The sequence below is a fragment of the Clostridium sp. LY3-2 genome (genome assembly GCF_024705715.1).
In the GTDB taxonomy this organism is placed as follows: Bacteria; Bacillota; Clostridia; order Clostridiales; family Clostridiaceae; genus Clostridium.
In genome coordinates, this window is the sequence record NZ_JAMDLQ010000047.1 from 1 (window position 1) to 97,549 (window position 97,549).

99 protein-coding genes and 1 riboswitch are annotated in these 97,549 nt (G+C 28.0%); of the genes, 17 read left to right on the plus strand and 82 right to left on the minus strand.

The genetic code is table 11. The annotated features are described in order from the left end of the window. The 8 genes from M4I33_RS13755 to trxA form a co-directional block, all read right to left on the minus strand. Positions 1 to 693 (minus strand): homocysteine S-methyltransferase family protein (locus M4I33_RS13755; protein WP_257917341.1); only part of this gene is annotated, 693 nt, incomplete at its 3' end. Then, positions 662 to 1,351: a vitamin B12 dependent-methionine synthase activation domain-containing protein gene (locus tag M4I33_RS13760; protein WP_257917342.1), complete on the minus strand. Its 690-nt coding sequence runs from the start codon at positions 1,349 to 1,351 to the stop codon at positions 662 to 664. The genes M4I33_RS13760 and M4I33_RS13755, both read right to left, overlap by 32 nt. Then, positions 1,344 to 1,796, minus strand: a complete 453-nt coding sequence (locus M4I33_RS13765; RefSeq protein WP_257917343.1) for an S-ribosylhomocysteine lyase — start codon at positions 1,794 to 1,796, stop codon at positions 1,344 to 1,346. Before M4I33_RS13765 ends, M4I33_RS13760 begins: the two co-directional genes overlap by 8 nt. Before the next feature lie 2 nt (positions 1,797 to 1,798). Continuing rightward, on the minus strand, positions 1,799 to 2,674 hold the full coding sequence (gene metF, locus M4I33_RS13770; protein WP_257917344.1) for a methylenetetrahydrofolate reductase [NAD(P)H]: 876 nt from the start codon (positions 2,672 to 2,674) through the stop codon (positions 1,799 to 1,801). A gap of 88 nt (positions 2,675 to 2,762) precedes the next feature. Beyond that, positions 2,763 to 2,872, minus strand: a riboswitch (SAM riboswitch). 26 nt (positions 2,873 to 2,898) lie between these two features. After that, complete coding sequence (locus tag M4I33_RS13775) at positions 2,899 to 4,254, minus strand: MATE family efflux transporter (protein ID WP_257917346.1); 1,356 nt, start codon at positions 4,252 to 4,254, stop codon at positions 2,899 to 2,901. 103 nt (positions 4,255 to 4,357) lie between these two features. Then, entirely contained in the window at positions 4,358 to 5,629 is a 1,272-nt protein-coding gene (hisS, locus tag M4I33_RS13780) for a histidine--tRNA ligase (RefSeq protein WP_257917348.1), read from the minus strand. Between the two features lie 259 nt (positions 5,630 to 5,888). Continuing rightward, on the minus strand, positions 5,889 to 6,752 hold the full coding sequence (locus tag M4I33_RS13785) for an NAD(P)/FAD-dependent oxidoreductase (RefSeq protein WP_257917349.1): 864 nt from the start codon (positions 6,750 to 6,752) through the stop codon (positions 5,889 to 5,891). A gap of 12 nt (positions 6,753 to 6,764) precedes the next feature. After that, on the minus strand, positions 6,765 to 7,079 hold the full coding sequence (gene trxA, locus M4I33_RS13790) for a thioredoxin (RefSeq protein ID WP_257917350.1): 315 nt from the start codon (positions 7,077 to 7,079) through the stop codon (positions 6,765 to 6,767). Between the two features lie 287 nt (positions 7,080 to 7,366). On the opposite strand from trxA, the gene M4I33_RS13795 reads away from it, so the two are divergent. Further along, positions 7,367 to 8,245, plus strand: a complete 879-nt coding sequence (locus M4I33_RS13795; RefSeq protein WP_257917351.1) for a pirin family protein — start codon at positions 7,367 to 7,369, stop codon at positions 8,243 to 8,245. Positions 8,246 to 8,417: 172 nt separating this feature from the next. Here M4I33_RS13795 and M4I33_RS13800 read toward each other — a convergent pair whose 3' ends face one another. From M4I33_RS13800 to M4I33_RS13860, 13 genes are all read right to left on the minus strand, one after another. Continuing rightward, entirely contained in the window at positions 8,418 to 9,050 is a 633-nt protein-coding gene (locus M4I33_RS13800; protein WP_257917352.1) for an HAD family hydrolase, read from the minus strand. 19 nt (positions 9,051 to 9,069) lie between these two features. Further along, positions 9,070 to 10,038 (minus strand): ROK family protein, encoded by a 969-nt coding sequence (locus tag M4I33_RS13805; protein ID WP_257917353.1) that lies wholly within the window; start codon positions 10,036 to 10,038, stop codon positions 9,070 to 9,072. A 123-nt stretch (positions 10,039 to 10,161) separates the two neighbouring features. Continuing rightward, positions 10,162 to 11,022, minus strand: a complete 861-nt coding sequence (locus M4I33_RS13810; RefSeq protein ID WP_257917354.1) for a YitT family protein — start codon at positions 11,020 to 11,022, stop codon at positions 10,162 to 10,164. Positions 11,023 to 11,044: 22 nt separating this feature from the next. Further along, entirely contained in the window at positions 11,045 to 12,148 is a 1,104-nt protein-coding gene (locus M4I33_RS13815; RefSeq protein ID WP_257917355.1) for a Sapep family Mn(2+)-dependent dipeptidase, read from the minus strand. A 2-nt stretch (positions 12,149 to 12,150) separates the two neighbouring features. Beyond that, positions 12,151 to 13,107, minus strand: coding sequence for a N(4)-(beta-N-acetylglucosaminyl)-L-asparaginase (locus M4I33_RS13820; protein WP_257917356.1), 957 nt, complete (start codon positions 13,105 to 13,107; stop codon positions 12,151 to 12,153). A 61-nt stretch (positions 13,108 to 13,168) separates the two neighbouring features. Then, positions 13,169 to 13,693 carry a GrdB-related putative oxidoreductase gene (locus tag M4I33_RS13825; protein WP_257917357.1) on the minus strand — a complete coding sequence of 175 codons (525 nt, stop codon included), beginning with the start codon at positions 13,691 to 13,693 and terminating at the stop codon, positions 13,169 to 13,171. Between the two features lie 10 nt (positions 13,694 to 13,703). Then, positions 13,704 to 15,059, minus strand: a complete 1,356-nt coding sequence (locus M4I33_RS13830) for a PTS sugar transporter subunit IIC (protein ID WP_257917358.1) — start codon at positions 15,057 to 15,059, stop codon at positions 13,704 to 13,706. Positions 15,060 to 15,076: 17 nt separating this feature from the next. Beyond that, positions 15,077 to 15,397, minus strand: a complete 321-nt coding sequence (locus tag M4I33_RS13835; RefSeq protein ID WP_194189884.1) for a PTS sugar transporter subunit IIB — start codon at positions 15,395 to 15,397, stop codon at positions 15,077 to 15,079. Between the two features lie 23 nt (positions 15,398 to 15,420). Continuing rightward, a complete protein-coding gene (locus M4I33_RS13840) occupies positions 15,421 to 15,741 on the minus strand; it encodes a PTS lactose/cellobiose transporter subunit IIA (RefSeq protein ID WP_257917359.1) in 321 nt (106 codons plus the stop codon). A gap of 83 nt (positions 15,742 to 15,824) precedes the next feature. Next, a complete protein-coding gene (locus tag M4I33_RS13845) occupies positions 15,825 to 16,373 on the minus strand; it encodes an RDD family protein (protein WP_257917360.1) in 549 nt (182 codons plus the stop codon). A 10-nt stretch (positions 16,374 to 16,383) separates the two neighbouring features. Further along, on the minus strand, positions 16,384 to 18,291 hold the full coding sequence (locus M4I33_RS13850) for a PRD domain-containing protein (protein ID WP_257917361.1): 1,908 nt from the start codon (positions 18,289 to 18,291) through the stop codon (positions 16,384 to 16,386). Between the two features lie 250 nt (positions 18,292 to 18,541). After that, the gene (locus tag M4I33_RS13855) at positions 18,542 to 19,291 is read right to left on the minus strand and encodes an ABC transporter ATP-binding protein (protein WP_257917363.1); all 750 of its coding nucleotides are present in this window, start codon (positions 19,289 to 19,291) and stop codon (positions 18,542 to 18,544) included. 15 nt (positions 19,292 to 19,306) lie between these two features. Continuing rightward, the gene (locus M4I33_RS13860) at positions 19,307 to 20,608 is read right to left on the minus strand and encodes an FtsX-like permease family protein (RefSeq protein ID WP_257917364.1); all 1,302 of its coding nucleotides are present in this window, start codon (positions 20,606 to 20,608) and stop codon (positions 19,307 to 19,309) included. A gap of 198 nt (positions 20,609 to 20,806) precedes the next feature. On the opposite strand from M4I33_RS13860, the gene M4I33_RS13865 reads away from it, so the two are divergent. Both M4I33_RS13865 and M4I33_RS13870 read left to right on the plus strand, forming a co-directional pair. Next, positions 20,807 to 22,132: a DUF4317 domain-containing protein gene (locus tag M4I33_RS13865; protein WP_257917365.1), complete on the plus strand. Its 1,326-nt coding sequence runs from the start codon at positions 20,807 to 20,809 to the stop codon at positions 22,130 to 22,132. A gap of 166 nt (positions 22,133 to 22,298) precedes the next feature. Continuing rightward, the gene (locus M4I33_RS13870; protein ID WP_257917366.1) at positions 22,299 to 23,009 is read left to right on the plus strand and encodes a DUF554 domain-containing protein; all 711 of its coding nucleotides are present in this window, start codon (positions 22,299 to 22,301) and stop codon (positions 23,007 to 23,009) included. Positions 23,010 to 23,037: 28 nt separating this feature from the next. Here M4I33_RS13870 and M4I33_RS13875 read toward each other — a convergent pair whose 3' ends face one another. Then, a complete protein-coding gene (locus M4I33_RS13875; RefSeq protein ID WP_257917367.1) occupies positions 23,038 to 23,877 on the minus strand; it encodes a hypothetical protein in 840 nt (279 codons plus the stop codon). Between the two features lie 249 nt (positions 23,878 to 24,126). On the opposite strand from M4I33_RS13875, the gene M4I33_RS13880 reads away from it, so the two are divergent. Beyond that, on the plus strand, positions 24,127 to 24,585 hold the full coding sequence (locus tag M4I33_RS13880; protein WP_257917368.1) for a GNAT family N-acetyltransferase: 459 nt from the start codon (positions 24,127 to 24,129) through the stop codon (positions 24,583 to 24,585). Between the two features lie 11 nt (positions 24,586 to 24,596). On the opposite strand, the gene M4I33_RS13885 is transcribed toward M4I33_RS13880, so the two are convergent. The 3 genes from M4I33_RS13885 to M4I33_RS13895 form a co-directional block, all read right to left on the minus strand. After that, complete coding sequence (locus M4I33_RS13885; protein WP_257917369.1) at positions 24,597 to 25,427, minus strand: DUF4037 domain-containing protein; 831 nt, start codon at positions 25,425 to 25,427, stop codon at positions 24,597 to 24,599. 17 nt (positions 25,428 to 25,444) lie between these two features. Then, a complete protein-coding gene (locus M4I33_RS13890) occupies positions 25,445 to 26,188 on the minus strand; it encodes a hypothetical protein (RefSeq protein ID WP_257917370.1) in 744 nt (247 codons plus the stop codon). A gap of 80 nt (positions 26,189 to 26,268) precedes the next feature. Next, positions 26,269 to 26,802, minus strand: coding sequence for a GNAT family N-acetyltransferase (locus M4I33_RS13895; protein WP_257917371.1), 534 nt, complete (start codon positions 26,800 to 26,802; stop codon positions 26,269 to 26,271). Between the two features lie 138 nt (positions 26,803 to 26,940). Here M4I33_RS13895 and M4I33_RS13900 point away from each other — a divergent pair, with 138 nt between their 5' ends. After that, complete coding sequence (locus M4I33_RS13900) at positions 26,941 to 27,465, plus strand: ferritin-like domain-containing protein (protein ID WP_257917372.1); 525 nt, start codon at positions 26,941 to 26,943, stop codon at positions 27,463 to 27,465. Between the two features lie 28 nt (positions 27,466 to 27,493). On the opposite strand, the gene M4I33_RS13905 is transcribed toward M4I33_RS13900, so the two are convergent. Next, entirely contained in the window at positions 27,494 to 28,357 is an 864-nt protein-coding gene (locus M4I33_RS13905; protein WP_257917373.1) for an HAD family hydrolase, read from the minus strand. A gap of 125 nt (positions 28,358 to 28,482) precedes the next feature. On the opposite strand from M4I33_RS13905, the gene M4I33_RS13910 reads away from it, so the two are divergent. From M4I33_RS13910 to M4I33_RS13920, 3 genes are all read left to right on the plus strand, one after another. After that, on the plus strand, positions 28,483 to 28,608 hold the full coding sequence (locus tag M4I33_RS13910; RefSeq protein WP_257917374.1) for a hypothetical protein: 126 nt from the start codon (positions 28,483 to 28,485) through the stop codon (positions 28,606 to 28,608). A gap of 63 nt (positions 28,609 to 28,671) precedes the next feature. Further along, positions 28,672 to 28,950, plus strand: a complete 279-nt coding sequence (locus M4I33_RS13915) for a CD3324 family protein (RefSeq protein ID WP_257917375.1) — start codon at positions 28,672 to 28,674, stop codon at positions 28,948 to 28,950. An 86-nt stretch (positions 28,951 to 29,036) separates the two neighbouring features. After that, a complete protein-coding gene (locus M4I33_RS13920; RefSeq protein ID WP_257917376.1) occupies positions 29,037 to 29,693 on the plus strand; it encodes an FBP domain-containing protein in 657 nt (218 codons plus the stop codon). 29 nt (positions 29,694 to 29,722) lie between these two features. On the opposite strand, the gene M4I33_RS13925 is transcribed toward M4I33_RS13920, so the two are convergent. Together M4I33_RS13925 and M4I33_RS13930 are read right to left on the minus strand one after the other, a co-directional pair. Continuing rightward, positions 29,723 to 30,355: a DUF1847 domain-containing protein gene (locus tag M4I33_RS13925; RefSeq protein WP_257917377.1), complete on the minus strand. Its 633-nt coding sequence runs from the start codon at positions 30,353 to 30,355 to the stop codon at positions 29,723 to 29,725. Positions 30,356 to 30,372: 17 nt separating this feature from the next. Further along, the gene (locus tag M4I33_RS13930) at positions 30,373 to 31,161 is read right to left on the minus strand and encodes a sulfite exporter TauE/SafE family protein (protein WP_257917378.1); all 789 of its coding nucleotides are present in this window, start codon (positions 31,159 to 31,161) and stop codon (positions 30,373 to 30,375) included. Positions 31,162 to 31,577: 416 nt separating this feature from the next. On the opposite strand from M4I33_RS13930, the gene M4I33_RS13935 reads away from it, so the two are divergent. Next, positions 31,578 to 31,802, plus strand: a complete 225-nt coding sequence (locus tag M4I33_RS13935) for a DUF3955 domain-containing protein (protein ID WP_257917379.1) — start codon at positions 31,578 to 31,580, stop codon at positions 31,800 to 31,802. Positions 31,803 to 31,814: 12 nt separating this feature from the next. Here M4I33_RS13935 and M4I33_RS13940 read toward each other — a convergent pair whose 3' ends face one another. The 3 genes from M4I33_RS13940 to M4I33_RS13950 form a co-directional block, all read right to left on the minus strand. After that, entirely contained in the window at positions 31,815 to 33,701 is a 1,887-nt protein-coding gene (locus tag M4I33_RS13940; protein ID WP_257917380.1) for an endonuclease MutS2, read from the minus strand. A 317-nt stretch (positions 33,702 to 34,018) separates the two neighbouring features. Next, the gene (locus M4I33_RS13945) at positions 34,019 to 34,573 is read right to left on the minus strand and encodes a sugar O-acetyltransferase (RefSeq protein ID WP_257917381.1); all 555 of its coding nucleotides are present in this window, start codon (positions 34,571 to 34,573) and stop codon (positions 34,019 to 34,021) included. A 100-nt stretch (positions 34,574 to 34,673) separates the two neighbouring features. Beyond that, positions 34,674 to 36,983 (minus strand): glycoside hydrolase, encoded by a 2,310-nt coding sequence (locus M4I33_RS13950; protein WP_257917382.1) that lies wholly within the window; start codon positions 36,981 to 36,983, stop codon positions 34,674 to 34,676. A 165-nt stretch (positions 36,984 to 37,148) separates the two neighbouring features. Between M4I33_RS13950 and M4I33_RS13955 the strand changes: the two genes are divergently transcribed. Both M4I33_RS13955 and M4I33_RS13960 read left to right on the plus strand, forming a co-directional pair. Then, positions 37,149 to 37,484 carry a PadR family transcriptional regulator gene (locus M4I33_RS13955; protein WP_257917383.1) on the plus strand — a complete coding sequence of 112 codons (336 nt, stop codon included), beginning with the start codon at positions 37,149 to 37,151 and terminating at the stop codon, positions 37,482 to 37,484. Between the two features lies 1 nt (position 37,485). Then, positions 37,486 to 38,442 (plus strand): permease prefix domain 1-containing protein, encoded by a 957-nt coding sequence (locus M4I33_RS13960; RefSeq protein WP_257917384.1) that lies wholly within the window; start codon positions 37,486 to 37,488, stop codon positions 38,440 to 38,442. 37 nt (positions 38,443 to 38,479) lie between these two features. Here the strand turns inward: M4I33_RS13960 and M4I33_RS13965 are convergent, their stop codons facing one another. The 4 genes from M4I33_RS13965 to M4I33_RS13980 form a co-directional block, all read right to left on the minus strand. Further along, the gene (locus M4I33_RS13965) at positions 38,480 to 39,040 is read right to left on the minus strand and encodes a hypothetical protein (protein WP_257917385.1); all 561 of its coding nucleotides are present in this window, start codon (positions 39,038 to 39,040) and stop codon (positions 38,480 to 38,482) included. Then, the gene (locus M4I33_RS13970; protein WP_257917386.1) at positions 39,033 to 39,767 is read right to left on the minus strand and encodes a protein kinase; all 735 of its coding nucleotides are present in this window, start codon (positions 39,765 to 39,767) and stop codon (positions 39,033 to 39,035) included. Before M4I33_RS13970 ends, M4I33_RS13965 begins: the two co-directional genes overlap by 8 nt. A 29-nt stretch (positions 39,768 to 39,796) precedes the next feature. After that, positions 39,797 to 40,249 (minus strand): hypothetical protein, encoded by a 453-nt coding sequence (locus tag M4I33_RS13975; protein ID WP_257917387.1) that lies wholly within the window; start codon positions 40,247 to 40,249, stop codon positions 39,797 to 39,799. A gap of 158 nt (positions 40,250 to 40,407) precedes the next feature. Next, positions 40,408 to 41,226, minus strand: coding sequence for a nitroreductase family protein (locus M4I33_RS13980; protein WP_257917388.1), 819 nt, complete (start codon positions 41,224 to 41,226; stop codon positions 40,408 to 40,410). Positions 41,227 to 41,373: 147 nt separating this feature from the next. Between M4I33_RS13980 and M4I33_RS13985 the strand changes: the two genes are divergently transcribed. Continuing rightward, entirely contained in the window at positions 41,374 to 42,264 is an 891-nt protein-coding gene (locus tag M4I33_RS13985) for a LysR family transcriptional regulator (protein WP_257917389.1), read from the plus strand. Between the two features lie 47 nt (positions 42,265 to 42,311). Here the strand turns inward: M4I33_RS13985 and M4I33_RS13990 are convergent, their stop codons facing one another. The 22 genes from M4I33_RS13990 to M4I33_RS14095 form a co-directional block, all read right to left on the minus strand. Next, positions 42,312 to 43,001 (minus strand): conjugal transfer protein TraX, encoded by a 690-nt coding sequence (locus M4I33_RS13990; RefSeq protein WP_257917437.1) that lies wholly within the window; start codon positions 42,999 to 43,001, stop codon positions 42,312 to 42,314. A gap of 110 nt (positions 43,002 to 43,111) precedes the next feature. Further along, entirely contained in the window at positions 43,112 to 43,537 is a 426-nt protein-coding gene (locus tag M4I33_RS13995) for a MarR family winged helix-turn-helix transcriptional regulator (RefSeq protein ID WP_257917390.1), read from the minus strand. Between the two features lie 137 nt (positions 43,538 to 43,674). Then, on the minus strand, positions 43,675 to 44,604 hold the full coding sequence (locus tag M4I33_RS14000; protein WP_257917391.1) for a 2-dehydropantoate 2-reductase: 930 nt from the start codon (positions 44,602 to 44,604) through the stop codon (positions 43,675 to 43,677). Positions 44,605 to 44,638: 34 nt separating this feature from the next. Continuing rightward, entirely contained in the window at positions 44,639 to 45,703 is a 1,065-nt protein-coding gene (locus M4I33_RS14005; protein WP_194189849.1) for a PTS transporter subunit IIC, read from the minus strand. A gap of 306 nt (positions 45,704 to 46,009) precedes the next feature. Beyond that, entirely contained in the window at positions 46,010 to 47,326 is a 1,317-nt protein-coding gene (locus M4I33_RS14010; RefSeq protein ID WP_257917393.1) for a S41 family peptidase, read from the minus strand. Between the two features lie 129 nt (positions 47,327 to 47,455). Beyond that, complete coding sequence (phnX, locus tag M4I33_RS14015; protein WP_257917394.1) at positions 47,456 to 48,223, minus strand: phosphonoacetaldehyde hydrolase; 768 nt, start codon at positions 48,221 to 48,223, stop codon at positions 47,456 to 47,458. After that, positions 48,216 to 49,310: a 2-aminoethylphosphonate--pyruvate transaminase gene (locus M4I33_RS14020; RefSeq protein WP_257917395.1), complete on the minus strand. Its 1,095-nt coding sequence runs from the start codon at positions 49,308 to 49,310 to the stop codon at positions 48,216 to 48,218. The genes phnX and M4I33_RS14020 overlap by 8 nt, the downstream gene beginning before the upstream one ends. Before the next feature lie 12 nt (positions 49,311 to 49,322). Next, on the minus strand, positions 49,323 to 50,312 hold the full coding sequence (locus M4I33_RS14025; protein ID WP_257917397.1) for an extracellular solute-binding protein: 990 nt from the start codon (positions 50,310 to 50,312) through the stop codon (positions 49,323 to 49,325). Positions 50,313 to 50,315: 3 nt separating this feature from the next. Further along, a complete protein-coding gene (locus M4I33_RS14030; protein WP_257917398.1) occupies positions 50,316 to 51,938 on the minus strand; it encodes an ABC transporter permease subunit in 1,623 nt (540 codons plus the stop codon). Next, a complete protein-coding gene (locus M4I33_RS14035) occupies positions 51,931 to 52,683 on the minus strand; it encodes an ABC transporter ATP-binding protein (RefSeq protein ID WP_257917399.1) in 753 nt (250 codons plus the stop codon). Before M4I33_RS14035 ends, M4I33_RS14030 begins: the two co-directional genes overlap by 8 nt. A 421-nt stretch (positions 52,684 to 53,104) precedes the next feature. Beyond that, positions 53,105 to 54,061 (minus strand): ABC transporter permease, encoded by a 957-nt coding sequence (locus tag M4I33_RS14040; protein ID WP_257917400.1) that lies wholly within the window; start codon positions 54,059 to 54,061, stop codon positions 53,105 to 53,107. A 1-nt stretch (position 54,062) separates the two neighbouring features. After that, positions 54,063 to 55,127, minus strand: a complete 1,065-nt coding sequence (locus tag M4I33_RS14045) for an ABC transporter permease (protein ID WP_257917401.1) — start codon at positions 55,125 to 55,127, stop codon at positions 54,063 to 54,065. Next, complete coding sequence (locus tag M4I33_RS14050) at positions 55,120 to 56,652, minus strand: ABC transporter ATP-binding protein (protein WP_257917402.1); 1,533 nt, start codon at positions 56,650 to 56,652, stop codon at positions 55,120 to 55,122. Before M4I33_RS14050 ends, M4I33_RS14045 begins: the two co-directional genes overlap by 8 nt. 73 nt (positions 56,653 to 56,725) lie before the next feature. Then, positions 56,726 to 57,823 carry a BMP family protein gene (locus M4I33_RS14055; RefSeq protein WP_257917403.1) on the minus strand — a complete coding sequence of 366 codons (1,098 nt, stop codon included), beginning with the start codon at positions 57,821 to 57,823 and terminating at the stop codon, positions 56,726 to 56,728. A gap of 194 nt (positions 57,824 to 58,017) precedes the next feature. After that, positions 58,018 to 58,227: a helix-turn-helix transcriptional regulator gene (locus M4I33_RS14060; RefSeq protein ID WP_257917404.1), complete on the minus strand. Its 210-nt coding sequence runs from the start codon at positions 58,225 to 58,227 to the stop codon at positions 58,018 to 58,020. 9 nt (positions 58,228 to 58,236) lie between these two features. After that, entirely contained in the window at positions 58,237 to 58,725 is a 489-nt protein-coding gene (locus tag M4I33_RS14065) for a DUF2975 domain-containing protein (RefSeq protein ID WP_257917406.1), read from the minus strand. Between the two features lie 56 nt (positions 58,726 to 58,781). Further along, entirely contained in the window at positions 58,782 to 60,545 is a 1,764-nt protein-coding gene (locus tag M4I33_RS14070; protein ID WP_257917407.1) for a DUF4153 domain-containing protein, read from the minus strand. A 203-nt stretch (positions 60,546 to 60,748) separates the two neighbouring features. Beyond that, on the minus strand, positions 60,749 to 60,928 hold the full coding sequence (locus tag M4I33_RS14075) for a helix-turn-helix domain-containing protein (RefSeq protein WP_257917408.1): 180 nt from the start codon (positions 60,926 to 60,928) through the stop codon (positions 60,749 to 60,751). 93 nt (positions 60,929 to 61,021) lie between these two features. Next, positions 61,022 to 61,909, minus strand: coding sequence for a sensor histidine kinase KdpD (locus M4I33_RS14080; RefSeq protein WP_257917409.1), 888 nt, complete (start codon positions 61,907 to 61,909; stop codon positions 61,022 to 61,024). Between the two features lie 5 nt (positions 61,910 to 61,914). After that, entirely contained in the window at positions 61,915 to 62,706 is a 792-nt protein-coding gene (locus M4I33_RS14085) for a hypothetical protein (protein ID WP_257917410.1), read from the minus strand. Between the two features lie 218 nt (positions 62,707 to 62,924). Then, positions 62,925 to 63,596 carry an ABC transporter ATP-binding protein gene (locus M4I33_RS14090; protein ID WP_257917411.1) on the minus strand — a complete coding sequence of 224 codons (672 nt, stop codon included), beginning with the start codon at positions 63,594 to 63,596 and terminating at the stop codon, positions 62,925 to 62,927. A gap of 72 nt (positions 63,597 to 63,668) precedes the next feature. Beyond that, a complete protein-coding gene (locus M4I33_RS14095) occupies positions 63,669 to 64,349 on the minus strand; it encodes a response regulator transcription factor (RefSeq protein WP_257917412.1) in 681 nt (226 codons plus the stop codon). A 107-nt stretch (positions 64,350 to 64,456) separates the two neighbouring features. Between M4I33_RS14095 and M4I33_RS14100 the strand changes: the two genes are divergently transcribed. After that, positions 64,457 to 65,356, plus strand: a complete 900-nt coding sequence (locus M4I33_RS14100) for a potassium channel family protein (protein WP_257917413.1) — start codon at positions 64,457 to 64,459, stop codon at positions 65,354 to 65,356. Positions 65,357 to 65,367: 11 nt separating this feature from the next. On the opposite strand, the gene M4I33_RS14105 is transcribed toward M4I33_RS14100, so the two are convergent. The 4 genes from M4I33_RS14105 to M4I33_RS14120 all read right to left on the minus strand — a co-directional run bounded on the left by M4I33_RS14105 (position 65,368) and on the right by M4I33_RS14120 (position 69,209). Next, complete coding sequence (locus M4I33_RS14105) at positions 65,368 to 65,730, minus strand: YccF domain-containing protein (RefSeq protein ID WP_257917415.1); 363 nt, start codon at positions 65,728 to 65,730, stop codon at positions 65,368 to 65,370. A gap of 23 nt (positions 65,731 to 65,753) precedes the next feature. Next, positions 65,754 to 67,313 carry a ClC family H(+)/Cl(-) exchange transporter gene (locus M4I33_RS14110; protein ID WP_257917416.1) on the minus strand — a complete coding sequence of 520 codons (1,560 nt, stop codon included), beginning with the start codon at positions 67,311 to 67,313 and terminating at the stop codon, positions 65,754 to 65,756. Between the two features lie 154 nt (positions 67,314 to 67,467). After that, entirely contained in the window at positions 67,468 to 68,112 is a 645-nt protein-coding gene (locus M4I33_RS14115) for a dUTP diphosphatase (RefSeq protein ID WP_257917417.1), read from the minus strand. 143 nt (positions 68,113 to 68,255) lie between these two features. Then, positions 68,256 to 69,209: an MraY family glycosyltransferase gene (locus tag M4I33_RS14120; protein WP_257917418.1), complete on the minus strand. Its 954-nt coding sequence runs from the start codon at positions 69,207 to 69,209 to the stop codon at positions 68,256 to 68,258. Positions 69,210 to 69,640: 431 nt separating this feature from the next. Between M4I33_RS14120 and M4I33_RS14125 the strand changes: the two genes are divergently transcribed. Continuing rightward, a complete protein-coding gene (locus tag M4I33_RS14125; protein ID WP_257917419.1) occupies positions 69,641 to 70,135 on the plus strand; it encodes a DUF4829 domain-containing protein in 495 nt (164 codons plus the stop codon). A 49-nt stretch (positions 70,136 to 70,184) separates the two neighbouring features. Here the strand turns inward: M4I33_RS14125 and M4I33_RS14130 are convergent, their stop codons facing one another. From M4I33_RS14130 to M4I33_RS14185, 12 genes are all read right to left on the minus strand, one after another. After that, positions 70,185 to 70,826 (minus strand): V-type ATP synthase subunit D, encoded by a 642-nt coding sequence (locus M4I33_RS14130; RefSeq protein ID WP_194189828.1) that lies wholly within the window; start codon positions 70,824 to 70,826, stop codon positions 70,185 to 70,187. 3 nt (positions 70,827 to 70,829) lie between these two features. Beyond that, on the minus strand, positions 70,830 to 72,209 hold the full coding sequence (locus M4I33_RS14135; protein ID WP_194189827.1) for a V-type ATP synthase subunit B: 1,380 nt from the start codon (positions 72,207 to 72,209) through the stop codon (positions 70,830 to 70,832). Next, positions 72,210 to 73,982, minus strand: a complete 1,773-nt coding sequence (locus M4I33_RS14140; protein WP_257917420.1) for a V-type ATP synthase subunit A — start codon at positions 73,980 to 73,982, stop codon at positions 72,210 to 72,212. It abuts the gene before it with no gap. Between the two features lie 19 nt (positions 73,983 to 74,001). Further along, entirely contained in the window at positions 74,002 to 74,313 is a 312-nt protein-coding gene (locus M4I33_RS14145; protein ID WP_194189825.1) for a V-type ATP synthase subunit F, read from the minus strand. Beyond that, positions 74,306 to 75,307: a V-type ATP synthase subunit C gene (locus tag M4I33_RS14150; protein WP_194189824.1), complete on the minus strand. Its 1,002-nt coding sequence runs from the start codon at positions 75,305 to 75,307 to the stop codon at positions 74,306 to 74,308. The genes M4I33_RS14145 and M4I33_RS14150 overlap by 8 nt, the downstream gene beginning before the upstream one ends. A gap of 12 nt (positions 75,308 to 75,319) precedes the next feature. Further along, a complete protein-coding gene (locus M4I33_RS14155; protein ID WP_257917422.1) occupies positions 75,320 to 75,925 on the minus strand; it encodes a V-type ATP synthase subunit E in 606 nt (201 codons plus the stop codon). A 38-nt stretch (positions 75,926 to 75,963) separates the two neighbouring features. After that, positions 75,964 to 76,458, minus strand: a complete 495-nt coding sequence (locus M4I33_RS14160) for a V-type ATP synthase subunit K (protein ID WP_194189822.1) — start codon at positions 76,456 to 76,458, stop codon at positions 75,964 to 75,966. 24 nt (positions 76,459 to 76,482) lie between these two features. Then, positions 76,483 to 78,408, minus strand: a complete 1,926-nt coding sequence (locus M4I33_RS14165; RefSeq protein ID WP_257917423.1) for a V-type ATP synthase subunit I — start codon at positions 78,406 to 78,408, stop codon at positions 76,483 to 76,485. Beyond that, the gene (locus M4I33_RS14170) at positions 78,395 to 78,721 is read right to left on the minus strand and encodes an ATPase (protein ID WP_194189820.1); all 327 of its coding nucleotides are present in this window, start codon (positions 78,719 to 78,721) and stop codon (positions 78,395 to 78,397) included. Before M4I33_RS14170 ends, M4I33_RS14165 begins: the two co-directional genes overlap by 14 nt. A 209-nt stretch (positions 78,722 to 78,930) precedes the next feature. Then, complete coding sequence (locus tag M4I33_RS14175) at positions 78,931 to 80,586, minus strand: B12-binding domain-containing radical SAM protein (RefSeq protein ID WP_257917424.1); 1,656 nt, start codon at positions 80,584 to 80,586, stop codon at positions 78,931 to 78,933. A gap of 15 nt (positions 80,587 to 80,601) precedes the next feature. Continuing rightward, positions 80,602 to 81,099, minus strand: a complete 498-nt coding sequence (locus M4I33_RS14180; protein ID WP_257917425.1) for a hypothetical protein — start codon at positions 81,097 to 81,099, stop codon at positions 80,602 to 80,604. Between the two features lie 138 nt (positions 81,100 to 81,237). Beyond that, positions 81,238 to 82,530, minus strand: a complete 1,293-nt coding sequence (locus M4I33_RS14185; RefSeq protein ID WP_257917426.1) for a hypothetical protein — start codon at positions 82,528 to 82,530, stop codon at positions 81,238 to 81,240. A gap of 152 nt (positions 82,531 to 82,682) precedes the next feature. On the opposite strand from M4I33_RS14185, the gene spoVB reads away from it, so the two are divergent. Next, on the plus strand, positions 82,683 to 84,179 hold the full coding sequence (gene spoVB / locus M4I33_RS14190; protein WP_257917427.1) for a stage V sporulation protein B: 1,497 nt from the start codon (positions 82,683 to 82,685) through the stop codon (positions 84,177 to 84,179). A 42-nt stretch (positions 84,180 to 84,221) separates the two neighbouring features. On the opposite strand, the gene M4I33_RS14195 is transcribed toward spoVB, so the two are convergent. From M4I33_RS14195 to M4I33_RS14215, 5 genes are all read right to left on the minus strand, one after another. Then, positions 84,222 to 85,832 carry a polysaccharide biosynthesis protein gene (locus M4I33_RS14195; RefSeq protein WP_257917428.1) on the minus strand — a complete coding sequence of 537 codons (1,611 nt, stop codon included), beginning with the start codon at positions 85,830 to 85,832 and terminating at the stop codon, positions 84,222 to 84,224. Between the two features lie 13 nt (positions 85,833 to 85,845). Then, on the minus strand, positions 85,846 to 86,817 hold the full coding sequence (locus tag M4I33_RS14200) for an RluA family pseudouridine synthase (protein WP_257917429.1): 972 nt from the start codon (positions 86,815 to 86,817) through the stop codon (positions 85,846 to 85,848). Positions 86,818 to 86,887: 70 nt separating this feature from the next. Continuing rightward, entirely contained in the window at positions 86,888 to 88,075 is a 1,188-nt protein-coding gene (locus M4I33_RS14205) for a M20 family metallopeptidase (RefSeq protein ID WP_257917430.1), read from the minus strand. Positions 88,076 to 88,093: 18 nt separating this feature from the next. Further along, on the minus strand, positions 88,094 to 90,088 hold the full coding sequence (locus M4I33_RS14210) for a cell division protein FtsA (protein ID WP_257917431.1): 1,995 nt from the start codon (positions 90,086 to 90,088) through the stop codon (positions 88,094 to 88,096). Between the two features lie 93 nt (positions 90,089 to 90,181). Next, positions 90,182 to 92,206, minus strand: a complete 2,025-nt coding sequence (locus M4I33_RS14215; protein ID WP_257917433.1) for an ATP-dependent helicase — start codon at positions 92,204 to 92,206, stop codon at positions 90,182 to 90,184. A gap of 126 nt (positions 92,207 to 92,332) precedes the next feature. On the opposite strand from M4I33_RS14215, the gene M4I33_RS14220 reads away from it, so the two are divergent. Continuing rightward, on the plus strand, positions 92,333 to 93,811 hold the full coding sequence (locus M4I33_RS14220) for a nicotinate phosphoribosyltransferase (protein WP_257917434.1): 1,479 nt from the start codon (positions 92,333 to 92,335) through the stop codon (positions 93,809 to 93,811). 27 nt (positions 93,812 to 93,838) lie between these two features. Here M4I33_RS14220 and M4I33_RS14225 read toward each other — a convergent pair whose 3' ends face one another. The 3 genes from M4I33_RS14225 to M4I33_RS14235 form a co-directional block, all read right to left on the minus strand. Then, the gene (locus M4I33_RS14225; RefSeq protein ID WP_194189809.1) at positions 93,839 to 94,021 is read right to left on the minus strand and encodes a hypothetical protein; all 183 of its coding nucleotides are present in this window, start codon (positions 94,019 to 94,021) and stop codon (positions 93,839 to 93,841) included. 95 nt (positions 94,022 to 94,116) lie between these two features. After that, complete coding sequence (locus tag M4I33_RS14230; protein ID WP_257917435.1) at positions 94,117 to 95,337, minus strand: EAL and HDOD domain-containing protein; 1,221 nt, start codon at positions 95,335 to 95,337, stop codon at positions 94,117 to 94,119. 73 nt (positions 95,338 to 95,410) lie between these two features. Next, positions 95,411 to 95,740 (minus strand): hypothetical protein, encoded by a 330-nt coding sequence (locus tag M4I33_RS14235; protein WP_194189807.1) that lies wholly within the window; start codon positions 95,738 to 95,740, stop codon positions 95,411 to 95,413. A 354-nt stretch (positions 95,741 to 96,094) separates the two neighbouring features. On the opposite strand from M4I33_RS14235, the gene M4I33_RS14240 reads away from it, so the two are divergent. Then, the gene (locus M4I33_RS14240; protein ID WP_194189806.1) at positions 96,095 to 96,502 is read left to right on the plus strand and encodes a Fur family transcriptional regulator; all 408 of its coding nucleotides are present in this window, start codon (positions 96,095 to 96,097) and stop codon (positions 96,500 to 96,502) included. A 32-nt stretch (positions 96,503 to 96,534) separates the two neighbouring features. Here the strand turns inward: M4I33_RS14240 and M4I33_RS14245 are convergent. Further along, a partial coding sequence (locus tag M4I33_RS14245; protein ID WP_257917436.1) for a hypothetical protein occupies positions 96,535 to 97,549 on the minus strand: 1,015 nt, incomplete at its 5' end.

The window sequence follows — 97,549 nt, forward strand, 5'->3', positions numbered from 1 at the left end:
AAGTAAAACTGGTAAATTTGTATTGTCGCAAACCTTTTTTACTATGTTATATAATTCTTTAGGCCCTAAAGAACAATTAACACCTAAAGCATCTACATTAAGCCCTTCTAAAGTTATAGCCATACTTTCAGGGGAGCACCCTGTAAATGTTCTTCCGTCTTCTTCAAAAGTCATAGTTGCAAAAATAGGTAAATTTGAAACTTCTTTTGCTGCAATAATTGCAGCTTTCATCTCATAAAGGTCAGTAAAGGTTTCAAAAAGTAAGATATCAACTCCTTCACTTTCTCCAACTCTTACCTGCCTTTTAAAAATTTCTACAGCCTCTTCAAACTCTAAAGTTCCTAAGGGTTCTAATAATTCTCCTATAGGACCTATATCTTGCGCTATTAAGATATCTTTATCTCCTCTAGCTATTTTTGCTAAATCTATAGCTTTTTTTATTACTTCTTCTACAGAATACTCTTTTCCTTTTAGCTTTCTCTCATTAGCTGAAAAAGTATTAGTAGTTATAATATCAGCGCCATATTTTATAAATTCTTTATGTATTTCTATAATTTTTTCTTCTTCTGTAAAATTAAGAAACTCTGGAATTTCTCCAAGCTTTAAGCCTTTCTTTTGTAGTGTAGTTCCCATAGCACCATCAAAAATTAATATTTTATTTTTAAGTAGATTTATTACATCCAAACTCTCCATCCTCTTTTCTATATATACATCTATCGTAGTTATTGCAATTTTTACAATTTCTTTTAACTTTTAATTTTTCTTTTGTTATTCCAAGAATTGCAGTTACTGATTTTCTAGGAAATAATATTAAATGCTCTGATAAATTAAGTCCAAGCCTTCTTTTGCAATCTAAAATCTCTATAAAATCCTTTTGAATACTTAAACTTAAATCACCGTATCCCGGGCTATACCTAAAAGTAAAGTTTTCATTTTCATTTAAAAACTCTTCTTTTAAATTTTCTTCTAAATTATCACAAAGACTTTCAACTCCAGCTGTCGCACAAGCATCTAAAATTACAGAGGAAGTTAAATCAGTCTTTGAATATAACCGAATTTTCTTTTCTATATCATTTCCTAAAGTTACAGCTATAAGTATACACCTATCAGAGTCTTTTAAAAGGTTATAAATATCTTTCCCTTTAAGTTTTATATTTGTATCTTTTAATTTAATCTCCCCATCTTCTTTTAAAATATAAAACTCTCTAAAAGCTACTCTTTCTCTAAAGAGGTTTTTACTTTCTAAAATAAGGCTCTCTATCTTTAAATCTAAATTATAATCTATCTCTTGACCCTTATATCCTAGATACCTTAAAACCTCTTCTTTTTTTATTTCTATTTTACTATCCATAAATATTTAGGGAGAATCCTTTATTTAAAGCTTCTTTTGCATATTCCTTTGCTGAAAATAAAGAAAGGTCTTTATAATTTCCGCATTGAATTTCATTTTTTGCTGGAATTTCCTTTGCTTTTAAGACTTTTTCTAGTGATTTTTCTAAAGCTTCTTTTATCTCTTTAGGATCTCTATCTCCAAATAAACTTAAATAAAATCCAGTTCTACAACCCATAGGTGAAAGATCTATTATATTGTCTAATTCTTCTCTTAAAGTATGAGCTAAAAGATGCTCTAAACCGTGCATACCAGCTGTTCCAAAAGATTCTTTATTAGGCTGTAAAAACCTTAAATCAAATTTAGTAACCTTATCTCCTTTGATTCCTTCTAATATGCAGCACTTTCTTACATATGGCGCCTTAACTTTCCTGTGGTCTAATTCAAAACTTTCTACTCTTTCCATTTTTATGCCCTCCTATTTATCTCATTTATTATAGTATCTATATTTTCACTTATCCTTTTTGCAACGTATGGATTATTCATAGTATATAAATGAATTCCACTAACATCACTTGAGGAAAGGTCTATTATTTGTTCTACTGCATAAGCTATTCCAGCTTCTCTTAAAGCCTCTGGACTTCCTTCATATTTTTCCATAATCTTTCTAAATTTTAAAGGAATACTAGATCCACAAAGCTCTGTTATCCTCTCTATTTGTTTTCCATTAACAACTGGCATTATTCCAGCTTGAATAGGAATATCTATATTTCTCTTATTAACCTCTTCTAAAAATTTATAATATACGTTATTATCAAAAAATAACTGAGAAATAAAGCTTGTCGCCCCATTTTCTATTTTTCTCTCTAAATTATCAACTTCTAAACTTATATTTTTATTATCAATATGACCTTCTGGGTAACAAGCCCCAATTATATTAAAATCTCCTTTGCTTTTAATATAATCCATAAGTTCATTTGCATAAGAAAAGTCCCCTCTAGTGTTTCCTATATCATCTCCTCTTAATGCAAGAATATTATTTACTCCTTCTAAAGTTAATCTTTCAGTTAATTTATCTATATCCTCTTTAGTTGAAGAAATACAAGTTAAATGTGCTAATGATTCTAAGCCATATACATTTTTAATAAGTGATGCAAGTTCGCTTGTCTTATTATTAGTTAAGCTTCCACCTGCCCCATAGGTTACAGATATAAAATCTGGATTAAGCTTAACTAGATCATTTAACGCTTTGTAGATTGTCTTTACAGGTGAAGTATTTTTAGGTGGAAATACTTCAAAAGAAAAAACTAGTTTCTTTTCTTTAAATTTGTCTCTTATATTCATACAAATAGCCCCCTTTTGTAGTTATTAAAGTAAAACAAAAAAGCCTTAAGGGTTCACCTTAAGACTTAAATATCTTTAAAATTTAGTACCCTTATCTGTCTGGAATTAGCACCTTGATAAAGATAGCTCTAAACTTTCGCTATCTATAACGGTTGCCGGGTTTCAAAGGGCCAGTCCCTCCACCTCTCTTGATAAGTTTTTTATAATTATACTATAACTGTATTTTATTGTAAATGATTATCTTTAATTTCTTTAATATAATTATTTTTATAAAATGCATATGCTAATTGGATACACATTAAACACCAAATAACAGGCTCACAAATAATCACTCCAAAGTATCCAAGTGTTGGAATTAATAAAATAACAAATAGAATCTTACCTAAAAGCTCAATAACACTTGAAACTAAAGGAAGAACCTTTTCTCCAATTCCTTGAAGGGAATTTCTTAAATTTAATAATATTCCAAGTACTGCATAAAATGGTGAGTTAATTAAAAGGTATTTAGCTCCATTATCTATTACTACAGGTTCTGTTGAACCTGATAAAATTCTCATTAAAGTAGGTGCTGTAAAAAGTAAAACTATAGTAACTAAAACTCCCCAAATAACAGACATTAAATTAGAATATTTTACGGCTTCTCTAATTCTTCCTCCTTGGTCTGCTCCTTTATTTTGAGAAACAAAGGTAGCTAAACTCATAGATAAAGAAGATATTGGTATCATAGCAAAACTATTTAATTTACGTGCTGCTGTATGCCCTGCTATTATTAAATATCCTAAATTATTTATAGCAGTTTGCAAAATTACAGTACCAGCTGATACTATCATAAGCATAACTCCCATAGATAAACCTTGTCCTAATAAATCTTTATATAATTCTTTATCAAATTTAAAATGCTCTTTTTTAGGAATTAAAACTGGACATTTTTTATAGATATAAATAACGCATAATACCCCTGATATTCCTTGGGCTATAACTGTTGCAACTGCAGCTCCTTTAATTCCCATATCAAATCTTGTAATAAATAATATATCTAAGAAAATATTAATTACAGAAGAAATAATTAAAAATATTAAAGGCATCATACTGTTTCCTACAGCCCTTAAAGCACTTGCACAAAGATTATATAAAAACATTACTGAAACAAACATAGTAACTGTTGATATATAAGAATAAGACTCGTCTATAATATTTTTAGGAGTATTTAACAGTTCAAGTAAGGGATATAAAAATAACTTTGATATAACCATAATGATAACTGAAATAAAAATACCAATTACAAGTGACCCTGCAACTGACTTTTTAACTAGTTCTTCGTCTTTTGAACCATAACTTCTAGCTGTTACTATGCTAAGTCCACTTCCAGTACCTAAAGCAAATCCTACTAAAAGCTCATAAACAGCAGCTGATGCTCCTATTGCAGCTAGTGAAGTATCTCCTAAGTAATTTCCAACAATCATAATATCTACAGTATTATAAAGTTGCTGGAATAAATTTGATATAAAAAGAGGTATTGCAAAGATAATTAAAGATTTTAATATCTTCCCATTTAATAAATCCACATTTGTCTTAAACATTCCATCCCCCCTAGTATTTATTCAATTTTAAAATACATATTTCGATATACTTTTCCCTTTTTTATTATAAATAGTTTACTATTTTTTTACAATATAAATACTTTTATTCTAAATCTAAAGTTTCATAAATTCCCTTTTTCATATCCTTTACTTTTATTTCTTCTCCTACTAATATAACTTTTTTTGCACCTAATTTATCTGCATAACTCATCTTTTTCTTTAAAGTGCCCTCTTCAAAATATATAGAAGCTTTGTATCCCTTATTTTGTATTCTTTTTAATATATCTAAAGCTACCTTAATATCTTCAGTTATTGGAATTATTAAATAATCTAAACTTTCTTTAATATAATAATTTTTTAAAAACCCAATTTCTTTTAAAACAAAAAATAATCTTGTAATCCCTATAGATATACCGACTCCAGGTAACACCCTTTTTGTAAAATTACTAGCTAAATTATCATACCTTCCGCCAGAACAGATAGAACCGTACTTTTCATTTCCAATTAATACTGTTTCAACTATTGTTCCTGTATAATAATCTAACCCTCTGATTATTTTAAAATCTAATACTACCTTTTCTTCATCTACCCCTAAATAATTTAATGTTTTTAAAACTTCTTTTATTTCTTTTATTCCAGTTCTTAAGGTTTCATTTTTTAAATTCAAACTTTCTAAATAATCTATTTTTTCTAAATTCTCTCCTTTTATATTTATTATAGAATTTAAAATATTATAATTTTTTAAAGATACAAGATTTAATAATTCCCTTTCAAAAACATCTTTTTCAATCTTTTCTACTTTATCTAAAAGAATTAAAACTTCCTTTGAATTTTTGATTTTAAGTTCTTCTAAAATTCCAACTAATATCTTTTTATTATTTAATAAAAATTTGAACTCATTTAATCCAATTCTTTTAAATGCTTTAAATGCTAAACTTATAACTAAGGCATCATTATTTATATTTAATTTTTCATTTCCTATAATATCTATATCAAACTGATAAAACTCTCTGTATCTTCCCCTTTGATTTCTCTCTCCTCTATAAACTTTTCCAACTTGATACCTTTTAAAAGGAAAATTTAAATAATCAAAATGTTGTGCTACATACCTTGCAAAAGGTACAGTTAAATCAAATCTTAAAACTATATCTTTTTTTCCTTTTTTAAATCTATAAACTTCCTTTTCAGTTTCTCCCCCTTCTTTAGATAATAATATTTCTTGTTTTTCTAAAATAGGTGTATCTATTTCTAAAAATCCATTTTCCTTATAAACTTCTTTTATTTTTTCTAAAATATCACTAAATATTTCTTGCTCTCTTGGTAATAGTTCCATAAAGCCACTAAGTATACTAGGTTTTATAATTTTTTTATCCATTTTTTTCACTCCTTTAATAAAATAAAAGCCACGTAGGCTTAAAATCCCACGTGGCTTTAAATAAATTATAAATACCTTAATTTATCTATACCTAGAGACAAAAGCCTACTTTAAATAGACTTGCCTCACTAAAACAAGTCTCTAGATATGATGATGTAATGTTTTAAAAACTAAATTAAGCATATTCATAACTCCTTTTTTTAAATTTGATATTTATATTATATCCTAATTTTTAACTTTTTAATATATATTAAATAAACTACTCATTTTTACTATTTAAATAATTAATAGCACTTAAGGCTGCTACGTTACCTTGCCCTGCCGCTTTAATATCTTGATAAGGTAAGCCTACGCAATCTCCAGCTGCAAAACACCCTTCTAAACTTGTTTTCATATTAATATCTGCTTTAATATGACCATTTAAAACTTCTAACCCTGGAACTAATTCAGCCATAGGTATAGCATTTTTCAAAACAAAAACACCGTCAGTTTCAATAGAGCTATTTTTTAATATTAATTTATTTACTCTCTTATCTCCTGTTATTTCTAAAGGATTATCTTTTATTATTTTAATTCCTTTATCTAAATTATATTCCTCTTCATAAAGTGGTACATAATAAACATTTTTAGCTATTTCATTTATAAAATTAGCCTCAGCTTCACCTTCTTTAAGATAACTTACTACTACTACAGTTTTTCCTTTATATAAAGGTCCATCACAAGTTGTACAGTATCCTACCCCCTTACCTACAAATTCCTCTTCGCCTTTTATAGGAGCAGTATATTCAACTCCAGTTGCTACAATTACGCTTTTAGCTTCATAAGTATTATCCATACCTAAAACTTCAAAATAATCATCCATTTTAAATACATTAGAAATTCTTTCTTCAGTTATATTTATATCCATAGCTTCTATATGATCCCTAAAATGACCTAGTAACTCCCTGCCACTTCCAGGAGGAAAACCTAAATAGTTTTCTATTCTAGGAGCCTTTTTTAAATGACCCGTTAAATCTTTATCACCAAAAATTATAAATGATTTATTTCTAATTTTTGCTATTAAAGAAGCCGATAGTCCTGCTGCGCCACTTCCAATTATAGCTATATCATATCTTTCACTCATAAAAACACCTCCTTAAACACTTTCAGAGATAAAGTTTATAAGCTGTTCTTTTGGCAAAAAGCCATCATTAGAATTTATAACTTCACCACTTTTAAATATTTTTAATGTTGGTATACTTTCTACATCATAAGTTACAGATGCTTGTGGGTTTTTATCAATATCTACCTTAACAAATTTAACTTTCCAAACCTCATCTGATACACTTTCTAAAACAGGTGCTAGTGCTTTGCAGTGTGGACACCAAGTCGCAAAAAACTCAACAAACACTATTCCCTCATAATCTAAAACTTCTTCCTTAAAGTCAGCATCATAAATTTCTTTTACCATAAAAATCACCTCATATCACTTTTTTCTTTTAAAATAGTCCTTATTATTTAATATGTCAATTTACTGTTAATATAGGAAAAATGGTATATTAAAATTTAATTCATAGAGTTAAAATTAAATATATAAGAAGTTTTTATATTAGATTTTATTTATTCATTTTAATATCACTTTTATCTATTTTTTATAGATAATTTATAAACATTCTTAAGTTTATAAATTTCTACTGATTTGAAAGTAATTTTTAATTTTGTTATTCTTTACTAAATAAATTGAAAGGATCTGATTTTATGAAAAAATTAAGAACTGTAGAAACTTCTTTTAAAGGTTCAGATTTTTATATGGTTGGCGATGGTTTTAGAGTAAGTCAATACTTTCCTTCTAATAGAAATATTTTATTAAGGTTTTCTCCTTTTATTTTATTAAATTATAATGCTCCATTTTATTTTGAACCTTCTAATTTTAAATTAGGCGTAGGAGCTCATCCTCATAGAGGATTTGAAATTGTAACTATTCCATACGCAGGTTATGTTAATCATAAAGATAATAAAGGTCACTCTGGAGTGGTCGGTCCTTATGATGTTCAATGGATCACAGCTGGTTCTGGGATGCTCCATAAGGAATATCACGAAAAGGAATTTACTAAAAAGGGTGGAGTTTTGCATATGGTAGAACTTTGGATAAACTTGCCTTATAGAAATAAAATGACTCACCCTAAATATCAGTTTTTATCAAAAAGTTCAATAGGAACTCATATTTTAGAAGAAAATAATGGTGAAATTCAAGTTATAGCTGGTGAAGCCTTAGGCACAAAAGGGCCTGCTGAAACTTTTTCAAAAATAAATCTTTATAATGTTTATTTAAGAAATTTTGGAAAGGTTACTTTAAATGAACCTAGTAATTTTAATACTGGTATTTTAATAGTTGATGGGAATCTTGTAGTAAATAATAAAATGTATTTAGAAAATGAATTTATAATATTTGATAATGTACGTGGAGATATCCAAATAGAATCCTTAACTGAATCCTCTTTATTTTTAGTTTTAAGTGGAGAATCAATTAGAGAACCTGTAGTCTTTGATGGACCTTTTGTATTAGCTACAGAAGAAGATTTGCTTAAAGCATATGATGATTTTGATAAAGGAAGATTTGGCTCTTTTGAGTTTTAAAATTTAAGGACAACCTAATTTAATAAAGTTTAGGTTGTCCTTAGTTTTACTTATTTGAAAGCTCTACAGAAATATCAGCTACTCTTTTATATCTTTTTTTATCATCACTAAACTTACTTTCTTTTAGTCCAACTTTAGCTATATATTGTAATTCACAAGCTAAACTAAATACTTATTTATCGTAATTTAATGTGATGCTTTCTATATCTTTTGGATTGTTTAATTTGTATGTAGATTTAATTTCTTTATCCGTTGCTCCCCAAAGTGCAAGTCCAAAATCCACCTTTGCATCTACTGCGCAGTCTCTATCATAAATAGAATCCCCTATATAAATAACCTCATCTCTTTTTGCATTACTTATTTCTAAGTACTTTTCCATAGGATCTTTAAAAGGTTTATGCCTTTTAGTATCATCTGCACAAATAATAGTTTGAAATAACTCACTAAATTTAAAACATAAAAAGTCATCTTTAAGTTCAGTTTTTGTTTTTGATGTTATAATTCCTAAATTAATTTTATTTAACTTTAGATTATTTAAAACCTCTTCTATTCCATTAAAAACTACTATATCTTCTTTGTATTCTTTAAAGTAATCATCCCATTTCTTTAAAACAGAATCTATATTTTTTACTCCTAACTTTTTTAGTGCGTCTTCTCCTGGTATTCCTAATGCAAATTTTAATTCACCTAAGTCTTTTAATTCGTTTAATTCTTCAAAAATAGTTTTTCTAAGTGATTTTAATACGGATTTTTCTGAGTCTATTATAGTTCCATCTATATCAAATACAACATGGGAATATTTCATAGTACCACCCTCACATAATTTAGTTTTTTATTAATCCTTTAGCTATTTCTATTAATCCAGCTTCGTAATCTTTTTTAAAGTCATCAGATAGAATAATCCTTGGAATAACTTCTTTAGTAACCTTTTTATTTAAATAATCTTCAATCTTTTCTATACCATAATTTAAATACTCATTATTATATAAAACTATTTCATTTGGATTTATTATAGATATATAAGATAAAATAATTTTACTGTAATAAGTTATCATATCAATATCTTTAAAATCATCTTTTTCATTTTCTAAAATAGGTAAAAAAGTTATTTCTCCCGCAAAGTTTGACATACCCTTAAATACTTTCCCGCCTATAATAAGGCTTGCACCTATACCATTATTTCCTATATAAATATTTACAACAGTTTCGCCATTTTCTAAACTTTTTCTTTTCAGATACCCTCTAGCTACTATATTTAAATCGTTATCTATATTTATAGGTAAATTAAACTTATTAAATAAATATTCTTCTACATCTACACCTTTTAATTCTTTATATTCAATATCTGATAAAAACTTTCCGTCTTTTATAATACTAGCAACTCCAATTGTGATGCCACAAAGATTATTATAATTTTCTTTTTTATTATTAATTAATTCTTCTATCTTTAATAAAATATCTCCTTTTATATTTGTAGTTCCATCTTCTATTAAAGCTTCGCAATAGTCTATAACTTTCCACTCTAAGGTATCCCCTTCTATACATATAAGTAAAGATACTTTATATAATGGGTTTAAACTATACTTTTTAGAACATCTTCCTCCTATAGATTCTTTTAATCCTTCTTCTTTAACTTCCCCTTTATTTATTAGATAATCTAATACTGTACTTACAGTTGGAAAACTTAAATTTGTTATTTTTGATATTTCACTTTTACTTAAATCTTTCTTTTTAAATAGAGCATTTCTTATTGTATTTACGTTTATCTCTTTTATTGTTTTTGCATTTGCCAAAATATCACCACACTTATTAAAATACTTTTTAAAACTCTTTTAATAAGTTTATTTAATCAAATCTTTTTGTAATTGTCAACGTTTAACACAAAAAGAAGCCTTAAGTTAAACTTAATACTTCTTTTATTCTAAAGGTCTTCTATAAAAACCCCCATAAAACTCTTCTGTATTTAATACATTGATTATAGCTTTTGGGTCAACATTTCTAATTAGCATCGTAATATCACTAACTTCATAATATGAAACAACTGTATGAAGTAAGCTCATATGAACTTTGCTATACCCTCCATACCCTTCCATAACAGATACACCGTGCCTGTAATTTTTTATATAACTTTCTAAAACTTTCTCTGGATTCTTTGTTGTTATTTGAAGTGTTACTCTCTTATACCTTCTATAAAAAGATGAAATAGTCTTAGTTGAAATAAACTGAAAAACTATAGAATAACCAGCATATAAAAATCCAAATAAGTATCCAAAAACACATAGCATCAAAGCATTAAATATAAATACATATTCAAAAACAGATTTACCTTTTTTGTTAGAAACATATAAAGCTATAAAATCTGTTCCAGCGGTAGATGAATTTCCTTTAAGAGCGCAAACTACTGACATTCCATAAAGAAATCCGCCAAAGCAAACGTTAAGTACAATATCATCAAATAAAGGCTTAAAGGTTAAAACCTTTAAAAGAAAACTTGTTAAGAAAACCTGACACAATGAAGATATAACAAACTTTTTCCCTATAGCTTTATAGCATAGTATAGCTACTGGCACATTTAAAACTATAAGACCAAGAGAAGTTGAAAAAGACCCTCCCTTTAAAGCTACTATACGATCAATTAAAATTGATGCACCTGTAAATCCACTTGATAACAAATTAGAAGGCTCTATAAAAACCTTAATAACATATGTTTGAAGTAATGCAGATGCACTAACAGCTAAGGCCGTAACTAAATAACTTTTAAATAATTTATTATTCATCTATCTCTCCAAACTGAAATATTTAACCTTTTCCTAAATAATAAAGGCTTAGTGCATATATTTTTGCATTAGTAATTATATCTTCTATTTTCATCCATTCATTTGGCTGATGACCTATTCCCTTTTGACCTGGAAAAGAAGGTCCAAAGGGTACTATATTTTTCATAAGCTTTGCATAAGTTCCACCTGTTGTAGTAACTGGTGTTCCATCATTTAAAGTTACCATTTCATAAGTCTTTTTTAAAGTTTCAACTAAGAAGCAATCCTTATTAAATTTAACAGGGTCATAGTTTTTCTTTAATCTAACTTTAAATGGGGATATAGCGCCTTCTATCCTTTTTAAAATCTCATCTTTATCTGTAGATGCAGGATAGCTTACGCTAAATCTACAAGATGGAACTACTCCATAATTTAATTTAAAGTTTCTAACTTCTAAAGATCCAAACTCTTCATCTGAAATCTCTAAATTAAATCTATCCCCAGTTACCTTCCCATTTAAAACATATTCGTTTACGAAATCAAAAAAGTCTTCTAAAGTCCCTTCATCATTATAAACTTCTACTTCAAGCCTTCCGCGTTCAGCATAAACTACAGGATATTTACAGTCTGGTGTGAATCCAAATATTGGAGGTTTCTCTTTTTTTAAGTAATGCTCTAAATCTAAAAAACCACTTTCTTCGTCGCACCCAAAAATTATTCTAACTTCTCTATTTAATTTAATATTTAATCTTTTAAGGGCATATAATCCATACAAACAAGATAGTATAGGTCCCTTGTTATCTAAAATACCACGGCTATAAATCACTCCGTCTTTTGTATATCCGCTAAAGGGAGGTTCTCTCCACCCCTTTAAAGGTTTAACTACATCTAAGTGACCGATAGCTGCAATATATTCCTCGCTTTCTCCATAACTTGCATAACCTATATAATTATCTAAATTATATGTATTAAACCCTAAACTTTTTGCTATATCTAAAGTCTTATCTAGGGCTAGCTTTACGCCTTTTCCAAAGGGTGCATCTTTTTCTTCTTCTGATTCAACGCTATCGATTTTTACAACTTCAATAATACTCTTTATCATATCATTTGCTATATTATCGACTTCTTTTAATATATCTTTTTCCATAACTATAACTCCACTAATTTTGCCATTCTAGTTTTCATATAATTGTCAAGCCACTCGTTACTTGCAACTTCATGTATGCATTTACCATTAATGTTTTTAGTTAAATATACTGTTGGCTCTTCATTTTCTGTTGCAACTGCAAAAGAAAATCCTTCGATATTTGTAGAAACTCCCCACTCACCTTTATTATTCATAGCAACTAAAGACATATCTCCAGCTTTTTTTCTTCGTTTTTTTAGTTCTAAATCAAAATCATTTACTGCCTTTTCACAAGCTTTTTGAGGGTGCATTCCTTCTTTCATAAGTCTTACAACTTCATAAGATACGCAACCTTTCATTAAATCTTCTCCAAGCCCAGTTGCACTAGCTCCTCCAACTTCACTATCTACATAAAATCCAGACCCTGATATTGGAGAATCCCCAACACGTCCACTTTTTTTCATAAATAATCCGCTAGTTGATGTAGCTGATGTCATCTTACCCTTTTCATCTAAACATACCATTCCTACAGTATCGTGCCCTGAATAAGGTTTTATTTCTAAATCTTTTATTTCTTTTAATCTATTTTTGTAATGTATTTTCGCTCTATCTGTTAGCATATTTTTTCTTTCAAAACCTTCCTTGCTTGCAAACTTTTCAGCGCCTTCTCCAACTAAAAGGTTATTTACCTTTTCTTTAGATAATCTTCTTGCTATGCTTATAGGATTTTTAAAATCCTTTATAGCTGCAACGGCTCCTAAGTCAAATGTATTTCCATCCATATAAGCTGCATCTAATTCTACTATCATTTCTTCGTTTGGAAGACCTCCAAAGCCAACTGATTTATAGTATGGAAAGTCCTCTACTTCTTTTATTGCCGCCTCTATAGCATCTCCTGAATCTTCTCCATTTTTAAGCATTTCACTAGCTTTTGTAATTCCTTCAACAGCCATACGCCATGTTGCTATTATTCCCCACATATCTTTTCCTCCTCCGATTTTATAAAAGGATGCTACTTTAGCATCCTTTTATTTTAGATATTTATTTAAAACAATATTTTGATGATATAGTATCTATATCTTTATTTTCTACCATAGCCTTTGAAAGTTTACACATTCCTTCTAAAGCTTCATTTAACCCGGTTCCACCTTTTTTAGGAGTCTCGATTATTTTTATCTTATCTTTAAATTCTTTTATAGTATCTTCATTTTCTTTTGACATAGCTGCAAAAGCTACAGCTTCAGTATTATTATTAATAGCATAAGCTACATTTGCTGCCATTTTTCCATACCCTTCATAGTTAAATGCTGGGCCGCAAATTACTACATCTGGTTTAACCTTATTTACCATAGCACATAGCTTTCTAGTTACTTCATCCTTGTTTTCATCGTAAAAACCATCTCCACAATATAAACAAGCTATAACTTTTCCTCCGACTTCTTTTAAATAAGGCTCCATCATTATTGCAGGTCCTACTACCTCTTTTTTAGCTCCAAGAGGAATCATATGGTCATCTTTTATTCCTGCACCTGATTGAATTTGGTCATAAATCATTATAATTTTCATAAAATCACTCCTACAAATCATCAAATGATAAATCATCTAATGAGAAATCATCATCGTCGTCTTCATCTTTTGCTTTCGCTTCATCCATTAAGTATTGCTTATCCATCATTTTTATAAATGGCATGTATATAAACACTCCAAGTACTAAAAGTCCTGCTTGAAGTAAAGCACCTACCCAGTTAGTTGCAAGTAGCCCTGAAATTATTACAGGTGTCGTCCATGGTATGTTAATTCCACTGCAGATAGGAACTAATCCAAAGTCCATTGCAAAATATGAAATAACTATATTAACCGTAGGAACAACTATAAACGGAACTAACATCATCGGATTTAAAACTATAGGAAGTCCAAATATTATAGGCTCATTAATACCAAATATTCCAGGCACTAATGATAGTTTTCCAAGTTCTGTAATCCTCTTTGACTTACAGAAAAATAACATTGCAATTATAAGTGATAAAGTTGAACCTGCACCTCCAAATGTTGCAAATAGATCTTGGAATTGTTGACATATAATATTTCCTTCTCCTATTCCTGTTTTGAAAAACTCTAAGTTCTCAACAGAAAGCGTTTGCAATATTGGGTTAAATACAGCACCTACTACTGATCCACCATTAATTCCAAAGAACCAGAATAGGTGTAAGAAAATATAAGCTATAACCATAGCCCCTAAAGTATCTCCTATATTTAATAATGGAGTTTGTAAGAATTGGAATATAATTGTAAATACATTTGTTCCAAAATATCCAAATATTAAATTTATAAAGAAGAATACTATCATAACTATAGTAGCTGGTATTAAAGCTGCGAAAGATTGAACTACTGTTGGTGGAACACCATTTGGCATTTTAATTGTCCAACCTTTTCTTTCTACCCAAGCATAGATATGAACTGAAACAAAGGCACATATAATACCTACGAAAATACCTTTAGCACCAAGCCAGCCTGTTGGAACACCTGTTAAGCTTACTTCTTGTCCTCCTACTGTTCCAGTTACTGTATAAGGCATAATTAAAAACCATGACATAATTGCAACAGCAGAACCAAATATAGCATTTGTTTTCATATGCTTTGCAAAGGAATATGCAATACCTATAATTGCAAATATAGCCATTATAGTAAATGTTGCATCTGATGGTTTTTCTAAAAAGGCTGCTAAAGTTTGTCCAGTATTTTGATTAACAACAACTGATTTTAACCAATCAGTCCAAGCTGTTATTGGAAAGTTTGCAATTAATAAGAATATTGAACCTGCAATTAGTAGCGGTGTTGATATTAAAAAACCATCTCTAATAGACATTAAGTACTTATTTCTACCTATGGCTTCCGCTAAAGGCATAAGTATTTTTTCAAGCTTTTTTATCATTATTATTCCTCCTTATGTTATTTTTTTGCTTTTATCAATTTAATTGCTATTTTTAATACCTTTTCTCCGTTCATCATTCCATAATCATCAGCATTTATAACTGATATAGGAATACCTAAACTTCCAAATTCTTCTACAGTTTCTTCATACATATACTTAACTTGTGGTCCAAGTAAAATACAATCTGGGTGTCTCTCATCTATAATTTCTCTTAATTTGTTATGTGGAAATGCTAAAACCTCTATTGGTAAGTTATGACTATTTGCAACCTCTTGCATTTTACTAGCTAGCATGCTAGTTGACATCCCTTGACTGCAAAATAAATATACCTTTTTCATAATTAATACCCTTCTTTCTTTTTTTATTTACTTAATTCTTTTATACTTTTATTTAATTTAATTACTTCTTTAGTAAGTATTTTAATAGTTTCAGCTGACATTAATTGGTCCTCAGCGTGCATAAGTAAAATTGTTGGAGTAACGCCTTTTCCACTTGCTTCTTGTTGAATCAACTCCCCGTGGCTATTATGTCCTTTACTAAAATACTTATCTCCCTCTTCCATTTTCTCATTAACTAAATCGAATTCCCCTTTTTCAGCAGCTTTCATAGCCTCAATATAACTTGATTTAGCCATTCCTACTGATGAAATAATATTAAAGCTTATTAATTCTAAATTATCCATCTTGCTCTCCTTTCGTCTATAAACAAATTATATATTTTATATAATCTTTTAGGCTTATATCACTTCTTCCTAATGTTAGGAAACTAATCACATAAAACTACTTTTGTGCTTCCTATGTAATCATGAAGCGCTCTATTTTCTCCTTTAAATAGCAGCAAGCAAATGCTTATTGCAGTTATTGCAAAACCTGCATACATTAATGGAGTAACAAAGTTAACTCTTGTAAATATAGTAAGTAGTTGATGCCATATTGTACTTGCAGTAACTAAGGCTCCCTCAATAATAATCACACCTATTACTTGCCTTAATAAAATATTTTTAAGTTCTACGTCCTCATTTGATTTTTTAACTATCTTCATTTTGCAAATTCTCTTACCTAAAGTTTGTCCTTTATAAATAAATGTTGGAACTATTACAAAATAAAATACTGCAAATAATAAAGCTAAAACTCCTGCTATAATCCCGTATGAACCTTGAAACTCTATAATATTTTGATTTGTCATAGTATTAGTTAATTTTTGTGAAATTAAAGCTATAGGTAAAGCTGTACATAAAGCACCAACGTACCAATCGATAATATAACCTAAAAATCTTCTACTAACATTTACATTTGATTTATTATTTTCTTTCATATTCTACCTCCTAAGAAATTATCTCTTTCATTAGTTCTTCAAAACTCTTTACTTCTAGAAGTTTTGAAAATTTATTTTTATCTAAAACTACGCTACTTAACCAATCAAAAAATGTTTTTAAAAGGCTTGTCCCAGTTTCTCTAATTGCAACTAAAACTATAAGTTTTACATCATACTCTCCCCATTTAACAGGGTTATCTAAAATCATAGTAGAAATGCAAGATTCCTTAGCTGTAACTTCAATAGAGTGAGGAACAGCAAAGCCATATATAAATGATGTTGAAGATATTTCTTCACGCTTTAATACATCTTCTTTATAATTTTCATCTACTAAACCTTTTTTTATTAATTCATCTGATAAAAATTCAATTACTTCCTTTGCACTTTCCATACTATTTTTTCTGTAAAATAAATCTTTTCTCATAAGATTATTTATAAGTTCTACAAAGTCTCCTTGACTATTTTTCTTATCTAAATTGTTTAAAGTTTGAAATATCTTACTTTCATCTTCATAATTTACAAAGAGAGATATATTTACAGTTTGTATATCTAAAGTATGCTTAAGCTTAGCTGTAGTTATTATTAAATCAGCCTCATCTTCTAAAATTTTGCTCTCTTCAAAAAAGTTATGAACTGCTACTATTTCCATCCTATCGCTAAATCTATTATTGATTTTTTCAATGCACATCTTAGATAGCATTTTGTTATAAGGAATTATAATAACGCCTTTATGCTTTTTGATAATATTTACTCTTTCATAAGCTGCCCCTAAATGTAATGCAATAAAAGATAATTCATTTTCATTTATCTTTTCTCCAATTCCCTTTTGAATTACTTCTCCAGCACTTACTGCCATTTCAAAAACTAAAGGATATTTTCTTTTAATATCTTGAATATACGCATTAGTTACGTTTATATTATTTTTTTGTCTCTCTAATAAAGCTTGAAGATGCATAGATAATCCAACCCTTAAATCAGAATCATATCTAAAATCTATATCATAATGCTCTTTTATTTCTAAAATAACTTCTTCTGTTAAGGCATCTACATCTTCATTTAATTCTTCTTTTAGAATATCTTTTCTAAATTGACTACTTTTTTTACCCATAAGTAAAAGGGCAAACCTATTTATCTCTGCATCTACTAGTTCAATATTGATTCTTTTACTTACTTCATTAAAAAACTCCCTTGAAATTTTATATTCAACGCTTTCTTTTAACTTTTCTGAATCATTTAAATATTTTAAATAGTTATGATCAAATATTCTCTCTATAGCTACTCCTGCATGAATCATAATCATCGGAAAAATCATTTCTCTAATTTTATAATTATATTTTTCTAAAATTTCTTCTAAAATATCTTTAACTTCTAAAAAGTCAAAGTTATTCCAAAGGTCTGCTATAGAGTTTAAGTTTATAAAATTACCTCTAATCTCTTTTGTTAAAAGATGTTTATATAATCTTCTTTTATCTCCTTCATTTCCTTCAAGTCTTATATGGTTTTTAGACCTTACAAGGGAAAGGTTTGGATATTTACTTATTATTTTTCTTATTTTTTTAATATCATTATCTATAGAGTAACCGCTTACAAAAACCTGCTCTTGAAGTGATATTAAATTGATTTCTTGACTTTTAAATAAAAGTTTTTGAATTACATATACACATCTCTCTTTAGAGTTTTGAGGTATCACCCCTTTTATCTCTATATCTTGCTTGTTTAACAACTCTTTATTAATTTTATACCCAAACCTTTTATTAGATTGAATCAAAACACAGTTATAGTAATTATTTATACTTGATATATCAAGTCTTATAGTTCTATCAGAGACTGTTAAAATTTTTGATAATTCCTTTCCTGTAATCCAATCATTATTGTCATTTAATATATCAATTATATTAGCTTGGCGACTATTTAACATATCTTCCCCTCCTAAGTTAAATTTAACACCTTTTCTTTAATTAAAGCTTAGAAACATTTTTCCTAACACTTAGGAACTTAAATATCTCTTTTCCTATTTAAAGATTCAAATCTATACTAATATAATTTTTATTGAAATTATTAACTCTATTTCTTAAAAAAGACTGTTTTTTATAAGTATTTATTACTTTTGAATATAATTAAAAGAAGCATACACAAATATGCTTCTTTTTAGATATTTTCATTTAATTTTAAACGTTCATATAAGCTATAACTTCAAGAATCTTTTTTAAAAATTCTTCTTTACTTCCTTTTCTTTCGATTTCATACGCTAAATTCCCATCTTTAATAAAGATTACCCTTTTTGAATAACTTGCAGCTAAAGGATCATGAGTTACCATCATTATTGTTGCATCTTCTTTTTCATTTAGAAAATTTAAAGTATCTAATAAATTTTCAGCTGACTTTGAATCTAAAGCACCAGTAGGCTCGTCCGCTAAAATAAGAGATGGATTTCCTATAATTGCGCGGCAAGCTGCTGTCCTTTGCTTTTGTCCTCCTGATATTTCATAAGGATACTTGTGAAGTATTTCTCTTATTCCAAGCCTGTTAGAAATATTTGCAGCCCTTTGTTTTATTTCACTTTTATTTATATTTTTAGATATCGTTAAAGGAAGTGCTATATTTTCCTCAACTGTTAAAGTATCTAAAAGATTAAAGCTTTGAAATATAAATCCTAATTTATCTCGTCTAAAAGCTGCAAGCTTTTTATCTGATATTTTATTTATATTGCTTCCATCTATATATACTTCACCAGAACTTGGCCTATCTATAGTTGAAATTACATTAAGTAATGTACTTTTTCCTGAACCTGAAGGCCCCATAACTGCTACAAATTCTTTTTCTTTTATAGTTAAGTCTATATTTTTTAAAGCTAAAACTTTGTTATTTCCGCTCCCATATGTTTTTCCTAAATTATTTATCTTTAAAATATCTTTCATATATTTTTACCTCTTTTACTTAAAAATTATTCTTATATATATAAATCTTGTTATTAAGAAATATATAAAGTAAACTATAAAATACCCTAAATACATTCCGCCTATTACTGTTATAAATCTCCCTCTAAGTCCTAGTATAGTAATGCTTAAAGCAACTAAGCTATGCACTCCCCCTATACAAAATGGAAGTAAGTAATTTACCTTTAATTGTTTTGTTATTATGCTTTTTATATTTTCTTTTGAAAATCCAATCTTACTTAACATCTCATATCTACTTTTATCATCATAAGCTTCTCTTATAAAATTAAAGAGCATAATTGATATAGTACATATAGTAAAAACTAAAGATATGCAAATCCCAACAAATAATATAGTAGTAATAACATTATTTGAAACTCCAGATTCATCTCCAAAATACAAAGTTAAACATACGCCAAGTGCTGTCATACTAGATGCTATTAATACAGATGTTGTTGCAATACTTCTTGAATTACTTCTAATTTTAAATAAAAGATTAGAACTAACTATTAAATCCTCTCCATCTCTATAACCTGTTTTCTCTTTTCTTAAATTTATCTTATCTATAACCAATGTATTACATAATTTATATGTACCTTTAACTACTAAAAATAATGTAATAACAATACTAAGTCCTAATGTTCCTATTGAAAATGGAAAACTTAAATACCCTATAACTATTATTGTCACAGCTGAAAGACCTTTTATAATCGGCTTTTTAAACTCTTTTTCCCTTTTATTATCAGCATTAAATAAATCAATTAATTTAAATTTATCTATAATACTTGAACTGTTTAAAGATACTATAGTATAAAATATAAAAAATAATATATTTGCTATAATTAAAGCTTTTAAATCAAATCCGCCTATACTCGTTGTATTTTTTATATTAAGCATATTAAAATATATTTTTGTAAACCCTGATGAAAATAATAACCCTAAAACAGACCCAAGCCCCATAGCTATCAATCCAATAAACATCATTTCTCCAAATATCATATTTGATATTTTGCTATTATCCATCCCAACTAATGAATAAATCCCTATTTCCTTTTGCCTTTTTCTTATAAAAAATTTATTTGAATACCATATAAATATAGAAATAACTAAAAGGATAAGTAATCCTGAACCGTAAAATATTCCATTAACCCCATCAAATTCATCTATAAATCCACTAACTGTTTTTCCAAAAATTATCGAACAAAAGAAATATAGATTACTTATTGCAAGGGATATTGCCCCTAAATAAATTATGTAATCTAATTTATTTCTTTTGATATTTCTAATTGCTAATTCCATCTTTAACCTCCTGATAAAAATTACTATATAAAAATTATAGGTTAAAGACTTTAAAACACATATTTACTTTCATTACATTTATCTTTCATTTATGTAAGAAATAATTTAGAACACTTTAATTAATATAAAAAAAATACTATACTTAATAATGGTAATAAATAAATTACGCCTAAAATTAAATTCGATCGAGGGGTTTGTATGAGAAAAAAAGATATACTTGAATTAAGAAAACACTTAAAAAAGGAAAACTGTACTTTTACTAAAATGTGCGGTTGTTATGTAAATTCAGAGAAAAATATGATTTTAAATTTCAGAGAAAGTTTTCTAAATCTAGACGAGGACGAGTATTTTAAATATTTAGATATAGCTAAAAAAGTTATATCAGGTACTATTTCAAATAATTTATTAGAATTAAACTTTAAAGCTTCTGAAGACTTAGTAAATGATAGACAAGTCTCTCTTATGCAACTTAAAACTAGTGCTTTAAAAGATGATAATTTACTTAATGATTTTTATAAGTCGATTATAGATAATTATGATTATACTGGAAACTTCTTAATTATACTTTTTCACGATGCATATGATGTTATAACTAAAACATCTGATAATTTAAATATAGATGAATCAGAAGAAATATACGAATATATTTTATGTGCTGTTTGTCCTGTTTCTTTATCAGAACCAGGACTTAGATATTATGAAGAAGAAAATACAATAGGGGCTAGAATCCGTGATTGGGTTGTAGAAGCTCCTCAAAACGGATTTGTTTTCCCAGCATTTATAAACCGTAGCTCTGATGTAAATTCAGTTATGTATTACACTAAAAATGCTAAAAATACTCACCCAGAGCTTATGGAAAACTCTCTTGGTTGTGAAATAAAACAAACTGCAACTATTCAAAAAGAAGCATTTCAATCTATAATTAAAGATTCTTACGTAGCTGATGAAAAAGCTGCAAACAAAATTTTTATGGAAGTTCAAGAAAACTTAAGTAATATGATTGAAGAACATGATTCAATTTACGGTGACACAGATAGCGAACCTTTATCTCTTTCAAAAGAAGAGATGCAAAATCTTTTAACTGAAAGCGGTGTTCCAGAAGCTATCACTAAAAAAATCGAAAAATCATTTGATGAAAATTTCAAAGACCAAATTCCTTTAGCCGAAAACTTAATAGATAAAAAAACATTAAAAGAAAATGAGCAGAGGAAAAAAGAAGAACATCTTATAAAAGAAGTTGTAAGGCTTCAAGAAAAAATTGAACAAGTTAAAGAAGAAGCTTCTATAAAGCTTGAAAAAGAGGAAGAAAACACCCTAGATTCTTCTAATATAGATCAAACAGAAGATGGTTCTAAAGTAGAGGATAATTTAAACCCTGATGAAGCTTTTGATGTTGTTTTAAAAGTTAAACCTGAAAAGGTTAGCGAAATAAAATCACAAATAATAGATGGTAAAAAGTGCTTAGTTATCCCAATAAACGAAAACGAACAAGCTAAAGTAAATGATATAGAAGACTTAATATAAAACATAATTAAAGCAAACTCTAAAACTAGAGTTTGCTTTATTATTTTTTAAATGAATTAAATCCTTTATAATTATTAAAATTACAAATATAATGAGTAATTTTTGTTTATATGTTATAATTTTCCTTAATATATTTATTTTTGTATACTTAAAGGAGGAGATTTTTATGCTGGGAACTATAATAAATACATTAGCGATTATTTTAGGTAGCTTAGTCGGCTTATTTATTAAAGGAGGAATATCAAATAAAATAAGTGATACTATAATGAAAGGAATTGCACTTTGCGTTTTTTATATAGGTGTTAGCGGTGCACTAAAGGGAGAGAATACTTTAATTACTATAATCTGCATTGCAGTTGGGTCTTTGATTGGAGAATATATAGATATTGATAAAAGATTAAAATCTCTTGGAAATTTTATAGAATTAAAAGTCTCTTCTAAAACTAAAATTTCATCTTCTTTAGAAACTTCTAAATTTTCTATTTCTAAAGCCTTTGTTTCATCGAGTCTTTTATTTTGTGTTGGTGCTATGGCTATAGTAGGTTCTTTAGAAAGTGGCCTTTTAAAAGATTATGATACACTTTTAGCAAAATCTGTTTTAGACGGTATTTCTGCTATTATATTTTCTGCAACCCTTGGGATAGGTGTTATTTTTTCTTCTATAGCAGTTTTTATCTACCAAGGAACTATCACTTTATGTGCATCATTTTTATCTTCTCTTTTAAGCCAAGCTGTTATTACTTCTATGACTGCAATAGGTAGTCTTTTAATAATAGGTCTTAGCTTTGATATGCTTGGAATTTCTAAAATTAAAGTCTCTAATATGCTCCCTTCAGTATTTCTTCCTATATTGCTTGGACTTTTTGGACTAATATAAAAAACGTATCAAAAAGATACGTTTTTTATTAAAGCTTTAAACTTTCTAATACTTTATCATCTATATCATTAAAATATAAACCTTCCTTAGTTCCTATAGGTGATCGATAAAAATAATCTTTATTTTTATAATTATAAGAAACTAAAATATTATAATAAAAATTAATATACCCTTTATCCTTAGGAGAAATATCAAGCTTATAACTTCTTCCTTCTGAATTACCTTTTATATTTTCTCTTTTAAAATCACTTTTTAAATTAAAGTATTCCTTATCTAAAATTAGATTATTAATAGTAATATTATCTTTATTTAAATTATGAACTTTAAAATTCGATAGATCATCTTTTGATATAACTATAGAATTTTCTATATCGATATTTTTTGAATCTCCTTCTTCAAGGTTACTTAAATCTAAATCTTTGTTAACTAATTTTCCAAAGTTTAAATCTATACTTCCTCCATCTTTTAAAGCTATATTAATATTCTCAGATACTAAATCTTCACTTAACAAATTTAAACTTATAGATATAGAAGATAAAATATATTTTTCTGTTTCTACCTTCTTTAAAGTATCTATCTTCTCTACTTTTATATTTTCATTATCAAAAGTGATATCTTCTATATTATCTTTTAGCTTATCTTTTATTTCTTTTGGATAAAAATACATTATTTCAAGTTCTGTGAATGCTTCTTTATCTTTAACTTTCTTTTTAGAATAATTATTCACATTTAATGTTTTTATAACTTTAAAATCTTTCTTAAAAATATCTAAATCATCCTCTCTTAAGCCATTCCCCTTCTCTTTTAAATTAATAAAAGTAATAAATATTACAATTAAAATTAATACCCCTGCTATAATTTTTTTCATAAAATGCCCCCTAAATTTTTACTATAATTTAATTATACTTTATAAAATTTATACAAGCTATTGCATTTTTATTAGTCAAATGATATTATTTAATCAATATAATAATAGGATGCTTGTTCTTATCCCCGGGTAAGAACTTTAGATAAGCACTGAATCTTATTCCACTAGGGCCTTATTAAATAAGGAGGAATGAGATTCGGTGCTTTTTGTTTAATCCTATTAAATTTTATAATTTTGGAGGTTATGCAAATGAAATGGGAATTAAAAAACTTTGAAAATTTAAGTGCTTTAGAGGTCTATAATATACTCTCTTTAAGAAATGAAGTATTTATAGTAGAACAAGAATGTCCATACCAAGATTGTGATTTTAAGGATTTAAATTCTTATCATTTATTTTTAAAAGATGATGATAAAATAATAGCTTACCTTAGAATATTAGAAAGGGGCATATCTTATGATGAAGTTTCTATAGGAAGGGTTATAGTAAAAGAAGCTTATAGAAAAGGCGGGATTTCTAGAGATATGATGACAAGGGCAATAAAATTTATTACAGAAGAACTTAATGAAAACACTATAAAAATCCAAGCACAAGCATATTTAATAAATTTTTATAAAAGCTTAGGTTTTAAAGAGGTATCAGAAATTTATTTAGAAGATAATATTCCTCATATCGATATGATTTATAGACATAAAGAAAAGGTATTTTAAATACCTTTTCTTTATTCACCCTTTTCTTTACTGTAATTTGATTTTTCAAAATCTTTATAAATACTTTTTACTAAATCGTTCATACCATTTGATAACTCTTTTACAGTTTTAATCCCATCTTCTTTACTAAGGTTTTGAGCGTTTAATAAATTAGTTATTAATTCTTTAGAATTTTCTGGCTTTATTTTAAACTTTTCAATCCAAGGTAAAAGTCTCTTTTCTCCAGGATGAAACTCTTCATTTAACGAAAATAAAATATCAAAATAAATTGCTAAATACTCAGTTATCCTATGATTTATAGAAATTATATCCCCTCTTTTTATAGCCTTAATAATTTGATAAGAAAGAGACGGCATTTGATTATCTAAAAGTTTTATATTATTTAAAACTATACTTTCTTTTAATTCTTTAGGATAAAAATTATATTTTTCTCTGTAGCCTTTTATTATATCATTCTTATCATAAAGAACCTTTGAAGTTAAAATGTTATGAACCATACAAGTTGAATAACCAAATGAAGATTCAAACTTTTCAAATGTATCTATAAAATTATCTTCTAGAAAATTTAAATCTCTATAGATAAGTTCAACTTCCTTTCCATTTATTAAAATTCCATCATCCTCTTCTTCAAAAAATTTATTAGATACTTCTACGTACTTAAAATATTTTTTAAGTATTTCTCTTCTCGCTTCTACCTCTATATAATCACTATAATAAACATATACATCATAATCTGATAGCGCGTCCTCTTTATTTAATGCTTTCGAACCTCCAAGCATTATAAGTTCTACTTCTTCTAAAGATTTTAAATCCTCAATTAATTCTTTAAAATAATCTCTCATATATTTTCCCCTTTTCATTATTTAAATTTATTTAATATAAACTTTGTCATATCATCTTTATTTTTATTTAATTCATTTACCCTATTAACGTTTGCACCTGATGGGTGAGGGAATCCTTTTAAAATTTGTTCCTCTTTTATATATCCTTCTTCACTTAACTTAATTAAAACTTCTAAAACAGCTTTCCCAAGGGGTATTATTATAGCTTTATCAAATTCTTCTATGCTTTTTATCTCCTCTATAAAGATATCGTATACATACTTCATTAAAAATTCGCTCTTTATTAAGCTTGGAGTATGACCTGTATAATTTTTATCTTTAATAAATACAGGATAAGATACTAAAGCCGTTGTGTGAATAAGGTAGTCCTTATCTAAAAATAACTCACTGCAAGAATCAATATTTAAAGCTTTATTTAAGCTTATCGTATCTAACATAGATATAGTATTCTTTCTTAAAGGACCACTAAATCTTCCTTTTTCTTTGCATCTATATTTAATTTCTTCTAAATCTAAATTTTCATTTAAATCGTATCTAGCCTCTACAAATGCATTATTCATTTGATTAAACCCAGGTGTTATTCCAACTATAATAACTTTAGCCTTTTTATTTATATATTCATTATGAGGTGCATAATAAACTTTTATATTACCTTTTTCATCTATTAAAAAATCTTCTATTAAAAGATCTTCTTTAGTGTACTTATCTTTTAAAGGTAACTTAAGTATTTTATCTTTAAAATCTAATATCGTCTTTTTCATAAGCTTTCTTCCTTTTTATTTTATTAATATAACTAACTAAAATTAAGCTTTAAGAATATAATCCTAAAGCTTAATTTTAATTAATTTTTATAATCTTCTTTAAATAGAGCCATCAATATCTCATCGTAATATTTTCCTTCTCTATAGATTTCCTTTTTCAAAATACCTTCTTCTTTAAATCCTAAAGATTTATAACATCTTATAGCTCTATTGTTAAAGCTATATGCCGCAAGTTTAATTTTTTCTAAATTACATTCTTCAAATATAAATTTTATTAAAACCTTTAAAGCATCAGTTCCATATCCTTTTCCCCAAAACTTTTTATCTCCTATCATTATTCCAATTACGCAATTTCTATTTTTTATGCTACAAGAATTTATACTAACTCCGCCTATATACTGACCTGTAACTATATCTTCAATTGCAAAATCATAAACTAAACCTTCTTTATTTTTAGAAGATTTAATCCAAGATTCTTCTTCCCATTTGGTGATTGGAAAAGGTGTATTTGGGTCAAGTAGTCTTTTAACTTCGAAGTCGTTAACAAACTCATAAGCCTTTTCTATATCTTCTTCTTTGTAGCCCCTTAATAAAACTTTTTCTCCATAATACATAATTTTACCCCCTTTTATTTTTAGAAATAATTGTATCTTTTCTCACTCTTAAAGTCAATCAAATTTCTATTCTTTAATTGTTTATTAACAGAATTTCTCAAATTAAATATAATATACAAAAAGTATTTTGGAGGATTTATGAGTTACACTACTAATAGACAGCCCCAAGGCATCTTAATAGACAAAGTTAACTTTTTAAGGGAAGGTATGATAGCTGAGATAGTTGCTATAAATGATTATAGCCATTTTATAAAACTTACAAATAATAAAGAAATAAAAGAAATATTTCATCATATAATGGAAGACGAAAAAAGACATTATGGTTTATTTTTAAATGCACTTAGAAAATATGATAAAAAGTTAGATGAGTACAAGTATAAGATTAAAGATCATATTACCTTAAATTCTAAAGACAAAAAAAAATATTCAGATGTTTCTTCTAGCAAAATAAAAGATTCTAATTTATTAGACTATTTAAGAGAAGCTATTAAAGGAGAACTTGAAGCTATTTCACTTTATGAATTTTTCATATCCAATATTAGCGATGACTTCTTAATAGCTCTTATAAATGAGATAACAAACGATGAAAGAGAACATATAGAAGAGCTTACCTTTTGCTTAACCTTTTTAGATAAAGATAAATATGGTCCTTTATCTAAATAAAAGAAGCCCCCTTTTTAGGAGGCTTCTTTTAAATTAATTTAAAATGTTTCATTGCGTTATAAAATCCATCATTATCTAGATCAGAAGTTATAAATGTAGCATATTTTTTAACTTCTTCTGGCGCTTGTCCCATAGCTATGCTGTTTTTAGAAAACTCTAGCATTTCAATATCGTTATAATCATCACCAATTGCAAACACGTCTTCAAAGTCTACATCAAAATAGCCTAAGATAACTTCCATTCCTACCTTTTTTGAAACATCCTTTTCAGATATTTCTCCGCCGCTAAACTTTTTACTTAAAGATAAAGAAATACATTTATATTTATCTCCTAAATCTCTTTTTATCTTTTCATTATCTACTAAACATTCACCATCATATAAAACGTCAGCCCCATAGTAATGTAATTTATTTATTTCTATTTTATCTATATTTTCTATTTCAGTTGTTCCTTTATCTATAGTTTCCCTATGCTTTAAAAGAACATCATATTCTTCTTTTGAAACTTTATGTTTATCTGGAAGTTCAAATAATCTCATATATTTTTCTTTATGTCCTTTATTTATATAAATACTATCATTTGCTTCCATATTATAGACTATATTATTTTTATTAAAATACTCTACTAATTCTCTTTTGCTTTCTTCTTTCATCGGCTTTTTATATACTATTTCATTATTAACAACTACACAGCCGCCAGCTGAACATATAATATTTTCAAATTCCATCTCTTTTAAAACCCCATAGATAGAAGGTAGCGCCCTACCTGTGCTTAAAACTAGTATATGCCCATTTTCTCTTAATTTTTTAAATGCTTCTTTTGTCTTATCTGACATAAAGTGTCCCTTTACTATAGTCCCATCAGCATCAAAAAATATAATTTTTCTCTTCATTTTCATCCCACCCTAATTCTTTTTTTCACTTTTATCTTATCACTTAGAGTGCACTCTAAGTCAAACCTTTAAAAAATTTTTAGTATAATATGTTATAATTAATTTTATAATCGGAGGTGTTTTTTATGAAGGTATTTAAAAATACATTCAGCTATAAATCACTTAGCTCCTTGCAAGGACTACTTAAAAGCGAAGCTACGCTTTGTATGGAGCCTAAGTTTTTAGTTAGCTTACAAAACAAAGGCTTCTAAAGCACATTGTTTTTAAGTACTCTTTTGCTTAATTTAATTTTAGTTTAGCAAGGAGTAGATTTTATGAAATATATAAAAGCATTAGATGTGTTACCGAAGGAAGTTGTTGAAATAATTCAAAAATATATAGACGGTGAGTGCCTATATATCCCAAGAAAAGATGATAATATAAAATCTTGGGGTGAAAAGAGCGGTATTAAAAAAGAATTAAAATACAGAAATATAGAAATTTATAAAAAGTATAAAAGAGGTTCTAAGATTAATGATTTAGCTAAAGAATATTTTTTATCTGATAAAAGTATAAGAAGAATCATAACTGAAGAAAGTAAACTTTGCTCATAAACATTTCATAACTATTTATTAGATTGAATCTTAATTTTTATAATGATATTCTTTTTCTAAGGATATGAATTAAGGGAGTGAAATTTATGAGTCCTTTTATTAAAAAATACGAATATAACTTTGTAGCTAAATGCTTATATGATTTAAATAATGCATTTAGAAATTGTACTGATAAAAAAATAGTAGAAAGTACAAAAGCGTATATAGGAAACAAAATATATGCTAAATTTGATTCTTTAAATGAAGAAGAAAGAAAAATTCTAGATATTACAAAAATAGAAGATCCTCTACAAATTGAAGGATATTTAAAGGAAGTTAGATCTTACGTTTACGGTATGAAAATTCCAAGTTCAAAAACTTTAACTAAACTCTTTAAAAAAGAGAAAAAGTTAAAATTACCTGACCTATCAGAAGATAAAACTTTAGTTTACTTAGGTTTTATAGATCCATCAATAAGAAAACTACTTATAGCTTATGATTATAACGGTTCATTACTTGGAATGTCTTGTAGGCTATCTGATTCTACATCTAATAATACTAACGTTTGTACACTTTGTAATCATATAGGTAAAAAAGACGAAGTTGCCTTTGTTTCACCTATATGTAAAACTTCAAGTAAAAGCTTAGATGCTTATAAATCTATAGGATTTTATATATGCTTAGACAGCGAAAAATGTAATGATAGAATAACATCAACTGACAAATTAGAAGGTTTACTTAAAAAAGTAAATAATATAAAATAAATGCTAGAGTTTTTACCTCTAGCATTTTTTTAAAATTCTTCATCAAATAATTTCTTTTTATAATAACCTTCAGCACCATAAATTGCCCCTAAAGGATTATTGCAAAGTACACGGTCCTTTACAGCAAATACTGTTATTGGCGCCTTTGCATGTTTTATAAATAATGTGTCATGTCCTACGCATAACCCGAGTAATATATTTAAATCAACTTCATTTTTATTTAAATATAATGCCTGTGCTATAGGGTTACACATTATATCATTTTTAACGTAAGTTTCTTTTTCTTCTTGCTTTATACCTATATACCCTTTTAAATTAGCACCATTTTTACAGCCTATAGAAACTACTTCAAGACCATGATGTTCTAATATTTTAACAAACATTTTCGACTCATCGTGTAATCCCATACAAAATGCTACACCTACTTTTTTATAACCCATCTTTTTTGCAAAAACAACTATTTCTCGAACACGAGTCCAGTTACAATTTCCTTCACCTTCAACTAATGTCGCTTCCCTTTCGATTTTTAAATCTTCTGAAACATAAAGCTCTCTTGCTTCCTCTTGAAGTTCTAAATCTCTGCTTGGACAAAGTTTCTTTGGCATTTTATTTTCTTCTTTAGTAGTACATCCTCTTGTTGGACATTTTGCACATATTGTCATAATAGTTACCTTCTTTCTTATATTTTTCCGACATATCCTACAAAGTTATATAGACTAATCAGTATTACAACTATTACAAGTGTTGTATATACCTTGTCCACTCCCTTTAAAGATAATTTTTTAGATATCATAGGTCCTATAGTTCCTCCTAAAATACCACCTGCTAACATAAATAAACAAACAGAAGGATCAAAGTCTGGAACCTTTCCTCTAAATACTGTAAATAATAAACTTGTAAGTTGTGAAAAGAAAATAATATATATAGAGTTTAAAGCTGCAGTCTTACTATCCATTGCAAAAAATAAGAATAGTATAGCTAAGTTAATTGGACCTCCTCCAATCCCCATAAATGCAGAAGTTGACCCTAATAAAAAACCAATTATCAAACATACAATACTATTTTCAACGCTATATGTTTTAAATTTGCTTTTATTTAAAGTAAATATCAAAACTCCTATGGTAACGATTGCAAGAAGCATAGATTGTGAAGCTCCAACTACAGCTTCCTCGCCGGATGCTGTTTTTATGTAATCAAATATTAATTTACCTATTATTCCACCAATCGCTCCTCCAACTGCAAGAAGAGTACCTTTTCTTTTATCAATCTTTATATTAGAATTTCTACTTCTAAATAAAGTCATACTTGTCATTGCTAAAACAGTACACCCTGATAAAAAACTAATTACAGAAACATTTAATGTTCCTAGTGAATCTAATACTGGCTTTATAATAACGCCCCCACCTATACCACTTATAGCTCCAACTATACATGATATTAAACACACAAAAAAATAAATAACACTCATAGAACACCTCTAATTTTCAAATTAGTAATACTATTATTCCTTGGCCAAGTTATTTTTTTAACAAACATATTACATTTTAATTCTATCATTTACCAAAAAATATTAATAATAACATTTTTTTATTCAACCTATAAGTTTTTGTTATAAGTAAACATTTACAAGTTTTTTTTGTTAATGTTTATAAATATAGTCAAAAATTCAGAGATTAAGTTATAAATTTTCGATTCGTTACCTTTATTTTTTAAAATTTGTAAAAATATAATCCCATATAAGTTATCTTTATAGAAATATATATATATTCATATAATTCTTATTAACGAATTTGATTTCAATCTAATTTTATTGTTTTTCGATAAATTTATATTGTTTTTTATGAAATTTAATGATATTATGTTTTTATAAAAGGAGTGATACAAATGAAAAAATTAATTTATCTTTCACCTTATATTTTAGGTTTACTTTGTTTTTTAGTTAATATTACTTCAGATACATATGTTAATTCTGAAGGATTTTTAGTTGAACCATATTTCTTTATGATACCTTTAGGTTATTTATTTATTTTTATAGGAATAATTATAACCCTTTTTAAGGCGCCTACCTTTCTAAGAAAAAGATTTAAAAAAAGTGCTAATATAAATTAGCACTTTTAAAATTTACTTTAAATGTTCTTTTCTTATTTTCTTTAAAGCTTTTTTTGAACCTCTTAAGATATCTTTTTCTAGCTTTCTTTCTTCGAATCTTACAAATAATTGATTAAAATCATAATCTTTCGGATATAAATCTGAAGCTTTAATTTGTAGTTTTAACCTACTATAGTTAACCTTTAAATATTCTTCTTTAAAAAACACTATAACATTATTTAAGTTATCCCTTTCTTTAAAAACAATACCGCTTTCGTTTTTATCTAAAAGTAAAACTTTATCTCCTATATTAAAGTCATCTATATTATTTCTTTCTCTTTCTATAACTTTATTTTTTGGCTTTTCTATGCTAATTAAGTTTATCTCGTATTCTTTAGTTTTTATATATTTTTTTGTTTTTTCTATTATAGAATCAGATATTCCCACCTTTTTAGAAATATATAAAGCGTTACTATCACCTGATACTCCAATCTTTAATTTATATAATGGATCTAAAGTATCTTTTTGAAATTCCATAGCTGCATTTTCAAAATGAGGATGCAAACTCGAATAATTTTTTATTTCTCCATAGTGGGTAGTTGCAACTGTAGTTGCCCCTTTTAAGTATAAATCTTCTAAAATAGCTATAGCTAAAGATGCACCTTCATTTGGTTCAGTTCCACTTCCTATTTCATCAAATAGTAATAATGTATTTTTATTTGTTTCTTTTATAATTTTAGATAAATTACTAACGTGAGAAGAAAATGTACTTAAAGCATTTTCAATACTTTGATTATCTCCAATATCTACAAATACATTATCAAAAACTGAAATTTCTGTATTTTTAGAAGCTCCAATATGAAATCCTGATAATGTAGCTAAAGTTAGTATTCCAATAGTTTTTAAAACTACTGTTTTCCCCCCAGCGTTTGGCCCTGTAATTATAAGACTCTTATAATTATCGCCTATTTCAAAATCTAAAGGAACTGAATTTTTAATTAAAGGGTATCTTCCTTTAACTATTTTTATAAATCCATCTTTATTTAATTTAGGTTTTATTCCGTTTATCTCTTTACTAAACTTAGCTTTAGCGAAAATCATATCATACTCTGCTATAACTTCAATATTTATTTTAAGTTCTTTTACTCTTTCATAAATTATTTCAGTTAATTTAGCTAGAATCTTGTATTCTTCCATAGCTTCTTCTACTTTTAAAACTTCAAATTCGCTAGTATATTTAGAGATAACCTTTGGTTCTATAAATACAGAGCCTCCTTTTGATGAAGTTTCAATTATAGTTCCATCGACTTTATTTTTATAAGCAGCCTTTATAGGAACAGTATATCTTCCATTTCTTAAACTTATAAAAAATTCTCCTATAGCTTCTTTATTATTTGGGCTTTTTAAAAACTTTTCTAGTCTTTCTTTTATTTTCCCCTCACATATATCTTTGTGTCTTCTTATTTTTTTTAATTCTTTAGATGCGTTAGAACTAATACTATTTCCGATTATTGTGTTATTAATTTCCTCTTCTATATAAGAAAGCTCCGTTATATTATCTGCATATAAACTTAGAGTTTTAGCATAACCTTCTTTATCTTTCATAAAATTTTTAATTTTTCTAGAGCCTCTTAAGAAGTTAGATATCATTACTAAATCTTCTATATCTAAAGATGACCCCTTTTCCATTTTTTCTAAAAGAGGTTTTATATTAAAGATTCCATCAAAAGGAATATAATAAGATGCATCAATTAACGCTCTTCCTTCCTCAGTCTCTTCAAGCCTTCTATCTACAACTTTCAAATCTGAACTAGGTTTGATTTTCTCTACTAATTCTTTCCCTAAACCACTTACACAATATCCTTTTACTATTTCTTTTAACTCATAATAATGTAATTTGTTTAATGTTTCTTTATTCATTTTTACCCTTCCTTGCTTTCCTCTTTGAGCCAAACGAAACTAAAAAATAGATTTCGATTTTAAATAAAAAAAGCTGTGGATACTCCACAGCTAAATAAACAAAATAAAGGGACTTCTCCCAATAGGTGTAGTTTCGTGGACTCGTATCTTAAATAATAATTAATTCCATCAAAATAAAAGGTATTTAAACCTTAAAATTTTATAAAATTAATAAAAATTATCATTTTAGATACTATACACTCACAAAATTACCTCTCTTTTTGAAATCTATCTTTTATCATATTATATTATAATTTACAATATTTTAAAAGAGTAAATTATAATCTTTTAATAACTTTTGCTGGATTTCCACCAACTACTACATTATCTTCTACATCTTTAGTAACTACAGACCCTGAGGCTATTATGGAATTGTTTCCAATATTCACTCCAGGATTAATAATAGATCTTCCTCCAATCCAAACATTATCACCTATAGTTACAGGCTTTCCAAACTCAAGCCCACTCACCCTTTCTTTAGCGTCTAAAGGATGTGTAGCTGTGTATATATGAACTCCTGGTGCAAGTAGGCAGTTATCTCCAATTGTAACCTTACAAACATCTAATATTACGCAATCAAAGTTTGCATAAAAATTATCTCCAACTGAAATATTGCTACCATAATCACATTTAAACGTAGGTTCTATAAATATATCTTTTCCGCTATGACCTAATAACTCTTTTAAAATCTCACTTCTTTTTTCTTTTTCCTTCTCACTAGTATTATTATATTCTCTAGTTAACCTTCTAGCCTTTTCTCTTTCTAATGATAATTCTGAATCTCCTGCAAAATAATACTCTGAATTTAACATTTTTTCTTTTTCTGTTCTCATAAAATCTCTCCTTACCCCTTAATTATTATCTTAAATATTATATCATGTAAACTTTACCAAAAGAATAAAGAAGCAATAAATTTATTGCTTCTTTTCTAGTTTAAGGGGTATATATGGTTTTATTATTACCATCTATAATTAAAAGTGATTTAGCTTTTATGCTATCACCTGAAACATTAACATCTTTATTTGAGAAGTTAGCTATAACTTTAATATCATTTCCATACTCTGTCATCTGAACTTCTCTATTATCAGTTAAAACTTTGTAATTTGTCATTTCTTTGTTTATTACCTTTTTACTAAAATCTGACCAAACCTTTGTGTGGTTAACTATAGTATCTTTATTTGACTCCCACTCATTTTTATCTATATGATATAAAGGTGGTACATTAAATAAAATCTCAGAAAGCATTCTATTTTTTACATCATCTTTAAACTTTAAAGTTCCATTTCCCCACCAGTAAGTAGTTATAACTGAATCGTTATAAACTAATTTATAAAGAGGAATAGTATACTTTTCATCTAAAAATAAAGTTCTATATTTATCTTTTAGAGGAACTGGTTTTTTAAATAACTCTGGAACGCCTCCTGTATTAGAATAATATTTTCCAAAGTAATATTTACTTTCTTTATTAGATTTCATATCAGGGTCCATCCAATTAAATGAAGGTGTATCTATGCCGTGTGCAAAAGCTAATGTTTTACTTGCAAAATCATTTCCACCTTCAGAACCTACTACCATATTCCAATCATTTTCTAAATACTCCATTCTTTGAAGTCTTGCTTTTATATCTTGCTTTTGTGTTGTTATATGATTTTTTGAATAATCATCATAAACTTCACCAGTTGCATCTGTATCTAAGAACCATGAATTAAATAATAATCCTGTATTCATAATAGAAGATACTCTTTCTTTAACACTAGGCATTGCAAGAGTTGGATTTAGTTTTCTTCCTGTTCCTTGGAATCCTTCTATCTTTTTACCATTTTTATCTGTAACTGTTGCATTGTCATATAAAGTTTTATCACTAAATTTTGCTGTATTCCACTCTTCTTCTCCTGGCTTATGGATAGAGTGATATGAGTCATAAGTTCCTACTAAATATCCTAAGTAATTTGCTTCTTTTACGAAGTTTGGATTATCAAATCCAGTTTGCCAATCATCAAATCCAATCCACATATTGTTAATTCCAGACTTTTTCATATCATCTATAACATCAACTGTGTTTGAGTTATTCCACTTATCAACTGGATCTACGCAATCACCTAGTTCACCTTTTAATAGTCTTTTATTTAGATCTATTATTTCTACAGGGTTTAATTTATCTATACCTTTTTCTAAATAAGTTTTGCTTTGATCGTCTAAGTTTTTAAATATATCTTTATTATAGAATTCTTTAAGCATTAGAACATCTGAAATACCTGTAACTATTCTATTTTTAGTATACTTATCTACATAATCCGCTTTGCCAAGTTCATCAAAAGCTGAGGATATATCACTGCTATCTGGCACTTTTGTCTTTAATAAATTTTTTATCCAATCTTTAAGTTCTTTTGGCATATCTTTGTTTAACTTACTCCAAACAATGTTTTCTTTAGAGATTACATTTTTATCCCAAAAGTAAACAAAAGGAGCACCATAAAGCTTTTCTATGTTTTTATTTTTTTTAGCCTTCTCACTTAAAGTTTTAAATTCGCCTTTTTCGATAATATAATTTTTATATGTTTTAGCTACGCTAACTGGATTTTTATCAGTAACATATATTCTAAATCCATATTCTTTATCTTCATTTATAGTAGGGTATTCGTGATTAAAATCGAAATTAAGATCTCCCTTTGTATTTGCTATAAGTTTATTATTATATGGATTTTCAATTATATATAATAAAGAATATTTATCCTTATTAACTGCAAAAAATTGCATTGAAAAGTTCTCTAAAGTATTTAATTCGTTTTCTTTAAAATAATCCTTAAATGTTTTATCATCTTTTGGTATATTCTTACCTTCGCCTATAGGTAGCATGTATGAATCACCACTTACTTTTGGAAAAGTAAAACTATTTTCTTTTTTAGTGTTAGATTTAATTTTTACATCTAAATAATTATCTTTTTTCTCTAAATCAACATCAATATTCTTTTTAGGATAGGACCATGAAATCTTATCGCCATCTTTTTTATAGTTTTCTACCTCAGTTTTTTCCAAGGGGTTAGATGCACTATAAGTTGAACCATCTACATTTACTTTTATGCTAAAAGTTTCAGGGTCTACGGAGTAACTAAAATTCTTGTCATCCACTTTAGAATAGTTATTTTCTATCTTTTTATCTTCGCTTTTTGCACAACCTGCAAACACACATGCACTTGTAATTGCAATTAATACTAGCGATATTATTTTTTTCAATTCGACCACCTCGAGTTATATATTAATTCCTCTTTGTTACACGAATGTTACATAGCCTAATTACTTTTTTTATATTATTTGGAAAATATTACTTGACTATATTAAGTACTTAATTATAAAATGTAATTGTACTTAATAATATAAAGTACTTAATAAAAGAAAGGGGTGTATACTTTGGAATTTGATAAAGAAGTCCTTAAGGGGTACATAGATTCAATAGTTTTATCAACTTTAAAACCTGAAGATATGTATGGCTACTTAATTCTAAAGAAAATAAAAGAAATTTCAAACGACCAGTTTGAAATTAAAGAAGCTACACTTTACGTCTCATTAAAGAGACTTGAAAAACGAGGTTTACTAAAAGGGTATTGGAATGATAACTCTAAAACTAATGGCGGTAGACGAAGATATTATAAAATTACAAAAGATGGTCTTAATACACTAAAAGAAAACTCAAAAGAATGGAATGTTTTAAAGATAATAATCGATAAATTTCTAGGGGGAAGCTAAAATGAGTAAAATAGAAAAATATCTTAATGACATCTATAGTAATTTAGATCCAAATGATACAGAAACTAAAATTCTAAAAGAAGAAATGAAGTTTCATTTATATGATAAAATAAGCGATTTGATTCAAGAAGGTTATACAAACGAAGAAAGCATTGATATAGCAATAAAAAGTTTTGGTGATGAAAATTTAGTTAAATCTGATATTAAAACTATAATAAAATCTCAAAGTAAATATACAAACATATTAAAAAGAATAGCTTTATTTATTTTTTTACTTGGATTTATGTTAAAGGCTCTGTCAGTTTTTGAACTAGAAAAAGAACAAAAGCAATTTTGGGTAGATTATGGTCCTACTTCTAATATTGTGATAGATTCTATAGCAAATGAAATAAAAGATAAAGAATCTTTAGATGAAGCTTCTAGAAAATCGATAGTAGAAAAATTAAATTCCTTTAACAATGAATTTAATAACGGAATTCACCACCTTACTATATCTAAAGGAGATAAAGTAGTTTTTGATTATAAAAAGAATATATCAGAAGATTTAAAGGGCTCTGGAAGCGGCGGCACTTATTTAGATAATGGTTTTACTATCACTTATGCAGACACACTAGAAAATGAATTTAGATCTAGCCTTGCATATAATTCTTACGATAGTATTGATGAAATTTCAAATTCACTTCATTACATTTTAGATAAACTAGGATTTGTTTTCATATGTTCCGCATTTGTTATGATGATAATGTATTATATTCAAGATTCTATTTTAAAAGAAAAGTTAACTAAATCTAAGATTATTATTTTATCTATTGAAACTTTTATTTTCTTCTTTTCTATAGTTTCAGATAAAGATATAATCGCTCTGCTTTTTGTAATCTTTTTAATATTTAATTTAATATTAGAAAAACTTACAAGTTTGAAGCTAAAATCTATAGAAAACTCTACAGTAACTATTTAATTTATAAAGCTGCTGCAAAATATTGCAGCAGCTTATTTTATTTAAAAAGATAGATATCTCTTAAGAATCTTTCATAATTTTCCCTTTGAGTAAACTTATTATTAGGATAAATATTATTTGATAAAACTATCTTATTAAGCTTTTCTCCATTTAAATCTTCATCTAAAAAATAATTTTGTCTTTCATAAAGGTATCTTAATAATTTTCCAAGACTAAAAAGCTCATCATAGTAACTTCCATAAGAAAAGCCATCAATAAATTTATCTAGTCTTTTATAATTTCTAAAAAATACTGACTTTGCAAGCCATCCTTTTTTTGCTACACCTTTTTTTGTTGAAATCTTTAGGATATTATTTATTTCTTTAGTGAACTCTGTAAACTCTCCAGTTTCTAATTTTATTCCAACTATAGGATACCATAGCCCCTCAACTTTTCCATCATTTGTACCAGAGGATCTATAATATGCTAAAGTAACCTTTTCGTACACTCCATCAAAGTTTATAATGACATCTAAAAGTCCAATCACCCTAAAATGTTTCCTAGTATATATATTAGTCCTAAAACTTTCTTTATAAACCTTAACTATTTTGTTACTCATAAAATTTACCATTATTAATACTAGAAATTAAAAAATCTAATACTCTTCTTATTTCGTTAGTATCTTTAAAACTATCTCTTTTTGACATTAACTTTTTAAGAAAATATTTTTCTTCTTTAGATATCTTAAGTTCCTCATACCAAGGCCTATCAATATAAGAACTAATATTATACTTCGTATAATAAAGATGAATTAAAAAATCACCTAAATACCAAAAATCTGAAACTCTTAAATCATTTCTATTATCTATAAACTTTGCTAACCCAAAATCAATTAGCCCTAAAGAATTATCTTCTTTAACTATTACATTTGGTAATCTTATATCCCTGTGTGCTATATTATTTCTCTGTAAAACTTCAATTATATCTAATAATTTATAGCATACTTTAAATATATCTCTTCTATTAAATTCTAAGTTTTCTTTGTAAACTAAATCATCAAAAACTTTTCCTTCAATATACTCTAAAATATAACCTTCTCTATATTTATCTTTAAATGTTCCTACAAACTTAGGAAAATTTTTATAATTTAACTTCTCTAAAATTTCAATTTCATATTTTAGATTTCTTAAGCTTATCTTTAGCATTTCTTTTTTAAACTGCTTAACAACAACCTTTTTTCCGTAGTTATCTATTCCTAAATAAGCAATTCCATATCTTCCTTGCCCTAAAAGTTTAACAAGTTTATAATCTTCTATCATTTGTCCTTTAAAAAAATACTTGTCCACTTTATACACCTAATCTTTAAAGATTAAATCTAATACCTAGTATAATGTCTTCTTTTTTCAGATCTTTTTTCGCTTTTAGGACTTCTTAAATCACTTTCCCATATCCATGAAATAGATTCTTCTCTACTAGGCTTACGACTAAATGAATAACTAGATCTACTTCTGTCTGAATCTCTTGAATCGAAACTTTCATATATACTACTTTCTCTTGAAGAATACGCACTAGTATAACTTCCACTATATGAACTTCTAGAACCCTTAGAAGCACTACTATAAGAATTACTTCTACTCATACTAGAAGATGCACTTGATTTATAGCTATATGAATCCTCTCTACTAAAGCTTCTGCTGCTACTACTGCTACTACTAAAACTTCTTCTTTCTTCTGGAATATCAAAAGCGCTATAGCTTTCTTCTTTTTTTATATTTTTTCTCTTATAAAAACTATGCCCTCTACTTGATCTATCATAACCTCTTCTCACGATTAACACCTCTTATAATTAATATTAAAGTTTACCTAGTATATAGTATGTTTTAAACTCCTTTTGTGTTACATAATGCTAATAACAAAAAATCACCTAAAAAATTCTTTTAGGTGATTTTTATTGTTATATATTTTTCTAAGTTAATATATATTTAATTATTTAAAAGTTACTTTTGCTTCTTTTCTTGGGACAGTTCTTTGGTATTTTACGTTTGGATAACCAACTACCATACAACTAACAATATTTTGATCTTCCTCTAAATCTAAGAATTCCATTATTTTCTTATTTGAAACTGCAGCTCTTTGGAAGAATCCACTAAAGAAAGTTCCAAGACCTAAAGAGTCTATCATAAGTTCCATATTTGATGAAGCTAATCCCCCATTTATAGGAGTTTTTGAAACTACTAAAATAACAACTGGTGCGTTAAAGAATAATCCATCCTTTTTATTATCTTTTTTATATTCTTCAAACATATTAATCCATTTTCTTGCGTATCTTTCAAAAGGTTTTGTATCTTCATTTAGATTTTCAATTAAATACTTTCCTTTTTCATAAAGGCTTTCCATAGCTAAATCTTTTAATTCATTTATTTTATCCTTAACTACTACATAAGAAACATCTTGGCTGTTTGTAGAAGTTTGAGTATATCTACCAGCTTCAATTATTTTCATTATCTTTTCATCTTCTACATCTTTAGGTTTAAAGTTTCTAACGCTTCTTCTAAATTTAATAAAGTTTAATAAATTTTCTGGTTCTACCTTAAATTCATCTTCTTTATACTCTATAACTTCATCCATAGTTTTTTCATCTGTAAAAACTGCATTTTTAGGACAAATAGCTATGCAGTGTCCACAATTAATGCAAGCTTCGTTTTTTACAAATGCTTTCCCACTATTTAATTCTATATCTTTTACTGGACAATCTTTAATACAAAGAGTACATCCTACACATTTATCTCTATCTACTAACATCATAATTTTTTTCCTCCAAATTTTTGACTTATTCTAAGTTCAAATTTATAATTTATTGTATTATACATCACTATTTATATATAGGTCTAATTGAATTTTTTCATATAATTATAACTTTTAGTTATAAATAAAATTTTGCAGGTGAAATAAATGAATTTACAACAACTAGAATATTTTAAAATAGTTTCTGAAACTTTAAATTATACTAAAGCTTCAAAGATACTATCTGTTACTCAACCAACTTTAAGTAAGTCAATATCAAAATTAGAAGAAGAATTAGAGGTTAAGTTATTTCAAAAGAAAGGCAGAAATATTATTTTGACTCCCTTTGGTGAGATCTTTTTAAAACACGCAAATTTAGCTTTAATAGAAATAGAAACTGGAATTTCTAAAATAAATAGTAGACTTAAATGTGAAAATAAATCTTTATTAATATCATCTACTCCGAGTGTTTCAAAATATTTCATGCCTTTTGTAATTACAGAGTTTTTAGATTACAACTCAAATCTTAAAATAAATTTTAATTATCAAAAGCGAGATGAAATACTATATGATTTGAAAAACGGTAAGATTGATTTAGGTTTTTACTATGGCTTTAAAAATGAAATTTATGATAAAGAAATAACTTCTATTCCTATAAAAAGAGAAGATTATGTTATTATAGTTCCAAAGGGTCATAAACTATCTAATAAAGAGGAAGTTTATCTTGAAGAACTAAAAGATGAAAAGTTTATAGCTTTTTGCGAAGAAAGAAGTTCTGATGCCGTATCATACCTTGATGTTTTAGGATATATTCCAAAAATTTCAGTTGAACCTAGCAATTCTAGTATGCTTGAAAGCTTAGTATCAACAGGTGCTGGAATATCGATTATTCCAAACACTCCTTTAATAAATAAAAATACTATTTCAACTATTAAAATAAAAGATAAAGTAAATAGTAAATATATCTATATGGCATTTTTAAAAGACCATCCTCTTTCAGAGCAAGCTAAATTATTTAAAGATTTTATTTTAGAGAAATATGAATTTAACAACAAATAAATTTAAGCCACTTATTTTTAAAAATAAGTGGCTTAAATTTGCTTTTATTAAAAGCAGAATCTACTTATTAAAACTATTATTGTTAAATGTAATGGATAGAATATATAAAACATCCATTTAACAAACTTGTTTCTAAGTCCTAATTTTCCGTTATAAAGTAATATAAAAGGTAATGCAAATAACATCATCCATTGGTAATCATATAAAAATATCTGATCATAAAAATTAGGTTGTCCCAAAGATAAGATAACTTGAAGTAAACTAAATAAAATATAAGTTAAACTTAATAATAATTTTTTATCTCTAAAGAAATAGAAAATGTAAGTCATAACTAAACCAAAACCAGATGCTTCTGTAAATAATATTACTATAGACATTATTATAGTAAATACAATTCCTTTTGGTTTATTTCCTCCCTTTTTAACATATTCAAGTCCCATCATTATAGCAACTGAACATGCAAGAGATAAAAATATATTATTTTCTATTCCAAGCAGGTTGTCTACTCCAAACATAAGGGCACCAAACAGTACTAATCTACTTAAGTACTTTCCCCTATCCCTTGTGTGAAAGAACCCTTCTGCTATCAAATAAAAGAAAATAGGTGCTGCTATTTTTCCTAGATATCCAAACCATATTGGAATGCTATTTCCTGATGGCCCGTCTATATATGTATAAACATGGTCTAATACCATAGAGACTATTGCAATGATTTTTAAATTAAATGAATTTAATATCTTCAAAACTCATTTCCCCTTTCTTAAGTTGTTTCTAAAACAATTATACGAAAGGATTTCTTATTCTCTTATTGATTTATGTTACGCTAACCTTACAATTTTGAAATATTTTAATTTTCTTCTAAAATTTTAGCTGACTCATTTGTAAGCTTAGTTAAGGTATCATAGTTTTGTGCACCTAATAATTCTTTATATTTATTATGTAGTTTTAATCTAAACCTTGAAATATCTTCTTGAATATCCTCACCCTTTGTAGTTAAAAATATGTGAGATAATTTCCCCTCTGACTTTCTTTCTACAAGCCCCTTTATAACAAGCTTATCAATAAGCCTAGTTATTGTTGAAGGCTTTAGATGAAGCTCTTCACATAACTCTTTTTGAGTAATGCCTGGCTTAAATTTAACGCCAAGTAAAATATATACGTATGATGGTGATAAACCTAAAGGTTTTAGTTCTTCGTCAGCAATATTTGCTGCTATTTTTTTTAATCTAGTTGCAGTGAAAAATAAACATCCACAGAAATTTTGTTCTAGCATGTTGCCCTCCAAATAAAAATTTATATAATATCTATATTAAATATAAAAATTAAATTTTGCAACTAAATTAGTCCAAAATTTTACAAGTACCTACATAAAAAAAGGAAGTTTAAAACAAACTTCCTTTTTAAATCTAATTATTTTATAAGTAATTGCTCTTTAGAATGAACTAATGAAGTTAATAAGTCGTTATAAGGAGTTGCTATATTAAGCTCTTTTCCTTTTTTAGCTATATATCCGTTTATATAGTCTATTTCTGTTAGACGCTTATTTTGAATTAAATCTTGATGCATTGAAGGATAATGTGCTCCAGCTTGGCTTGGGTCATATATCGCTTCTATTCCTCTTGCAACTTCTTCTACGTTTAAATTAACTCCGTAAGTTTTAGCTACATTTGAAAACTCTTCAATTATCTTTCTTATTAATTCTCTAGATTCTTTTAATTCACCAAATTCTTTTATGTTGCAATCTAATATAGTACAAGTACTATTTAATGTACCATTTACACAAGCTTTTCTCCAAATTGAGAATATAACATCACTACTATAGTGTGCTTTAAGTCCTGCTAAATTTAATACATCACAAATTTCTCTAGCTTCTACTTCCATCTTAGTATCTAAGTTTTGAACTTCTAAACTTCCATCCCCAGTTAATAGTACATGTCCTGGTCCTTTAAGTCCAGCTGTCCATAAAGTAACACCCATTAAGATATTTTTACTATCAACATATTCAGCTATAGTTTCATTATGACCTAATCCATTTAATAAGCATAACACTCTTGTATTTTCACCTAATATTCCTTTTATAGACTCAAGCATTGGTCTTAATCCCATTGATTTTGTAAATAAAATCACAAGGTCTGGAACTTCTTTTGCATCTTCTGGAAGCATTGCTGGTATTTTAACCTTTTTTATCTCCCCGTTTTCTTCAACTGAAAGACCTTCTTTATTAATAGTATCAACATGATCTTTCCACGCATCAACTAAAAATACATCATTTCCAGCGTTTTGTAACATATATCCGAAACGTGAGCCCATAGCTCCTGCCCCTACTATTCCTATCTTCATATAGAACACTCTCCTTACTTTATCTAATAGTTAATTAAATATATTTAAAAATTTTATCGTCGTATAATTTTAAAACTTTTCTACAGAATAAATCTATTAAAAATGCACCAACAAATGGTATTACTATAAATGCGATAACTGCACTTGCTATAGCAAGTCCAACGCTTGCAGTAGATCCATTAATAGCTGCAAGCGGTCCAACTAATCCTACTAGTCCAAACCCTGCACTATTTGGAGTACCTAAAATATTTAAGAAATATCCGCCTATCCCACAAAGTATTCCATTAGCTATAATTGGAACTGCGATTATTGGATATGTAACTAAGTTTGGCATCATCATTTTCATAGCACCAAGTAAAACTGATAAAGTAACTCCACTTTGATTAATTCTTCTTGACCCTACTACTAATACTGCAGTACAAGCTGCAACTCCTATTGCTGCGGCACCTGCTCCAAGTCCTGTTATACCTATAGCTATTCCTATAGCTACTGTTGAGATTGGAGATATAATTAAAATTGCAAATGATACACTGATTAATATGCACATTAATAAAGGTTGTAATGTTGTAAATTTATTCATAACTGCACCTATTCCAACAGTTATCTCTCTAACATATGGTAACATAAGCATTCCGATAACACCAACGCCTGCACCTGCTATAATTGGTAATAAAAGAATTGTTAAAGAACCAAGTTTATCACCAATTGCTCTTATTACTAAAACAGCTATACAAGAAACTAGCATTATATTTATTAAATCACCAATACCAACTAACATAACGCCATTTTCTGTTACTTTAAAAGCACCTGAACCTAAAAATACTGCACATCCAACTATTACAGATTGCATTGCATTAAAACTAAATTGTAATCCTACTAAAACTCCAACTAATATAGGAACTACAAATTGCATTATGTTTACTGCATTATATAGAGTTTGAAAAATTGGAGAAACTCCTATAAGCCCTTTAAAAATCGATCCTAAAATTGCATTTGGAATAAGTCCTACAACTATCCCTGTTGCTGTACCTGCTAAAATCTTATTTAAATAATCTTTAGCTGTAAGCCTGTCCTTATTTTTTGTATTTTCTTTTGTCATTTCAATCTTCATCCTTCAAAAATAAATTTCTTTGTTTATTATTTGTCATTAAAATTCAACATTTTCTCTTTTAAATTTTAAAAATCACTAGTAATTTTATTAAGTTAATCGTTTAAATTTAGTAAAAGTACGTTAAAGTTTCACTCATTTGTATGTACAACTAACTTGTTCGTTAATAATATATCATACTTTATTTTTGTTTTGCAATACATTTTTTAATATTTTTTTAAAAATATTAAGTTTAATCTATATACTTTAATTACCGAAAAATTTTTACTAAAAAAAGGCTAGTCAAACTAGCCTTTTTTATTTATTCATATTCACTATATAAGATACTGGATCTTCATAAAACTTTAGCTTTATATCTGGTTCTAAAGTTTTTTCATCAGACTTTTCTTTATTTGGTCTTATAAATTTTTTGTGAGACACCATTCCAATTATTTTGCTGTTTTTAAGCTGATACTGTATAATGTCGCCATATGATGAAGGCATATTTTCACTACTACTTCCTACAATCAGACCTAAATTCCCATCTCTAACTAAGGTTCCAAGCCAAGTTGCTGAACTAAAGGTGTTAGCATTTGTTATAACATATAGCTTTATATTTTCATTTTTCTTTGAATAATTACTTCCTTCTAAATCAACGTATCCAGTTTCTTTTAAGTACCCTCTTTGTTCTTTTGCAAGTTTTGAATATCTTATCTTTTGTGAGAAACTTCCACACTCCATACCCATAGCATTTAATAATTCCTCACACGCCTTTGAATCTCCCCCTGGGTTATCACGAACATCTACTATTACATTTTTAACTCCATTATTTAATTCACCCTTTAAATTATCTATAAGAGTATTTAAACTATCATTAACTGTGCAAATCTGAAATTTAATATAATAATTATCTTTATCTATTTTTTTACCATAAATCTCACGATTTAAAGGTTTACTTATATTTCGTATAAAAGAAATACTTATATTTTTTATATTACTTCCTTCTTTAATCTTTAACTTTACTTCTTCTTTAGGTTTTACTCCTAAATACTCTAATACTTTCTTTCCTTTAAGATAATTTTCTATGTTTTTATTTTCTCCAGAGTAATTTTCATAAGGAAATATCTCATTAATTCCTGATTTTAAGCTTTTTATATTAACACCATTTATTTCTACTACCTCTTGATTAGTTAAATTATCATCTTTATCTAATAACTTTAATTTTGAATCTAAATAAATCCAATTTACATTTAACTTTTCATCTTCTTTCCAACCTATTGATGTATGCTTGTCTTCTAAAGATGTGAGATATTTAGAAACCTCAACTTGAAAATCAGAGGTTAACATTCCCTTATTAGTATTTTTTATAAACCTATCCTTCGCTTCCCTATATTTTTTATTAACCCCTTCTAAAAAAATAGGGTGAGTATCTTCTATTATATTTATTAGTTCTTCTCTATCTTCTAATACTTTCTCCTTACTAAGATTCTTATTTAAAATAACTCTTCCGTTTGGAACGAACTCCTTAGGCTTAGCTAAACTTATAGGATAATTATTATACGAGTAGATAAAAGAAACAGAAGTAATTAATATTAATACACAAACTATACTAAAAATTATTCTCTTTTTTCTCAATAGCCTTCTCCTTTCGTTAAATTATATTAATATTTTATCACAAAATTACTTTTTATCTAACTGTTTACATCCAAAGGGTTTACATCAAAAAAGCATACTGAAAATCAGTATGCTATTACTTTATAAGTTTTATATTAAATTACAGATTTCCCTTATATCATCTATTACGTGATCTGCTCCTATATTAAAAAAACCTTCCCTAACTCTTTCTCTGGCCTCTCTTTTTTTAGAATCGCTTAAAGAGTCATATTCCTCTTTAGAAAGCCCCATATTTGAACTACCAACAGTTATTCCAACAGTTGTAACTCCAGCATTTTTACCTTCTAGAATATCTGAATTAGTATCTCCAACTTTAATAATCTCTTTTGGAGATAAAATTTTAAGTTCTTCCATATTCCTAAATATCATATAAGGATAAGGTCTTCCAAGTGAACTTGTAGAGTCTGGAGTAATATAAAAGTCTGGACTATAGCCCTTTTTCTTAGCTTCCTTAACTACTATTTCCATCATTTTATCTGTGTAACCTGTAGTTGACCCTATCTTTATCCCTCTTTCTCTTAATGTATTTATAGTTTCTAATACATTAGGTTTTATATCAGTATAATCTTTTAATGATTTTAAAAGCGCTGGTTCAAACTCTTTATATAAATTATTTACATCCTCTTCTGTAAAATCTCTTTTATATTTAAACTTCCACTCATTTCTTATTCTTTCCATATTGAGCATTTCTCTTATATGGTCTATTTTAAGCATCCCCATAGGTAATCTTGCTTCCTCATTAGTTACATCTATTCCTGCATTTTTAAATATTTGGATAAACACATTAACTGGTGCAAAACATCCAAAGTCTACAGTAGTTCCAGCCCAATCAAATATTACGCATTTTATATTATTCATTTATTTCACCTCTTAAATATTTTTTAGTAGCTTCATATAGCCTTTCTACATCATCTAAATAAATTTCTCCTATATTTCCTATTCTAAAAGTATCTATATCTGTTAATTTACCTGGATATATTACAAATCCCTCTTCTTTCATAAATTTATAAAATGAATCAAATTTGAAATTTTCTTTTGGATATAAAAATGTTGTTATTATAGGAGATTGCTTTTTTTCATCTATATATGATTCTATTCCAAGTTCTTTAAAAGCCAATCTTATCACGTCATTATTTTTTTTATATCTTAGATACCTAGCTTCCACACCTCCTTCTTCTTTTAACTCATCTAAGGCTTTAGAAAAAGCTGCTACAACATGAGTTGGTGATGTAAACCTCCACTTTCCGTCTTTCATTCCAATGTATTGATCATACAAATCTAAAGAAAGACTTTTAGAAACTCCCTTGCACCTATTAAGCGCTTCTTTATTTGAGATAATAAATCCAAAGCCTGGAACTCCTTGAATGCATTTGTTTGCACTACTTATAAGAAAATCTATCTTTAAAGATTTTATATCAATATCTATTCCACCAAAACTACTCATCGCATCTATAATCAATATTTTTTTAAACTCTTTAGAAAGTTTTGATACCTCTTCTATAGGATTTAAAATACCAGTAGTGGTTTCGCAGTGTACCATAGCTATATGAGTTATCTTAGGATCATTTTTTAAGATTCTTTTTATAACTTCCATATTAGGATATTTATCATACTCTACTTCATAGATTGCAGTATTTAACTCCATCTTCCTTGCCATAGAGATTATTCTCTCTCCATAAGCTCCATTTGATATAATTAAACACTTATCTGTTTTTTTCACTGATGAATGTAATACTGACTCTACAGAAAAACTTCCACTTCCTTGCATAAGAACTGCTGCGTACTCATCTTCATCTACTTTTCCTATATCTAATAAATCTTTTCTTATCTTTCTAGTAATAGCTTTATAATCCTCATCCCAAGTGCATCTATCTTTAAGCATTTCTCTTTTTACAGTTTCTGTTGTTGTAAGTGGTCCTGGTGTTAATAATTTATAATTTTCCATATAATTTCCCCCTTAATTTCCCATAGCCTTTTTAAAAATATCTTGATGCTCTTTTAATAAATCAACTGTAAGTTTTTCTTTATAAACTTTGCTGTACTTTGGCTTATATTTTTCATCTACCTTTTCGCCTTTATATAAAGCTACTGGGTAATATTTTATAAGCTCACTTCTACTTTTTTCGATTATAGTTTTTGCAATTTCCATAGATAGCTTATTCTTTTCTTCCCCCTTATCTACAACAGCTATAGATTCACTTAAAGAATAATTACCTTCTACTGGGTCTATATAATCTATAGGTAACCCATTTGCTTTATCGAAAACGCCTTGATGCCTTAATCCAAAACCAGCTAAAACTTCTCCAGCTCTTACTTTTTTAATAGGTCCTGAACCTGAACTTTCTATATGAGGTCCTGCATTTACTACTAACCCTTTTAAAACCTCTTCTCCTTCTTTTTCACCATACTCTGAGATTACAGCTTGTACTAAAAGCCATGCTGTAGAAGAATCTAGTATGTTTGGAATAGATATTAGATTTTTATATTTAGGGTCAGTTAAATCTTTTATAGATTTTGGCTCTTCAAACCCTTTTTCCTTTAATACCTTTGTATTAATAAATATTGCCCCTGTATTTGCTAATATAGGAGTATAATAAGCTGGATACTTTTCAATTGAATTAGTATCAAATGTTAAATCTACAAACATTTGATTTTTCTCTTTTGCACTCTCTATATAGTAAGAACTCATAGTTACAACATCCGCTTCAATTGACTTTCCTTCTGCTAAAAGCTTACCTCCAAGTTCTGACGTTCCCATACCAGTTATAATAAATTTATCTTTAAAACCTGAATTATTAAGAGAATCTTCCATAGTTTTTATACATTCTTCATCTGAATTAGTATAAATTATAACTTTCTCTTCTTCTTTACTTGTGCACCCTTGAAATAATCCTAAACTCATTATTATTCCAAGTCCTAAAGCTAAAATTCCTTTTCTTCTTATCATCATTTACACCCCATCTTTTTTATTTTGATAAAATTCGCAAATAAGTTTTACAAATAAATTAGTTAAAAATATAAGAATTGATAATATAAAAATTTCATTAAACTTAGCATAATGCTGAAGCTCTTTTATTTTTGTTGTTATAACAGCACTCTTTGAACCTACTAAGAAAATTATTGCACTTATAGTTACCATAGAATTTATAAAATAATAGCTAAACATTTCAACTATAGTTTTAAATGAATTTGGGATAATAACCCTATAAAGAGTTTTAAAAAAGCTATCTCCCATAAGTTCTCCTGTAGTTTCAAATCCTTTGTTTAATTTACTTAAAGAGCCCTTTGCCATAAGGTATGGAGCTGCAAAAAAGTGAACTATATTACAAACAATTATAAGAATTAAGCTTCCCTTTAAGCTGCTCTTATTAAATAAGAGTAAATAAGATAACCCTAAAACCATCCCTGGAATCGTATTTGTAATAATAGATATAGTATCAATACTTCCTTTAAATTTAGATTTTAAATTGCTTCTTGTATTTAGTGCTGCTGCAAGATAGGCTAAAATTACACCAAATGCTCCTGAAAATAAAGATACAACTATAGAATTTCTAAAAGTCTCAATTAAATTATTAGAAGTTAAAGTGCTCTTTACGTGATCTAAAGAAAAGGTCATATCATAAGGAAAGTTTTTCATAAATGGAGATATAAACATAACTAAAAATATGCTAAAAATTAATAATGCAGAAATTAATGATATTATAGAAAATCCTATATCTCTAAAATTATTTTTCCTAAGTTCTATATCTGAAATTTTGTCATAATTAAAATTAAATCTTTCAAGGTAATTTAATAGAATAATTCCAAACACAGCTGGAACTAGCATAATTATTGCTATGGCTGCTCCCCCGTTAAAATCAGGTATTGCCCCAAGCATAACTTGATAAAGAGTTGTTGATACTACTTCAAAATTCCCTCCTACAGCTGCAGGAATCCCAAAGTCTGTAAAACTTAATATAAAAGAAAGAACAAATGCACAGCCTATACTTCCTATTAAAGGCCTTATGATGGTATTTTTTATAGTTCTAAATTTAGAATCTCCCATTAAATTAGATACTGTTAAAAACTTTTTATCTATATATCTAAAAGAATTATTTATTAAAAGGTAAGCTGTAGGTAGTGTATATATCATATATCCTATAAGTAGTCCCTTAGGACCATAGATTTCAAAAAGCTCTCCATTAAAAATTTTAGTTAAAAGTCCCTGTTTTCCAAAAGAATAAATTATTGCAAAACCATAAGTAATAGTTGGAAGTAACATTGGAATAAACATAACTATATTAACTAATTTTTTTATTCTTTTTGGCATGTTTGAAAAATTCATTCCATAAGCCAAAATAAACGCTATAAAAGTAACTATAATTCCATTTAAAAATGAAATACCTACGCTATTTTTTATTGACCTTAAAAGTACTTTATCCGATAAATACTTAGAATAATTACTTAAGGTAAATCCTTCATAATTTCTAAAAGAGTCAAAAACTAGTATAAATAATGGAACTAACAAAAATAGTAGAAAAAATAAAAGTATAAAACTATAAATAAATTTAAATTCCTTTTTAGTTTTATCCATAACACTCACCAAATAACTTAAAGATATTTTCTTTCTTTATCATCAGCTGACTTATAATAAACTTTGAAACAAACTCATTACTTGGATTTTCTATAACTTCCTTTGGAGTTCCAAACTGTGATATTTTACCTTCATCAATAATAAGTACTTTGTCTGATAAAGTTAGCGCCTCTTCTGGGTCGTGAGTTACTATAATTGTAGTAAGTTTAAATTCTTTAGAAATACTTTTAATCTTTTCTTTTATTGATTCTTTAATTACTCCATCTAAAGCACTTAAAGGTTCATCTAAAAGTAAAACTTTAGGTTTTAAAACTAATGTCCTTGCTATAGATACCCTTTGCTTTTGCCCTCCTGATAATTCACTTATCTTTTTATCTAGATGATTTTCTAATTCTAAAAATTTAATTATATCTTCTACTTCTTCTTTAGTTGAAGCTCCCTTATTATTTTTCAAACCATAAATTATGTTTTGATAAGCATTTAAATTTGGGAAAAGTGCATAATCTTGAAAAACTATATTAAAACCTCTATTTTTCATAGATACATTTGTTAAATCCTTTTCCTTAAATATAATCTCACCTTCATCTTGTTTTGTAAGACCTAATATAATATTTAAAAGAGTTGTCTTTCCAGAGCCGCTCTTTCCAAGTAATGAAACTATTTCGCCTTCTCTTATATCTAAGCTAATGCCATCTAGCACTTTTTTATCTCCAAAGCATTTAGTTATATTTTTTAATTTCAACATCTTCTTAACCTCCGATCTACTTTTACTATAAGCTAAGGTTGTAAAAGGAAAATTATCCCTATGTTAATAAATGTAAAATAAAAATTAAAAAGGATAAGCTTTAAGCTCATCCTTTTAGTAATACCTATATTATTGTTATTAAGTCTAATCAATGCATCAGATTTTTAAATCCATCTAGCCCATTATTCTTAAGGCTTAGAATAGAATCTTTTAAATCTTTATCTTCTTTAAATCTTTGTTATGTTTTAAAATATAATAATTTTTCATTTAACTTTTTCTTTTTAAAATTTACATTTTAAGATGTCATTTTTAAAAATATTTCTTAAATTATAAAGATTTAAGTTAAATTTGTTAATTTATTCCTCAACCCTTTTAACCTTTTTCTAATATTTCTAAACTAAATCTAACAAATAATATTAACTTATCTCTTTCCTGCATCAAAAGGTTCTCCAGCTGCCTTTGGCGCTCTTGAAGATTTTGAAAAAACTATTAAAGCTAAAAGTGTAACTACGTACGGGAATATTTTTAAATATACAGGCGGTATAGCTTGAAGAGATGATATAACCCCTGATACATTAGCTATAGTCGTTGCTATTCCAAAAAACATAGTAGCACCTAAAATTCCAAACGGCTTCCACTGCCCAAATATAAGTGCAGCTAATGCTAAAAATCCGAGTCCTGCTACACTTCCGTTAAATTCTCCAGCATAAGTTACAATAATTATTGCACCTCCAAGTGCAGAAAAACCACCTGAAATTATTACTCCAATATATCTCATTTTATATACACTAATTCCTGCTGAAGCTGCCGCTTGAGGATGTTCTCCACAAGCTCTTAGTCTCATTCCAAAACTAGTTTTATAAAGTACTATTGCACTTAAAACTACTATTAAAAGTACAAGCCATGTAGTTATATAAGTATTTGTAAAAAATAACGGCCCTATTATAGGTATCTTTGAAAGAATAGGTATATCTTTTGGAACAAATCCCATTTTAATACCTATATTTCCGCTACCTGTAATGCTTCTAGCTAAAAATATTGTAAGTGACCCTGCTATCATATTAATTGCTGTTCCGCTAATTACCTGATTTGCACAAAGATTTATACTTGCAAAAGCATGTAAAAGAGAAAATATTGCACCTACTAAAAAAGCTACTAAAAGCCCTAGCCAAAGGTGAAGGTTACTTCCACTTGGAACTTTATCTTGCATATTAACTATAGTAAAGGCACCTGCAAAAGATCCTACAATCATAAATCCATCAAGACCTATATTAACAACTCCACTTCGTTCGCAATATAAAGCTCCTAAAGCTGTAATTAATAATGGTGCCATATATGCCATAGCATAAGGAAATATTTGTTCAATAGTTTCAAGCATTTTAAGATTCCTCCTTTGATAGATTAGATTTTTTTCTCTTTCTTTTTATGTTGTCCATCACTCTACCTATTAAGACACTTGTAGCTGCAAAGTAGATAATTATAGCTATTATAGTTCCTGCAATTTCTGGAGGTATATCTACCATAGCACTCATAAATCCTCTTCCTGTATATAATAATCCAAAGAATATTGCAGAAAACAGCACTCCAATTGGTGTATTTCCAGCTAAAAGTGCTACTGCTATACCATCAAATCCTTGGCTTGGCATAACCCCTATTTGCATAGAAACAGTATTTCCAGCATATTGAGTAAGTCCTGCAAGACCAGCAAGCCCTCCTGCAATCAGCATAGATAAAATAATATTTCTATTAACTGGCATACCAGCATACTCAGCGGCATGTCTATTAAAACCTACTGCTTTTAACTCGTATCCTAAAACAGTTTTATTTAATATAAATGCTATAGCTATAACTGATACTACAGCTATTATTATCCCAAGGTTTATAAAAGAACCATCAAAAAGATCTGATAGACCCTTTAAATAAAGAGTTGAATTCTCTCCAAGGGCTGCTGATTCAGTTTCCACACTACCTTTAAAGTATTCTGGAACAGCATAAAATACTATCCAATATGATATCCAGTTCATCATTATAGTAGAAACTACTTCATGAACATTAAACTTAGCTTTAAGTATTCCTGGTATTAAAGCAAAAAATGCCCCAGCTAACATAGACCCAATTATCATAACTAAAATCATAATTCCTTTTGGTAAATCTAATGATAACCCTAAGGCTAAAGAAACAAATCCCCCAAATAACATCTGACCTGGCGCACCAATATTAAAAAGTCCAGTTTTAAAAGCAAATGCTACTGAAAGACCAGTTAAAATTAAAGGTGTTGCAGTAGATAGGGTATTTCCTATCCTCTCTATATTCATCATTCCACCCTTAATTAAAAAGGAGTATCCTTCTATAGGGTTCTTTCCTATTAGTGCCATAAGAATTCCACCTGCAATTAAACCTAATACTACTGCAAGTAAAGATAAAACTAACTGCCTTTTACCCATCTCTACCTTCCTCCTTTTTAATTCCAGCCATCATAAGACCTATTTCATTTTCATCTGTATCTTTTGAATCTACTATTCCTACAAGCTCTCCGTTATTTATAACAGCAATTCTATCTGATAAATTAAGTATCTCATCTAGTTCTAAAGAAACTAAAAGGACTGCCTTTCCTTTATCTCTCTCTTCTACTAATCTTTTATGAATATATTCAATAGAACCAACATCTAACCCTCTAGTAGGTTGAACTGCTATTAAAAGCTCAGGCTTCATCTCAATTTCTCTTCCTACTATTGCTTTTTGCTGATTTCCACCAGACATTTCTCTTACGATAGTTTCTTCTTCTTCAGATGATCTTACATCAAAAGCTTTTATTATTTCTTTTGCATACTTTTTTATTTCTTTTTTATTTATTATCCCTTTATTTGAAAAGGGTTTATTTTTATATGCTTTAAGCACTATATTATTTTCTAAGTTATAATCTAATACTAGACCTCTCTTATGCCTATCTTCTGGAATATATGAAATTCCTTTATCAATCCTATCTCTAATAGAGAGCTTTTCTATGTCACTTCCTAAAAATTCGATTTTCCCACTAAAAACTTTACTTATTCCAGTTATAGCTTGAACTAATTCAGCTTGTCCATTCCCCTCAACTCCTGAGAGTCCTAGTATCTCTCCGCCTCTTATAGAAATTGAAAAGTCCTTAAGTCCTAATACTTTTCTATTATTTTTAACAGATAGATTTTCAGTTTTTAAAACTACTTCTCTTAATTTTGCCTCACCTTTTTTAACTTTAAAGGTTACTTCTCTACCTACCATCATCTTGGCCATTTTTTCTTCACTAGTATCCGCTACATCTACAGTTCCTATATATTTCCCTTTTCTAATAACAGTACATCTATCTGCTATTTCTTTGATTTCTTTTAATTTATGAGTAATAATAATTACAGATTTACCTTCATTTATTAAATCTCTTATAATATTCATAAGTTCATGTATCTCTTGAGGCGTTAAAACTGCAGTAGGCTCGTCTAATATTAAAACATTTGCTTCTCTATATAACATTTTTAATATCTCAACTCTTTGCTGCATACCTACTGATATGTCCTCAATTTTTGAATTTGGATCGATATTTAAATTATACTTTTTAGAAATCTCTTCGATTCTTTTAGCTGCTTTTTCTTTATCTAAAAATATCTTAAACCTTTTAGGTTCACATCCTAAAATTATATTTTCTGTAACAGTAAAGGTATCAACTAATTTGAAGTGTTGATGAACCATCCCTATTCCATACTCATTTGCTTTATTTGGACTATTTATCTTTACTTCTTTTCCATTTATTTTTATTTTCCCAGAATCAGGCTTATACATTCCAAATAAAATACTCATCAAAGTAGATTTACCAGCTCCATTTTCACCAAGCAAAGCATGAACCTCACCTTTTTTTAGAGTAAGTGTTATGTTGTCATTTGCAACTAACCCTGAAAATTCTTTACGGATATTTAGCATTTCAACTACATATTCCATAGTTTATCCTCCTAGCTTTTTATTATGAAAAAGGGGACCTCATAATTTTATTTTGAGAATCCCCTTATTTAAATTAAGGTATTAAATCACCTTGTTCTGCTGAAACTTTGATTTCTCCAGATTTCATTTTTTCTTTTATTTCATTTACCTTTTTAACTGTTTCTTCTGAAAGGTTTGGATTAGTTTCTGGAATACCTACTCCATCATTATTTATATCATATCTTAAAGTTTTTCCGCCTTGGAACTTTCCGTCTAATTCATCTTTAATCATATCAAATGCTGATTTACCAATCTTTTTAGTAGCAGATGTTAAAACAACTGATTTATCGCCTTCATATTTTCCTTCGTCAAATTGATCAACGTCAACTCCAACTACAAATGCTTCTTCCCCTTTACTTGCTCTAGTTTTAGCTTCAGTAATAACTCCAACTCCAACTTTACCTGCACAAGCAAAGATAGCTTTAACACCTCTATCATACATAGTAGCTGCTGTTTGTTGACCTAATGCTACATCATCAAAAGACATTGTGTATTTAACATTTTCTTTTTTAAGAGTTACCTTAGTTCCTAAATTCTTATTTGCATAATTTACACCTTGTTGGAATCCCCAGTTAAACTTTTGAACTGGCGGGATTTTAAGCCCTCCTATAAATCCAAGGTCACCTTCTTTTAGCTGAAGTGCTGTTGCAACCCCTGCTAAAAATCCTGATTGTTCTTCTGCGTAGAAGATAGAAACAGTATTTTCTCCTACCTTAGTTGTAGGTTTCTTTTCATCTCCGTCGTTTGGCGCTCCGTCTATAATTACAAATTTTGCATCTTTATATTTATCTTGTGCTTCATATATTGCTGTTTCAAACTTATATCCAGGAGTTACTATAAATTTAAACCCTGCATCATAAATATTCTTTATTTCTGTTAAGTAGTCTGCCTTAGTTTGTCCACCTGGTTGTAAATACTTTTCTTTAATTCCAAGTTCATTTTTAGCTTTAATAATTCCTTCCCAAGTACCTTGGTTAAAGGACTTATCATCAATAGTTCCAATATCTGTAATCATACCAACATTTAGATCCACTGATTTAGTATCTCCAGTACCTGAATCTCCACCGCATCCTGCTAGTACCCCTGTTGTCATTAACAGTGTAACTGCCATTGCAATCAGTCTTTTTTTCATAACACTACTCCCCTTTAATACATATTTTATTAACCTTAAGTTAACATTGTTTACACTTAAATTATACATCCTATATTTGCTTCTAACAACATATTTTTACATTAATTACTCTATTTTCTTAATGTAAATTTTATTTAATTAACTTCTTTATTTACATCTATAAAAAAAAGAGCCTTAAAATAAGGCCCTTTAAACTATTCATCTTCTTTATATTCAATTATGTCTCCAGGTTGACAATCTAGTTCTTTACAAATAGCTTCAAGAGTTTTAAATCTTATAGCTTTAGCTTTATTGTTTTTAAGTATTGATAAATTTGCATTTGTTATCCCTATCCTTTGGGATAACTCTCCTAAAGATATCTTTCTTTTTGCCATCATTACATCTAAATTAATTATTATAGCCATACTTATCACCTATATCGTTAAATCATTATCTTCTTTATATTTTACAGCCTGCTCAAAAACTTTTGAAAGTATTCCTATAAAACAACCTGCAAGTAAGAAGATAAAGATCTCTGCATCTGTGTGTATTCCCGCTTGGTCTATATTTATTATGCTAAATGTATCTTTACCTAAATTTAAGACAAAGTTAACTATATAACAAAAAGCAATAGTAAAACAGGAAAACATAAGTCTTCTTAAAGACTTAACATTTGAAACTGTAAAAGGGTTTTCTAAAACTAATGTTTTAATTATCCTTTTAAGTTCAATTATAAATGCAAATGTTGCTATTATTCCAATTATTAAAAGTGCTATTGTTATATACTTATGAAAACCTGAAATATTAACCTTAGGTAATTCAAAAAATAATATATATCCTGACAATACAACTCCAAGTATTAATACTATACTAAGAATTACATTAATAACGCTTGATAGTGAATTCTTTCCGTAGTACTTCATTATTTTCCTCCAAAAACTATAATTATATATATTATAGTACCACATAAACTTGAATTTTACATTTTTGAATTATAATAATTATAATCGTACCATTTATTCGAAATAGTTTTTTGACTTAAATAATAATCAAATTCTTCTCTTTCTATTTTATTCTCTTTAAAAGCTTTTAAAACTTCTTCATAAGCATCACCAGAAAGAGTAGTTATATATGTTATATCTATATTTTTCCCTTTTGAATTCAAATTATAGCCAGCAATTATTTTATCCATATTTATATAATTTAAAATAAGATAGATTATAGATCCAATAATGATTATAATTTTAAAGATATTAATTTTTTTAAATAAGGATATAAAGATAAATACTAAAGATATAACTATAAAAATAGTAAAGGCTGTTGTTAAAAACCTTAATCTTGTAAGTCCAAACTCACTTACATAAAGACTCATTTTATAAATAGATATAAATGCCATAACTATACTCATAGCTGTTGTAATACTATTTAATATTTTTATTTTATCTTTTTCTAAAGTTCTACTTTTAAAATATATAACTAAAAATATATTTATTAAAAGAACTATAACTAATTGAAAAAATCCATTTCTTGCATAACTTGAATAATCATAAGCGCTATTTAAAGATATATTACTTTTTGAGAAAACACTTAAAAAAACTGTTATTAAAAATGCTAAATATAAGATATTTATTACTGATAAAATAGTTGCAACTAAAATATCGTCTAACTTTTTAACTTTATATAACTTTCTCTTTTCAAATTTAATATTAAATCCAATATAAAAGTTATAAATAAATATAAAGGCTACGCTAAAGAAGATTAACTTAAAGAAAACAATTTTAAAATTCTCTAAATAGAAAATATTAAAAATTTCTCCGATTCCTTTACTTATTATAAATTCAAAGTTAGAATCTGATGCTGAAAGTAAAATTACTAAAACTATTAAAAGAGGAATAGAAATTATAAGTCCTTTTAATATACTATTTAAATTTTTATTCTTTCTTTTTAATTTAAATCCGCCTAAAGATGCTGTTATTAGATTAATATTATTACAGCACAAAAGATTAAGTATAGTTCTTTTTATACTATCATTAAGTATATTTTCCCTATTAAATTCAGAATCAAAATTTAGAAAATAAAGGCCTATCATTATTGAAATTGTAACAAAAATCAAATTTAAAATAATAAAAATTGGATTTGTAAATATACTATAAGTTAAACTTAGCATAACCCCTAAAAAAGAAAAATATATAAATTTATAATTTATTTTACCTCCTCTAAAAGATGTAACTATACCTAATGTTGTTACAATTAATGCTACAATAAATATCCAAATCCCTCTAAATATAAACCCTTCAGAATTAAAGACGAAAAAAGTTAAGATTAGTCCAAGTATAATAGAACTTATCCCTACAGTTTTTGTTAAAGTTACTTCTCTTTCATTTTCCTTAAATCCAAGTTTTAGGTTATAGTTGTATTCTCTTTTACAAAGTTCTTTTACTATTTCAAAATCCCTATAACCTAACTTAAAATCTTCTATTTTTGATACGTTTTGAATATCTTTATCTTTAATCTCATCATTTAAAGATAAGATATTTAAAATCACTATATTGTATTCCTCTTCTAAGTAAAAAAACTTTTCTGTATCTACAATATCAAGTTTGCTATAGTTAACTTTTCCCTCTAAAAATAAATCTAAATCATTAAGAGGAATCTCCTCTCCTTCAAAGCATTTCATTTTATTGTTTTCTAATACTAAAAATGAATCATTAAGTGTTTTTAAAATAAATAGATATTTTTTCATACAATCTCCCCCTGTCCTTTAAGAAGATTATAACTCTCACTTTCACTTTTCACAATAAAAATTTATTGATAAACAATAAATTTTTATTTATTTGTAATAATTGAATTGATTTTATTTTGTGATATCTTTAAGTTAATCTTATATTTTTAATCAAAAAAAATAGAGGTAAGCATAAAAATACGCCTACCTCTATTTATTTTCATTTATTTGTTTACTGAATAAAAACATCTCTTAGGAGAAATTACTTTATCTTCTTTTTTTAATTCTTTGATAGCTCTATCAACTTCTTTTTTATCAATTCCAGCTTTTTCTGCTATCTCTGCTCCCTTTAAAGGTTCTTCTGAATTATTTAATACTTCTAATACTTTTTCGTTTATATCCATTTTAAACACTCCTTAAAATAAATTCTATAAATTTATTATATCCTTATTAAGAATTTTTAACAATAAATAATATTAATTAGAAATTAATATTATTTAAACCTTTGTCCATACTATCTCAATTCTTAACCTATTTTCTTCTTTATATGCGTTTATATCACCATTCATCTTCTTTATTAACCCTTTAGCAATTGGAAGTCCAAGTCCTGTGTTTTTCCCACTTCTAGATTTATCTTTTCCTTTGTAAAATCTATCAAATATTTTATCTACTTCTACATCTTCTTTTAAATCATTTATTACATTTAAAATTATATAGTTATCCTCTTCATATAAGTTTATCTCTAACTCTTTTTTTCCGTGTTTTATGGAATTATTTATTAAATTTGAAATCACTCTTTTTAAACTGTTTTCATCACCTAAAATAGTTTTATTTTTTAGTTTTAAATTTATTTTAGGTTCAATGCCTATACTTTTAAATTGATCGTAATAGCTTATCACTTCATTAAATAAAATTTCTTTAATATATCCTTCTTTTAAATCCATTTTATAATTAACATTATTAATTATAGATAACATAAAAAATTGAGATAACATTTCTTTTAGCTCTTTTGCTTTTTCTTCTACTTTATTTAAATGCTCTAAATCCAGTACTTGATTCTTTTTTATTATTTGTACATAACCTAGTATAGATGTTAAAGGCGTTCTTAAATCGTGTGATATATTTTCTATCATTTCTTTTAACTCTTCATTTCTAATTTTTTCTTCTTCTCTTAACTTATTTAAAGTATCTATACTATCATTTATACTTTCTCCTAGTATTTCAACTTCTTTATTTATAAATACAACATTTACTTTTTTTCCTTTTTCTAAATTATTTATTTTACTAAGTTGTTTAGATATTCTTAGAATTTCTCTTTTAAATAGGAAAATATATATTAATAAGATTAAAATTATACATATCAATAACACTATAATACCTTCCATAATTTTCACCTTATTTCTTCCTTATTAAATATAAATACACCTAAAGTTATAAAAACTAATCCTAGAATTAACCCATTTTTTATTCCTATATAGAAAAATTCAAAAGAGTTTTCAGAAGCTACCAGTCTTAAAAGTGGTACTATCATAAAATTTTGAATATTAATTGGAATTATACTTCCTAAAACCGTTGTTATAAATGTAAATATAATAAAAATACAAATAGTAAACCACGTGCTTTTGCATATAAGTGTAATTAAAGAATATAAGCTAATAATACTAAAAACACCTATTAAATAAGTACATAAACTTACTATAATTAATGTAATCCCTTTTGAAGTTATTATTATTTCATCAAAATATAAAATCTTTGTAATTATAAAAGATACTAAAAAAACTGATATTAAAATAAATGACATTGAAATCATTATTGCAATTAAATTTCCTATATAAATTTTATATCTTTTATATCCATAAGGAACTGTAGTTTTATATATACCGCTTTTTAACTTATCCCATATTACGCTTGATGTTAAAATTACGCTAATTATAATCATAAAAAATATAGTGCTAAAAGAACTCTTTAAAGCTGCATTAAATCCTCCTTCATATATATAACTAATTAAGAACTCTCTTTTTACGTAACTAGAATCAAAAAAAGATAACAAACTAATAGACCCAACTTTAAAATTAATAAATACTACTGTAATTATCAAAACTACTAAAGATGCTATTAGAGTTTTTTTATAAACCTTTAGATTAAGTATTCTAAATAAATCTGCTTTAATAATATTAATCATGCTTTATCCTCCATAAGACTAGTTACATATTCTTCTAATGGCTCTGTTAAAGTATTTAATCTATTTATATCTATATCTTCTTTTATTAATGCCTTTGCAATTACTGAAGGCTCATCTATTTTTTCATATACCCTAATTAAATTATTATTTAAAACTTTATAGTCATTTATTTTTAGACTATTCTCAAGTATAAACGAAGATTTTTCAGTATCGTTTACTTATATTTCTAAAGCTAACCTTGAATTATTCTTTAACTCATTAAAAGATAATTCACTAACTATTTTTCCATCTTTAATTATTCCAAATGTATCACATAGCCTGTTTAATTCACTTAATATGTGGCTAGATACTAATATAGTTATACCTTCTTCTTTATTTAATTTCTTTAAAAGATTTCGTACTGTAATTATCCCTACCGGATCTAACCCGTTTATAGGCTCATCTAAAACCAAAAATTCTGGTTCTCCAAGTAAAGCTATTGCAATTCCTAACTTTTGTTTCATCCCTAATGAGTAGTCTTTTATAGCCTTCCCCCTGATATTTTCTAGCCCGACTAATTTTAATTTTTCATCTATAGAAGACTTACCAGGAATACCTCTAAAAACCCTTTGATACTCTAAATTCTTATAAATATCTAAATCTTCAAAAAATGCTGGCCTTTCTATCAATGTTCCAATACTAACTTTTTCATTATTATTTATAGAAATATCACCTGAATCAGATTTTGATAAACCAGAAATAACTCTCATTAAAGTTGTTTTCCCTGCACCATTTCTACCAATCAATCCATAGATACTTCCCTTTTTAATTTCCATATTAACTTCATTTAATAAAGAAATTTTATTTAGTTCTTTATTTAAATTTGTTATTTTTACCATCACTGCACTCATAACTAATACCTCCTTTTTCTCTATACTAAGTTTTTATTTCTAAAAAAACACAAAGTAAGTCTTAAGAAAGTATTAATCTGCATTTAATTTATATCCTATAGCCCAAATTGTTTTAATGTAATTTTCTTTTGCACCTGATTTTTTCAATTTATTTCTTAAATTACTTATATGCACAGTTATCGTATTATCATCTATAAAATCCTCTTTCCAAACGCTAGTACATAAATTATCCTTTGAAAAAACTTTATTTGGATTTTTAATTAAAAGATTTAATATTTGATATTCAGTTTGAGTTAATTTAACTTCTTTTTCATTTACCTTTACTACCATAGATTCTTCATCTACATTAATTTCTTTATAAGACAACTCTGAAGTTAATTGTTTTTTATCATATCTTCTAAGACTTACCATAACCCTTGCTAAAAGTTCATCTATATCAAAAGGTTTACTTAAAAAGTCGTCAGCACCAGCTCTTAATAATTTCCCCTTTATTCCAAGCTCTTCTTTTGCAGATAAAATTATAATCGGTATATCTTTAGATTTCCTTACTTCATCTAAAACCTCTTCACCACTCTTACCTGGGAGCATCAAATCTAAAATTATTAAATCCACTTTTTTATTATCTATATAAATAATCGCTTCCGTTCCTGAAAATGCTGAAAATACATCATACCCATCATCTTTTAATGATTCAGATATAATATTGTTTATATCATTATCATCTTCTATTACTAAAACTGTATTTCTTTCCATTTAATCACCTCTTTGTAAATTATAACAAAAAGGTGTGTATTAAAAAATATTTCCTAAGAAATATTTACTTGTTATAATAAATATATAAACTTAAAGAAGAGGTAATTATGGGTAATATAATAATAATTTTAACAACGATTTTTTTAGTGACAATATTAATTTTTAGAAGTATAAATAACAATAGAATAATAAGAAAAACCTTCACTAAAACTATAAAGGATATAAATATCACTTATAAAGAAATGTTTAAGGCAAAATCTATATTAAATAAGCTTTTAAATGGTGGAATTGTAATTTTATCAGATATATTTGGACTAGCTTTTGCTTTCGCAATTGTAAGTAGATATGTTAATTTGCTTTTATCACCTATTTTAGTTATAGCTATAAAGGTGTTAATAACAATTATTATATTTCTTGTTATTCACTATGCTATAGGCTATGTACTTTTAGTAACTAGTAGAATTCAAAGATTCATACATAAGGTTGAAGATAAAAATTTAAAAGTAGATTTTCTTTTAAGCTATTTTATTATAATAACATTCTTAGCTATACTTTTAATTTTCCCAGAGCATTTTAGTAAAAGTGCAGTATTTGGTCTTATAAGCCTTACTATATGTTATATATTAAATTTAAGAGTTCTTTTGAAACTTATGATAAGTCCAAGCGTAATTAAATCAGTAAATGAAGATTCAACTAGCATATCTAGAGTTGTATCTGCTGCAATTTTAATATTAATTATGCTTATACTAAACTTATTTTTAGCAGTATGCTTTGTTAATAGTTTAGGAAATAATGTATATTTAAACTCCTCTGGTAATTTTGATTTATTTTATTATACTTTAATAACTTTTACTACTATAGGTTATGGAGATATAATTCCAACTACTATTTTAGCTAAGACCTTAGCAATTATAATCTCATTAACTAGCGTTATGTGCTTAACTATTTTCTTAAGTAAAATTTTGTCTGCTGATATTTCTGAAAATGAAAAAAGTGAAGCTAGTTAAGCTTCACTTTTTTAAATAACGTCTTTACCAAATGGCATTAAAGATAATTTTGCAATTTTTACACTTTGCATAGCAAAAGGTATCCCAATTATTGTAATGCATAAAAGTACTGCACTAATTAAGTTTGCTAAACACATAAAAAGCCCACCGAAGATAAGCCATAATATATTCATAATTAAGCTTACTCCTCCATCGTCTGTTGTAACTACATCTTTTCCAAAAGGTGCAAGTTGTAATTTTGCCATTTTAAAACATTGTAATCCTATAGGAATTCCTATTATAGTTATGCACCAAAGCACACCAAAAAATAACCAGCCTAAAGCATTAACTATTCCTCCAAAAATCATCCAAATTAAATTTCCAAGACAACTCATAAAATTTCCTCTCTAAAAATAAATTAGCTTGTTTTACATAGTTCTTCTAGTTTATTCCTTAATCTTTCCTCGTATCTACCATCAACTATTGCAGTGATTTTATCTCCAGCTTTAATCTCTGTATTTCCATTTGGAATTACCTCTTTACCTTCTGTTTCAATAGTAATAATTCTAGATTCTCTAACTAAATCTATATTCTTAATCCTAACTCCAACAATAGGTGAACCTAAATCAACAGTATAACTTACCATTATATTCCCCATCTCACTATCTAAAGTTTTATCTTTATTTGTAGCTAACCTAAATCTAAGTAACGTATCATAAACCGGCTCACAATTTAACGATTCAGCTGTTAAATAGGCTACTCCAACGACAACCGCTAAAGGCCCAAGTGCTACAAAACTACCACTCATCTCACAAACTAAAATAAGACCAGTTATAGGTGCACGAACTATAGATGAAAACATTCCTGCCATAGCGAGTAACATAAAATTAATTAGAAAACTTTTATCGATATCAAAAAGGCTAAGTGAAACTTGTCCAACTATACCTCCAAGAAGCGCTCCAAGTGTTAATAAAGGAAATAATATTCCTCCAGGAGTTCCCGATGCAAAACTTGCCATAGACAAAATAAATTTGCCAATTAAAAGTATTATGGCTAATTTTAACACAATATCCTTTGTAAGTATACTATTTATTACAAGCTCTCCACCACCTAATACTTGTGGTAAATATAGTCCAAAGAAAAAGGTAATTATAAATGGTATCATCATCTTTTTAGTAACAGGTAATTTAATTTTCCTATATAAATTTATAGTTTTAATTAATACATTATTATATATAACTCCGCCTATCCCTGTTACAAGTCCTAAAATAACTACCAAAATATAATATTTAGCTGGCATTACTAATAAAGAATCTACCGTTAAAATATGATTACTTCCAAAGAAAATCCAAGTGACTAAGTCAGATGTTACAGACGCCCCTATCGCAGATAAAAATAATACTGGTGAAAAACTTTTATGAACTTCTTCAAGTACAAACATAACTCCTGCAAAAGGTGCATTAAAAGCTGCTGCAAGTCCAGCACCTGCCCCTGCTGATATTAACAATCTAGATTCTAATTTAATTCTTTTAGTTATTTTTCCATATATCTCAGCTACTGTAGCTCCTAATTGAATTGAAGGTCCTTCAATTCCAAGTGATAATCCTGGACCTATCGCAATTATCCCACCTATAAACTTATAGAAAAAAACTCTTATTGGTTTTTTTATAACTAAATATCCCTTTACAAGCCCTTCAATTTGTGGAATCCCACTCCCACTTATCATAGGTTCTTTTTTAAGTAATCTTCCTAAAATATATCCTAAAAATAAAAAAACAATTATACCAAGCCCCATATAAAAGTAATCATTTTTCATAATTTTATATGCAAAAAAGGTAAACTTACTTATATTAATTATAGCTACCCTATATAAAGAAACAACAAGTCCAGTAATTGCACCTATAAGAACACTTTGAATTACAGTTCTTAATCTAATCTTCTTTATAATATCTACGTAATCAGAAACTCTACTTTCCATATAGCACCTCCTTTTAAAACTTTATCTTAATTATATAATCCTCTAAAGACTACACTATTAACATAGCCTTAAAATTTAGTAAAAAAGTAGCTTAAATACATTAATATATGTTAAATTTGTTATTAATAAAATAAAAAAGAGGTATTAACCTCTTTTAAAATCCTGTATGCCCAAAGTCTCCCCCTCTATCTACACTTTTATGCTTTTTAACATCACAAGTTTTAATAAAGTTTGCTCTATAATATTTAGCGAGTACCATCTGCGCTATTCTATTTCCCTTTTTAATATAGATAGTACCATAAGGATTATTATTTTTATCTAAATAAATATAACCGTCTAATAACTTGTGCATACTTCTATCTTTTGTAGTAAGTTCCGAAACATCAGTACCTTTTTCTTTTAAATAATCACTTAATTTAACTTCTCTATAATTTTCAACTAAGTCATCAATTAAACTTGGATTACTTGCTATTTCATAAGGCAAATTAGAAATGTTATAATTATTTTCAAGTAAAACTGAAATATTGCTTACTGAATCTGAATCTACCGTTCCTACAGAGTTAGATATTTTTAAATTAGTTTTAAGTGATAAGCCACTTCTTGCCCTTATTTGAATCTCTAAATTATCTGGTATTGCAAATTTTATATTTAATGGTAAGGCTACCTTTTCAAAAGGCCTAATTACCATATCACTAGCTGCAAAAAGATCCGCACCAGCTGCTAGTGGCGTTTCATACTTTGGTACTATTGCATTTTCATCATATTCAATATATACATCTCTTATTTTTTGTTCATACATAAAATCTCTCTCCTTTTTTATTTAATACTAAAACTTTTATATGAACTAGATAAAAATAATATTTATTTTATATTGATAAATTCTTTACAGCAGGTAAATTTCTACATTAAAAAAGTACCTAGAATAATCTAGATACTTATAAATTACTGATGATTATAAAATAGTAGTAAAATAGATAATATACTACAAACTATACTTATAATTGTTATAAATCCAACTATTTGATTAGGATTTAACCCTTTTCTTTGTAACCTAAAATGTATTTGTCTTCTATCTGCTTGATATACTGGTTGCCCTGCTTTAAACCTTTTAAAAACAACAAACAAGTTATCAAAAATAGGAACTGCAAGTGCAAGTATTGGGATTATTATACTAAGTACAGTAGCTTGCTTAAATGCTCCATCTAAAGCTATTATACTTAAAATAAAGCCAACAAAGTTCGCTCCAGAATCTCCCATAAAAACCTTTGCAGGATATTTATTGTAGACTAAAAATCCAACTATAGCACCAGCTAAAATTATAGACATACTAGCTGATTCAACTTGCATAAGTATTATAGCTGCAATGAAAAATGTTCCACTTGCTATAACTGAAATACTCCCAGCTAAACCATCCATTCCATCTGACCAGTTTATTACCGTTGTAACACCGAAAATCCAAGTTACAGTCAGTACAAACTGTAAAAATGTGTTAGGCTCTATATAAACACCAGTGAAAGGGTTTGTAAATCCCGTAAACGAAATACCAGCTTTGTAAACTAATATAGCCGCCAAAACCTGAATAACTAACCTTGGGAATATAGGAAACTCCTTTCCTATAGCCTTAAAGTAATCATCAACTAACCCTATTGCTACTATTAATGTAGAACCAACAAAAATCCAAAAAGCTTTTTCTGGAGGCTCTTCTGCAAATACAAAAAAAGTAATAAAAAAACCTATATACATTCCTAAACCACCGCAAAGTGGTGTAATTTTCTTATGTTTCTTTCTTTTAGTAGGCTTGTCAGTAAACCCAATTTTATGAAACCATTTCATAAGTATCGGAGTCAATGATGCCACGATTCCAAATGTTACTATGAATTCAATAATATAATTCATACCAATCTAATCTCCTAACTATCTGAGTACACTTATATTTAATACATATTACTCTAGTATTATACTATTAATACTAACCATTTACAAATGAATTAATACTTTTGTAATAAGTGAGCCTCCAAATTTCTAATTTGGTCAGGTGAACTTACCCAAGGAGCATTAGCGACTCGGGTTTCTTTATTACAAATCTTCCATTTGGTTTGGTGGAAGTTAAGTGAAACTCTAAATCTTCGATTTAGTCAGTTGAACTTACACCTAAGAACGAACGTGAATAGGTGTTTCCTTTTAAAGTACGAAAGTGAGTAGGTGTTTCCTTTTTAATCTCCCATTTAGTTAATTTAATTTCTCCTAAAGTAACCATCGCAAATTTATATAATATTGCTTTATGTAAAATTTTAACATATAATTAATGAAAAGAAATGAGGTTTAAAATGAAAAAAAAATTTATATTACCCAGTATGTTAATTATAATAACAATCTTATTTTCACAATGCGGTTCCGATATTATAAAAAATGATCAACCTACTAAAGAAAAGCCTGTTATAACTGATAATCTTGAAGCAAAAAAAGTAATTGAATCCTATATGGATTTTATGAATAAAAAAGATGAAGAAGGTTTACGTAGTCTCCTAACCCCTACAGAAAGAAATCAGGAATCAAACTTTAGATTATTTAATTTAAACTATGTTACGTTAAATAAAATCACTTTAGAAGAAGATATAAGATTATACGATTCCTATATAAAAAATTTCAAAGATAAAGATAACTTAGAATATAAAGACTTAATAATTTACAAAGTTGATTACTATATAAAATATATTGACGAGAAAAAAGAACCTATAGATAGTGGAGATACAGAAAAACTATATTACCTGATTCGAAATTCAGATGGAGAATGGAAAATTTCTGATATAGGCACTATGTAAAAAAAAAAATAAATCCCTAGGATATTTTCTCCTAGGGATTTATTAAATACTATCCTCTTTGCTCTATCATACTCTTAACTTTCATAAGTCTAGTTAAAGCACTTCTTTCGTTTTCATCAAGTTTCATTCTGATATACTTGATAGTTTCTTGAAGTTGAGGAATTGTCATATATTCAAGAGCATTAACTCTTCTTCTAGTCTTTTCTATTTCATCTGCCATAAGCTGACATGATTTTTCTACCTCTGCTAATTCAAGTAGCTTTGGTACTATACCGTAAAGTTTTGTAATAGCGTCATCAAGTTCTGATGAAGTGTTTGCAAAACCGTATGGGAATATGCTACCTTCATCGCCTTCAAGTTGTCTTTTAAAGTTCATAACAGGCACGTTAACACTCATTATGTTTTTATTTCCAACTTCAACTGCGATGCTTTCCTTAGGATAAGCTATAGCTTCTTCTAAAAACTCAGAGCTCATAACGGCTCTAGCCATAACAAAGTCTTTTAAAGAACCTTGAAGTTCATCTTCAACGGCTTTTCTAAGCTCATTGTTATATTTGACTAAGTTAATGAATTGTCTCATTAACTCGTCTTGCTTATCCTTAAGAAGTTTATGACCTCTAGTAGCTGTAGCTAATCTTTTCTTCAGCTTACTTAGCTCCATTCTTGTAGGATTCACATTTAATCTTGCCATAGACTATTCTTCCTCTCTTGGCATATATTTTTCAAGGTATTCATCTCTGATTCTCTTAAGCTCTGTTCTAGGAAGAAGTCTTAATAACTTCCATCCAAGGTTAAGTGTTTCTTCGATAGTTCTGTTAGCTGTGAAACCTTGAGAAACATATTCGTTTTCGAAAGCTTCAGCGAACTTTGCGAAAGCTTTATCAGTTTCTGAAAGAGCTGACTCTCCTAAGATAGCTGATAATTCTTTTGCTTGCTTACCTTGAGCATATGCTGAGAATAATTGGTTCATAGTATCAGCATGATCCTCTCTAGTTTTTCCTTTTCCTATACCTTTATCTTTAAGTCTTGAAAGTGATGGTAAAACATCTATTGGAGGCATTATACCTTTTTTGTATAATTCTCTTGAAAGAATTATTTGTCCCTCAGTTATATATCCTGTTAAGTCAGGGATTGGGTGAGTTTTATCATCTTCTGGCATTGTAAGTATTGGAATTTGAGTGATTGAACCCTCTTTTCCTTTTAATCTACCAGCTCTTTCATATAAAGTTGAAAGGTCAGTATATAGATATCCTGGGTATCCTCTTCTTCCTGGAACCTCTTTTCTAGCAGCTGAAACTTCTCTTAGAGCTTCTGCGTAGTTTGTGATATCTGTCATTATAACAAGTACGTGCATTCCTTTTTCGTATGCTAAGTACTCAGCAGTTGTAAGTGCCATTCTTGGAGTTGCTATTCTCTCGATAGCTGGGTCTGATGCAAGGTTCATAAATAGAACTGATCTATCTATAGCCCCTGTAGCTTTAAACTCATCTACGAAGAATTGTGCTTCCTCGAAAGTAATACCTATAGCTGCAAATACAACAGCGAATTTTGAATCAGAATTTAAAACTTTCGCTTGTCTTGCAATTTGAGCTGCAAGTTCAGCGTGTGGAAGTCCTGATCCTGAGAAAACAGGAAGTTTTTGTCCTCTTACTAGAGTGTTAAGTCCATCGATAGCTGAGATACCAGTTTGAATAAATTCTGATGGATAGTCTCTAGCCATTGGGTTTATAGCTTCACCGTTTATATCTCTTCTCTCTTCTGGTATTATTTTAGGACCATTGTCTATTGGTCTTCCCATACCATCAAAGACTCTTCCAAGCATATCTTCTGAAACACCAATTTCAAGTGGTCTTCCTAAGAATTTTGCTTTAGTTCCTTTTAAGTTAATTCCTGAAGAACCTTCGAAGATCTGTACCATTGCTCTTGAACCGTTAACTTCAAGAACTTTACCTCTTCTTTTTTCTCCATTTTGTAATTCTATTTCAACTAACTCGTCGTATTTAACTCCTTCAACGCCATCAACAGCCATTAAAGGTCCAACAACTTCAGTTACTGTTCTATATTCTTTAAGCATCTAGAAAGCCCCTCCCTCGCTGATTAATTTATCCATTGCATGAGTTAGGTCAACGCTAATTTGATCAATGTTTTGGATATTTTCTTCTGAGATATATTTAGCTCTTGCTATTTTATCTCTAATCTCATCCATACCTAAGATTTTATCTAGGTAAACTCCGTTTTCTAAAGCTCTTTCAGCTTCAGTTTGGAATTTAAGGATAAGGCTTAACATTTTATGTTGCTTATTTAATGAAGTATAAGTATCAACTTCATGGAAAGCGTTTTGTTGAAGGTAATCTTCTCTTATTGATTTAGCGATTTCAAGTTTTAATCTATCGCCTTCTGAAAGAGCATCTATACCAACAAGTCTTACGATTTCTTGTAAGTTTGCTTCTTCTTGAAGAAGTGCCATAGCTCTAGTTCTAAGTTCTGACCAGTCGCTTGCAATTTCTTCATCCATCCATTTACCGATTCTATCACCATATAATGAATATGAGTTTAACCAGTTAATTGATGGGAAGTGTCTTTGGTAAGCAAGTTGAGCATCTAGTCCCCAGAAAACTTTAACTATTCTTAAAGTAGATTGAGTAACTGGCTCTGAAATATCTCCTCCTGGAGGTGATACTGCACCGATAGCTGTAACTGCTCCTTCTCTTCCGTCATTTCCTAAACAAACAACTTTACCAGCTCTTTCATAGTAATCAGCAAGTCTTGATCCAAGGTATGCTGGGTAACCTTCATCACCTGGCATCTCTTCAAGTCTTCCTGACATTTCTCTTAGAGCCTCTGCCCATCTTGATGTTGAGTCAGCCATGATAGCTACTGAATATCCCATATCTCTGAAGTACTCAGCGATAGTGATACCTGTATATATTGATGCTTCTCTAGCTGCAACTGGCATGTTTGAAGTGTTTGCGATAAGAACTGTTCTCTTCATTAAGCTTTCCCCAGTTTTAGGGTCTTTTAATTCAGGGAACTCGTTTAAAACGTCTGTCATTTCGTTTCCACGCTCTCCACATCCAACGTAAACAACTATTTCAGCATCTCCCCATTTAGCTACTTGGTGTTGTACTACTGTTTTACCTGCACCGAAAGGTCCTGGTACTGCAGCTGCTCCACCTTTAACAACTGGGAAGAATGTATCTATAACTCTTTGTCCTGTAGTAAGTGGTGCAACTGGGTTTAACTTATTTGCATAAGGTCTTCCCTTTCTTACAGGCCACTTTTGCATCATAGTAAGTTCTCTATCTCCATTAGCTGTTTCTATTACACAAACAACATCGTCAACAGTGAATTCACCTGATTTTATTTCTTTTATTTTACCTGATACTCCAACTGGTACCATTATTTTGTGAAGAACTACTGGAGTTTCTTGAACTGTTCCAAAAACATCTCCTTCGTTTACTTCATCTCCAATTTTTAAAGTAGGAACGAAATCCCACTTTCTTTCTCTGTTTAATGATTTAACAGAAACACCTTTAGTTAAGAAGTCTGATTTAGCAGCTTTCATAAACTCATCTAGTGGTCTTTGTATTCCATCAAACATGGCTTCGATTAGTCCTGGTCCAAGTTCAACACTTAGAGGTTCTCCTGTTGTTACAACTGGGTCCCCAGGTCCTATTCCTGAAGTCTCTTCATATACCTGAATAGATGCCTTATCGTCTCTCATTTCAATGATTTCACCGATAAGACCTTTTTCTCCTACTTTACATACGTCAAAAATGTTAGCTTCATCCATTTGTTCAGCAACAACTAATGGTCCTGAAACTTTAATTATTCTTCCGGTCTTCAACTTGCAAAACCTACCTTCCTTATAGAATATTTACGCCGACAGCTTTTTCTACGTTATCGCTGATTCTTTGCATTCCTATATTTAATGATCCTTGATTACTTGGAATTAATATTACAGCTGGAAGTGTTACTCTATTGTATCTTTCAATAGTTTCTTCAATATCTTTTGCAACTTGCTCAGTTACAAAGATAACTGCGTAATCTGTCATAGCTAATCTATCGATTGTTTTTCTAGCTTCTTCTGATTCTACAACTGGAAAAACATCAATTCCTAGTGCTTTAAATGCTAAAACTGAGTCTTTGTCACCAACGACACCAATCTTCTTATACATAAATATCACGCAGCCTTTCTCTTATTACTTCCCCTGTAACGTTGTTGAGTTTACCAACCATGATTATTCTTACTACTTTTATCTCTGTTTCTTTAGCATAGATATAAGCTAGTAATGGCTCAACACCAAATGGTATAAGCTTAGCTTCTTTCATCATTTTCATGATGTAGTTATCTGTTAATTTCTCAAGTTCACTAGCTGAGTTAGTTTTTGAGAAATCATCCATTCCAAGCTTAAGTATTTCTGAATAATCAGTATATGATAATTTGTTTGCTATATTTTCAGCTGAATCATTTAATAATGATACTAAAGTATCAACATCTATAAATCCACCTTCTATAACTACTTCTGAAAGGAAATCTTTACCTTTGCTTTGCTTTTTAACTCTAAGTAAAGTTTTTAAGTTTGTTAAGTCTATTAAAACTCTAACATACTTAGTAACAAACTTATCATCTAAGCCTTTAGCTATAGTTTTTAATTCTTCAAACATTGCATTATCTAATATAATATCAATTTTTTGAGGATCTTTATTAGAGTCAAAATCTTCGTTTGCTCTTATGATACCATTTTTCATGTTTTCATTTAGATCACTTAAATTGTTATTTAAAACGCTATGCTTTAAAGTTTGTAAATCTATCTTACCAACTGGAATAAGCATTTCACTAAAGTCTTTTTTAAGTTTCATTCCCTTAATTAAAACTTTAATGTTGTGATAATCATATTTGATACTCATTATATCTATAAGAGCCTTTGAAGGAGATGCATCGTACATAAGCTCATAAACCCTTTTTAGTTCTGAACTTAAGACCATCTCATAATCTTCTGCTCTTTTAACGCCAGATAAAACATTTGCATATTCTGATTCCCCAAGAACTTTTAGAGCTTCTTGTGGTGAACTTGCATCTATCATTCTGTCTAATTTCGCTTTATCAAGGAGTCTTGTCTCTAACACTCTAAGTCTTGGTATAACTTGAGTAAACTGCATTGGATTCATTTGCTCTCCTCCTTAATTGAATAAAACACTTGCAACTTCAAATTCTAATTCATCTCTTAAAGCGCTAACTAAAGCTTCAAAAGTATTATTAATTTCAACACCATTCTTTTCTAAGATGAATCCACCTTTAAAGTTTCTAACCTCTTTAGCTAAAGTAAGTTCTCCAACTCTTCCGTTTTCTGAAAGTTTTGAATTAACTTCTTTAATAAACTCTTCAGTTATTATTCCTTTTTCGTTTTGGCTTATTATAACTTTTTCATCACCATCTAATTGTGAATTTAAAATTGTATCCATAACGAATTTTTTAATTTCAGCATCTGACATTTTACATAGGCTTTCTACGCTCATCTCAAATACTTGACTTATAATATTTTGCTTAGCTTCAAGTTTTTCATTTCTAACTTTAAGCTCTGCACTAGATACTATTCTTTCTTTTCTAGTCTTAGCTTCTGCTTCAGACTTTAAAATCATTTCTGTTTCAGCTTTTCTAGCTTCTGCTTCTTTTTTTTCTAATATTTTAGCTTTTTCTTCGTTTGCTTTCGCTAGTATGCTATCTCTTTTAGCTTCCGCATCACTAGTGATTTTGGAAGTTAACTTTTTTATGTTTTCAACTGACATAACTTCACTTCCCCAATCTCTTAATATTTATTTTCTAATTAAAATAAGTTGTTTATTAATAAGAATGAGATAACGAATCCTAATAGTGCGTAAGTTTCAACCATTGCTGCAAAGATGATACCTTTAGTGTTGTGCTCTGGTTTTTTAGCTAATATTTGGATACCAGCTGCTGCTGCTTTACCTTGTGCTATACCTGACCATAAACCTGCGATAGCTATTGGTAAACATGCTAATAAAAGATATAAACCTTGTGCTAAAGTTGTTTCTGGACTTAATTTAGTCATAACAACGAAACCTATAACGAAACCATATAAACCTTGTGTACCTGGTAATAATTCAAGAACTAACGCTTTACCGAATTTTTCTGGTTGTTCAGTCATTAATCCTGCTGCTGCTTCACCTACTAAACCAACCCCTTTAGCTGATCCTATACCTGATAAACCTACTGCTAAAGCTATTCCTAAAGCACCTAAAATAAATCCTCCGTAATTTGCTGGGTTTGATAAAAAGCCAGCCCAAGTTGTAATTTCCATAATTCTAATCCTCCTAAAAATTTCCTAAATTTCTTTTTTAATATTTATAAATTTGTCTAATGTTTTAAATGGAACAAATGGTTTTCCGCCACCTTCATAGAATTTTGAGAAGTACTCAACGTATTCTAATCTACAAGTGTGAACATAAGCTCCAAGTAATGATAAACCTAAGTTAAATATGTGGAATAGTATAAATAATACTGGTCCAAGTACTATTAAAGCTACTCCTGGAAGCATTCCAATTATAAGGTTTAATGCACCTGCAATTGAACCACCAGCTAATCCTAAAGCCATAAGTCTTGTGTAAGATACTAAGTCTCCTATGTACCCAGTAATACCGTATAAAGCATATAATCCTCCACCAAGCTTTGCTCCAACTGATTCTGCTTCTCTACCTTGTGTAAGAACTATAAGAATCATACCGATTATCATTGTGTATTTTGCAAAACCAAATCCAGCTATAAGTAATCCGATAGAAACTAAAGTAATTACCCATGATCCTACATCATAAAAAGCATCTTTTGCTCTTCCATCTCTTATTAAAACGTAAGCTTTAATTGCAAGACCAACAAATATTTGAATAACCCCAAATACTATTGACATAATAAGAATAGTGTTTACATCTTTATTTGTATCAATAAGCTTTGGAAGCGGTATTAAATCTCCAAAGAAAGATCCATAAATCAGTCCAAATACCATTGTTGGAAAACTTAAATAAAAGAAGAACTTAGCAAACTGCTCTTGCTTGTTATCTAAATTAAATACTTTTAATGCTATAAATGAACCTATGCATAATAATAATCCATATCCAACGTCTGCAACCATCATTCCAAAGAATAATAAGAAGAACGGTGCTAAAAATGGTGTTGGGTCTATGTCGTCATATCTTGGCATACTATACATTTCTGTGATAGTTTCAAATGACTTATTAACTGCATTATTTTGTAGTCTTATAGGAACTATATCTATCTCTTCTTCTTTAACATCTTCAAATGTTAGATAGTAGTCTTCTCCTATAGAATCTTTAATTACTTTTTCTAAATCGTTATTATCTGATACTGCAACCCACCCTTGAATAATGCTCATAGTATCAGTTTTTAAGAAGTTTGTAGCTACTCCATTTCTTGAGTTTTCGTTATGATAGTAATCATAAACTTGTTCTAGAGTTTCAACTTCTTTTTCTAATGCTTGTAATTCTTCTTTTATAAAGAACTTTTCTGCATTTATCTTTTCAATTCTATCCATGTTTGTATGGATAACTTTTATTGGTGAATCTGCTTCTTCTGTTTTAAATGAACTAAATCCAAAACCTCTTAAAACTTCTTCAACCTCTTCTTTTTTCTCATCACCTGTAATAACTAATAAATACATATCTTGATTATCACAAGAGATAATTTCTACGTAAGAATCTCCAAGTGAATTAACTAGTTCTTCTTTGTACTGGTTACTTACACTACCTAAGAAGTAAGGTACTTTTAAACTTCTTATTTCAGAGAAAGGACAATCTAGGCCTTCCCAAGGTTTAAGAGTTTCGTTTTCACCTTCTAGTCTAGTTTTTTCATTATCAAGATTTGAAAGATGTAATTCTTTTTCTTTAAGCTTTTCGTAAAGAGTTTCCCAATCACTCTTTTCTACATTAGCTTTTAACTCGCTAGCACTTAAAGTTTTCTTTCCTTCTTTCATAGCCTTGATTGATGATTTTGGAGGTACGTAGTTTTTCAAGAACTCTAAAGCAAACTTAACTTTAGATAAATCCTCTTCACTCTTAGCAAACTCTGAATCAATTGAATCTTTAGTAAGATCACTTAGAATTTCATTTTCTTCTAGAACTTTTTCGTCTTGAAGGTTTATAAATTCTATTTCTGAAAAGTTTTGAAGCTTTTCAAGTAGTGATGCTTTGTTTTCTTCAAAGCTTAGTAAGGTGAACTTATTCATCTTAACTATTGCCATGAATTTTCACTATCCTCTCAATCACTAATTTTACAGCATTATTTTTTTTCTCATCTGCTATATCTAGAATACCTTTAGCTTCTTCTTTTCCTTTAGCTAGGATAGGTTCTGCTTCTTTATTTCCAGAATCTACAGCATCTTGAATGATACTATCGCATTTAGCCTTAGCATCACTTAGGATAGAGTTGTATTTTTCTACAGCCTCAGCGGTAGCCTTTTGAACAATCTCTTTTGCATTAACGTTTGCAGTGTTTATCATTTCATCTGCTTTTGCCTCTGCGCTCTTTATTTCCTTTATTGCTTCTAATGCCAAAATCTCACCACCTTTGCAAGTTAATCAATAATATATGAATTAATACTTAATATAGTATTAATTACTTTTTAGTTCATATTTACTATTATACACTTTTTGTGGACAATTTCAATAAATTTCTTAATTTTTATAACCGTTCTAATTTATAATTTGTATAAATTGTTTAAAGTTTATTAAAAATTTATGAGAAATTTGTCTTATATAATAATTTAAATGAATATAATATTTTTATCATTATCAACTACTGCATAGATTTCTTTTTTAACAACTTCCCCTTTTGCTAAAAATGCTTCAATATCTATATTGAATTTTTCTACAGTATAAATTCTAAAAGAGTACTCTTCCCTAAGAGAATCCTTTATTTTACCCTCTTCTTCTCTAGTTAAATCACCTTTTAAAAACTCAGGCATTCCTCTTTTTTTGTTTTGAAGTAAATAATCATATCTTAAAATTTCTCTAAGTGCATAGTTATCTTCTTTTAAGATTTCATAATTAAAATCTAAAAAAAGTTTATAATATTCATTATTTCCTATGCTTCTGTCGAAATATCCTTTGTTTTCGTATATTTTTGATAAATCATTAAAGAAATCAAAAGGTTTTTCGTATTTTGGATAAAAATATTTTAAAGTATTGTTGAATTTTTGCCCATTATAGTATTTATCGACCATATGTTCAACTTTCTTAAGTTTAAGCAATTCTAGATAACTTATATCCTTTGTGCTTAATATTTCATATGGTGGATAATCTGAATATTTCATCTCCCAAATATCAGCCTCTTCTCTCATAGAAGAACCTTTTAAAAGTTTTAGAAAACCTAGTTGAATCTCTTCTGGTCTAATTGAGTGAACGTCATTAAAAGAATTTACAAACGAACTGTAATCTTCCCCTGGAAGTCCAGCTATAAGGTCTAAGTGCTGCTTTATATTTCTTATTGATAAAAGCTCTACTACTTTTTCTTTAATATCACTAAAGTTAACGAATCTATTTATATTATGTAAAACCTTATCGTTTGTAGTTTGAACTCCTACTTCAAATTGAAATCTTCCTTCAGGGCAGTTTCTAAGTAATTCTAATTCCTCTTTTTTTAATATATCTGCTGATATTTCAAAGTGGAATTGAGTTTCTGTATCGCTATTTATTAAAAACTCCCAAATCTCCATTGCAAATTTGTGATTACAGTTAAATGTTCTATCAACAAATTTAACAAGTTTTACTTTTTTGTCTATAAAGTATTGAAGTTCTTTTTTAGCTCTTTCTATGTTATGGAATCTAACCCCATGCGTAGTTGATGATAAACAATATTTGCAGTTAAATGGACAACCTCTAGAACCTTCATAATAAACTATCTTGTTATCAAGGTTTTCATCTTCTTCGTATGGAAATACTATTTCATCCATATTCATAAGAGGTCTAGTACCGTTAAACTTTACTTCATTATTTTCTCTATAAACTAATCCTCTTATACTATCAATTTCTCTAAGGTTTAATTTATATTCAACTAACTCTTTAAATGTTTTTTCACCTTCACCTTGAATTACATAATCTCCTACATTTTCTTTTAAGAAAACCATGCTATCATATGTCACTTCTGGTCCTCCAAACATTATTTCGATATACGAATCAACCTTTTTTATAAGATTTGCTAATCTTATTACCATCTCAACATTCCAAATATATGTAGAGAAAGACACAAGGTCTGGTCTTTCTTTTATAATTTCTTCTAATATTTTCTCTTCTCTATCGTTTATAGAAAACTCTCTTATATTACAATCAAAATCCATATCCTTTGTAAACGCCTTTAAATATCTAACAGCTAAATTGCTGTGAACGAATTTAGAGTTTATAGCTGTAAGTAAAACTTTCATATCTTCATCTCCTAGTTATAATTTTGTTCCCTCTATAAAATGCATCTCTTCCCAAATTCTAGTTTCGTCTATTTTATAACTTTTTTCAAGAATTTTTTTAGTTTCTTCTATATTAGAAGAAGAAAATGGGTTTAGATTCTTTATTTTAAATTCTTTTAATTCACCTTTTGGTAACACTACCTTTATACTATTATCTACTATTTCTCCTATGTTTTTATTTATATCCCATATATATATCTTACCATTTATTTTAATATGTTTACTTATATCTTCTATTAAATTTTCTTTACTTTCATTTTTCCAAAGCTTACTTAAACTAAAAAACAAAGTGCAAGCATCGTATTCCCTATTTTTTAAGGCAGTTTCCGAATCACCTTCTATATAATCTGCTGAGATTTCATCGTCTATATCTTTTGATATATTATAAATAACGCCGTGGTCTTCGCAAGTTATATCTAGTACGTCTCCTTTAAATTTAAAATTTGATAAATTAATTAATAATGTTTTTCCCATTTTTACACCCCTTTAGTTTTTTCTTTCATTTTACCATTTATTTACATATTTTAAACTAATTTTATTTATTTTAAAAGAGGTGTTTAATCAAAAATACATTTATACTTTTAAAAAAACACCTAATTATGAATATCTATCTTATCTATATTTTCTTTTTAATATTTTATTAACTACTATAACTAATGCCATTAAAGTTATTAAAACCACTATAATTATAATAGCTTTAGGAATTACTTTTTTTGAACTTATCAAATTACTATTATAAATTTCATATATAACTCCATTTTCTTTTTCTAAAAGCAAGCACTTATCTTTTAAAAATAATACATCTATAATTTCGTTTCCTTCTTTTAAACGGATTATTTTAGTTAACTCCCTTTTATTATTTAAACTTAAAAGTTCTAAAGTTTTACTATCATAATATAAAATTGAGTCTTTTTCTAAAAGAATCCCATCTCTATCTATAGCTAAACATTCTATTGAATTAACAGAGTCATGCTGATAGTAAGGTCCATCAACGTTCTCTTTAGGTGGATTTAATAAAAGATTTTCTATTTTTAAGTTATCTGTAAATCTAGGAGATGAAATAGGATCCCCTCCTGAAAAGTCAGGCCACCCATACCAAGAGCCTTCTTTTAAATTATATATATAATCAGAATCTCTTAAAACAGGCCTATCTCCTTCATTTTTCATTCCACTAACCACTCCATATATTTCCCCATTTGACTTATAGTCAATTCCTTTTATATCTTTTACCCCACTTGCAAAAGTTTCTATCTCTTCTTTATTTACATCTATCTTAATTAATGACGCATTTCCAATTTTGCTTTTACTTATTTTCTCCCCTTCTTTACTTGAATCTCCAAACTCTTTAAAAGCCCCAGTATTTTTCTTTCCATAATTTATTCCTCTTAATTTTAACTCTATAGGGCTTAAATCTTTTTTCTTTTCTTCAAAAAAATCACTTTCATCTGCTATACCTGAGTTTGTAAAGGTACCGATACTTAGATATATATAGCCATCTTTTCCAAGCAGTTTTCTATCTAAATCATCTCCAAATGGAATATCTTTAACTATTTCTTTTTTATCATCACCATCTAAATTTAAACTATATAATTTATCTTTTGATAAAATATATATCCTCTCTTCTTTTATTTCTATATCATCTATAGAAAACTCCCTATTTTTTATACTTTTTATAACCTCACCTTCATCTGTTATCTTTGTAATTTCATTTTCAAACGCTATATATAAATACCCTTCATCATCTTTAGCTATTGCTTTAGAATCATTAACTCCTTTTAAAAATAATTTGCTATCTATCTCATCTTCAAAGGTTTTAACTTCATATCTGTTTGTATACATATAAATAAAAAGCGAACTACTAACTATAAATATCCCACTTAATAAAAAAAATATAAGCCTTTTCACTAAATTCACCCCATCACAAATAAACTCCTTTTAATTTATATTTGAATTAGTATATTTAATATTCCACTTTAATTAATAAAACTTAAATTAATTATTGTATATTTATAAACTTTCTCGAATATCTTTTATTAAAGGTAAAGGAGTGATTTAGCTTGGAAAAGGATAATTTTTTTAAAAATTCTTTTCTTTTAACAGCTTCAAACATAACAACTGGGATACTTGGTTTTATTTTCTCTATAAATTTATCTAAGCTTTTAGGCGCTGAAGGTATGGGACTTTATAACCTTGTTATGCCACTTTACAATCTCTTTATATGTTTAATGACAGCTGGTATAGTTGCTGCTATTTCTAGAGTTTCAGCAGTATACTCACGAAAGAAAGAATATGGTAATCTAGATAAAACTATTAAAACTGTTGCTATTTTTAACTTTGTTTGGGCAATCTTAATTGGAATTTTAGTTTTTGTATTTGCACCATTTATAGGTGAATTTGGTGTATCTGACACTAGGACTATTAACGCTATAAGGGTTGCTTGTCCTGCTATGGTTTTTATTGCACTTTCTAATATTTTAAAGGGATATTTTTTAGGTCTTTCTAAAATTAAAATTCCGGCTATTATAGATATTTTAGAAAAGGGTATGAGAATAATAACAATAGGACTTTTAGTTTTTTCTTTTAATTCGGTAAATTTAAGAACCCTAGTGACTTTAGCCTATATCTCTCTTGCTATAGGTGAAATGCAGAGTTTAATTTTACTATACTTTTACTATAGAAGATTAAAATCGAAAAACAAACATCTTATAAATAAACCTACAGAAGGCCGCGCACAACTTTTGTTTAATGTGTTAGTTGTATCTCTTCCTCTTTGCTTAAACGGATTTATAGGAAGTATATTTTCTACATTTTCAACTCTTCTAGTACCAAGGCGGCTTATACATGCTGGTTTTACTTATGGGGAATCTCTTTCTATGATAGGAAGATACTCAGGTATGGCAGTTTCAATTATTGCAATACCTTTAATAGTTGTAGGTTCTATAAACAGTCTACTCGTCCCAGACCTATCGCAAAGTTTAAGTCGTGGAAATGAATACGAAGCTACTAAAAGAATAAACACAGTTATGAAAACTGCTTTTATATTAGGGATTGCAACTACGGTGATTTGTAACCTTGTTCCAAACGAGCTTGGAAATCTTTTTTTTGATAGAGTTGATTTAGGAAATTACATTAAAGCTTCTTCTCTTGCAGCACCTATATTTTTCTTAGCATCAACTATGTTTGGAATATTAAATGGTTTAAATAAGCAAGGTACTATAGTTAAAGTAACTATAACTATAGCGGTAGTTGAACTTATTTCATTATTTATTTTTACAGGTATACCTTCTATAAATATTTATTCTTATAGTATATCTTTACTTTTAACTTCTTTAGTTTCACTTTTTATAAGTATAAGAGAAATTAAAAAAGTCTTAAAAGTTCATATTCCAGTTTTTGATTTTACTATATTTTTATTAATAGGTGTATTATTTTTCTTTTTGTTCAAATTGTTTGTGGCTCAAGTTTTAGCACCTTTAAAAACTATAGAAGTAATAATTTTAATAATACTGTCTTTTTTATTTTTTGCATTTATATCAAGGTTTGGAACTGAATAAAAAAAATGCTATGAAAGTTATTCTTTCATAGCATTTTTTATGTTATTTTAATTTTTTTCTTATAAATCTAGGTAATAATTTATATACCTTTGTAGATACAGAATCTATATCTCTTTTACGTATTCCACCTAGCATTACCATTATAATAAAGTAAACTAATCCTCCAACACCTATTAAAACCATAGTATAGATAAATACTATCATTCTATTAGTTCCTGTAAAAGTCAATATTACATTTATTGGATTTTTAAGACCTATTATTGCTAAAGCCATAAATGCTGATGCAATTAAAGGTTTAACAATATTACCTATAAGAGGTACATGTATCTTTGCATGTCTTTTTATTATAATAGCGTTTATAACAGTTGGAACTGCATAACACAAGAAATTACCAATAAGTACACCCATAATATTTATGTTTGGTATTCCAACAAAAATAAAGTTTGCAATTATCTTAAGAACTATCCCTATAGTAAAAGATATTAGCATAGGATAAAATTGGCTTATTCCTTGAAGTACAACTCCTTGTATTTGAGATACAGCCATAAATATAACTATAAAGGATCCATAAACCATAAGGTTTGAACCTTCTATTCCACCATATAAAAGTTTGTAAACATCATCGCTTAAAACAGCAAGCCCTACAGCTGCTGGAATAGTTATTGAAAGAGTAAGTCTTAGTGCAAAGTTTAAACTAGACTTTATCTCTTTTCTATCTCTTAAATAAGCTGCCTTTGAAACCCTAGGTAATATAGTCGTTCCAAGTGCTGTAACTATTATAAGCGGAACACTTAATAACACTTTATAGTTATATAGTAATCCATACAAAGTATCAGCTTCAACTGATGTAAACCCTGCATGTAATAATCTTCCGTTAACGTTAACCATATCAACCAGTCCACCAAAGTTTTGAATCCCTGCACTAAGAGTGATTGGAAGTCCATATTTTACAAGTTTTCTTAAAATTGTATCTACGCTCACTCTCTTTTCAGGTTTTGGCATTTTTAGTATTTGTTCTTCATACTCTTTTTTATCATAAATATGTATTAAGTAAAAACAAGCTATTAAAGCACCAACTGAAGTACCAACATTTCCTCCAGCACTACCTAAAGGAAGACTTATTTGTACTAAAATAAATGCAAACAACAAACTTATAACTACATTTAAAATTTGTTCTAAAACTTGTGAAACTGCTATTGATGTCATTTCATTTCTACCTTGAAAATATCCTCTATAAGAAGATAAAACAGCGGTAAGAACTATACTTGGAGCTAAGGCAAAAATTGCATAAGCAGATGATGAAATATCTGCTAAATGGGCTATAGGAAATGCTAAAATCATAAGAAGAACTGTAAGTCCTCCCCCAATTATAGCATATACTCTTCTGCTAACTTTTAATGCTTTAATTGCATCCTCTTCGTTTCCTACTGCTCTTATCTCTGATACGATCTTTGCAACGGCTGGTTGACATCCCATACTTGCTATAGCATAAACGAATATAAAGATATCATAACTTCTAGCATATATACCAACACCTTCCGCTCCTATTATTTGGTTTAGAAGCGGAACATATAGCGCTGATAATAATTTTGCTAATATCCCTGCAAGAGAAAGTATCATAAAACCTTTTGTAGATGATGACTCTTCTCTCATAATAATCCCCTATCTAAATTTCAAATCTAAATACATCTCTTTTTATTTTTTTAAATATCGGTGGTAAACTATGTGTTATAGTTTTGTTTTTTAGGTATTCTAACTTTCCATCAACATCTCTGAAGTTTAGTTTGTATGCATATAGATATTGGAATGTTAATCCATACTTGTTGTCAAAGAATGAATTTAATTTTCTATCCCCATATTTAGAGTCTCCTATTATAGGATTTCCTACGTGAGCCATATGAGCTCTTATTTGGTGACTTCTACCTGTGATTAAGTTAACCTCAATTAATGAGAATGAACCACAGCTCTCTATAGTCTTAACTTCCATTTTTATTTCTTTTGAATCTGGAATTTGTTTATCGTATATTTTTGAGATATTTGCATCTTCATTCTTTTTAATATACCCCTTCATCATTCCATCTTTAACTCTTCCTTTTACTAGAGCTAAATAGTACTTTTTAACTTCGTTTTCTCTTATTATACTGTTAAGTTCTCTAAGAGATTCAAAGTTTTTCCCAAAGATAACCATACCTGAAGTATTTCTATCTAATCTATTACAAGGTGCTGGAGTAAAAGTAACTTCATTTTCTGGAATGTAATCTCCCTTAGCATTTAAGTAAGATAATACATAATCAGTTAGTGTTGCTTCTTTTCCTTTAGCATCTGGATGAACTAATACTCCTGGCCATTTTTCAACTATAAGCACATTTTCATCTTCAAATACTATTTTAATTGATTTAGGATCAACTTTAATAAAGTTTTCCTTTTTCTCAGATTTCGCCTTACTTTGGATATATTTGATTTCTACTACATCATCTATTTCTAAAGCATATTTTTCCTTTTGTTTTTTCCCATTTACTCTAATATCGCCTTTTCTTAAAGCTTTAAATATTGCACTTAGGGGCACATCTTTTAACAGCTTTCTTAAAAACTTATCAAGTCTTTGTCCTGCTTCGTTGGCACTTATTTCTATTCTCACTTTTAAAATCAACTCCTAATTTTACTTCTTTAGTAAATCTCTTTCCCCATTCTAATAGAATAATCTGTATTTACTTACCTGTCAAATAATTTAAAGCTGCAGTGCATTGAATCTCTACCCCAAGTTCTAAAGCATCTTCATCAATATTAAAGAATCTACTATGAGCTGGCTTATCTGTGCCCTTTTCACTATTTCCTGTTCCCAAATAATAAAAGGCTGATTTTCTAGCCATTGCAAAATATGCAAAGCTCTCAACTCCCATACTAGGATTCTTTTGTTCTATTACGTTTTGACTTCCTAATACGTAACTTGCAGATTCTTTTATTAAATCTACTATATCAGAATCATTTATTAAACAAGGATAACTCTCTTCAATTTCAACAGTTGCTTCCCCTCTAAGTGAAGCTGATACTCCTTTTGATATTTCTTCTAATCTTTTTATTGCAAATTCTCTATCTTCTGGAGTAGTAGTTCTAATTATTCCTTCAATTATAGCTTCTTCTGGAATAATGTTTTGAGCTGTACCTGAATGGAATTTCCCAATAGTAACTACAGCTGGATTAACAGCACTTATTTCTCTACTTACTATTCCTTGAAGGGCTGTAACTACGTTTGCACCTATAACGATCGGGTCAATAGTTGCGCTTGGCTGAGCTCCGTGACCGCCCGCACCTTTTATAGTTATTTTAAATGGGTTTGAAGCTGCATTTACCATTCCATTTTTTATTCTAATAGTTCCAACTTCAACATCTTCAGCTACGTGAAGCCCAATTACACAATCTACGTTTGGTGAGTCTAATACTCCTTCATTTATCATAATTTCTGCCCCACCTGTAGTTTCTTCAGCTGGTTCAAAAAATAATTTAACAGTTCCACTAAACTTATCTTTATTTTTATTTAAAACTTTAGCTACTCCTAAAAGAATAGTGGTGTGGGCGTCGTGTCCGCAAGCGTGCATCCTACCTTTTATTTTAGATGCGTAAGGGCATCCGTTTTTTTCTTCTATAGGAAGTGCATCCATATCGCCTCTTATCCCTATGCATCTATTAGGATTTTCTTTTCCTTCACCTTTAATAATTCCTAAAACTCCTGTTTTTGCAACCTTTTTATAAGGTATTCCTTCTTTTTCTAAAAGATCTATAATAAGTCCTTGAGTTCTAAATTCTTCAAATCCTAGCTCTGGGTTTTCGTGTATATCTCTTCTTATTTCTACTAATTCATTTTTTATATCTTTTATATCTTTTTTAATATTAATCATCTTGCCCCTCCTTATTTTTTAGCTCCACCTAACTTCAATAATATCTTTTTCTTTTATTAAATCAGTATAAGCTGCCTTTTCTCCGTTTAAAGTTAAGATTAAAGTTTCACCTTTTACGTTTGCTGTATCAAAATCATAAAAATTAAAAATATCTACAAACATATAGCCTTCTTTTCCTTTTAAAGTAACCTCTTCGTTATTTACTATAACTTTTATTGTATTTTCATTTCTTATGCTTTCTAATAAGGGTTCCTCTACTTTAACTTCTTCTTTTAAAGAAATAACTTCTCTCCTCTTTAAGTTTTCCCCTTCTTTTACTCTATAATCATCTTTTAACTCTTCTTCATTTAAAAATAATTTATCACTAGATTTTAAAATGTATCTTTTAATATCACCTATTGTATTTGGAAATATTACTTTAATATCATCATTTTCTTTTATAAATGTATCTAACTCTTTTAATTCTCCATTAATTAAAGCTATCGTATTTAAGTTAATTAATTTTCCATCTATGTATATGCTTGTACTATTAATTTCATCTAATAAATCTAAAACTTTCGCCTTAGCATCTTTACCTTTTTGTGCAAATTCTATATCTATTTTATCGCAGGCTGAAATTTTACTATCTACATTAGCTTCTTTTCCATTTAATTTAATTTTTGCACCTTCGCCATTTTCTCCAAATAGAATTCTTTTCTTGCCATTTAAAGTAAATCTTAAATTCTTACCATTTTTATTAATTAACATAGCAGAATGTATTCCAGCTTGAAGTAAAACATCTAATATAGTGTGCTTATGCGAATTAAACATACTTATACTTTTATTATTTAAAATAACATCTATAAAATCTTCTGCTTTATTTTTTATTCCATTTAAAGCTATTCCAATTACAGTAACACCTGCAGAACCTAAATCATTTTCTCCTATAAAGTTATCTATCCCGTTTCTATCTTTTATACCTATTCTTCTTTTATCTAGTGAAATAATATCACTTATTTCATCTATAAGTCCTGGAGTATGAGCTCCTCCACCTACTAAAAACACTGCACTTGGAGCTTTGTTTCCGTTTAGTTCTAGAATCTTTTCTCCTATAGCTTCTGCAAGCTTTCTTACTATAGAATTTATCTTTAAAAGAACCTCTTCACTTTTAACACTGTTTTCAAGTCCTAAAACATCCACATAATCTATAACTTCTTCTGTGTTTAATTTCCTTTTTATAGCTTCTGCAGAATCAAAATCTACTAAATACTCTTGTGCTATTACTTCTGTTATTTCATCTCCTGCAATAGGAACCATTCCATAAGCTGAAATACTTTCTTTTGAACTTATTGCAATATCTGATGTTCCTGCCCCTATATCTACTAAGGCAATATTAAGTAGCCTTAATTTTTGAGGCACTACAGCTTCAATTGCAGCTATCGGCTCAAGGGTTAAGCTATTTACTCTAAGCCCTACCTTATCCATAACAGTATATAAAGAATCTACTACAGACCTAGGAAGGAATGTTGATATGATATCTGCTGAAATTCTCTCACCCTTATGTCCTAAAAGATTACCTATTACAAAAGAATTTAAATAGTAATTTTTAACTGAATAACCTACGCAATAAAGCTTACCTTCTGTATCTTTTGCTATAGTATCTTCAGCCTTTTTAACTACACTAAGTTCTAAGCTTCTAACTATATCTTTATCAATCTCAACTTCTCCATCGATTTCAATCTCTTCGCTTTCTAAAACAGTTCTTAAAAATCTACCAGCTGCTGCTATAGAAACCTCTTTTAAAGTTATATCAAGTTTTTCTTCTAATTGCATTTTTATCTTATTTACTACTTTAGCTACAAGGTTTATATCATGAATTTGCCCATCTATCATAGCTCTCTCTTCATGTTCTATATAAACTTCTTCTAAAACTTCAAATTTTTCGTCTGTAATTTTTCCAACAGTACCTATTATAGATCTCGTCCCAATATCTAATGAAAAAATAATCTTCTTTTCAAAATTTTCATCTATCATAATTTAAAACTTCCTCGTATTTTAATATATTTAAAGGCTCATATTGTCATAATATGAGCCTAATTTAAATTATATATTATAAATTTTCTATATTCAACTTTCAGAATTTATATTTACTCCCATTAAAAGATTTCTTTCAAGTAATATCTTTATTGAATAACTTCTAGTTACTCCATCTTTAAATAGTATAGAAATTTTATCTCCTGAAATTTCTTTTATCATTCCCAACTCTTTTCTGCCATTATGATAAACTTCAGCCCCTTTTGTAAATCCGTGAATTTCTTCCTCTTCTGTTTTAAATTCAGTTTCTTTAATAAACCTTGATACTTCTTTAAACTTACCGCCCTTTGTTTTAGGGGCTAGTATATAAAGGTTATCTATAGCCCTTGTAATTGCAACGTAGAAAAGTCTTCTCTCTTCTTCTACTCCAGAATCTCCAGCTGAAATGTGCGGTATAGTTTCTTCATTGCAGTTTGCAACAAATACATTTCTAAATTCCATTCCCTTAACTCTATGGATTGTACTTAAAATAACTCTATCTTCATCTGACTTATCTTTAGAATCTTCGATTTCACCTTTTACCCTGTCAACATGTTCAAAAAATTCAAAAATAGTCTTAAATTCTGAAGCTGATATTTTAAACTCTTCTAAAATTTCCTCTAAATCATCTAAGCTTTGTCCAAAATCATCAGCATATTTTTTCAAATAATCCATATAACCTAAATCGCTAATTATAAACTGTATAGCTGAACTTAAAGTTAATTTATTTAAATATATTATATCTTTTTTTAAGTCGCTTAAACTTTTAGCTTGGAATGGTTTTGTATCATTTTTTTCTATAAGTATATCAAAAGGATTTTTATCTTCTCTAAAGTTTTTAACATAGGCTATATTACTTTTACTTATATATCTAAAAGGCTTATTAATTATTCTTATAAAACTTTCTCTATCGTTTATATTTAATGATAACTTTAAGTATGTAAGAATATCTTTACATATAAAATGTTCAAAAAAGTTATATTCTCTATCTAAAAGAGTAAAAGGTACTCCTTTTCTAGTAAAAACATCTATAAAAGACATAGCTTCCATATTAGTTCTATATAAAACTATATTTTCATTATAACTATATTGTAAGTTATTATAATTTTCTTTAATAACTTCAACTATCTTTTCACCTTGAAACTTTTCATCATAAGGATTAAAAACCTTTATAATTCCATCAGTTTCTTTAAATGAAGTTATAAGCTTATCGTTTCTATTATCATTATTTTTAATTAGCTTTTTAGAACCATCTATAATGTTCTTATTGCTTCTATAATTTATAGCTAAATAATATTTTTTACTATCTCCAAATATTTCATCAAATATAACCATATATTCAGGTTTCGAGCCCCTAAAAGAATAGATGCATTGGTCCTCATCCCCTACTGCAAACAAAGAATTTTCATCTGATGAATTTATAAGACTTAAAAACTCTATTTGAAGCTGGTCGCAATCTTGAAATTCATCAACTAATATATATTTAAAAATATTTCTATAATTATTTAAAGCACTTTCGTTATTTTCTAAAAGTTCTATAACTCTTAACGCTAAATCATCAAAGTCCATAAGGTTTTCGTGTTCTTTATAACCTTCGTACCTTCTATAACACTCTTCAAAAATATCTCGTTTTATAGTAGGTGAAAACTGAGATAAAGGTATTCTAGCATTTTTAAAAAGAGATATATCGTTTAATACTTCTTTTATTTTATCTTCGCTTACTTCATCTGAGAACTTTTTTAACACACCTTCAATAAGCTTATTTACCTTAAACCCTTCAATTATATTTATAGAATAACCTTCTCTTAAAAGAATTTTATAAAATAATCCGTGAAAAGTTCCAAAAAAAGGAGCTCTATCTCTATTAAATCTTTTTTTATATCTTTCTTTCATATTTAAAGCAGCTGCCTTTGTGAAAGTTATAACTATAATATATCCAATCCCTATTTTAAATTCACTTACTAATTTATCTATTCTATTTATTATTACTGTTGTTTTTCCAGAACCAGGTGCTGCAACTACTAAAGTGTTTTTATTTGTTGAATTTACTGCTGCACTTTGGAATTTATCTAATTTCATTTTTTTCTCCTTAATGTTTATTTATCTTAATTATAGCCTATACTATTTATAAAATAACAACTATTATTGTAATAATTTCGCTATCGTTGTACAATAGTTTTAAGTATTTTTTTAGAGGAGAGTATTATGACTAAAAATAATAACTTTAATGTTAAGGATGAAAGAAATTTAACTATGCTTGTTGATTTCTATGAATTAACTATGGGTAATGGTTATTTTAATAAAAATCTGCAAGATAGAATAGCTTATTTTGATATGTACTTTAGACGTGTTCCAGACGGCGGTGGTTACTGCATAATGGCTGGTGTTGAACAAATTATAGAGTACTTAACATCTCTTAAGTTTACAGATGAAGATATAAAATATTTAAAAGATAGAAACCTTTTTTCAGAAGGCTTTATAGAATATTTAAGAAATTTCAAATTTGAATGTGACGTTTGGGCGATTCCTGAAGGAAATCCAGTCTTCCCAAATGAACCTTTAGTTACAGTTAGAGGGCCTGTTATACAAGCTCAGTTTATTGAAACTATGATTCTTTTAACTGTAAATCACCAAACTTTAATAGCTACAAAAGCAAATAGAATATGTAGAGCTGCAAACGGAAGAACTGTTATGGAATTTGGTTCAAGAAGAGCTCAAGGATACGATGGTGCAGTTTATGGTGCTAGAGCTTCTGTTATAGGTGGCTGTGATTCTACTGCATGTACTATTGCAGATCAAAAATTTAATATACCTGCAAATGGAACTATGGCACACAGCTGGGTTCAATTATTTGACACTGAATACGATGCCTTTAAAACTTGGGCTGAGGTTTATCCTGATGAATGTTTACTTTTAGTAGATACATATAACGTATTAAGTTCTGGTATTCCAAATGCTATAAAAGTTTTTGATGAAATTTTAAAACCTCTTGGAAAAAGACCTAAAGGAATTAGAATAGATTCTGGCGATATAACATACCTTAGTAAAAAATGTAGAGAACTTTTAGATAATGCAGGCTACCCTGATTGTAAAATTGTAGTTTCTAATTCTCTAGATGAACATATAATTAGAGATGTATTAAACCAAGGCGCTTGTATAGATTCATTCGGTGTAGGCGAAAGACTTATAACTGCAAAATCTGAACCTGTATTTGGTGGAGTATATAAATTAGTTGCAATAGAAAAGTCAGGTAAAATAATTCCAAAGATTAAAATTAGTGAAAACAGTGAAAAAATAACTAACCCTGGATTTAAAAAGACAGTTAGAATATTTGATAAGACAACTCATAAAGCAATTGCTGATTTAATATTACTTCAAGGTGAAGTAATAGATGAGAGTTTACCTTTAGTTATTTTTGACCCAGTTTATACTTGGAAAAAGAAAACTATTAAAAACTACTATATAAAAGATTTAATGGTTAAAATATTTGACAAAGGTAACCTTTGTTATGAGTGCCCTGAAACTTTAGAGTCAAAAAAATTAGCCAAAGAAGAAACTTCTAAGCTATGGCCTGAAATTTTAAGATTTGAAAATCCTCATACATACTATGTTGATTTGTCTGATGAATTATGGTCTTTAAAGCAAACTCTATTACACTCTGCAACTAACGAATTTCAAAAATAAAAAGAGGCCTAAATTTTAGGCCTCTTTTTAAATATTTAACAAAGGTATTTGACTTCTTAAATTACCTTCATCTTCAAAATCTAAATCATCAACTTCTAAAAACTCCTGAAAAACACAATCCTCCAATTTCCCTAACTCTCTTTTCATCGGACAATCATCATAACATTCTTCATTAGAGCTATCTGTCGACCAAAAAGGACATTTACTCATAATTCTCCCCACCCCTGTAAACGAAATCAAATTTCCAATTCCGTCTCTATTATAGAATATTTTACAAATAAAATAAACCCTTTTTTCCAAATTAATCAATATTTTTCCACAATATCTATAGCCCATCCTATAGATTCTGCATATAATCCAAATAAAATACCAGAATCTACTCCTATTTCACTAGAAAGTTCTCTAATTTTATCAGTATCCATCTCTTCATAAGCTTTTACAAGTTGAAGAACTTTACCATTTAAATTTTCATTTGGATTTATCAATGACTCTTTTATATCACTTTCAACTGGAAGTTCTCTTATTACCTCTTCCATATCTTTTCTCATAAATAAATCTAAAAATGAAAATAATCCAACTATAAAAGCTTTTGATTTTTCTCTTTTATCTATAGTGTTTACAATAGACTCGCAAAAGCGCCCTCTTATGATACTATTTATAGAGAGTTCACTATCATATCCCGCTCTCATAGACCTCATAATTATAAGCGAAATCCATTTTTTTAATTCTTCTACTCCTAAAAGCATGATTGCTTGCCTTATAGAACTTACACGATTTTTAAAACTAAACATCCCAGAATTTAAAAATTTAAGAAGCTTAAAGCTTAAAGAAACATCACCTTTTATTATTTCTTCGATTGCATCAATATCATATTCATAACTAAATAATTCTTGTAAAAGTTTATAATAAACAACATTATTTGCTGCTATATCGCTATCTTGTACCATTTTAGGTTCACTAAATAAAAACCCTTGAAAATAAGAGTATCCTGTTCTTATTCCTTCATCATGTTCTTCTTTAGTTTGCACTTTTTCAGCTAAAAACTTAGCCCTTGGATTTATTTCTTTTATTTCGCTTAAAAGAAATGCTCTCTCTTCTTTAGAGTTAAGCCTAAAATCAATTTTATAAATATCTATTAAGTCTTTAAATCCTTTATGCATTCCGTTAACGCTAACATCATCTAATGCTATTGTATAACCTAGTGTTTTTAGTTCTCTTAATTTACTTAAAAGTTCCGCTGTAGGTTCAACTTGCTCTAACACCTCAACTATAATACTTTCTCTTGGAAGAAGTTTTGGTATTTCATCCATAATGCAATCTCTAGGAAAGTTTATAAAAGCTTTTTTCTTATCAGCAATTTTCCCTTGGCCCATAAGCATTACATTGTAAACTACTTGAAGCGTTGCTTCATTTTCTTCTACAGTTGGATCAAAACTATTCTTTTTTGAATTCCTATATAAAATTTCATAAGCAACACATTCAGCTTTGCAATTATAAATCCCTTGCCGTGCTAAAAAAATTTCCATATTTTCCCCTTTCAGCAATCATGTCTATGCACTATAAAACCGCATGTTATCAACATGCGGTATATTTATTTCATTACTTAACAAATCCAGTATTTTTACCAACTGAAATATCAATTATTTCGTTTTGGAATGCTTTAAGTAGCGCTTTTTCTAATACTTTTTCTTTGTCAAAGTTTGCTATGTCTTTGCACTCTGCAAAAACCTTATTTTTTTCTCCGTTTATGTTTCTATATGTAAGTGTAACATTTGGCTTATCATATTCAACTTGTAGAATCTTTATACCCCAAGAAATTTGAGCGTAATCATCTTCTATGTTTAATTTTGTAAGTTCACCTAATCTTTGTTTTTCCTCAGTAGGATCATTTACTATTATTAGTCTATCTCCAACTTTATATTTAGCCATATAAAATCCTCCTCATATATAGTTTATTTATTATATAAAAATTTTATCACTATACTGATTTTCTTGCAACTCTATAAAGATACATTTATAATTAATAAATAGTAAAAAAAAATAGAACAGAAATCTGTTCTATAATGGAAATAAACATGGAATTGTTATTTGTTTAACAACTTTGTCTATATTTTAACATATAATCTTTTTAAGTACAAGCGATTTTTTTATATTTTTTTAAATGTTTTCACTTGTTAAATAATACTAATTATCTATTCGTAGTTTTTTTCTTTTAATAGTAATTGACTTTTTTTTACTGAAATATTATAATAATTTATATAGTAAACAGAAAGGAGTGATTTTATGGAGAATATCACTGCAATATTTAAGGAGAAAAAACTTAAATTAACTCCTCAAAGGCTTGCTGTTTATAAGTACCTTATGAGTACTACAGAACACCCATCTGCGGAATTAATTTATAAAGCTATCCAACCTGATTACCCAACTATGAGCTTAGCTACAGTTTATAAAGCCCTAAAAACTTTAGTTGAAGTTGGATTAATTCAAGAGCTTAATGTAGGTGAAGGAAATTTTAGATACGACGGAACAATAAAACCTCATCCACACGTTCAATGCATCGAATGTGGAAAGGTAGATGACTTACATTCACTAGATGTATCACATTTAAACGAAGAAGCATCTAATCAATCTGGATATAAAATTTTATCAAGCCAAATGTACTTTTACGGAAGATGTAAAGACTGTCAATAAATAAAAAACGCAAATGAAAATTTGCGTTTTTTTTATTCTAAAACTCTCTCCCATTCTTTTTTATCATACTTCCCACTCATTATATTTCTTATTTCATTTTCTATTTTCTTTATCTTTTCATTTGAAATTATATTTACATAAAACTTATTTATTCCATCTGCTGCATGTATATCTTCCGCCATTTTAGCACTTACCCCTAAAAGATTACTATCAGCTTCTTTATTTCCAGTTATTAAATTTTTTTCACTAAGTTTTTTAAAGGCATCAGACTGAATTAAGTATCTTATAAATATATCTATTTCATCTGTATTTTCTGAGCCTATTGTAGAACATATTATTAAATCTGAACCTACCGGAGAATTAACATTATTACTTATAGGCAATTTATTTACGCAGTAAAAATCATTACTTTCTTTATTTAATCTATCTGTTACAAGTGATGTAGTAAGTAGTATTGGTATCTTTTTTTCATTTAATTCCTTTATAGCACTTTCATCCCTATCTATGAAATTATCTTCTTTTAAGATCCCTTCATTATAATAGTAATGAATCTTATCCATAAGGATTTGTCCGTTTTTTATTTCTTTTATCTTTTCTTTAATATTAGTTGATAGGATTTCAGTTTTTATGTCGTATACTATAGTATCGTTTGCAACTAAGTTACTTAAAAGTATTTCTTTTGAATGCCTGCTCTCTATAAAAGTTGGAATTTTTATGTTTTTTTCATTTAATTTTTTTATAAGGTTAAACATATTATTTTCAGTCACATCTATTTGCATTTCTTTTAGCATTTCTTTATTATATATAAGTTCTAAAGAATATGGTTTAAATGATAACCCAAAATATCTACCATTTATTCTAGAATATAAATTTGTGATAAGTGAGAATTTTTCACGAGTAGTCTTATCTTTAAAAAGAGAGGTTAAATCCCTTAAATAGTCTTTTGATATAAAATCCATAAAGGAATAACTATCTAATAAAACAAGAGCCGATTCCTTATGTTCGCCTATTTTACTTTTTAGTTCCTCCTCACTTCCTAGGGGAACT

Excerpts from the sequence above, each read along its gene's own strand:
- M4I33_RS14165 (WP_257917423.1), bottom strand. The coding sequence starts at position 78,408 with ATGGCAATAGTTAAGATGAATAAGTTCACCTTACTAAGCTTTGAAGAA.
- M4I33_RS14195 (WP_257917428.1), bottom strand. The coding sequence starts at position 85,832 with ATGAGAGAAGAGTCATCATCTACAAAAGGTTTTATGATACTTTCTCTT.
- M4I33_RS14080 (WP_257917409.1), bottom strand. The coding sequence starts at position 61,909 with ATGGAAGGTATTATAGTGTTATTGATATGTATAATTTTAATCTTATTA.
- M4I33_RS14000 (WP_257917391.1), bottom strand. The coding sequence starts at position 44,604 with ATGAAGATAGGAATAGTAGGGGCAGGAGCTATGGGCTCACGTTTCGGA.
- M4I33_RS14070 (WP_257917407.1), bottom strand. The coding sequence starts at position 60,545 with ATGAAAAAATATCTATTTATTTTAAAAACACTTAATGATTCATTTTTA.
- M4I33_RS13775 (WP_257917346.1), bottom strand. The coding sequence starts at position 4,254 with ATGTTTAAGACAAATGTGGATTTATTAAATGGGAAGATATTAAAATCT.
- M4I33_RS13850 (WP_257917361.1), bottom strand. The coding sequence starts at position 18,291 with ATGTTAAATAGTCGCCAAGCTAATATAATTGATATATTAAATGACAAT.
- M4I33_RS13810 (WP_257917354.1), bottom strand. The coding sequence starts at position 11,022 with ATGAATAATAAATTATTTAAAAGTTATTTAGTTACGGCCTTAGCTGTT.
- M4I33_RS13845 (WP_257917360.1), bottom strand. The coding sequence starts at position 16,373 with ATGAAAGAAAATAATAAATCAAATGTAAATGTTAGTAGAAGATTTTTA.
- M4I33_RS13835 (WP_194189884.1), bottom strand. The coding sequence starts at position 15,397 with ATGAAAAAGGTATATTTATTTTGCAGTCAAGGGATGTCAACTAGCATG.
- M4I33_RS14210 (WP_257917431.1), bottom strand. The coding sequence starts at position 90,088 with ATGATAGATGAAAATTTTGAAAAGAAGATTATTTTTTCATTAGATATT.
- M4I33_RS13920 (WP_257917376.1), top strand. The coding sequence starts at position 29,037 with ATGAGTCCTTTTATTAAAAAATACGAATATAACTTTGTAGCTAAATGC.
- M4I33_RS13965 (WP_257917385.1), bottom strand. The coding sequence starts at position 39,040 with ATGAGTAACAAAATAGTTAAGGTTTATAAAGAAAGTTTTAGGACTAAT.
- M4I33_RS14025 (WP_257917397.1), bottom strand. The coding sequence starts at position 50,312 with ATGATAAGAAGAAAAGGAATTTTAGCTTTAGGACTTGGAATAATAATG.
- M4I33_RS14095 (WP_257917412.1), bottom strand. The coding sequence starts at position 64,349 with ATGGAAAGAAATACAGTTTTAGTAATAGAAGATGATAATGATATAAAC.
- M4I33_RS13930 (WP_257917378.1), bottom strand. The coding sequence starts at position 31,161 with ATGAGTGTTATTTATTTTTTTGTGTGTTTAATATCATGTATAGTTGGA.
- M4I33_RS13985 (WP_257917389.1), top strand. The coding sequence starts at position 41,374 with ATGAATTTACAACAACTAGAATATTTTAAAATAGTTTCTGAAACTTTA.
- M4I33_RS14110 (WP_257917416.1), bottom strand. The coding sequence starts at position 67,313 with ATGGAAAGTAGAGTTTCTGATTACGTAGATATTATAAAGAAGATTAGA.
- M4I33_RS14155 (WP_257917422.1), bottom strand. The coding sequence starts at position 75,925 with ATGTCAGTTGAAAACATAAAAAAGTTAACTTCCAAAATCACTAGTGAT.
- M4I33_RS13960 (WP_257917384.1), top strand. The coding sequence starts at position 37,486 with ATGAGTAAAATAGAAAAATATCTTAATGACATCTATAGTAATTTAGAT.
- M4I33_RS13910 (WP_257917374.1), top strand. The coding sequence starts at position 28,483 with ATGAAGGTATTTAAAAATACATTCAGCTATAAATCACTTAGCTCCTTG.
- M4I33_RS14130 (WP_194189828.1), bottom strand. The coding sequence starts at position 70,826 with ATGGCAAGATTAAATGTGAATCCTACAAGAATGGAGCTAAGTAAGCTG.
- M4I33_RS13980 (WP_257917388.1), bottom strand. The coding sequence starts at position 41,226 with ATGATGTTAGTAGATAGAGATAAATGTGTAGGATGTACTCTTTGTATT.
- M4I33_RS13890 (WP_257917370.1), bottom strand. The coding sequence starts at position 26,188 with ATGAAAAAGACGATATTAGATTTTAAAGATAAAATACTTAAGTTACCT.
- M4I33_RS14100 (WP_257917413.1), top strand. The coding sequence starts at position 64,457 with ATGGGTAATATAATAATAATTTTAACAACGATTTTTTTAGTGACAATA.
- M4I33_RS13820 (WP_257917356.1), bottom strand. The coding sequence starts at position 13,107 with ATGTGGGGAATAATAGCAACATGGCGTATGGCTGTTGAAGGAATTACA.
- M4I33_RS13855 (WP_257917363.1), bottom strand. The coding sequence starts at position 19,291 with ATGAAAGATATTTTAAAGATAAATAATTTAGGAAAAACATATGGGAGC.
- metF (WP_257917344.1), bottom strand. The coding sequence starts at position 2,674 with ATGAATATAAGAGACAAATTTAAAGAAAAGAAACTAGTTTTTTCTTTT.
- M4I33_RS13825 (WP_257917357.1), bottom strand. The coding sequence starts at position 13,693 with ATGAAAATTATAATGATTTATGACCAAATTCAATCAGGTGCAGGAATA.
- M4I33_RS13830 (WP_257917358.1), bottom strand. The coding sequence starts at position 15,059 with ATGATAAAAAAGCTTGAAAAAATACTTATGCCTTTAGCGGAAGCCATA.
- M4I33_RS13945 (WP_257917381.1), bottom strand. The coding sequence starts at position 34,573 with ATGAGAACAGAAAAAGAAAAAATGTTAAATTCAGAGTATTATTTTGCA.
- M4I33_RS14090 (WP_257917411.1), bottom strand. The coding sequence starts at position 63,596 with ATGAGTGCAGTGATGGTAAAAATAACAAATTTAAATAAAGAACTAAAT.
- M4I33_RS13840 (WP_257917359.1), bottom strand. The coding sequence starts at position 15,741 with ATGGATAATTTAGAATTAATAAGCTTTAATATTATTTCATCAGTAGGA.
- M4I33_RS14180 (WP_257917425.1), bottom strand. The coding sequence starts at position 81,099 with ATGGGAAAAACATTATTAATTAATTTATCAAATTTTAAATTTAAAGGA.
- M4I33_RS14085 (WP_257917410.1), bottom strand. The coding sequence starts at position 62,706 with ATGATTAATATTATTAAAGCAGATTTATTTAGAATACTTAATCTAAAG.
- M4I33_RS13795 (WP_257917351.1), top strand. The coding sequence starts at position 7,367 with ATGAAAAAATTAAGAACTGTAGAAACTTCTTTTAAAGGTTCAGATTTT.
- M4I33_RS13815 (WP_257917355.1), bottom strand. The coding sequence starts at position 12,148 with ATGGAAAAAGATATATTAAAAGAAGTCGATAATATAGCAAATGATATG.
- M4I33_RS14135 (WP_194189827.1), bottom strand. The coding sequence starts at position 72,209 with ATGCTTAAAGAATATAGAACAGTAACTGAAGTTGTTGGACCTTTAATG.
- M4I33_RS14120 (WP_257917418.1), bottom strand. The coding sequence starts at position 69,209 with ATGAATTATATTATTGAATTCATAGTAACATTTGGAATCGTGGCATCA.
- M4I33_RS14230 (WP_257917435.1), bottom strand. The coding sequence starts at position 95,337 with ATGGAAATTTTTTTAGCACGGCAAGGGATTTATAATTGCAAAGCTGAA.
- M4I33_RS13765 (WP_257917343.1), bottom strand. The coding sequence starts at position 1,796 with ATGGAAAGAGTAGAAAGTTTTGAATTAGACCACAGGAAAGTTAAGGCG.
- M4I33_RS13925 (WP_257917377.1), bottom strand. The coding sequence starts at position 30,355 with ATGACAATATGTGCAAAATGTCCAACAAGAGGATGTACTACTAAAGAA.
- M4I33_RS13880 (WP_257917368.1), top strand. The coding sequence starts at position 24,127 with ATGAAATGGGAATTAAAAAACTTTGAAAATTTAAGTGCTTTAGAGGTC.
- M4I33_RS13900 (WP_257917372.1), top strand. The coding sequence starts at position 26,941 with ATGAGTTACACTACTAATAGACAGCCCCAAGGCATCTTAATAGACAAA.
- M4I33_RS13785 (WP_257917349.1), bottom strand. The coding sequence starts at position 6,752 with ATGAGTGAAAGATATGATATAGCTATAATTGGAAGTGGCGCAGCAGGA.
- M4I33_RS14065 (WP_257917406.1), bottom strand. The coding sequence starts at position 58,725 with ATGAAGTACTACGGAAAGAATTCACTATCAAGCGTTATTAATGTAATT.
- M4I33_RS14235 (WP_194189807.1), bottom strand. The coding sequence starts at position 95,740 with ATGGCTAAATATAAAGTTGGAGATAGACTAATAATAGTAAATGATCCT.
- M4I33_RS13870 (WP_257917366.1), top strand. The coding sequence starts at position 22,299 with ATGCTGGGAACTATAATAAATACATTAGCGATTATTTTAGGTAGCTTA.
- M4I33_RS13915 (WP_257917375.1), top strand. The coding sequence starts at position 28,672 with ATGAAATATATAAAAGCATTAGATGTGTTACCGAAGGAAGTTGTTGAA.
- M4I33_RS14125 (WP_257917419.1), top strand. The coding sequence starts at position 69,641 with ATGAAAAAAAAATTTATATTACCCAGTATGTTAATTATAATAACAATC.
- M4I33_RS14020 (WP_257917395.1), bottom strand. The coding sequence starts at position 49,310 with ATGGAAAATTATAAATTATTAACACCAGGACCACTTACAACAACAGAA.
- hisS (WP_257917348.1), bottom strand. The coding sequence starts at position 5,629 with ATGGATAAAAAAATTATAAAACCTAGTATACTTAGTGGCTTTATGGAA.
- M4I33_RS13875 (WP_257917367.1), bottom strand. The coding sequence starts at position 23,877 with ATGAAAAAAATTATAGCAGGGGTATTAATTTTAATTGTAATATTTATT.
- M4I33_RS14105 (WP_257917415.1), bottom strand. The coding sequence starts at position 65,730 with ATGAGTTGTCTTGGAAATTTAATTTGGATGATTTTTGGAGGAATAGTT.
- M4I33_RS13995 (WP_257917390.1), bottom strand. The coding sequence starts at position 43,537 with ATGCTAGAACAAAATTTCTGTGGATGTTTATTTTTCACTGCAACTAGA.
- M4I33_RS13905 (WP_257917373.1), bottom strand. The coding sequence starts at position 28,357 with ATGAAGAGAAAAATTATATTTTTTGATGCTGATGGGACTATAGTAAAG.
- M4I33_RS14240 (WP_194189806.1), top strand. The coding sequence starts at position 96,095 with ATGGAGAATATCACTGCAATATTTAAGGAGAAAAAACTTAAATTAACT.
- phnX (WP_257917394.1), bottom strand. The coding sequence starts at position 48,223 with ATGAATAATATAAAATGCGTAATATTTGATTGGGCTGGAACTACTGTA.
- M4I33_RS13895 (WP_257917371.1), bottom strand. The coding sequence starts at position 26,802 with ATGTATTATGGAGAAAAAGTTTTATTAAGGGGCTACAAAGAAGAAGAT.
- M4I33_RS14150 (WP_194189824.1), bottom strand. The coding sequence starts at position 75,307 with ATGAATCCAATGCAGTTTACTCAAGTTATACCAAGACTTAGAGTGTTA.
- M4I33_RS14145 (WP_194189825.1), bottom strand. The coding sequence starts at position 74,313 with ATGTATAAGAAGATTGGTGTCGTTGGTGACAAAGACTCAGTTTTAGCA.
- M4I33_RS13935 (WP_257917379.1), top strand. The coding sequence starts at position 31,578 with ATGAAAAAATTAATTTATCTTTCACCTTATATTTTAGGTTTACTTTGT.
- M4I33_RS13800 (WP_257917352.1), bottom strand. The coding sequence starts at position 9,050 with ATGAAATATTCCCATGTTGTATTTGATATAGATGGAACTATAATAGAC.
- M4I33_RS14205 (WP_257917430.1), bottom strand. The coding sequence starts at position 88,075 with ATGATTAATATTAAAAAAGATATAAAAGATATAAAAAATGAATTAGTA.
- trxA (WP_257917350.1), bottom strand. The coding sequence starts at position 7,079 with ATGGTAAAAGAAATTTATGATGCTGACTTTAAGGAAGAAGTTTTAGAT.
- M4I33_RS14005 (WP_194189849.1), bottom strand. The coding sequence starts at position 45,703 with ATGACAAAAGAAAATACAAAAAATAAGGACAGGCTTACAGCTAAAGAT.
- M4I33_RS14215 (WP_257917433.1), bottom strand. The coding sequence starts at position 92,206 with ATGAAATTAGATAAATTCCAAAGTGCAGCAGTAAATTCAACAAATAAA.
- M4I33_RS14040 (WP_257917400.1), bottom strand. The coding sequence starts at position 54,061 with ATGCTTGAAACTATTGAACAAATATTTCCTTATGCTATGGCATATATG.
- M4I33_RS14050 (WP_257917402.1), bottom strand. The coding sequence starts at position 56,652 with ATGGAATATGTAGTTGAAATGCTAAATATCCGTAAAGAATTTTCAGGG.
- M4I33_RS14045 (WP_257917401.1), bottom strand. The coding sequence starts at position 55,127 with ATGGGTAAAAGGCAGTTAGTTTTATCTTTACTTGCAGTAGTATTAGGT.
- M4I33_RS13940 (WP_257917380.1), bottom strand. The coding sequence starts at position 33,701 with ATGAATAAAGAAACATTAAACAAATTACATTATTATGAGTTAAAAGAA.
- M4I33_RS13760 (WP_257917342.1), bottom strand. The coding sequence starts at position 1,351 with ATGGATAGTAAAATAGAAATAAAAAAAGAAGAGGTTTTAAGGTATCTA.
- M4I33_RS14055 (WP_257917403.1), bottom strand. The coding sequence starts at position 57,823 with ATGAAAAAAAGACTGATTGCAATGGCAGTTACACTGTTAATGACAACA.
- M4I33_RS14220 (WP_257917434.1), top strand. The coding sequence starts at position 92,333 with ATGACTAAAAATAATAACTTTAATGTTAAGGATGAAAGAAATTTAACT.
- M4I33_RS14175 (WP_257917424.1), bottom strand. The coding sequence starts at position 80,586 with ATGAAAGTTTTACTTACAGCTATAAACTCTAAATTCGTTCACAGCAAT.
- M4I33_RS14115 (WP_257917417.1), bottom strand. The coding sequence starts at position 68,112 with ATGTATGAACAAAAAATAAGAGATGTATATATTGAATATGATGAAAAT.
- M4I33_RS14030 (WP_257917398.1), bottom strand. The coding sequence starts at position 51,938 with ATGGATAAAACTAAAAAGGAATTTAAATTTATTTATAGTTTTATACTT.
- M4I33_RS13885 (WP_257917369.1), bottom strand. The coding sequence starts at position 25,427 with ATGAGAGATTATTTTAAAGAATTAATTGAGGATTTAAAATCTTTAGAA.
- M4I33_RS14160 (WP_194189822.1), bottom strand. The coding sequence starts at position 76,458 with ATGGAAATTACAACTTGGGCTGGCTTTTTATCAAACCCAGCAAATTAC.
- M4I33_RS14060 (WP_257917404.1), bottom strand. The coding sequence starts at position 58,227 with ATGGCTATAATAATTAATTTAGATGTAATGATGGCAAAAAGAAAGATA.
- M4I33_RS14035 (WP_257917399.1), bottom strand. The coding sequence starts at position 52,683 with ATGTTGAAATTAAAAAATATAACTAAATGCTTTGGAGATAAAAAAGTG.
- M4I33_RS13865 (WP_257917365.1), top strand. The coding sequence starts at position 20,807 with ATGAGAAAAAAAGATATACTTGAATTAAGAAAACACTTAAAAAAGGAA.
- M4I33_RS14225 (WP_194189809.1), bottom strand. The coding sequence starts at position 94,021 with ATGAGTAAATGTCCTTTTTGGTCGACAGATAGCTCTAATGAAGAATGT.
- M4I33_RS14075 (WP_257917408.1), bottom strand. The coding sequence starts at position 60,928 with ATGGATATAAACGAAAAAGTATTAGAAGTATTAAATAATTCAGAAGAA.
- M4I33_RS13860 (WP_257917364.1), bottom strand. The coding sequence starts at position 20,608 with ATGGAATTAGCAATTAGAAATATCAAAAGAAATAAATTAGATTACATA.